We start from the raw sequence: 108,956 nt of genomic DNA on the forward strand, positions 1-108,956 counted from the left end.
CCCCGCGAGACTGACGCAGGGCATTCAGCACAGCAACTATTTCGCGATCCCGTTGGGCTGCCATGTCCTCGAAATCTCGGTCGCCGGAGACAGCGTTGCAGCCATCGACCATGCGATCGCGCAATTCCTTCGTCAGCTCAGGTGCCTCCAACCGGGTCCAGGGCAACTTCAGCGCCGGGCCGAACTGATCCAGGTTGGTGGCCATGCCTCCGGCACCACAGGCCACGTGAAAAGCCATACACTGACCCTGCGAGACCATACGAGGCGCCGGGCCGTTCATGAGTGCGATGTCGATGTCTTCCGGCGTTGCCTCTCCATTGGCGACCATATGCAGGGCCTCTCGCCAAAGCGCCTCTTGCAGTCGGGTCGCGACAAAGCCGGGGATCTCTTTTTTCATCATCAACGGGGCCTTGCCCGCGATTTCGTAGAATTTCCCGGCCCAAGCCACCGCCTCTGGTGATGTCTGTTCGCCGCCCACGATTTCGACCAGCGGTAACAAATAGGGTGGATTGAAGGGATGGCCGATCACACAGCGTTCCGGGGTCGCGCAAGTCGCTTGGATGTCGGTCATCATCAAGCCGGACGTGGAAGAGCCAATCACGACGTCTGTTGGCAAAATGAGCCCGAGTCGTTGATAAAGTGCCTGCTTGATCTCAAGACGCTCGGGCGCGCTTTCCTGCACAAATTCGGCGCCGTCCAGCGCAGCCTCCAAATCTGTAACGATGCGCAAGCGGTCAAGCGACGCACCGGCGGCAAGCCCCAAATCCGTCAAGCTCTTCCAAGCAGTGCGTAAGATTGCGTGAAAGGCATCGGATTCGCTTGCGTCATGCAAATAGGCGGTCACATCATAGCCACGCGCAAGAAAATGCGCTGCCCAGCCGCCGCCGATTGGGCCGGCTCCAATGCTGGTGATGCGAGTGATTGAGGAGGGGTCAGGATACATCACTCACCCTTGAATTTGGGTTCACGCTTTTCGACAAAGGCCGCGACACCTTCTGCCGCGTCGTCAGATTTCAGCATCTTGCGGTAGATCGGCATCGGATCGGTTCGCATCTTGTGAAAGGCCTGTTCCAGCGGCACGCACTCGATCTCTCGCTGCACTTCTTTGACAGATTGCATCGCAAGAGGCGCTGACCAGGCAATCGAGGCCGCCCATTCCCGGGCCGCTGTCATCAATTGATCCTTTGGGACCACCTTGTTGACCAATCCGTAATGCGCTGCCTCTGTAGCAGTCATGCGACGGCCTAATAGAAACATCTCCATCGCGATATTGTGTGGTATTCTCCGAGGCAGGCGTTGTAGCGCCCCCGCATCCGGAACGATGCCCAAAGGCATTTCAGGCAAGCCAAATTCCACATGTTCCGCCGCAATCAGCAGATCACAGGCCATGGCCATTTCGAACCCGCCGCCGATGGCCAGACCGTTGATGGCAGCGATAACCGGCTTGTTGAGCGCCCAATTCTCGGTCAGACCCGTGAACCCGCCGAACCCGTAGTCATCACTCTCCCACCAGTTGTCGAGCTGCATCTCACCCTCATTCAGGGCCTTCAAATCCCAACCGGCCGAGAAAATCCGATCTCCTCCCCCGGTCAGGATCGCGCAACGCAAGTCTTTGTTCTCGTGCAACTCCTGAAACGCCGCGGCCAAGGCCTGACTGGTGGGAACGTCGATGGCGTTTACTTTGCCCCGCTCTAGTGTGATTTCCAGAACGTGGCCGTCACGGTGTGTTTTGACCCCTTCTGCCATTGCTTCAGTCCTCCTTGAATTCCGGCATGACCTCGTCGCAGAACATGCGCAAGGATCGCTGCTGCGCCGCGTGATCAAGCCCCATCGAGGCATAGTAGATGAACTCGTTCACACCGAGCCCCTGATATTTCTTGAGCTTTCCAATCACACGCTCAGGTGAACCGAACATTAGGTTTTCTTCCAGCATCAAGGGATCATACTGTTCCCGGCCCTCCAACTGATCCAACGGAATGGAAGCAGGAAAACCATCTTTGACATCGCCCAAATTGCGATAGAGGTTTTCGAACTGGCTCAGCAATCGTCGCACCGCCTTCATCGCGTTTTCGCCATCGGCCGCATTGTCGTAAACGCAGGAATGGCGCATCAGCGCAAAACGTGGCACCCAGCCATTATCCGCTTTTTCAATCGCCTCATCGAGTTGCTTTTTGTACAGCTCGGCCTCAGCGAACGGGCGGGTGAAAGGCCAGCAATTCACGTGGCAGCGTTCACGCATGGCGTAGTCATAGGTGATCGGCGAGCGCGCCGCGACCCAAACCGGAACCTCGGCTTGCAATGGTTTGGGCACCGAGGTTGATGTCGGGAATTGCCAATATTCGCCTTCATGCGCATAATCGCCCTTCCACAACTCGCGCACCGTGGGCAGCATCTCTTGCATATAGCGCCACGCATCAGATTGCTTGAGGCCCGGCTTCATGCGATCGAACTCGCGCTGATAGGCACCTGACCCGATACCAAACTCCAACCGACCGCCGCTAAAAAGATCCAGCATCGCGGCTTCACCGGCCAGGTTAATCGGGTGCCAGTACGCAGCGGTCGCCACCGCCGTACCAAGCCGGATCCGGCTGGTCTCGGATGACCACCAAGTCAGCAGTTGGAACGGGTTGGGCGCAATCGTCATTTCCAGCGCGTGATGCTCAGCAGCCCAAACGATATCGAAACCGCCATCCTCGGCGATTTGCACCATCTCCAATGTGTGGCGCGCGACGTCTTTCATATCAAGACTGTTGTCGATCCGCTCCATGTTTACGGCAAGTTGGAATTTCATGCTCACCTCCCTCAGCGCATTACAAACGGGTTCGCCATCGGCTCATCCGATGTGTTCATCCAGACCGTCTTGGGCCGGGTGTAATCGTAGATCGCCTGGAACCCGCTTTCGCGGCCATAGCCTGATCCTTTAACGCCACCAAACTCCGCTATCGGCGACACAACACGGTAGGTGTTCACCCAGACGATGCCGGCACGCACTGCATTTGCCATGCGCAAGGATCGCGCGCCGTCGGTGGTAAAGATGCCCGCCGCCAGCCCATGTTCGGTATCGTTGGCCAGTTCCAGCACCTCAGATTCGGTCTTAAAACGCTGGACGCAAAGTACAGGGCCGAAAAGCTCTGTATCGACGATACGCAGATCCTGCCGTGGGCAGTCGATGATGGTTGGCTCGAAATATAGCCCTGCTTTGCCTTCCGGCTGCTTGCCCCCCACCAGAACTGTGCCGCCCTCTTCCTGAGCGAAGGCAACCTCGCGTTGGATGTGGTCCAACTGTCCGGGGGTGCAAAGCGGCCCCATCTGAGTTTCCTCGGCCAGTGGATCGCCAATGAGGATCTGCTGCGCCTGCGCCACCATCCTGTCGAGAAACTCATCCGCGATGTCCTCGTGCAAGTAGAGCCGCGATCCGGCGACGCAGCTTTGCCCTGTCGCGCCAAAGATACCGGCAATCGAGGCATTGACTGCACTTTCGATATTGGCGTCATCAAAAACAACGAAGGGCGACTTGCCGCCCAGTTCCAATGAGACCTCGGCAAAGTTGCGTTTTACGTTTTCCAGCACATGGCACGCGGCATTTGGGCCACCGGTAAAAGAGACGCGCGCCACCAGTGGATGCCCGGTCAAAGCCCGTCCACAGGGCTCACCATGACCCGTTACGATGTTGACCACACCAGGCGGGATACCGGCCATTTCGACAAGTCGCCCAAACTCCAGCATGGCCGCGCTGGCATGTTCGGATGCTTTCAGAACAACCGTATTCCCGGCAGCCAATGCCGGGCCGATCTTGACCGCTACAAGGAACAATTGCGAATTCCAGGGCACCACGGCAGCAACCACGCCCAGAGGCTCGCGCTTGGTAAAGACAAACATGTCAGGTTTGTCGATGGGCAGTGTCTCGCCGCTTACCTTATCCGCACACCCAGCAAAAAACTGGAAAAACTCGGCAATGTATTTGGCTTGCCAACGCGTTTCCTTGAGCATCTTGCCGGTGTCGATGGATTCAGTTCGTCCCAGCTCTTCGGAATGATCCGCCAGAAGATCGCCCAGCTTGCGCAGGCATTTGCCGCGCTCGGTCGGTGTCATACGCGCCCACGGCCCGCCGACAAAAGCAGTGTGCGCCGCGGTGACTGCGCGGTTGATATCATCCTCGGTTGCCTCTGGTACACGGCTCCAGACCTCACCATTGGCTGGGTTGACGCTGTCAAAAGTACCGCCATCCGCAGCGTCGACCCAGTCGCCATCAATCAGCATCTGATAGTTTTTGACATCAGCCATGGCGTGCCTCCCCCCTGATTGTTGCCTCCCTATTCATGTCTGCTTTCGCGCCTCAGGGTTATGAAAATACGACGCAGTCTGTCGAAAAATCCGGGTCTCGCATCCGATCATGGGTGCAGGCTGTTCCGAAGGGAGGCTTGAAAATGGGTAGCAAAAAGCAGGTTATCGGAGGTCCACTGGAAATTGGCGGACGGGTTCTGTCGCTGTCCCGCGCCATTCGGGCAGGTGATTTCGTTTTTCTGACAGGGCAAATTCCTATGCGAGACGGCGTGCCTATGACCGATGGCACCGTCGAAGAGCAGACCCGCGCAGTTTTGGACGACATCACCAAGACACTGGCCGAGGCAGACTGCACCCGCGACGATGTCATCAAGGCCATGGTCTGGCTGCGGGAGCGCAACGATTTCCCTGGATTTAACGCCGTCTACGCCGACTATTTTCCAGTTGAGCCTCCAACCCGGTCGGCTGTGGTCAGCGATCTTCTGGTGGATGCCCGCGTTGAGGTCGAAGTCGTGGCCTATCGCCCCCTCAAGGACCAATCCTGATGGGCATAACACCAGACGGAACCCATTTCAAAATGACAGGACAAGAAGGTGCGCCTGTTGTGGTAATGATCCATGGGCTGGGCCTGAACCAGGATTGCTGGCAATGGACGATCCCTGCACTGTCTGGTCGCTTTCGCGTTCTCACCTATGATCTATATGGTCATGGGCAAAGTGCCCCGCCACCCGAACGCCCCAGCCTTTCAATGTTTTCACGCCAGCTAGAGAGCTTGCTGGACCACTGCGCCATCCAAAGCGCGGTTATCGCAGGGTTCTCGTTGGGTGGCATGATCGCGCGTCGGTTTGCTCAGGATGTGCCGCAACGGGTTTCAGCTCTGGTGATCCTTCATTCCCCTCACAAACGGACCGACGCCGCACAAGAGGCAATCTTGAAACGGGTGGAACAGGCACGGCGGGACGGACCAAAGGCAACGGTCGAAGCTGCGCTGAACCGGTGGTTCACCGATGCGTTCCGCCAGTCCAACCCTCGTATGATGGAGACGGTTCGTGACTGGGTCATAGCCAATGACAAAGCAATTTACCACACCATCTATCGCGTGCTGGCCGATGGTATCGACGAAATTGTTGCGCCAAGCCCGCCGATTTCTTGCCCTGCGCTGGTGATTACTGGTGATGAGGATTTCGGCAACGGGCCCGACATGGCCTTTGCCATCGCAAGCGAGATTGCGGGGGGCAGTGCACTTATCCTCCCGGGACTGCGGCATATGGCACTTGCTGAAGACCCGGACGCAGTGAACAAGCTACTCCGCAGCTTTCTCAACAATCTGGATCTGAAGCCATGAGCACCAAAATCCTCAAAGGCCTGCGTGTGTTGGATTTGAGCCGGATGCTTTCAGGTCCCTATTGTACAATGCATCTGGCGGATCACGGGGCCGAGGTGATCAAGATCGAAAGCAAGCATGGCGACACCAGCCGCGGCAACGGACCGTTCCGTCAAGACGATCCGGATCATGCCTGGGCCGGCTACTTTGTAAGTCTGAACCGCGGCAAGAAAAGCGTGCAGCTTGATCTGAAATCGCCGGAGGGCTGCGCGACTTTTCGAGAACTTGCGGCAACGGCGGATGTCATCGTCGAGAATTTCCGCCCGGGCGTAATGGATCGCCTTGGCCTGTCTTATGAAAGCCTTGCTGCCGACAACCCCCGGCTCGTCTATGCCGCGATCCGTGGCTTTGGCGACCCGCGCACAGGCCAAAGCCCCTATGCCAACTGGCCTTCGTACGATGTGGTTGCGCAGGCCATGGGCGGTCTGATGTCCGTCACCGGACCGAATGCTGACACACCCACCAAGACCGGACCCGGGGTGGGTGACATATTCACCGGCATGATGATGGCTTTCGGTATCATGGCCGCCCTGCGCGAGGCCGAAGCGACGGGCAAAGGGCAGTTTGTGGATGTGGCCATGTATGATGCCATGATCTCGCTCTGCGAAAGAATGGTTTACTTGCATGACGTGACAGGAGAGGTGCCCGGACCGGAAGGCAACGGGCATCCATTCCTTTCCCCGTTTGGCCTCTACCCGGCAGCAGATGGCCACATCGCTCTTGGAATTGTCGACGATGCGTTTTGGCAGCTTTTGACACGGCTGATGGGGCAACCGTCACTTGGACAAGATGACCGCTTCTCCACAAGGGCGGCCCGGGCCAACCATGCCTCCGAAGTCAACAAAATCGTAAGCGATTGGACCCGACAACGGACTAAGGAGCAATTGACGGCAACACTGGGTGGCCAGGTCCCGTTCGGCCCGATGAACACTATCTCGGACATCGCGGCCGACCCTCATGTAGCCAGCCGCGGCATGCTGGCGAAGGTCCCGCATCCGGATGCGGGACATGAACCTTGGATCGTGGCAGCAAACCCGTTGCGGTTCGGTCGGCACCGCCAAGGTGCACTGACGACCCCTCCTGCGCTAGGTGAGCACAATAGCATTCTGGAAGGATTGCCCCCACCGGAGTCGACGGAACCCTTAGCCGGGAAGGCGCTGCGCGACGCCTTCGGGCGCTTTGCCACCGGTGTGACAGTGGTAACTACCCGGCAGCCGGACGGGACCCCGCGCGGGTTCACGGCGAACTCATTTACCTCCGTTTCTCTCGACCCACCTCTACTCCTGGTTTGTGTCGGCAAGCAGGCCTTGTCCTTTGAAACCTTCCTGCAGGCGGATCATTTCACGGTCAACGTCTTGTCGGACGACCAAAAAGAAATCTCGGGCCTTTTCGCGTCTCAATCAGCCAAAAAATTCGACATTGCAGCCTGGCAACCTGACGCGCGGAACATGCCCACGATAGACGGCGCGCTCGCCCGGTTCAGCTGTGCCCGACACCGTTTGGTCGATGCTGGTGACCATCTGATCCTGATCGGCCGCGTGGAGGATTTCGAAACGCGCGAGGGACATCCGCTGGGCTACTTTCGCGGTGCCTATTTCGATTTGGGGCTCAACAGTGCCCTGACAGAGGCCGCCACTGCAGGTGGTGTGACCGTCGGAGCGGTACTGGCCAACGAAGATCGGGTCCTACTCTCCGTTGACAAAAGCGGGCACATTTCAGTGCCGGTTGCTCCTGCAAATAACAATTCTGCAGATGGGCTGATCACTGATCTGTCAAACCGAGATTTGATTGTAGAGCTGGCGCATCCTTATGCGGTTTATCGAATATCCAAAAGCGGGACGCAGCGGATCATCTACCACGGAAGCGTTCATGGGCAGCCCCCTGACGGCATGCAGTACTTTGATCTCGGCGACTTGCCGCTGGAACGCGTACGCGACGGGGCTGAAAATTCGATGTTGCGCCGTTACGCAAAGGAAAACAGCCACGGTACATTTGGTTTCTACCACGGAACTGAAGTCGAAGGCGTCGTACACACACCGACCGGGCACCACAGCTATCACGTTTGACAGGAGAAGCAATATGATCCCCGAATTGCGCAAGGTAGTCACCTTTGATGAGGATATTCACACAGAAGGAGGCCGACCTTCGGAACCCGTGTTGCGCATGATCGGCGTGGCAGCGGTGGTCAGAAACCCTTGGGCAGGACGTGGCTTTGTCGATGATCTTTCACCAGAGATTCAGCGCATGGCGCCAGTTCTGGGAGAGATGCTCACCAACAGACTGATCGCTCTGGCGGGGTCAGGCGATGCGATAGAAGCCTACGGAAAAGCCTGTATCGCCGGGACAAGTTGTGAGATTGAACATGCCTCCGCGCTTATTCACACCCTGCAGTACGGAAATTATTATCGTGAGGCAGTGGGTGCAAAAAGCTATCTCGGTTTCACAAACACGCGAGGGCCCGCGAACACCCAAATTCAGATCCCGCTGATGGACAAACATGATACCGGGCGGCGGTCGCATTACCTGACAGTGCAGTTCTCGATTTACGACGCGCCGGATGTGGATGAGCTTGTTGTGGCTCTGGGGGCATCTACCCGTGGTCGCCCGCACCACCGGATCGGCGACCGATACTCAGATCTCGCTGCCTTGGGAAGGGATGTGGAGAATCCGGCTGGGGTCTAGTTTGTTACGATGATGGTGCGTATCAGGTAATTGGATTCACCCAACCGAAATTTCGCAATAGAACCGGCTCCAAGTCTATTCCCGCAATCTTGACAACGTGGTTAGATATCCAGCGTATGCTCTTTTTCCCATCGCGAGAAATGGCTGACAAACGAATTCCACTCCTGATGCTTCATCTTCAGGTAAGCGGCCGAGAATTCCTCGCCTAGGGCCGCTTTTAGCCCGGCATCTTTGTCGTATTCGCGCAGCGCATCCAGCATGTTCGACGGCAGCTTGGGCGCGTCTTTGACCGTGTGGCCCTCGGCGTACATGTCGATGTCATAGCGCCGGCCCGGATCCGCCTTTGAGCGGATACCCGACAGGCCCGCCGCGATGATCACGGCCTGCAGCAGGTAGGGGTTTGTCGCACCATCGGCCAGACGCAGCTCGAACCGGCCCGGCCCGGGAACGCGAACCATATGGGTGCGGTTGTTGCCCGTCCATGTTACGGTATTCGGAGCCCACGTGGCACCTGACATCGTGCGCGGCGCGTTGATGCGTTTGTAGGAGTTCACGGTCGGGTTGGTGATCGCCGCCAGCGCACTGGCGTGCTTCATGATCCCGCCGAGGAAATGCTTGCCCCTCTCGCTCAGGCCAACCTCGCCCGTTGGACCGTCACCTTTACCGGCAAACACATTGGTTGCGGCATCCGCACCGGGCGCATCCCAAACCGAGATATGGGCATGGCAGCCATTGCCCGTCAGACCTTCGACCGGCTTAGGCATAAAAGTAGCGCGGAAGCCGTGCTTCTCGGCCACCGATTTGGTCATGAACTTGAAGAAGGAGTGTTTGTCGGCGGTGCGCAGTGCATCGTCAAATTCCCAGTTCATCTCGAACTGGCCGTTGGCATCCTCGTGGTCGTTCTGATACGGACCCCAGCCCAGGTCCAGCATGTAGTCGCAGATCTCACGCACGACATCATAGCGGCGCATCACCGCCTGCTGGTCGTAACAGGGCTTTTCGGCGGTATCGAACGGGTCGCTGATCTGTTCACCATCCGGGGTCAGTAGGAAGAATTCGGCCTCGATACCGGTTTTCACATGCATGCCCTCGGCGGCGGCCTCGTCGATCAGGCGGCGCAAGACGTTGCGGGGCGCTTGGGCGACATCCTCGCCCTCCATAACGCAATTGCCCGCAACCCAGGCGACCTCGGGTTTCCACGGCAGTTGGATGACCGAAGACGGGTCAGGCACAGCCAGCATGTCGGGATGCGCCGGGGTCATGTCGAGATAGGTGGCGAAGCCCGCGAAACCCGCCCCTTCCTCTTGCATGTCGGCAATCGCTTGCGCAGGAACCAATTTGGCCCGCTGCCCACCGAACAGATCGGTGAACGAAATCATGAAATACTTGACGCCTTTTTCCTTGGCGAAAGCTGCCAGATCTGTTGTCATGGTCACCTTCCCTTTCCCAGTTGGTTCAAAGAAGAAAGGCGCCGCCCTTTTGGGCCGCGCCTTCGTATTGTTTGCAGTTCAGAACACGGCTTTGCCCGGATACCAGTCGGTGCCCGCCAACGGCACTTTGGCCATCGCAGCCGCCTCCATCGTCAAGGCGCAGAGGTCCTCGGGCTCCAGATTGTGCAGGTGATTGTGACCGCAGGCGCGTGCGATGGTCTGCGCCTCCAAGGTCATCACCTTCAGATAGTTGCGCAGGCGACGACCGGCCTCGACCGGATCCAGACGCGCAGCCAGTGCCGGATCTTGCGTGGTGATGCCCGCAGGGTCCTTCCCTTCGTGCCAATCGTCATAGGCCCCGGTTGTGGTGCCCAGCTTCTGATACTCGGCCTCCCATTTCGGGTCATTGTCGCCCAAAGCGATCAGGGCTGCAGTACCGATGGCCACCGCGTCCGCGCCCAATGCCATCGCCTTGGCCACATCGGCCCCGGTGCGGATACCGCCCGAAATCACCAGTTGCACCTCGCGGTGCACACCCAGGTCCTGCAACGCCTGAACAGCAGGGCGGATACAGGCCAGCGTCGGAATGCCGACATGTTCGATGAACACGTCCTGCGTGGCAGCGGTGCCGCCCTGCATCCCGTCCATCACCACGACATCGGCCCCGGCTTTCACCGCCAGCGCAGTGTCATAATAGGGCCGCGTCGCGCCGACCTTCACATAGATCGGCACCTGCCAGCCGGTGATCTCACGCAGTTCGAGGATCTTGATCTCCAGATCATCCGGCCCGGTCCAGTCCGGGTGACGACAGGCCGAACGCTGGTCAATCCCTTTGGGCAAGGTACGCATTTCAGCCACGCGGTCGCTGATCTTCTGACCCAGCAGCATGCCGCCGCCGCCGGGTTTGGCCCCCTGCCCTACGACGATCTCAATCGCATCCGCCTTGCGCAGATCATTGGGGTTCATGCCATAGCGCGACGGCAAATACTGATAGACCAGCTTCGAAGAATGCCCGCGCTCTTCAGGTGTCATGCCACCGTCACCGGTGGTCGTTGACGTCCCAGCCATCGAAGCGCCCCGGCCCAGAGCCTCTTTTGCCGGACCGGACAATGCACCAAAGCTCATACCCGCGATCGTGATAGGGATATCCAGCTCAATCGGCTTTTTGGCAAAACGTGTACCGAGCGTCACCGAGGTATCGCACCGCTCACGGTACCCTTCCAGCGGATAACGCGAGACGGACGCCCCCAGAAACAGCAGATCGTCGAAATGCGGCACCTTGCGTTTCGCACCGCCACCACGAATGTCGTAGATACCTGTGGCCGCCGCCCGTCGGATTTCCGCGTTGATCGGATTTGTAAAGGTCGCCGACTGAATCGGCATGGTGCGGGGGATGTTCTGATCCATATCTTTCATTCCCATGTCCTCAGTACGCGGCAGCGTTGTCGACGTCGAAGTTATAGAGCTGACGCGCCGAGCCATAGCGCTTGAACTCTTCGGGCTTGGCGTCCGATCCGGCACGCTTCAGTAGGTCAGTCAAAATTTCGATATGCTCAGGCCGCATCTCTTTTTCGATGCAATCCGCGCCCAGGCTCTTGACCGAGCCACGCACAAACAGCCGTGCTTCGTACAGCGAGTCTCCAAGCGCATCGCCTGCATCGCCGCACACAACCAAATTGCCTGCTTGTGCCATGAACGCGGACATATGGCCGATATTGCCATGCACAACGATGTCGATGCCTTTCATCGAAATCCCGCAGCGCGAGCTGGCATTGCCTTTGATCACCAGAAGCCCACCATGCCCGGTCGCGCCCGCATATTGGCTGGCGTCGCCTTCGACGACAACGGTGCCAGACATCATGTTTTCGGCCACTCCCGGCCCGACCGAGCCCTCAACCCGGATGGTCGCCTGTAGGTTCATCCCTGCGCAATAGTACCCGGTCGAGCCTTTCACGGTCACTTCAATCGGTGCGTCCAAACCCACGGCAATCGCGTGGCTGCCTTTTGGATTCTGCACTTCCCAACTGGTTTGGTTCGTTTCGTCGCTTTGCGCCTGAAGGGCCGCATTCAAACCCCGCAGGCCGTTTTCTGCAACATCATAGGTCTGCATCTCAGTGGCTCCAGAAATAGACGGTTGCGGGTTCGGGTTCCCAGACCTTGGCGTCTTCGATGCCCGGCAGGTTTACTAGCGCGCGGTATTCGCTGCCAAAGGCCACGTATTGATCAGTCTCGGCCATAACCGCAGGTTTGCAAGCGATGGGATCGCGCACCACGCCGAACCCATCCTTTGTGCCGACCACGAATGTGAAGAACCCGTCGAGATCCTCCAAGCTGCTTTCCAGCGCCTCACCCAGAGTCGCGCCGTTCTGCATCCTCCAGGTCAGGTACGCCGCGCCCACTTCGGTGTCGTTCATCGACTCAACCCGCACGCCTTCGCGCTTGAGCTTGCGGCGCAGTGCATTGTGGTTCGACAGCGATCCATTGTGAACCAAACACTGATCCGCGCCGGTGTTGAACGGGTGCGCGCCTTCCGTGGTCACAGCGGATTCCGTTGCCATGCGCGTATGACCGATCCCGTGGCTGCCGCCCATGGTCGACAGGTTGAAGCGATCTGCCACGTCTTTGGGCAGGCCGACCTCTTTGTAGATCTCAATCGCGGCGCCGTCTGACATCACGCGCAGACCGGGACGCAGATCGCGCACCGCTTGGCGGGCCTGTTCCACCTTCGTGCTGTCCAGTTCCAGAATCGCATGCGTGTCATTGGCCTGCAGAGTAACCTGCGCCTCGATCGCCGCCCCCAGATCAGCGGCAAGCGCGGCGAAGTCCTCCTCAGGCTTGTCCGACTGCACTGTCAGCTTCGCGGCCCCGGCGGCCTCGGCCCCATAGATTGCGATCCCTGCGCTGTCCGGGCCCCGGTCGGTCATTGTGACCAGCATATCCGTCAGCATCGAGCCCAGCTTGGGCTCCAATGTCTTGTCCTTGAGAAACAGACCGACAATTCCACACATCAGCTTTTGCCCTATGAAATTTCATCGAGCCCGACGCTAACAGCGCGAGGCGAGAAAAACAACTATAAGAAATAAATATTCATGTGGGGAAACTATCGCGCGAGACACTCACATCCGCCAACCGCTAGGACCGATGGCCGCCCGGCTCGAAGAACAATAGGCAAGACTTAGCTGGTCTGCCGATAAGAAATGATCGACAGGTATTTCGCTGGCAGCTTCACCAGAACTTCTGGCCCGTGCGGCGCGTCGGCATCAAAGAAAAGCGTGTCACCGGGCTTCAGGGCATAAATGCTGTCGCCGTGGCGATAATCCACCTCACCTTCGAGCATATAAAGCATCTCGATCCCGTCATGCTGGAATGTCGGGAACCGGTCAGATTCCTCGGTTAGCGTGATCAGATAGGGCTCGACCACCACGCCACTGGCATTAGCCCCAAGATGGCCCAGAAGGTTATACTGATGCCCGGCCCGTGTGCCCGCCCGCTCGGTTTCGACCCCCTCACCCGCTTTGGTATGCACTGCGTTTCGGGTTTCTTCATAGCGGCGAAAAAAAGAGGTAATCGGCGTGCTAAGCGCATCTGCTAAAGATTGCAGCGTGGTCAGCGACGGTGAGGTCGCCCCGTTTTCGATTTTGGACAGCATGCTGATCGACAGGCCAGTCAGAGCGGATAATTCGGCTATCGTGATCCCCTGCTGCAATCGCAACGCCCTAATTTCGCGTCCGATTGCGGTTTCCAGATTCTTCTCACCAATGTCCCGAACCTTATGCGGATCCTGCGACAGGATCGCTTTTTCATCGGTGGTTTCCGCCTGCGCCATCGCGGTCCTCTTGATCGCTTGTGGTGTTTGAACCAACCATGACATAAGAGCGACCGTTTTGTGTAGCTGGTCTTGCCAGGAAATTTTTATTCACCATAGTATCCGCCGGACTTGCATCTCAAAACGCCTGGAAGGTGCTGTCAGACAAATTCGAACAAGTCTCAGCTAGGCCAGTATAGCTGCCATTTATGCCGCACCAAGTTCGCGCCACTCAGCGAGAGCGGCGGTGCGTGCCAGCTTGAAGGTATCTCTGCTGGTTAGCGATCTTTCCTGGTTGAAGTGGTTGTAGATGGAGAAATGGATGGAGGCGAATTTCTGTAAACTTCGCATGCGCCTGAAACGTTGCATGGCGCGTTCGCGTCGTCGGAAAAGAAGGTGTGAATTCTCGACGCGGTTGTTGAGCCACCTGCCCGTCTGCTGTTTTTCGGTTGCACCAAGCTCTCTGAGAGCGGCCCTGTATGACGCGAAGCGATCCGTTACAACTTTATCCGCTGTACCGTGTCGTTTCATCAATTTCTTGAGGAATTTCAATGCTGCCTGCTTGTTTCGACGTTTGATGACAACGGCTTCCAGCACCTCGCCTTCGTGATCAACAGCCCGCCAAAGATAATGCCGCTTGCCATTCACCTTCACGAAAACCTCGTCCACGTGCCACTTCCATTTGGAGAACGCGCGCAGCTGCTGAACTCGCCTCCGTCTGATCTCAGCAGCAAACATCGGACCGAACCTGTTCCACCAATATCGGACGGTTTCGTGGCTCACTTCAATTCCCCGTTCATTCAATAGATCTTCCACGTTTCGAAGCGACAATGGGAACCGAACGTACAGCATTACAGCCAAACGAATGACGTCTGGACTGGTCTTGAAGTACTTGAATGGTGACTGTTTAATCATGCACGAAGGCTACGAGAGCACCCTACCCGCCTCAACCCAAGTTCTTCTGACAAAACCCAACAAACGTCAAAATCTATATGCTCGTCAATCCAGACCCAAAGTTTGCGACACATCCCTTCAGTCGACCTAACAGGTACGTTCACAATTTGCGACAAAGCCGCCGAACAGGGATGTGCTGCAGGCGCCTACCCTCTCGCTGCGCAAAATTTGGCTTTTTTAATCGTTACATCCATCGTAACGTCAAACTTCAATCACATCTGATAAGTATCCCTTATCACTTGTAATTGATTTTGCCCGGAATCCGGCGCAGACTGCATGCATGAAACCCCCAGCCCCCTATCTTCCCAGCCCCTCCCCTGCCCTGTCACAGGCGGATCAGGAGGCGCTCACCGATCTCTATGTCCGTGGCACACCCGCCAACACGCTGCGGGCTTATGAGAGGGATTTGCTCTATGTGACAGCATGGAAACAGGCACGGTTCGACGCCGCACTGGACTGGCCTGAGGCCGAGGCCATTGCCCTTGCCTTCATTCTCGATCATGCGCGTGATCTGAACGATGCAGCGCCAGAGGATCGTGCTCCGCAGGCGGCTGAAGCGCTCATCTCGCAAGGGTTACGCAAATCGCTGGCCTGCCCTGCCCCATCCACCCTGGACCGGCGCATCGCCTCCTGGCTGGCGTTTCACCGGATGAAGAACCTCGCTTCGCCCTTTGACGCGCCGCAGGTCAAGCAGGCCCGCGCCAAGGCAAGACGTGCCGCCGCCCGGCCCTCTGCCCCGAAGTCACAACATCCGATCACCCGTGATGTCCTTGAACAGTTGTTGGCCACCTGTCGGGGGTCCCGCCGCGACTGCCGCGACCGGGCGATCCTGATGCTGGGCTGGGCCTCGGGCGGTCGGCGGCGGTCGGAGATTACCGCACTGATGCGCGAGGACGTGTCTCTCAAGGAGTTCGGCGAAAAAAGCCTAGTCTGGATCTCACTGCTGGAGACCAAGACCACCCAAAAGGGCGAAACCCCGCGACTGGTGCTGAAGGGCCGTGCCGCTCAGGCGCTGGTGCATTGGATCGAGGTCGGGCAGATCACGGATGGAGCGTTGTTTCGACCGGTGTCAAAAGCCGATCGAGTGTTGAAGCGCCGCCTGTCCCCGGATGCGATCTACCAGATCGTCAGACACCGATTGAAACTGGCGGGCCTGCCAGAGGGCTTCGCCTCGCCCCACGGGCTGCGCTCGGGCTTCCTGACCCAGGCCGCGCTCGACGGTGCCCCAATCCAAGCGGCCATGCGTCTGTCTCTGCACCGCTCGATGGCCCAGGCGCAGAAATATTATGATGATGTCGATATTGCGGAAAATCCAGCGGCGGATCTACTAGGGTGAGCATTCACCCAATCAGCTCAACTACCCCCTACCCTTTCCTGATACCCTTTTTATCAAGCACCTCGCTCATTCATGACCTCGGCTATCGGCAGGACAGGCTCCACTCAAAGTGGAGCATACAGAGAAGTTTCACGCGAATGCCTGTTTGATTTGCGGAAAGTATACCTCTGAATTGAGAGCCCAGAACTCTCATCTACCGGGTTTACAACTGTAAACCACCCTGCTCTGATACAAAGCGCATGTAGTCTACCGGTCGGCGTAGCCCACAATATAGGCGAAAATTCTTGACTTAGGGCAGTGAATCACGGCTGTTTGTCTCAAGTGGCGCGAAAATGACCACATTCTTTTATTTGAGGCAACTACATGATTCCCGTGACACCACTTACGGCAGATCGACCATCGGCACTCGCCACGGAAATTTCCGAGAGATTGAACTCGGCTATCCGAGAGCATCTTCTTGCGGCCTTTGCACCTGACAACACAAAATCACTGCGCACGTTCGCAGCACCAGAAGCGGCCGAACTTTTGGGCGTCTCAGGTCAATTCATGCGCAAAGTCCACTCAGAAGGTACAATTCCTGAACCAAAAGACGTTCGAAGCGGTCGCCGTTATTATACCGCCCAAGAGATTTGGGAGGCGCGCGAAACGCTTGAGAAGACCTCGCGCAAACAAGGACGCTACATCCCTCGACGGACTGAAGGAGAAAAACTTCAAGTCTGGCAGTTGATGAACTTCAAGGGCGGCAGCAGCAAAAGCACAACAACAATTCACTTGGCTCATTTTTTCGCGCTTCGCGGATACCGTGTGCTGGCCGTTGACCTAGACCCCCAAGGCTCGCTTACATCCATGTGCGGCATCAGCCCTGAAATTGAGTTCGATGGGCTAACGATATACGATGCCATTCGCTATGAAGATCCGGTTAATATGGCAGATGTCGTGCTCCCGACATATTTCCCCGGGTTGTCAGTTGCACCGTCACGGCTTGTTCTTTCTGAATTTGAGACGGAATCCGCCGTCCACTCCAACCCTGACCATCCGTTTTTTACGAGAATACGGAATGCACTGGCTCAAGTGGAAGACGATTTTGACCTTGTTCTTATTGATAGCCCACCTCAACTCGGATTCCTGACCATCGCGGGGATGGCGGCCGCCAGTTCTTTGCTCGTGCCGTTAACACCTTCCATGTTGGACGTGTCTTCGACAGCACAATTTCTCGAACTTGCTGGTGCTTATATGGCTGTCATTGAAGACGCCGGCGCCACTCTTGAATACGACAGCTTCAAGTTCCTGATAACACGTGACGAACCAACAGACGTTCCATCTCAACAGCTAGCTTCGTTCATGCGAGCACTGTTTCAGGACCGCGTTATGTCAGCAACGGCACTGAAGAGCACTGCAATCAGCGACGCCACAATGCTCAAGCAGTCGATCTACGAGGTTGTGCGTTCGGAAATGACACGCGCAACCTATGATCGGGCAAAGAATTCAATGGATGCGATCGGCTCTGAGGTAGAGCAAATGATCCACCAAGCATGGGGACGTAGCTGATGGCTAGAAAATCTCTTCAAGAAATGTCGGGTATAGCGAGCACGATTGCGCGTTCTGGAGTTAAGACTGCAGATAAGCCGGTAAAGGCAAACGCCCCTGCCCTCGGCGCGCTTCAAGGATCCCTTGCCGCAATCAGAGAAATTGACCCGGCTCTTATAGACGATTGGGGGCCGATTGATCGGCTTGGTGAGTTTACAGCTGTAAACCCTGATGAAGATGATGACAGCTTTGAGAGCTTGAAGTCGAGTATCCAAGACGGTGGCCAACAAGTTCCCATTCTTGTCAGAAAATCAAAGTCCGACGGCCGATACGAAGCAATTTATGGGAGGAGGAGGCTCAAAGCCTGTCGTGAACTCGACATAAAAGTCCGTGCTAATGTTCAGGATATCGACGATGCTTCAGCGCTTCTCGCCAAGGGGCTTGAGAATGCTGCGAGGCGCAATCTTTCCTTCTACGAGAAAGCACGTTTCGCCGAGGCGATCCTGACTTCCGGGCATGACACTGCAACAGTGCGGCAAGTATTGAACCTTTCGAAATCAGGGCTGTCTCACCTGACAAAAGTTACGCAACATGTTCCTGCAAAGATTGGTGACATGATCGGCGCAGCCCCAAAATCTGGCCGCCCAAAATGGACCGTGCTTGCAGAACACTTCGTTGCAGGCAAGCTGGCAGAAGATGAAGCTGCAAACCTGCTTGCAACCATTGAGCCATCAATGTCGTCAGATGATCGGCTGGAAATGCTTCTAAAAGCAGCTGCCAAACGTGGTGCGCGACAAAAAGAAGGTGCAGCCGAAGTCAGCCCAATCGAAGGCGTTACAATCAAATCCACCAACGGATCACTAACAGTTTCGGTCAAAAGAACCGGAGCTAACGCTGGCTTCGCTAACTGGTTGGACAAAAACATGGCTGAAATCATCAAGCGCTCACACGCTGAGTTTACAGCTGTAAACGCCGAGAAAAAGAACTGAGGACGAGCAGAAAGGAGGAAGGCAAACAAACAAAACCCCCGAAACCGGAGCTTCGAGGGCTGCTGCGCAAAGCGCAATTCTTAGATTAGACACCTAGAATCTAGCAGCACCCGAATCGCCATACAAGAAAAAACGCTCTTGAGCGAACGGGTAATTTTTGTCTGCCGATAGATAATTATGAAAACACTACAAACATTGGCTCCAAATGGAGCAACCTTGTCGGGAACGGCAGGGCAGGGGATTTGTACGCCAAAAAAATGGATGCTTCTTCGGGCCGTTGAAGAGGCCAGAGAACCTCTTGGGGTAAAATCCACAACTCTCAATGTCCTGAGAGCGATGATTTCCTTTATGAGTGGGGATCAGATTTCTGCGGATCAGGATGATCATCATATCTGCTTCGCTTCCAACGTAGCGATCGCCAAACGAACTCATGTCAGCGTGCAGACTGTTGAACGCCATATCTCGGCGCTGGTTGAGCTTGGGCTTATCCGTCGCGTCATGAGCGCAAACGGTAAACGTTGGGCACGTCGGAACCGACAGGGCAGGGTGGTCACTGCAACTGGACTGTCCTTGATGCCTTTATCTGAACGGCACTCTGAGTTCATCCAGGAAGCCCAGAGGCACGCTGATCGCGTTCTCGAGTTCACTGTACTCCGCGACAAGGTATCGGCCGCTCTGGCGCGCCTCAGAGAGCTCGTAGCAGACGACACCGCGATCTCAGATTTGATGGCCACCGTACGCAATGCTCTGCGTCGCAAACCAGAAGCAAATGTACTAGGCGAACTTCTGGCGGAGATCTCTGTGGAAATCTCCCAGATAAAACAGGCAGACACAGAAAATTTGAGGGCCAATGACCATGAAAATGAGGGGCACAAAGAGGACTCTTTGAATCCGATAGTTAAGAAAGAAAAATATTCTCAGATTCAAGTTTCTCCAGATCAAATGGAGCGCAGCTTTCCACGTTTGTGCTCGGAACTTCGCCTTGCCCGGGATCAGTCGCATTGTGACCGGCTTATGGACGATATCGCCGAGTACCTACGATTTGGTCAGACCTGGTATGCTATGAAATCTACATATGGCCCAGCTCTCCGTTTCATGGTGCTCGGATATATCTTTCAACGAGCTGAGAACATAAAATCTCACCAAGCCTATTTGATCTCACTGATCTCGAAAATCGATCGGGGAGATATGCAACCAACTGCATTGTTGGCGCATGGTTCAAAAATCCGCGGAAGTGCAGGCCATACCCATGATATCTCCTCACGCTCATGAGTTCAGAACAATAGGTGCAGTACATGCCATCGGTCTATTGTGAATTGAATGCCAATGTATTACATTGTACTACACTGCGGAAACAGGTGATTGCGATGAGTACCAGCCCATATTCAATCCGTCTCGACGAAGACCTGAGAAAGACCCTGGAACGGGAAGCTGCGATCGAAGATCGACCGCCTGCACAACTCGCCGTACGGGCAATTAGAATGATGTTAGAATCCAAAGCCGCTAAACGTGCAGCCATTGATGCGGCTGTTGAAAAAGCAGACCAAGGCAAGTTCATCACGGCAGACGAAATGAATGCCTGGATAGACAGCTGGGATACCGAGAATGAACTTTCGGCTCCGGTAGCAAGCGGGCAATCAAATAGCCAATGAAGATTATATTTCTCGAAGATACGGCCCGGGACATTCAATGGTTCCGTTACTACTACACGTCAGTTTTTCCCGAAGGCAGCGAAAAGGCACGAACTCAGCTCAAAGCCATTCAGCTTACTCTTGCAGCCAACCCTTATGCAGGTCACCCGAGTGACACACGCCGAGACATACGGGAGCTTTCAGTGCCGCGAACCCCATTCACGCTGATCTATCGTGTAATGCCCACCCAGATAGAAATTCTGCGTCTCTGGGATACCCGCCAAGGCGCGGATTACTGAAACCAGGGTTTGAATACTGGTGGTATATAGCGAGCGGGGTAGGGGGCAAGCAACCGAACCTGTTTTGTTATTCGACCTCTAGCTTCTGCACAGACGGCGGATTCCGGACTTTCTCTGCATGAGCGAGCCGATCATGGTGCAACGTTGAAAGCCGACATACACATTTGCTGCAAGCCAGGAATTTCTCTGCACCGCCGCATGGCGGCTGAGAGCCCAATTTCGCAAATGCTGCGAGATGCATGAATGGCCGCAACGCGCTTCGCACTAATTTTTTATTGCATGTTTTTCAACAGTGCCGCTGCAACCATCAGATCCAAATGCGCGCCGCCGGCATTCTTGTAGAGGGTGATGTCTTCGCTTTGTCGCGCCGGAGCATTGATCGCCATATCGTACAGATCGCCTTGCACGTCTTCCGTGGTCAGAACGCCGCTCGCGATCGGCTGGCATAGGTCGCCCGACCCGTCAACGGCGGTAGGGCGGTAATCCACAAAAACGCGGGCCTTGGAGATCAGTTCATCATCTGCTTCGCGCATGGTTGGGGTGAAACCGCCAACAAGGTCAACATGGGAGCCGGGCCTGATATCGTTGCCGCAAATCAGGGGCGTCTGAGCGCCGGTTGCAGAAGTGATGATATCGGCGGAAGCGACTGCCTCCTCAAGATTGGAGACAATCGTTGTTGTATGACCGCGCCCGGACAGTGCCGCTTGGAGCGGTGCCAAGCGTTCCGGTCGACGGTTCCACAACAATACATTTTGCACCCCCGGGCGCATGGCCAGATGTGCATTGGCCAACGCCGCCGCGATTGGCCCCGCGCCAATAACCAGCAGTGACTTGCTGTCCTCGCGCGACAGAAGCCGGGAGCCGAGGGCGGAATCAGCAGCAGTTTTCCAACGGGTCAGTTCAGGGCCGTCCAGAACAGCGACGATTTGTTTGCTGCAGTTATCCACAACGACGAATATTGCATGTTCGACAGGGGTGGGGGGCGACCGGTCCTGGTTTGGCGGAAATATCGAGGCTACTTTCATACCCGCGCCAACCCCAGGAAGAATAACACCGCGTCCGAAAAGCGAATACGGCATATCCGAGAGAAGAATATCCTGAACCTGCGGCGGTGGGTAGCGATGGCCGCGAATAAGCGCTTCTATCGCAATATCCCACGTCAGCTCCCTGCGGATGTCATCTGCAGCAATATAGCGCATTCAGTGCCTCTAAGCCTGAATTGAGGCGATAGGCTCGCCCAGCAGGTCCCAATCCGGAGTGACACCCAGGCCGGGTTTGTCGGACATCGACATGAACCCGTCCTTGATCACTGGCCCGCCTTCGGCAATGGCATGCGTGTGATACTCGTGGAAGGTCGAAGACTGGAAATGCAGATCGCGTGGTGTGGCGTGGGCCAGATGCGCGATGGCGGAATCGCCGATCTCGCCGCACCATGTGTCTTCGATGGTCATGATGATGCCAAGGGTGGCGCAGACATCACGGATGACGCGGGATTTGGTGAGCCCGCCCAGGCGGCTGATCTTTAGGTTGATCGCGTCCATGGCTCGGTCCTGGTGACCCCTTAGAACGGCCTGCAGGCTGCCCATGCATTCATCAAGGATCATCGGTTGCCGGGCATGATCGCGCACCACACGGCATTCTTCGTAGGTTTCGCAGGGCTGTTCCAGATAGAAGTTGAGATCGGCCACCGCTGCGGTCACGCGCACGGCATCATGCTGCCGCCAGCCGCAATTGGCATCGGCGCCAAGGCGGTTGCCTTCCCACAGCTTGTCGACAACCTTGTGAATGCGCAGGATGTCTTGGTCGGCGTTTTCGCCAACTTTCATCTGAAACTGGTTAAAGCCTTGTTCCTGATAGGCGGTGATGCGTTCGGCCATTTGGTCCGGGTCGGCGCGCGACACGACCTTGAACAGGCGTACCTCATCCTGAACACGCCCGCCCAGCAGGTCACAGACCGGGCGTCCCGTAACCTGACCCAGAATGTCATAACAGGCGACATCAACAGCGGATTTCACGTAGGGGTGCCCTTTGAGCAGCTTGTCCATCAGTAGGTTGATTGCTCCGACATTCGTCGGATCCTGCCCGATCAGGCCCGGTCCCATCGTCACGATCCCGGTGCGCGCGCCCTCGGCATAAGCCGGTAGATACGCGGGGCCTAGAGGGCAGATCTCACCGACGCCGGTCACGCCTTCATCAGTGAGGATTTGCACGACAGTGCTGTCAAAGGCAGCAAAACTTTGATTGGCCCAGGAATAATGGCCCTCTTTCATCGGCAAGCTGACCTGATACAGGTTTATCTGCGTGATTTTCAATGGTCTTTTCCTTTTCCAAGTTGTGCCGATCCGTGCGCCAGTAAGTATTGTCTAGATGCGAGTGAAGTGAATAGTATGTAAGGGTCAAAAACTTGTATCTTTTGTTGGCGTGAAATCATGAGAAACCGCGAGAGCTATCAATGGGTCGGCCCAACCATGCCGAAGCCAGATATTGAAACGCCGCTGAAAGTGGGCATTGTCCCGACTCCTGACTTTACGCTCATGTCGTTTTCATGTCTTGTCGAATATCTACGTCTGGCGGCGGATGAAAGCGACTATAGCCGACAAGTTTATTGTTCCTGGGATGTCCTTGCCGCAGACAATGCGCCGATCCGATCCAGCAGCGGATTATATATCCTTCCGACGGCCAATATTGGCGATCTGGAAGCGTATGATGTTTTGGTTTTTCATGGGGGCATTGTCCATTCGGAACGGGCGGTGCCCGCTTATATTTACGAGGCCATCGAGACGGCGATGCGGTTGAATGTTCCGATTGTTGGCCTGTGCACCGGTCAATTTATGTTCGCCGAGTTGGGGCTTTTGGACAAGCGTCGTTGCGCAGTGCATTTTTCACTGGAACCAGTGCTGCGGCGGCATTTTCCTGAAATTACACCAATTTCCGACCAGCCAGTGGTAGATGATGGCCAATTTGTCACCTGTCCGGGCGGGCTGGCTTCGATTAACCTTGGGACGCACCTTGTGTCGCGCCATTGCGGGGCGGCGCGAGCCGAGAAAGTTCTGCATTACCTGATGGCGGAAAAGAGAAGCATTTTTGATACCCCCGGCGATCAGCACCACAGCTTCATCGGCGAGCAATGCTCAGATCGCCGTGTTGTGAATGCCATTGGGATCATGCGTCAGCGGATGTATGAACGTTGTGACATCTCCGACATTGCCATGCAGGTTGGGACGACCAAGCGAGAATTGACAAGACTTTTCAACAGACATCTGCGCGTGCCTCCGGCCACCTATTGGCGCGACATCCGATTGTCTTCGGCACATTGGATGATTGTTAATACGGATCGCTCGGTGACGCAGATCGCTTATGAGTGCGGCTTTACCGACAGTTCGCATCTTATTCGGTGGTTTCAAAAGCGATACAAACTAACCCCAACGGCACTACGGCGCAGCAACAGCCGTATTGGTGTACATTGACAACCTACCAATAATTGTCCCTTTCGTACAATTAACGATCCAACATCTGCTTGATAAAAACACGTAGCAGGTTGGGATTCATGAGTGTTTCTCAGTCGCGTCTGATCCTTGGGGGGAAACAAGGCCGATAACTTATACAAGGTTGCACTGCGCCGTCGGCGTGCCTGCTAACCCTGTTGAGTCGCCAGCCCGCCTTGGAAGAACTGAAACAGGAGGAGAAACATGTTGAACCGGTTCAAAAAAACGGTTGCGATTGCGTCTCTGGCGGCGATGTCGGCAGGTAGCGTATTCGCGAGCGACGAAGAATTCACATTCAAAATAGTCAGCACCGCCGGGGATGCGGATTCGCCTCAGGGCAAATCCATCACCATGTGGGCGGAGCGTATGTCGGAACTGTCGGATGGCCGGATCACCGGGCAGACTTTCTTTCAGGGCGAGCTAGGCGGCCAGCAGGAAGTATATGACCAGATGCTGCGCGGCAATGTGGACATGCTCCTGGAGGTTCCCCAAACGTCCTATGACGAACGCATCGGCGTTATGAACCTGCCATATCTGGTCAGCACATGGGAAGAAGCCAATGAAGCCTTTTCGGAAGGCGGCTGGATCGAAGAGATCGTGAACCCGCTGTTGGCCGATACCGGTGTTAAGTGGTTCGGTGCTTATCCCGAAGGGTTTGGCGGTGTCGCGACTGCAGGTGGATACGCGACAAACTATGAGGACGCCAAAAATCTCAACATGAAAGTGCGCGCCCAAACCTTCTTCCCGATCCCGCAAACTATCAACGCGATGGGCTTCCAGGCGGTTCCGATTGATTGGAACGAAGTTTACACCTCGATCCAGACCGGCGTTGTATCTGGTGACTCGGGCAACGTGATCTATTGGGACTATGAGTATTTCGGCGACGTGCTCGATTATTTCGTGGCCACACAGCACCGGTTCAACTTCTCCGGTGTAATGATGAGCAACGAGGTCTGGAATTCACTTGATATGGAAGATCAGGCGATCGTCTCGCAGGCGGCGCAAGAAGTGATCGACAAGCAATTCGCGGAAGCCCGTGCCGAAGACGAGAAGTGGATCAAGACCGCTCAGGAAAACGGCATGGAATACATTGTTCCGACTGACGAGGAAATCGGATCATGGGCAAAGGTGGTCCGCGAACAGGTCTGGGGCGAAGCCGAGGCAGTAATCACCACAGAGATCATGGACAAGGTTCGCGCAAGCGCACCTGCGTTCGAATAAGACTCTCTGACGTGATGTGAAATACCCTGTCTCCCAGCGTGTTCGGGAGACAGGACTATTTATGGGAGGTGATCACAATGAGCAAGAAACCAAGCGGCATTTTGGGTGTGGTGCTGAACGCAATTGACCTTTTTGACTCGGTTTTGACGGCCATCGCAAAACCGGTTGTCTTTGTTCTGGGCATGGTCATTGCCGTTGCCTTTGCGGGTGGAGTATTCTTCCGTTCGATTGTGGGTACGCCGGTATTCGGGCTTGAAGAGATCATCCTCCTCAGTGTGATGTGGTTCTATCTGATAGGCGCGGGCCTTGCGTCTAGTGAACGCTCGCATTTGTCGGCGGATTTCATTCCCCTGATTTTCACAAACAAGAAAATCGTGCAGGCCATTGCGCTGTTTGCGACGACCATCTCGTTGGTCCTGTCGGTATTCATCCTGCTCTGGAGCCTTGATCTGTTTAGCTGGGGTGTCGCCAAAGGACAGGCCACTTCGGTTTTCCGTGTGCCCTGGTACATTTCTCAATTCAGCCTGGTTGTAGGGTCGATCCTGTTTATCGTCTATCTGACACGGGATTTTCTGCATGACCTTTTGGTGCTGATTTATGGGGAGGAGGATGATGCGCAGGACGCCGATTCATCCCAATCCTCACAGCACTGTCTTTGAGGCAGGTATCGAAAGGAAGTTTGAATGGGTGCTCTGCTAGCCATTGCGGTTGTTGTTATTCTCATGATCCTGGGTGTGCCCGTTGTCTTTTCCTTCGCGGCAATGGCTTTAACACTCTCCGTGATTTATGACGTCGATATTTCCAGCCTGATGACCACAGGTTTCTGGTCAGTCAATTCCATCATTCTGGTTGCATTGCCGCTTTTCATTATGACGGGCTATATCATGCAGGTCGGAGGCATCGCCAAACGCCTGGTGGCCTTTGTCGAGGCCCTCGTTGGCGGATCGCGCAGCGGAATGGGGGCGTCGATGGTTGTGGCCTGCGGTATTTTCGGAGCGATTTCGGGTACCGCGTCGGCCGCCGTTGCATCGATCGGCAAGATTATGACCGACCCGATGGAAAAATACGGCTATGACCGTCCGTATACCGCTTCGCTTTTGGGGGCATCGTCACTACTTGGCTTGCTAATACCGCCCAGCATCACGATGATTCTTTATGCGGTGGTGACGCGGCAATCGGTGGCGGCCTGTTTCCTGGCAACAGTGGGGCCCGGGCTTTTGTTGATTGTTGTTCTGATCATCTACAACTCCATACGGATGCGTCGCGTGGGTGGGCTCGAAGCGCCCAGACTGCCTCTGAACGAACGTGTGCGCGAAATCGGCACCACCGGTTGGTACGCCATCCCGGCGTTGATGATGCCGATCATCATTCTCGGAGGCATCTATTCAGGGACATTTACCCCCACCGAAGCGGCCGCGATAGCCGTGGTCTATTCGATCCCTGTCGGTTTCTTTGTCTACAAGGAACTGGATATCCAAAAACTGTTCCGCTGTATCGTTGAGGCCGCGGCGACAACGGGTGTGATCCTGGTGATCCTGATCTTTTCCTTTATCGCCAGCCGGATATTTACGCTGGAGCGGGTTCCACAGGAAATGACCGAACTGCTGTTTTTGTTATTCAAGAACAAGATTGCCATTCTGATTGCGGTAAACATCTTCTTGATCTTGCTTGGCATGATCATGGATGACATTTCGGTCATCGCTATCACCAGCCCGCTTCTGTTGCCGGTTATGGTGCAAATCGGAGTGGACCCGATCCAATTCGCCGCGATTATCGGGGTAAGTGTTGTGATCGGGTGCAATACCCCGCCGATGGCGCCCATTCTGTTTATGACCTGCCGCGTCACCAATGTTGGCATGTCGCAGGTGATAAAACCAGCCTTGTCGCTGGTGGTTTTCACCGCACTGCCGGTACAACTCGCGGTAACGTTCTGGCCGCCACTGTCTCTCTATCTCCCAACGGTATTGGGTTACATGTAGCCCAATGAACAGCCCGTTGATTAATAACCAGAAAGCTGCATGAAACATGACTCCCCTGTTCAAATTTGAAGGGATCTACACCCCGGTGGTGACCCCATATAGCGCCGATGGCAGCGTCAATAGGGACGCCCTGTCGGATGAGATCGAATACCTGATTGAGAATGGCGTGCACGGCCTGATCTCGGGGGGGTCGACCGGCGAGAACTATGCCCAGACCGTAGAAGAACGGCTGGAGCTGGCGCGGTTCACGCATGCGCAACTGAAGGGCCGCCTGCCGCTGGTCGTGGGCACCGGAGCGATGCTGACACCGGATTCCGTGGCGCTGGCCTCGGGCGCGCGTGAAATCGGCGCCGATGCGATCCTGCTGGCCAGCCCGCCCTATTCAGTGCCGACCGACCGCGAGAACGCCTTGAACGCACTGGCCATCGACAAGGCCGCCGACCTGCCGGTGATGCTGTACAATTACCCGCACCGCACCGGTTCGATGATGAGTGAGGAGTTTCTTGATCGTGTGGGCCGCAGTCGCAACTTCTGCGGCATCAAGGAAAGCTCGGGGGATATCAACCGGGTACACCTGTTGGCGCGCGACTATTCGCATATCCAACTGGGCTGCGGCATGGACGATCAGGCGCTGGAGTTCTTCGCCTGGGGTGCGCCGTTCTGGGTGTGCGGCGGGTCGAACTTCCTGCCCGCCGAACATGTGGCGCTGTACAATGCATGTGTGATCGAAGGCAATTTTGCCAAGGGTCGCCGGATCATGTCTGCCATGATGCCGCTGATGCGAGTGCTGGAACAGGGTGGCAAGTTCATCCAGACCATCAAGCATGGCGTGACCATGAACGGGATCGACGCAGGCGCAATGCGGCCCCCTTTGAAGGGTTTGAACAAAGACGACAAACGCGCGCTGGAACAGGTGACGCGGGTGCTGAAGAAGACAATCGCAGATATCGTGGCAGAGGAGTAAGGCATGGAATTGCTGACACAGGACGAATACAAATCCATCGCCGCGGGTCTGACCCTGCCCACCGGTGCCTTCATTGATGGCGCGTACCGCCCGGCGATCTCGGGCAACGTATTTGAAACAGTGAACCCCGCGAAAGGTGAAAAGCTGGCCGACATCGCGGCCTGCGACGCAGCGGATGTAGATTTTGCCGTCGAAAAGGCGCGTGAGGCGTTTGACGATGGCCGCTGGTCGAAACTGCACCCGTCCGAGCGCAAGGATGTTCTGATCCGGCTGTGCAAGCTGATGACCCGCAACGCCCGTGAACTTGCGGTGATGGAGAGCATCGACAGCGGCAAGACCATCTATGACTGCGAAACGGTCGATGTGCCGGAAACCATCCATTGCCTGCAATGGCACGCCGAGGCGATCGACAAGATCTACGATCAGGTTTCGCCTGCCAGCGACGACCACATCGCCATGGTGGTGCGGGAACCCATTGGCGTTGTCGGACTGGTGCTGCCGTGGAATTTCCCATTGCTGATGTTGGCGTGGAAGATCGGCCCAGCGCTGGCGGCGGGGTGTTCGGTGGTGGTGAAACCGGCGGCGGAAACGACTCTGACCGCTTTGCGACTGGCCGAACTGGCGATGGAAGCCGGGTTGCCGCGCGGCGTTCTGAACATCCTTCCCGGCGGTGGGGCCGAGGTTGGTGAACCTATGGGGCGGCACATGGATATCGACATGGTATCCTTCACCGGCTCGACAGTCACCGGCAAGCGGTTCCTGAGCTATTCGGCGGAAAGCAACGCCAAAGAAGTGGTGCTTGAGATGGGCGGCAAGAACCCCGCCATCGTGATGGAGGACGCCGAGAACCTGGACCGGGTGGCGGCGCATATCGTCAATGGCGCTTTCTGGAACATGGGCGAGAATTGCTCGGCCTCGTCGCGGTTGATTGTGCATAAGGATGTGAAGGCAGAAGTGTTGGAGCGCATTGCGCATCACGCGAAACAGTGGAATATCGGTGACCCGCTGGACCCGGAAACCCGTATGGGCGCACTGGTCAGCGAGGCGCATTACACCAAGGTGTGCGGCTATCTGGATCAGGCTGAAAACGTTTTGATCGGTGGCAAGGCCGACGCTGTAAGCTCTGGTGGTAAAGCCGCCGGGGGCTATGTCGAGGCCACCGTGGTCGAGGTGCCCGGCAACGATGCCACGCTGGCGCGCGAGGAAATCTTTGGACCCGTCCTGTCGGTGATCGAAGTGTCGGGCTTTGATGAGGCCATCAGGATGGCCAACGACACCGACTATGGCCTCTGTGCCTCGATCTTCACTGCCAACGCCAAACGCGCCATCCGGGGCGCGCGGGCCATCCGGGCGGGGACGGTGACCGTCAACTGCTTTGGTGAGGGCGACATCACCACGCCCTTCGGCGGCTACAAGCAATCCGGCTTTGGCGGGCGCGACAACTCAGTTCATGCTCACGATCAATACACCCAGTTGAAAACCATCTGGATCGATCTGGCTGACGACGCGGACGAGGCCGTCGAATAATTGCCGCAGTCAATAAGTGGCCGCAAATCAAAGAACTCGGTGTACGGCAGGTCTTTTGAAGCGAAGTCGTTTGGGCAACAATTCCCACGAATGACATAATTCATAGACACCGAGTTCTGATGATTATTGGCCTGAGCAGGCGGTGTTCAAAAAAGAACGTTGCGCAGGCGGGTTAAAACAGAGCTGTCTGGATACAACGATCCGTGTTATCATATGTTCTCCTTAACGCCGAATATGCATGCTCGGGCCAGTTGGGCCATGACGTATCTATCGTTCCGCGAGCCTGTAAGTACTTTGGGTTATTGGGCGTTGGTGCACTTGAGCAATATTGATGCCGAACATGAAGCTTATGACAAGTCGGACTGAAGTCAGACAAGTTTCCGAGAGCTACGGGTTTCGAAAAGCAGACATTGACGCACCCGCAGCGAATTCACACTTGTCCGCTACTGAATCGTTGGAAACGCCTGCGGCGAAAGCACGGATCGAATTTTGTGACTCAGCAGGGCGTTGAATGACCGCTCTGGCGACTTTGGATGCAACGCAGCGGCCAGCGTACCGCATCCGCAAAATGATGCTGCGTCAGCAATAGCCGCGTGAGCAAAAGGCGGGAAAGTCCGCACTGTGTGAATTCAGCATGACCTTAATCTTGCTCTCGCAGCGAACGGCAGGTTCGACGGGCCGCACCGCAGCGGAGGAGACCGGTGGTCAACGGCGGTTGTGGGCCGGACTTCCCACCGTGGGAGGCGAATGCAAAATGAAACGTTGCTGATGGCTGAGAACCATACTAACTGCAAAGCTTCGGGGAACTTGCGCTCGTGATTTTCCGGCCGTAGAACATCAGGCGGACTCCAGCCCAGTATGCCGCGGCTTCACACATGGGACATGGTCGGGAGGATGAGTACATGACCGATCCGGTCAAATCTCGGTGATTAAGGCGTCGCGCGGCATCCCTGATCGCGGCCATTTCAGCGTGGGCCGTGGGGTCTTGATCCAAGATGACCCTGCTCCATGACTGGCCAATAATGACATTGTCGCGCACCACAACTGCGCCATACCCTTGATCTCCATGGTCAATCGCATACTGACGCATCTCGAAGGCGCGCTCCATGAATGAGGCATCTTTGGGATCACTTGGCTGAGGTATAGCGTCGTCCGCACCCGAAGAAGTTTGGCCCAGGACAGAGCCACTCAAGCCGACCGTCAGCGCGCCAAAGCCTGATGCAGCAAGAAAGCTGCGCCTCGCGCAAACAAGCGCGCTGTAGCCGACCTGTTTACTTTTTCCGATCTTGTTCATTTTGCCGTTGTCCTTGGGATGTCTTCATCTTTGTCGCCACTCTACCACGCCGAGACCTTGACCCGAGGTCGGTCATATCCAAGCTGCCATCGGTGCCTGTCCGGTGAAACTCACCGCTTCCGCCTGCCGGACAGGCCTCAATCCTCTGTTCTCAGCCGCTCTGCCATCTCGGAAAATCCGCGAAGTTCGGCGTGTTCGAGTGGGGTAATTCCGTTACGATCGGCAAGCGATCTGTCAGCACCCGCAGCCAATAAGGCATCCAGAACCGCAAGATGATCCGGGCCGCCGTCGCCAAGCACAACGGCTTCGATAACGGCTGTCCAATGAAGATTGTTCACATGGTCCAGAGGCGCGCCGGCGGCGATCAGCCGTCTGACAATCTCGACATGACCGAGATGCGCGGCCGCGATAAGAGCGGTTCCGTCATAAGGGCTGGTCGTGAGGCCGGGATCGTTGCCGAGCTCAATGGCGAGCGTCATCAGTTCCGGATCATTTGCAACGGCCGCAATCGTGACCACGTCGTAGGCCTGATCTTCAAGTGCATTCATGTCGGCGCCAGCCTCAGCCAGTGCACTCAATGCCTCGTCCTCTGAAGCAAACGCGGCCACATGGGCTGGTGTGCGACCCCACGAGTCCCGCGCGTTGACGTTTGCCCCTGCCGCAACGAGTTGCCGGATCATTTCTTCGTTGCCGGTGTGAGCGGCTGCGAAGAGACCGTCGTATTGCGCGACCTCATCAGCCGAAGGCGGTGTCTGCGCCGCACCCGCGTTGGCGGCAAGACCCATCACGAAAGCAAATAGTAGAAAACGAAACATGGCAGATCCTATTACCTACATATTGGTCAGCTATAGTAGTAGCGGATGCATTCGATGTCATTTTCCGTTCAGGATCAGGGTCCTTTCCCGGGAATTGATTTCGCAATGTCATTGGACAGAAGGGCTGAATTGACCGACAATCGCGTCATGGAACTGACAGCAACGACACCTGTCCACCTGATCCATGTGGACCCCGACGTTAACATGGCGCGGTTCTATGGAATAGAGTTGCAGCCGACGTTGTTTGGCGAAGTTTCTGTTCTTCGTACCTGGGGACGTATCGGCACAAACGGGCAAGCCATGTTGGTGACGTACGAAGACGCAGCCCAAGCTAGTGAAGCGCTTCATAACCTTGAAAAGCAAAAGCTCCGACGAGGGTATGTTCCGGTCGGTGAGTGATTTCGGGCTGCGGCCTTTGTCCCTTGGCAAATCCCGAGCCAGCTGGCTCGTGACCGGGCTCTAGGTTTCAGTCGGCATGCCGGCTTCCACCCAGAACACCCCAGAATGATCTCCCTGTCCCAGTAGCCCCTGAACCGTCTCTTGCGAGCCGGGCAGGGGCTTTGGGTCATGGTCGGTCCATGCCGTGGTGATCTGCCCGTTCGGGTGACGATCCCTTTTGCGCTCCCGCAGGATCAAAGATCCTTTGGCTTCTTTTTTGTTGGTCAGGCGGGATTTGGGCAAGCCAAACGCCCCCCCGACGTCAGGGGGAAGGCGCGGCCTCCCCCCTCGGACAAGACAAATAGACAAGACCGTGTCCTCGCGCGTTGCGCTGCGGGCCGCACCACTCTTGTCGATTTGTCCTGTCTCGCCCCTCTCCGCGTTCGCCACGGGGCAGGTTTTAGAGACGACGCCCTTTCAGGGCTCGGCTCAAAACCAGCACCAAAGGGGATCAGCCCCGGAGGTCACACCATGAGAGGAGAGACGGTTTTGAACCTTGAGACGACAAATGACATCGAAAATGACACCAGCCTTCAGGCGGCAGAGATTGCGGTCCAGAATGACCTGTTTCGGAAAGCCCTGATCGATCCGACTGCAGCCATTGAGATGCAGTCCAAAGGCATTCAGGGGCAGGTGTTTGTCACGCCCGGCGTGTCAGGCGAAGGGATGGAGTTCCAGACCGCAGCTTTGAAGGCGGTGGCGTCGGATGACCAGTTCGATGAAGGCAATGACCCTTATGGTGATCACACATTCGGGACGGTGATCGTCAGCGGCCAAAAGCTGTTCTGGAAAATCGATCTTTACGACGCGGATTACACATACGGCTCCGACCGCCCGTTTGACCCCGCAGTGACGCGTCGCGTCCTGACCATCATGTGCCCCAGCGAATACTGATCCCAATCCCAAACCAGAAAGGAGGTGAACACCATGAGCAATGAAATCTTGCAGCAGCGTATCGCAGAAGCGTGGGCGCTAATCAGGAAGGGCGATGACTTCGACATCGGACGCCGCTTCCTGATCCAAAACGCAGCCGTTTAAGCGGCCTCGCTCTACCCCCACGAGGGGTAGGGCACCCTTAACACAAAGCAAAACACTCAAACAAGGATTTGCCCCATGAGCAAACTCGAAACATTCACCGCACCGGAAATCATCGAAGCCATCGCCCTGACCGATCTCTACCTGTCTGAATTGAACCCGCGTCAGGAGGTTTCTGAGGAAGGCATTGCCCTGCTGGCCGACAGTCTGGTCATGTGCGGCCTGATCCAGAACCTCAGCGGTCTGCGCGACGCAGATGGCAAAGTCGCCATCGTCGCCGGTGGCCGCCGCTTGCGAGCTCTGAACATCGCCGTGACCGAACGTGCCGATCTGGCACAGGTGCCGGTCAAAGTCACGGATAATCCGTTTGTGGCCGAGCAATGGGCGAATGCGGAAAACACCGCCCGTGAAGAACTGGACCCGGTGGACGAGGTCCGCGCCTATGGCAAGATGGCGGAGAAATCCCTGTCTGTTGCCAAGATCAGCAACGCGTTCGGCGTGACCGAAGCCCATGTGCGCCGCCGCCTCGCATTGGCCGGTCTGCCTGCCGCCGTATTGGACGCGCTCAAAGCCGATGAGATCAGCATGGGGCTGGCCAAGGCCATGACAGTCAGCACCGAGGAAGAGAAAATTCTGGAGGTGCTGGAACAGGCCAAAGAGTGTCGGTGGTTTAGTGAGCATGATGTCAAACAGGCCCTGACCTCTGAGGCTGTCAGCAGCACCAACCGCAAGGCTGTGTTTGTCGGGCAGGAGGCTTATGTTGAAGCCGGCGGCACGGTCACCACCGATCTCTTTGCCGATGAGACCCTGTTCAATGAAGGTGAGCTACTGGACCGTCTCTTTGCTGAGAAACTGGCGACAGAAGCAGAAAAGCTGCGCGAAGCGGAAGGCTGGGACTGGGTGGACACCCATGACGAAAGCTACATTCCCTATCGGTTCTCGGGAAGTGAAGGCATGCACCGTCTGGAGATGGTGAGCCGGGACTTCACCGAAGAACAGGCCGAGCGGTATGACGAACTGGCCGAACTCTATGAGGCTGAGGCTCTGGATGAAGATGGCGAAAAGGAGCTTGCAGCGCTCGAAGACTATGCCGCGCCGTTTTACTCCGACGATCAGCGCATGCTGTCCGGTGTGTTTGTCTATGTCGGCAACACTGGCGAGATCAAAACATCCTCGGCCTATGTCGCGGCGGAACATCTCCAGGCCGCCATTGAGGCCGGTATTCTGGCCCCGGTCAAAGAGTCCGAGGCCAAAGAGAAACCAAAACCTGCCTATTCGCAGAAGTTCATCGACGACATGGTGGCGATCCGGCTGGCGGCGGTTCAAACGGCTTTGCTGGACAAGCCTGACTATGTGCTGAGCCTGTTTGCGTTCTTCACCACCCCGGCCTCCGGTCTGACCAGCACCTTGTTTGGCTTTGGCGGCGCTGAACGGAATACGCCGGAAATCGACGACCAGTTCATCCTCGACCCGCGTCTTGGCGGGGAGCGGGATGCGGCAGCAGAGGCAGCCTATGATCAGTTCCACGAAATGGCCGCACAAGGCAACGTAGAGGCGTTCAAAGCGTTTCGCGATCTGGGCAAGAAGACCCGCAATGGAGAGATCACAGCTTTTCTGGCCCGGCGGTTCCTGACCCAACGCCCGGAGTTCATGGGCGAGATCGAGGCTGAGATTGGTGCCGGCATGCGCGCGATCTGGACCCCCTCTGCTGAGAACTGCTTCAAACGGCTGAAAGGCTGGCAACTGGATGATCTCTACAAGGACCTGCTGGACCTGCATGGCGACACGGATATGTTCAAAGCCTTTGCGAAATCCAAGAAAGGCGCGAAGAACGAGGCGATGCACAAGCTGTTCAACGATGCAGAACATCAGGTGGCATTGGGTGTGTCAGAGGCACAGAAAGCGAACATCGACGCTTGGGTGCCGGATTGCTTCTGAACCCAATGGGGCAGGGCGCACAGCGCCCTGCCTATCAATCTCTGGCTGTGTCATCCTCAATGAGGAAAACTCAAAGTGGCATTGCGTGAACACCCCGTCGCGCATAGCTAACAGAGGTCGGTCACCCGGCTCATTCTCAAAAGCGATCACTTGATCAAAACGGATTTGGATAGACCCATGGACACCACTTCGAACAAGCTCGAAAAAGCCGCTCGCCGTGTCTGGAAATCCGCGCAGATGTTTGTCGGGTTTCATACGGATCAGAAGGGCAAACCGCGCGAACAGCCAAAGCTCTGGTCGCCGAAAAACGGGAGCGCGTCGATCCATGGTGACCCCAGCGCGCAAGAGGCCATCGTTGTTGTGAAAGCGGCTGATCCAGAGGCGGCACAGGACGTGCAGATCAAGCTGCATCCGAACCGTATTGTTGTGCGCCGCGATGCGGAAATGTGGTGGCAGGGTGTCGCCGTGGATGAGCATTCTGTGACGGTCCGCATGGCCGACAACACGATCATCGAAATCCGACATGACGGGTCGGTCATACGCCGCTCGGCGGAAGATGAAACCCATGTTGAAGCCGATGGCAGTATCTTCAAGTTCACCGAGTTTGCCGAGGCGCATATGACGGGTGACGGGGTGGAAATGACCCGCCGCACCGAGGATAGGATCGCTACGATATCAGCCGACGGTGTTGTCGATCGCGCGCGCAAGCGTTAGCCTGGTTTCAATACCTCGAGACTTTCCTTCGGTTAAACTTGTGGCCCGCTTCGGTGGGCCTCTTTCTTGCGGGAAAGATTGTCGGCAGAGGCTTGCCGAAGTCGCCTCTATTCCTTCCATATGCCGTTCCAAACCCATGTTGACTGTTGTCGCCAACCTAGCCAATGTCGCGCGTTCGTATCGATGCGTCTGCCTCAGCGTAGATGTGTTGGAGCCGATGAAATCCCACAAGGAAGCGTAAGCAACATGACCGATGACTGGAACGACTATGCGGATGGCTGGGACGACAACAGCGACGTTAGACGCTACGCAAACCACGCTTTTGCCTCGCTCGACGACCACTTGAATCTTCGTGGGAAGGATTGGCGATCAAAACGCGTGCTCGACTTTGGATGTGGTACCGGATTGCTGGCGGAGAAAATTGCACCGCATGTGGCGGAAGTTTTCGCGGTTGATACTTCGGAGAATATGATTGACGTCCTTCAGAACAAACAGCTGCACAATGTCAGGGCCGTTCACGGAGATATGCTGGCTGGAGATGTTCCGGAATTAGGGAATGAGTTTTCAGAATTCGATTTGATCTGCGCGTCTTCCGTTTGCGCCTTTCTTCCAGATTACAGTGGCGCCGTGGCAGTACTGGCGGGTTTGCTCAACAAGGGTGGGCATTTTGTGCAGTGGGATTGGCAAGCGTCAGATGATGACGGCTTTGGATTGACGCTGAATCAAATGAAGGCCGCGCTGGAGGCGGCACGACTAGGCTCCATTCGGGTCGAACAAGTATTCGAAATCAATTCTGATGCGCGGACGATGCCGGTTTTGATGGGAGCGGGCATTCGCAATCCGGAATGAATTTGAGTGTGGATGGGTGACAACCAGTGCGTCCAGTTAGCCGGCCATTGATATTGCTCAAGTGCGTTCAAGACTTTCGGATGAACAGGTACCCTTTCCTTGAAAGCTTCGTGCTCCAGTTCGCCCGATGAGCCTGGACCAGGCAATTCTGCTTCTGGCAGCGAAGCTCAAGTCTGAGTGGTGGCGGAAGTTATTTGGTCAGATTCCACCCCGCCAAATTGAGTCCGGCTGATCACCTGATCCGCGCAAGCGCGGACTAGGGCCGGACCGTCCGGTCTTTGGCCTCCGCCAATTCAACAGGGCGACTTGCACCGCTAGCGGCCCTCCATTCTTTAGGACGAGTGTCATACCGGTTGAGAAAGGACACCCCGCACTCCGCACTCGAAACTGTGCGCCGCGCCTGCGTCGGACCGAAGCAATGTTGCTGCCATAAACTACATCGCTACGTTCAAATGACCCGCGTGCAACGATCCCAGAAATTTTTGCCTTTTCACTTGGCCTGACAGTTTCAAACTCGTTGCCTCAGAAAATCCTAGGCTGCCGTGTTTCTGAAGGGATGAACATAAGCGGGCAGTCGGGGAAGACGCGCGGTGCCCGGTCCGGGCATCGCGCTTCAACAGGGGATTTCCCCTGCGCCTGCGGCGCATTCCGCGCGGACCAAATTCCCTGCTGACGTCCCCTTGATGCCCGCTTTTCCCATGTTCACCGAAACACGTCATAGCGAGGATCAAACAATGGCAACTCAAACTCTGAAACTGAACGTCAAGACCGGTGAAAAAGAAGGCAAAAACTTCTGGGATCGTTGCGGGGTTCTCTTCGTCAACACCGATGAGACTGGCAACATCACCTCGATCCAGGTCAAGCACAGCATGTTCCCCGGCGTCGAGATGGTGGCCTTCCCGAAGCGCACCGATGACGATCCCGTCACCGAATGACATAAGGGCAGGGCGGCACAAGCCGCCCTTTCTTCTGCTCCGGCCAAAACCCGGACCACAGATGCGCCACGTGTGGCGCGCGGTCCAAGGACCGGGCAGGGGCGGTGACCTTCCGCGGTGCGGCAGCTCTCAACCCTGCCACACCCGCCGCGCATGCGGCGGGAAACTGAGCGCGCTGAGGCGCGCGGAAAATGCCATACTGAACTTGAACGTGCCGGTATGTGACGGGCGCTGTTCGTGCAGCCCATGCGGTGCATGATTGCCCTGCGCCGGTCCACCGGCACCCACGCCTGCTGGCTGGAAAAGGGGCGGGACCCTTTTCCCGGCGTGGAGATTGCCTCCAAGAGCAAAACTGCTCCGAGGGCGATTTGAGAAAATGCGGATTTCTAAAATCACCCCCGGTTTCCTCTTGGAGTGTATGACAGGATAAGGTAGTTGTGTTACAAACTCAAAATACAACCTGAGATAGATTTTGAATGAGCGAGCGCAGACCCTCTGACACCACCGTCTTTTCCGTGCGATTGCCCGTGGATGCGTTGGAGCGTCTGGAGGCAGCCGTGGACGCGCTCGGGATCAAGAGCCGCAACCAGATCATCCAGCGTTTGATCTATCGCCTGATCGGTTATCTCGATCCTGACCCCGCTGTTGTGGATCTCTGGCAGAAGCATTTGCGGCAGGTTCAGGGCGGGTACACCAACCTCAATCAGCTTGCGAAATCGGCCAAGCGCGGCACGGTGATCTGGACGGATGACGACCGCCGCGACGTCGAAAATCTCCATCACGCGATCATCCAGCACCGGCAAGACCTGAAGGCGATGATCACAGCGGCCCGCCGAAACCGAGAGCCAGAATCCGCCATTCGCCGGATCTTGCGTGACGACGATTGGGCACCTGAAGAATGAACGCCGCAGCCCACGGTCTGACAGCCGGAGACTTCCTGGAACTTGCCTTCCGTGAGGCTCAGAAAGGTGTCGATCATTCTAAGCGCATCAGTCAACAATTGCAGACCGCCAAACGCATGAAGTTCATGGTTTCGCGGGCCTCATCCATCAAAGCACGGCTTGGTGCCGTGGTTGGAAAGCCCGAGGCGGTTGTGAAACACGTCCGCAAAGGCGGGGTGAAAAACGCGCATGAGCTGCGCCGCCAGATCAACTATCTGACCGTCAGGGCAGAGGGCGTGTTGGACATCCGAGACAATGGCGTGACCCCGCTCGATGCGGATCAGGTCAGTGATTTGATCGAGACTTGGGCCGAGGATTTCAACGGGAAAACCAACTACGGTTACACCCGTCACATGATCGTTTCTTTTCCCGAAGGCACCTATCCGGACGCCGCTCATGAGGCCGGTTTGGAGTTCGCAGATCGGCTATTTGGCAGCGGTGATTTTGGCGATACCTGGGACTACCTGACTGTGTTCCACAACGACACTGACAACCCCCATGTCCACATCGTTGTGAACAACCGAGGCGTCGAACATGGGCAGTGGTTGGCTATGGGTATGAGCAGCGAAATGAACATCGACGTCCAGCGCTCTATCCAGGTCGAGGTTGCTGAGGAATACGGAATTGAGCTGACCGCAACGACCCGCCTTGAGCGCGGTTTGCGGCAGGAAGTCGAGACCGATACGTGGAAAGTTCAGGCCGGAATGTCGGTTGTTGAAACCACTCCGGACGTCGAAGTTACGGCCCGCGACATGGCCGCCGATGTGATGACACTATCCATCGCAAGAATGTCGGATCTGTTTGATGAGCGCGCCAACGCCATCAAAGACCGGATCGAAGAGTTTGCCATCAAGCTCGTTGAAGGAGAGGAACCTATGGTATCGAGAATGGAACATCTATTGGACCAAGCCCATCATTTTGATGATTACGGTGAGCCGGGAGACCCGTCTTATGTGTCGCCCGAAGTCATGAGTAACTTGCGGCGACACATCGAATTAGGCGGTTCTGAGGAAACAATCGCGCCCGAGCTGAAGGCGCAGGTTGTTGCCCATATCAGCGACGTTCGGGACAACGAACAGAGCCATCTGTATCTGTCTGCCCTTGCTGACATTGTGGATGACAAGGAGTTCCAGGGGTCCGCAGATTACGCCCCGGCATCACGCCGTTACGATGTCTATATGCAGGACACCTTGGGCGAGGGGGCCTATGAGGACTTCCAGACTCAGACCAATGAATTGCTGCGATCCATGGACAAGATGGAAGGGCTTGCCCGTGAGGTTGACGACCCTCATCTGCGTGTCGCTATGGATATTCAAATTGGCGAGCTGAAGGGCGACGTTGCGGATCTGCGCACCAACGATCCGGACCTTCAAGCCTTCATCATCGAGGACCGCCGCTATTCAACGATGATGGGAATGGGCACCGCTGAAATGGATGTCCTGGACTATCCAGAGGCCGACAAGTGGGCGGCGATCCGCAAGGAAGTCACCGACACAGCCAGCAGCTACGGCCTCGATGGCGAGGCGTTCGTTGCCCGCTTTGGCGATCATCAGAACGTCACTTTGGGCACAACAATGGGATGGCGCAGCGACGACATTTCGACCGCCACAGCCCACTTCCAGGCTCAAGGATTGTCGGATAGCCACGACCGGGCAGAGGCCGTTGTCGACGAGCTGCACCAGCTTGCTTCTTCCAAGATCATCGCAATCTCAGAAGAACTTTCGGACGTTCACGCCCACGCAACGCACCCGCTCTTGCAAGGGCACGGTGACGATGACGGTCACAGCCTATAGGACTTCACCCGGTCTGCCTGAAGAGTGCGCCAATGCTCTGAGCAGATCCATCACTGAGTTATCCATCAACTCGCAAAGGAAAACTATGGTTTCGCGTACAGACTATCTTTTGAACGAAGTCGAACACTTCGCACCCTATTCCCAATTTGATCAATCCGCCTCGCGCGAGGATCGCGTTTCTGAGCAGATCGACATCATCATGAAAGAGCAGCAGGCAATGGGCTATGATCGTGCCGCCATCGCTTCAAAGAGCTTTGACATCGAGGACCAGGCCAACCGCCGTGTTGACGAACATACGGCGCAACAAGATCTGGTCGAAGAACTGAAAATCGAATTGGAGGCTGCCGAGCGGTCAGGGGAGCCGGTTGATCTGAACGATATGCAGGCTTTGGTTTCTCAGCACATGAACGATGCTCAGGAATACGACCTGTATCACCCCTATTATTCGTCCCTTGCGGATCTGTCCGGCGACAAAGGTTTTCAGGATTCCGACGACTACCAGTCGCCCGGTGATCGCTATGTTCAGTATATGCAATCAGCTTTGGGGCAGGCCGGTTTCGAGAACTACGAACAGCAGACCAAGGATATTGTGAACTCCATCGAGAACATGGAGGCTCTTGCACGAGAGGTCGAAGATCCGCATCTGCGTGCTGCATTGGACGTGCAGATCGGAGAGCTGAAGGGCGATGTTGCCGAGCTACGCCCATGCGACACCGACCTGCAGGCGTACACTGTTGCTGACGACAGTTACACCACATCCATGAATGCGGCCGAGTTGGACAACCTGGACCCGACAGAGGCCGAAAAGTGGCTGGCAGTGCGTGACGACATTGTTGCAACCGCCAACAGCTTCGGACTCGATGGAAACAAATTCCTTGCTCGCTACAACGACCACGACAGCGTTTCAGTCGGCACCACGGCGACTTGGCGAGACGCGGACATTTCCACCGCCGCCGCCCACTTTGACAGCCAAGGCGTTCCGGACAGCTACGAGCGCGCCGAGGCCGTTGTCGGTGAGCTGCACCAAGTTTCATCCAGCAAGATTGCCGCCGTGGTGCAAGAGATTGTCCATACCCGCGAACAGGCCACCCACGTCCATGAAGATGATGGACACAGCCTTTAACCACGGAGGACATTATTGATTATTGTTCGCGCTGGTGAATGTGTTGCCGGGAACAGCGAGAACACCGGGTTGGAGTAATGTGGGGTCTGTTCCGATTGGGACGGACTCTTGTCCTTGGACATTTCGGGCTTTCGCTGCACCACATTTGAATAGGCAAGACGCGGACTTTTCCGCCGTTGCCCTTCCGGGTGTTTGCTGACACAGCATCTGCTCGCAGGCGCGGCACGCTATTTGTTGCATCGCAGACGACTTTCTGTTTGGGGACATTCATCGGTGTGCAACTCGGTTAAACCAGTATAATTCAGCAACCTTAGAAGCCGGTAGTCGTTTAGAACTCTTTGGAAAGTGACATGATCGTTTCGGTGCGCTTGACGCCATCGATTTTATAGATCTGCTCCAACATGAAATTCAGACGCGGCTTTTCGATTGGCTTGATGAGCAGCGCGAAGTCGTGGTCTCCTATGACTCTTAGACAGCTTGCAACTTCTGGCATGCTCGCAAACTCGCGTGCCGCTGCTTCTCCCTTACTGCGGATCTCCATACTTATCAGGACAATTGCGCCTAGGCCGCCTGTTTCAACAGTCGAGGGTTCCTTGATGGTGTATCCTAGAATTTGCTGCGTTTGCTCTAGTTTCGTTAGCCGTGCTTGCACCGCTGTACGGGAGCGTCCCACCTTCCTGGCCAGTTCAGTGATTGGAGTACGCGAGTCCCGGCGCAGCGTCTCAAGAATTTGCTCGTCGATCTCATCACGCATTTTTCAAGCCGTTCCCGGAAAGCAGATTGTCTACGTTATAGGCAGATTGCCTATGATTTCAATCGTTTTAACAGGCGACAAAGCTAGCGGTATTGACGGACATTTCTGTTATGGAAAACGCAGCTCTGTTCAATTCGATTTCGTCCCGTGCGCAGGCTTTGGAAGCCTCCAAGATCCGCGAGGTTGCAGAGCTTGGCATGAAGCAAGACGGCGTGTTGCCGCTCTGGTTCGGTGAAGGCGCCTGGCCGACCAATTCACTGATTGTGGACGCTGCAATTGCCGCGCTCAAGGCTGGCAATCATATGTACCAGCCGAACAATGGCGCGATGGCGCTGCGGCAAGCGATTTGTGCTTATAGCAACGAACTTCTGGGCAGCCGTCTGAAACCGGCTCAGGTCACAGTCACCCCTTCCGGAATGCAAGGCCTCATGCTGACGGCTGAATTTCTTGTGACTCCCGGCGACCGGGTTATCGCAGTGGAGCCGGGCTGGCCCAATATCATCGGTGCTTTCAAGGCGACCGGTGCAGAGATTGCGAGCGTGGCAATCGTGCCGAAGGGCGGTCATTGGGCGCTCGACGTGGAAGAGCTGATCGCGGCGCTGACACCGGGCACCAAAGCGGTGGTGATTAACTCGCCCAACAACCCCACCGGCTGGACCATGTCGGCCGAGGAGCAGTGTCTGGTGTTGGAGCATTGCCGCCGGCACGGCATCTGGATCGTTGCCGATGACGTTTATTCCCGGCTCTACCGCCATGGGCGTCACGCGCCCTCATTCCTGTCGATTGCAGAGCCTGAGGATCAGCTGATCTCTGTGAACTCGTTTTCAAAATGCTGGTCGATGACCGGATGGCGGCTTGGCTGGATCGTGGCTCCCGCCGCGTTCGAGGGGAAGCTGGGTCAGTTGACCGAGTTCAACACGTCCTGCACAGCCGGCTTTGTCCAGGAGGCGGGTATTGCAGCCCTGCGCGGCGGCGAAGAGGAAATTGCCAGCCTGTTGAGCAAAATCCAGGCAGGGTATGAAATCACTGCTGAGCGCCTCAACACCTTCTCGCGGGTGGAGTTCATTGAGCCTGATGGTGCTTTCTACTGCTTCTTCCGAGTTGACGGGCTGACTGACAGCTTCGCTGCGGCTGGTGAAATCCTTGAGCAGACCAAGGTCGGGCTAGCGCCGGGCGTGGCGTTCGGTCCGCAGGGAGAAGGTTATTTGCGGCTCTGCTACGCGCAGCCGGCAGAAGTGCTGGAAGAGGCCTTCAAGCGGCTCGAGCCGTTCCTCTCGAAGTGATGCCTCAATATCGGGGAGGAAAGACATGACGTATCAACTCAGCCTTGAGGGCAAAACCGCGCTGATTACTGCCGCTGGGCAGGGTATCGGGCGTGCCAGCGCCGAGGCCTTTGCCCAGGCTGGCGCCTCGGTCATTGCCACAGACATCAATGAGACTTCGCTAGCTGAGCTCAATGCGATTGACGGCATTACCGCATGGAAACTGGATGCAACCGATCCCGAAGACATCAAGCGGGTACTGCCTGAAGCTGGTAGGCTGGATGTGCTGTTCAATTGCGCTGGATTTGTCCATACCGGCAGCATCCTGGATAGCACCGAGGAAGATTGGGACTTTGCCTTCGATCTGAATGCCAAGGCCATGTACCGCCTGTGTAAGGCAGTCCTTCCGGGCATGCTTGAACAGGGCAAGGGGTCGATCATCAACATGTCCTCGGTGGCATCCTCCTTGAAGGGCGTTCCAAACCGCTTTGTTTATTGCGCGTCCAAGGCAGCGGTCATCGGCATGACCAAGGCGATCGCTGCTGACTACGTAACCCAAGGCATCCGTTGCAATGCGATCTGCCCTGGCACCGTAGATAGCCCATCGCTGCACGACCGGTTGCGGGCCACGGGCGATTACGAGGCGGCGCGGGAGCAATTCATCGCGCGCCAGCCTATGGGGCGCGTTGGCGATGCAGACGAAATTGCAGCGCTTGCAGTTTACCTTGCCTCGGATGCCAGCGGATTCACCACGGGCCAGGCCCATATCATCGACGGCGGCTGGGCCCTCTGAACGGAGACTATCATGAAACTTTTGCGTTATGGCCCGAAAGGGCACGAAAAACCCGGTATCGTCGACGCTGACGGTGTTGTCCGCGATCTGTCCGGCTTGGTGGATGACATTGCCGGTGAGGTTCTGACGGATCAAGGCCTGGCCGGCATTGCCGAAGCTGACCTGTCGTCGCTGCCTGCCGTTGAGGTCGACCGTTATGGGCCCTGCGTCGGCGGTGTTGGCAAGTTCATCTGTATTGGGCTCAATTACTCCGACCATGCCGAGGAAAGTGGGCTGGAGGTGCCGCCGGAGCCGGTGATCTTTGCCAAGGCGACTTCGGCAATTTGCGGTCCCAACGACACGGTAGAAATCCCCCGCGGCTCGAAGGCCACCGACTGGGAAGTTGAACTGGGCGTCGTAATTGGCAAAGAGGCAAAATATGTCGATGAGGCAGAAGCTCTCGAACATGTTGCGGGCTACTGCGTGATCAACGACATTTCCGAACGTGATTTCCAGAACAAGCGCGCAGGGCAGTGGACCAAGGGCAAATCTGCCGACACGTTCGGTCCTATTGGACCTTGGCTGGTGACCCGCGACGAGGTTTCTGACCCGCAGAATCTGCCGATGTATCTGGAAGTGAACGGAGAGCGCCGCCAGGACGGAAGCACGAACACAATGGTGTTCGGGGTGGCTCACATCGTCTCTTACCTGTCACAGTTCATGAGCCTGCAGCCAGGCGACATCATCTCCACCGGCACACCTCCGGGTGTGGGCATGGGGATCAAGCCTGAGCCCGTATACCTTAAGGCGGGCGACAAGATGGAACTCGGCATCGAAGGCCTGGGCGTGCAGCGCCAGGACGTTGTGCAGTGCTGACCTTCTCCCCGGCGCCAGGCCGTTCACCCCATTGGCGCTGTTCCTGGGCCAGCTATATTGGTTGCCCGGTCCATCTTTTCCCGAGGCCTACATCCATATCGGTCTCAAAAGGCAAGCCCAGTGAATGAAGGCTGCCTGTAGCCGTGATTTTCATCAGGAGGACAAAGTGATGGAAAACCAAGTTGCAATCGTAACCGGCGGTGCGCAGGGAATAGGCCTGGCTGCGGCTCGGCTTCTGATCGAAAAAGGTGCGAAGGTCGTCAGCTGGGACATTGATGCAAGCAACGGGGACGCAATGGCTGCTCTGGGCGGCAATGCTTTCGCGGTGGACTGCGATATCACCGATCTGTCTTCGGTGGAAGCGGCCTACAAGCGTACTTGCGAGGCAGCGGGAATTCCTTCGATTTTGATCAACAGTGCTGGGATCGCAGGTCCCAACGAACCGCTGGACACCTACGATCCCGAAGCTTGGCGCAAGATCATCGACATTAACCTGAACGGCACATTCTATGTGAACCGCGTCTGCGTTCCTGGAATGCGAGAGCAAGGCTATGGACGCATCCTGAATGTCGCGTCCATCGCAGGCAAAGACGGCAATCCTAATGCTTCCGCCTATTCGGCTTCCAAGGCCGCGGTGATCGGCTTGACTAAGTCCTTGGGCAAGGAACTGGCTGGCTACGATATTGCAGTAAACTGCGTGACGCCGGCTGCGGCCCGGACCCGGATTTTCGACCAGATGAGCCAGGAGCACATTGACTATATGCTTTCCAAAATCCCTCGTGGCCGGTTCCTGGAAGTCGAAGAGGCCGCGAAGATGATCGTTTGGGCGGTTTCACCTGAAAACTCCTTCACCACTGGAGCTGTATTCGATCTGTCTGGCGGCCGGGCCACCTACTAACTCTTGTAAATTAAGTCACTTGGAGGAAAACCCATGACAGATAATGACAAAAAAGCCGCTCTCACCGAACGCCTTGCAAAATGCTACAGCGGTGCAGTTTATGACGCCCTGCGCGAGAGAGGGATAGACAATACTGTTCTGCCCAAAGACATCCGGCCGATTGACGATACTCATGTTCTTGCTGGTCCCGTTTTCACAATTTCAGGAACACCAAAACCTGGGATTAGTGCTGATGATGCTCTGCTGGCTTGGACGGGTTTCCTTTCAACAGCGCCGTCTGGCCATGTCGTAGTTTGCAATGGCCACACTGACGACATCGCGATGATGGGGGAACTGTCTGCCGAGACGCTCCAGATGCGCGGTGTGCGCGGATATGTGACCAATGGCGGGTGTCGGGACAGCAATTTCATTCGTAACATCGGTTTCCCCGTTTTCCATCGCTTCTACACCGCCCGCGATGTGGTGGGCGCATGGTCGGTCGACAAAATGGAAGTCCCTGTGCAGATCGGTGACGTTGTCGTTAAGCCCGGGGATTTTCTGATTGCCGACATTGATGGGGCCATCCTTATCCCAGGTGAAATCGCAGAAGAGATCGTGGTTGAGGTCGAGGAAGTGATGAACACCGAGAACAAGGTCCGCTCGGCTATCCGTAGCGGGACGGATCCGAAAGAAGCCTACCTGACCTACGGGCGCTTCTGAGCGGTCAAACTGGCGTAACAGCACTTGGAGATACGAATATGCATATCGGTTTGCCTGACCAGGGCTGTTTTGTTTTGCGGGTCTGGAATCCAGCGGTTTCAGGGCCTTCGGTTTGCCACTTGCGCGACGGATGCATTGTCGATGTGACCTCGCGTGAAGTGGCAACAGTACGCGACCTGCTTGAGCAGGACGATCCGGCGGGCTGGATCAAGTCTGCCTCAGGCGAAGCAGTTTGCACGCTGGGCGAGCTCGAGGAGAGTTCCGTCGAACGGCCTGATCCTAAATTACCCTATTTTCTGGCGCCCTGCGATCTGCAGCCAGTTAAAGCATGTGGCGTGACCTTTGTATCCTCAATGTTGGAGCGGGTGATTGAAGAGCAGGCACTCGGTGATCCTACCAAGGCCAAGGTGATCCGCGGGCGCTGCGAGACTATTTTAGGCGATAGCCTGACCGGGATTGTTCCCGGGTCAGACCAAGCAATTCAATTGAAGAACGCGCTTCTCGCCGAGGAAGCCTGGTCGCAATACCTTGAAGTCGGAATTGGCCCGGATGCAGAAGTTTTCTCCAAGGCTCAAGCGCTGTCTTCGGTTGGCTGGGGTGCAAGCGTCGGCCTGCATCCAATGTCGCGCTGGAATAACCCGGAACCGGAGGTGGTTCTGGCGATAAACAGCCGGGGTGAGGTCAAGGGTGCCACGCTCGGCAACGACGTGAACCTTCGCGATGTCGAAGGCCGCTCGGCGCTGCTGCTTGGAAAGGCAAAAGACAACAATGCTGCCAGCTCGGTAGGACCTGCCATTCGCCTCTTTGATGGAACCTATTCGATCGCGGATGTGCGTAAAGCGGAACTTGATTTGCGGGTTACCGGGGAGGATGGCTTTGTGATGGACGGTCACAGCACAATGGCCGAGATCAGCCGCGACCCGCTTGACCTGGTTGGGCAGGCTTATGGTGCGCACCACCAGTATCCCGATGGTTTCATGCTGATGATGGGAACCCTTTTCGCTCCAACCCAGGACCGTGATCACCCCGGGGGTGGTTTCACGCACAAAATGGGCGACGTCGTGACCATTTCAAACTCTGATCTGGGTGCTTTGGTCAATACCGTGCGCCTTTCTACCGAATGCCCGCCCTGGGACTTCGCAGCCTCGCATCTGATGCGCAATTTGGCCCGCCGTGGCCTGCTCTGAACGGAGACACTCATGCTAAACGGAAAACATCTGATTGCCGGCGAATGGCTAGGCAGCGCCAGCACTTTTTCATCACAGCCTGCTCACGGCTCCGCCCATAACTTTGCTGTCGGAACGGTGGATCTTGTCGGACGTGCCTGTGAGGCGGCTGAAGAGGCTTTCTGGTCCTATGGCTACTCTGGCGTGGAAAAACGTGCGGCGTTCCTGCACCGGATTGCGGATGAAATTGACGCCCTTGGAGATGAAATCACTGAGATCGGAAGCCAGGAGACAGGTTTGCCCGAGGCTCGCTTGACCGGTGAGCGCGGTCGGACTGTCGGCCAGCTGCGCTTGTTCGCAGAGCATATCCTGAAAGGCGATTATCTGGACCGTCGCCATGACAGCGCCTTGCCTGACCGGCAGCCGCTGCCGCGGCCTGAGCTGTATATGGTTCAGCGGCCCATTGGCCCGGTTGCGGTCTTTGGTGCTTCGAATTTTCCACTGGCCTTCTCGACCGCAGGGGGTGACACCGCAGCAGCATTGGCCGCAGGCTGCCCTGTAGTGGTCAAAGGCCACTCAGCGCACCCGGGAACGGGGGAGCTGGTGGCTCAAGCCATCGACAAGGCCGTGAAGGCGATGGATCTGCACCCTGGCGTGTTCAACCTGATCCAAGGAGGCAAGCGGAACGTAGGAGCTGCGCTGGTTCAGCATCCATTGGTTAGGGCGGTTGGCTTTACCGGTTCGCTGGGTGGCGGGCGGGCCCTGTTCGATCTGTGCGCATCCCGCGAAGAGCCTATCCCGTTCTTTGGCGAACTTGGCTCAGTCAATCCGATGTTCCTGCTGCCACGATCTCTCTCCTCCCGTGCTGAGGCAATGGGCGAGGGCTGGTCCGGCTCCTTGACTATGGGAGCCGGCCAGTTCTGCACCAATCCAGGGATTGCCGTCGTGCAGTCGGGCGCAGATGCCGAACGTTTTGTTGCGGCAGCTACCAAGGCATTGGAGCAGGTTGGCGCGCAGACAATGCTGACTGACGGGATCGCCGCAGCCTATCGCGATGGGCGCGACCGGATCCGCGCCAATTCCAGCGTGCAGGGAATCCTCACCACCACCTGCGTCCTGCGCAATGCAACGCCGTACCTTTTCCGCGTCACTGCGCGTGAGTGGTTGGCAAATGATGCGTTGGCCGAGGAAGTCTTCGGTCCGCTGGGCCTGGTTGTCGAAGCAGAAGATGCGGCCGAAATGACTGCTGTTGCGAAGGGACTTAAAGGGCAGCTGACCTGCACCGTCCATATGAGTGAAGACGACACCGCCCAGGCGCAGGCCTTGATGCCAATCCTTGAGCGCAAGGCGGGGCGAGTTTTGGTCAACGGCTTTCCGACCGGCGTCGAAGTATCTGACACGATGGTCCATGGCGGCCCCTATCCGGCCTCGACAAATTTTGGTGCGACCTCGGTGGGTACTCTGTCGATCCGACGTTTCCTTCGGCCTGTATGCTTCCAAAACATGCCAGAGGCACTGCTGCCTCAAGATCTGAAATGAACGTCCAAGGATAATATTATGGCTAAAATGTACAAAGGCATCTGGCCGGTTGCCCCGACTCCTTTTCATGACGATGGAACACTCGACCTTGAGGGTATGAAGCGCGTGCTCGACTTCATGATCGATGCGGGCGTCGATGGCATCTGCATCCTTGCGAATTACTCCGAGCAGTTTGTGCTGTCTGATGAAGAGCGCGAAGTGCTGACTCGATTGTCGCTGGAACATGTGGCGCACCGGGTGCCGGTGATCGTGACTGTCAGCCACTTCGCAACCCAGATTGCGGTGGAGCGCGCGCGTCTCGCGAAATCGCTTGGCGCCAGCATGGTGATGCTGATGCCCCCCTATCACGGGACAACGCTGCGGGGGACGCCGGAGCAAATTTTTCAGCAGTTTGAAGCGGTCGGCGAGGTGGGCATCCCGATCATGGTGCAGGATGCGCCGATGGCCGGCAATGATCTGACTGTGCCGCTTCTGGTCAGGATGGCCCGCGAAATCGAGATGGTGAAGCTCTTTAAGATCGAGTGCATTCCGGCAACCGGTAAGCTGCGCGAGCTTATTGCTGCAGGCGGTGACGCGATTCAAGGCCCCTTCGACGGTGAAGAAGGTATCACATTGATGGCCGACTTGGATGCCGGAGCTACTGGCACCATGACCTCTGCCACAATTCCCGACAAGATCAAGCCCATTCTGGCTTTGCACGCCGAAGGCAACCGCGAAGGTGCATCCGAAGTCTACCGTCAGGTGCTGCCGGTGATCAACTTCGAAAACCGCCAGTGCCTTTGGCGCGCCTCAAAGGCCGCGATGATGGAGGGGGGGGTGATCAATTCCGACTGCTGCCGCCACCCGATTGCACCGTTGCATCCTGAGACCCTTGCGGGGCTCTTGGATATTCTTCGGCCGATTGATCCGCTCGTCCTGTCCTGGGGCAAGTGAAGTAAGACTGGGCGGTTGCATCGTTGAACCAAAAACATAGGCCGCAACTGCCCCGCTCGGCCAACTATGGCATGATGAGAACAGTTCTTGGATTGGTGCCTTGCGGGAGGAGCCGGTGATTTTCACGTTCGCGACATAGGCCGCTCCCACATTCTTCTCAACCCAACGAGACCGTATACTGCACTTGGTCGAAATCAATACGATCAAATACGACACGCTCTAACGATGTGGGCTAACGCTATCAGTCAGGATCAACTCAGTCGGGATGAGAGTGAGTTTAGTTGGCGCTGTCGGATCCGAGATACGGCTTAGCAGATGTTGAATGACAACTCTCCCCATCTCTTGCAGATCAATGCTTGTCGTACTCAGCGGCGGATTGGAGTGTTGCAACTCATCGATCCCCTCGTTCGCGATCAACGAGAAATCTACTCCGATTTTTTTTCCCAACCTCTGCAAACCGGCTTTCAGTCCAAGGGTGACGATAGCATTATATCCGATGGCAGCAGTCGGCGGATCTTCGACATCCAGAATTCTCGCCGCTGCTTCGTATCCCTGAGCACGAACAGGGCGGCATTCGAAAACAAGCGCACGATCAAACTCTTGCCCCGCTTCGTCAAATGCTTGCCTGATGCCTTTCATGCGACGGTTAAATGGGGAAATATTGACTGTGCCGCCAACAACGGCAATGCGTCTGTGACCAAGTTTAAGCAGATGTTTTGCCGCCGTGTAACCCGCAATTGTCTCATCAGCCACGACTGAATCGATGGGATAGCCACTGATCTCTCGCGAGACACACACTATTGGGGGGCTGAATTTCTTCATCTCTTCCAGGTCGGTCGCCTGAGTTCCCATCGCAGGAACTAGGACGATGCCATCTGCATTGTACTCAGACATTTTCCTGATGAATTCGGATTGTCTCTCCACTTTTTCATCCGTATTGCACAAGAAGACCGTTTTTCCTTCCTTGGCAAGTTCACCTTCAATCGCTCTCAAAATCTCGCTGAAGGACGGGTCGGACACGTTGTTAAGCACGATACCCACCGTGTCGGTCTTTGACTTCCTCAATCCTGCCGCGGAACGCTGATAGACATAGCCAGATTCGCGCAGTGCTTCTTTGACCCTGGCGCGCGTCTGGTCCGAGATTCGGCTGTTTTCCTTCATCGCCAAAGAGACAGTTGCGGTGGAAAGTCCTAACTGTTTTGCGATTTGACTAAGGGTCGGCTTCTGCATTCTTATTATTTTTCCTATGGTTATGGTTGCCTAGGGTAGTAATTTCCAACGTTCTTTCGGGCAAGTTGCCCATGAGAAGTCAGAGTTAATCGATTTAATTTGATTTGTAAAAGTTAATCGATTAACTTGAAGCGGCACCGACGGAAAGCAGTTTACGCATTCCGGAGCGCAAGCGCAGTTTCAACGGGAGGAAAACTATGAAACTCGGAAAATATGCATTCGGCATAATCTCGGGGCTGGCGTTGTCAGGCCTACTTGCAACAACAGCCCTCGCCGACACGGTCAGGCTGAAATTGGCCGGGACCTATCCAGTCAACCACTTTGGCCACGAGATTGTCGAAAACATGATCAAAGAGATTGAAGACGCAGACGTAGGCGTGAAAATCTCCTATTTCCCGGCCGCACAATTGGGATCCGGCGAAGAGCTGATCGAGGATGCCGTTCGCGGCAATATCGACCTTGTACAAGCGTTCATCTACGCTCAGGCCGATCCTCGGCTGGAAATCATGAACCTGCCAGGGTTGGTGACAACTTTTGACGATTTGAAAGCGGTCTATGGAAACCCGGAGTCCAAGCTGAATACGATTCTGGCCGGGATCATGGACGACCTGGGGCTGGTCTATCTTGCCAATACCGGCGAAGGGTTGGTCGGTATTGTCGCGAACGAAAAACCTACCGATTATGCCGGTTTCGGTGATAAGGGCGTGAACATCCGCGTCTGGAGTTCAGAGGTCGCCAAAAAGACCACCGAAAGCCTCGGGTACCGGACGACAACGATGAACTGGGCGGAGGTTCTGCCAGCGCTCCAATCTGGCGTCATCGACGGAGCGATCTGCTGTACGCCGGAATGGGCCTATTCGACCTTCGCGGCCGCCGGAGTTGGGAAATACTTTATTCCCGTGAACACGGCTATCGAAGCGTCATCATTCTATGCCAGTGGCAAGTCCTGGGAGAAGTTGAACCAGGAACAGCGTGACGTTATCCGGGCCGCCGCCGAGAGAGCCGCCAACGTTGCGATCAACACAGCCTGGGAGCGCAATCAAGGCTTCGTCGAGCAGTTGAAAGAAGCCGGCTGGGAAATCCTTGAGTACAGCCCTGAAGAGCGCGCTGCGATGGTCGCCCACATACAGGAAAACGTCTGGCCGGAACTGGCGGACGTGGTTGGGCAGGACCTTATCGACGAGCTGACAGCCAAGTAACCAAGATTTTCTTTGGTTGCTCATTAATTGGGGATGCCGTGATTGTCTGGCATCCCCCTCTTAACGGGGAGTGAACTTTCGATGGTGCTATTTGAAGATACATTGCCACCCGGTCTGAGCCGGCTCGTTCGGCTGATGGTTTGGATCAAGTCGGTCCTGGTGAGCGTCGCTCTCCCGATACTGCCGATCACATTCTTTTTCGTTGTGCTGTTTCGCTATGTTCTGGAACGCGATCTTTTTGCCTACGAAGAATGGCTCATGCCGATCTGCTTCTGGATCTTCTTCTTGGGCAGTGCGCTTGGCACTTACTACGACAAGCAGATCAATGCTGATCTTCTTGATACAGTCACCGAAAATTCAACACTGCTGTGGCTTCGCAAGCTCGTGATCCAGATCATCGAGTTGTCGATAACGCTGGTACTTGTTTACTGGGCCTGGCTGATGATTGCGGATGAGATCGCGGCATATCCTGGATGGAAAACCACCATCGCCCTGAAGATTCCGTTTATTGTTCCACGCTTTGGAATTTTCGTGGGGTTCGTGTTCATGGCGTTCTACAGCGCCTTGTCGATCTTCCTGATGCTGCGCGTGGGCCCCGATCGATATGCCGAGGCCATGGAGAATGCGCGACGGGCAGAGCCCGATGAGGAGGAGGTTGTGACATGGTAATCCTCATCGCCATAATCCTTATCTGCGTTCTGCTGGCAATCGGCGTCTCGGTTCCATTGGCCTTTGGCGGTGTGCTGATCCTTCTGGCCTATACCGGAGGGTACGATGTCTCTGGGTTCTTCGCGACGGGCCACTGGAAGATGAATTCAGTTATCCTGCTGGCCATTCCTCTTTTCATCATGGCTGGCGATATTATGCAGCGGGGCAAAATTGCAAAACCGATCGTTGAGATTGCCGAGCTCATGTTCGGCCATCTCCGCGGCGGGCTAAGTGCTGCCTCGGTCGTGGCCAGTGCGATGTTCGGCGCAATCTCGGGCAGTGGTGCGGCCACATTGACTTGCATCGGTTCGATCATCATGCCGCATCTGCGCAAGGCACGGTATCCCGCAGGCATTTCCGGCGCATTGGTGATCTGTGCAAGCCCCTTAGGCCTATTGATCCCGCCAAGCGGCGCGCAGTTGCTCTATGCCTGGGTCGGTCAGTTGAACGTTCTTGAATGTTTCCTCGCAACGGTCGTACCAGGGCTGATCCTTACGACCCTGTTGATCATCGTGAATTTCGTGATCCTTCGGAAGGATACCGAAATTCAGGTTACCGAAGTTCCGGACCGTTTCTTCCGTGCACTTGCTGGTAAAACAGCCATCGCAACACCGGCGATCCTGATGCCACTGATCATTCTGGGCGGCATTTATGGTGGCATCATGACGCCCACCGAAGCCGCTGGCGTCGCCGTAATTTATGCCATTCCGGTGGGCTTCTTTGTCTACCGCGGCCTGACACTCAAAACCTTCTATGAAAGTATGAAACACTCGGCGATCACGATCGGCGTGGTCATGGTCATGATCTTCACAGTCTTAATCGCCAGCCGCTTCCTGATTTTCGAAGATATTCCCGGTCTCGCCGAGGATCTGATCTATTCCATTTCAGATAACCCAATAGTGATTTTCCTGATGCTCAATCTGGTCATGCTTCTGATTGGTATGCTGATGGACGATATCAGCGGAATCATCCTGAGCGCATCGCTTCTGCTACCCATCGCTGTTGGAGCTGGAATGGATCCAATCCACTTTGCCGCAGTTCTTGGTGTTAATCTTGGCATGGGCAACATCACGCCGCCAACGGCACCGCTTCTGTATCTCGGATCGCAAGTGACAGACGTGCCGGTCCGACAACTGATCTGGCCGACACTGATTTTCATCGTGTTTGCTTGGCTGCCAACTTTGCTGATCACCACGTTTATCCCTGGGATCGCTCTGTGGTTGCCGAACATGTTCTTCGGCTCCTAGCGCCGCGAAAACACCAGCCAGAATAGAAAGAAGTTGGTATGCAAAACTCTGTTCCTTCAAACCGGGCGACGGTCGTCGTTGCTGAAATTCTGGCTCCGAAAGCCAATTTTGACTTCGCGGCCCACGCTCATATCACGGACAAGCCGTGAAAGCGGACGCGCTCATAATCGGCGGTGGGCTGATTGGCATCACAACGGCCCACCGATTGGCCAAACGCGGCTGCTCGGTCGTGTTGGTGGAGGCCAACGAAGATGTCGGTCTCGGTGCCAACTTTGCAAACGGTGCGATGCTGGTGCCTTCACAGACCATGCCATGGAATTCGCCAGGGATATTACCCACGCTTTTGAGGTCAATCGTGACACAAAATTCCGCACTGCGGATCAAGCCGAAAGCTATCCCGTCCCTGTTCAAATGGGGCCTGCACTTTCTGAAGAACTCAAAGCCGTATCTGCACGAACTCCATACGCGCCGGTTGCTCGAACTGGCGCTCTTCTCCATGGATATCTTTGAGGAATACTACAAAGGATACGCAGACCAATTCGAAGCCAAAAAATGTGGCACCATCAAAATCTACCGCGACCAACCAGGTCTGGAAGCCCAGATCAGATCCAATCGTCACCTCAGTGAGGTTGGGCTAGATTGGGAGGCACTAACGCCTGATCAAACTGTTGAGGCTGAGCCGCACCTTCAAGCGCTGGCCCCGCAGCTGGCAGGCGGAATTCGTTTTTCCGCTGATGTGGTGGCGGACTCGCGAAAATTCTGTCAAATCCTCCGCGATGACCTCGTCGCTTCTGGTCAGATAATACATGTTAGTTGCCAAGCCAATGAACTGCTGATGTCAGGCGACAGGGTCATCGGCGCGCGTACAACAATCGGAGATATTCGGGCGAAGAATACCATTCTGGCCCTTGGGGCCAATACAAGAAAATTGGCTGCAAACGACGCAAGATCAATCTTGGTGCGCCCCGTCAAAGGGTACTCGGTCACATACGATACAACCGGCGTCAACGACCTGCCTTCGTATCCCGTTATCGACGAAGGGATGCATGTTGGGATTGTTCCAATTAATGGCAAATTGCGCGCAGTTGGAATTGCCGAATTCGCCGGGCATGACGACACTCTAAGCCCCAAAATAATCCGGCAACTCGATCGCCTGACCAAATCCATTTACCCCAACCTTGCGCAGACGCTTGACGGCTGCAAGCGAGAGCCGTGGACTGGATTCCGCCCGATGAGTGCTGACGGTCTGCCCTATATCGGCGAAACATCCAGCAAGGGGCTTTGGGTCAATACCGGGCACGGCCATCTGGGTTGGACCCTCGCCACCGGGTCGGCAGAGTTGCTTGCTGATCTCATCATGGGCAAGCCCACACCCTTGGACGCATCCAGCTATGCAGTAACTCGATCACACTAGACCGAAGATAAACCTACTGGAAGACAAGATCATGAAAATAAAAGATATTCGCTTCACGCCGCTCTTTTCCAAGTTCAAGACACCCTATGTCTGGGCCATGGGCAAGAATCTTGGTCAAACAACAATCCTGGTTGAGATCGAAACGGATGCGGGTGTCGTCGGCTACGGCGAAACCGCCCCGACGATGACGTCACCAGAGGCGATCCAGACGCTCTTACTAACCGCCAAAACGGTCCTGCTGGGGCAGCCCATCACTCAAATCATCAATTTGATGAAGCAGCTCTTTACGCAAAATTTTGGACATCACTACGCCAGCCAATCTCATCCAAGAATAGGCAATATTGCGTTTGCGGGTGTTGAATTGGCCCTTTGGGATGCACTTGGCAAATCGGTGGGCCTGCCAGTTCATGCCCTGTTGGGTGGGAAGATCCATGACACGGTGAGTTTCATGGGGTTTGTCCAGGGAGACAGTACGGAAGAGGTTGCTGCACATGCCGGTCAGTTGGCGCAGGACGGCTTTGAAGTGATTTACCTCAAGGCCGGATACACCAACGATAAAGATATGGCCAATGTCGAAGCTGTCAGAAAGGCAATTGGCAACAGGCGGTTGCGTATCGACCCGAATGAGGCCTGGGATTTGATGGAGGCCCAGGTGATGATCAATAAGCTCGCCAAGTACGATCTCGAGATGGTTGAACAGCCGGTGTCGGCGATTGCCGGCGTTCCGGCATTGAAGGCATTGAAACAGTCTTGCTCAGTTCCAATTGCCGCCGACCAGTCTGTGTTTACACCAGAAGAGGCTCACGCGATGTGCTCCAGCGGTGCGGCAAGCCTGCTGACTGTGGGTCTGCACGAAACTGGAGGTATTCTTGGGTTCCGCCGCGTCGCTGCGATAGCTCAGGTGTTCGACATCAACGTGTGTATTCACGGTGTTTGGGAGACCGGAATTACCACCTGCGCCTCGATACAAGCTGCGTCGGGTGTTCCTAATTTGGATGATGGCAATCAGATCATGTGGCAGCTCCTGCAAGAGGACATCGTCGAAAGCCCGGATCTGGCGCCAAATGTCGGGAAAATTCCGGTCATGTCCGCCCCTGGTCTTGGATTTACCCTGAACGAGGACGCCGTTGGTCGGGCCGCAGAAGCCTACGACAAGAAGAATGGTTTGGAGGTAACATGATAGCATTGCAAGACAATTCACCTGCGGTCGTATCGCCCGGCATTTATCCAATGCTCTATGCGTTCTTTGACGATCGCGGTGTATTGCGCCAGGATCCGTTTCGGCGTCAGGTGGATGCGGCTTTGGGCACCCAGGCTGCCGGAGTTGCGATTCTGGGGCTGGGTACGGAGGTCTCGAAGCTGACATTCGATGAGCGCATCGAGGTCCTTGAAGTCGTCGCGGAGCGCATTGAAGGACGCAAACCGCTCTTGGCGACCGTCTATGGCGATACGATCACCGAGCAGATTGAGTTTTCGAAGCGAGCAATTCAAAGCGGCGTGTCGGCACTGATGCTCCAGCCTCCCTCGCAGAAAATGGACGATGCAAAGCTGGCGGGCTTTTTCTCCGAGATTATCTCGGCGGTCGATTGCCCGGTTGGGATTCAGAACGCGCCGGAGTTCCTTGGCTTCGGACTAAGTAACCAGAGCTTGATCGCGCTTGCGAATGACCACGAAAATTTCACCATCGCGAAACTGGAATGCAACGCCGTCAATCTTGAGTCTGTTGCGTCAGAGCTCGGGGATAGCGTGATGCTTTTCAATGGTCGCTGCGGACTGGAATTACCTGACAACCTGCGCGCGGGTGCCAGTGGGCTGATCCCGGCGATTGATACGGTAGATAAGACCAGCGAAATTTTCGCTGAATTCACTGCTGGGACCGAAGAGCGGGCCGATAAGCTATATGCCGATCTATTGCCGGTTCTCTGCTTTATCATGCAGGGAATTCCACATTTCCTGACCTATGGAAAGATGCTGGCCGCAGCGCGTTTGGGAATTGAGCTTGGCGGCAGCCGAGAACCCTCATTGCCAGCGACTGATTTTGGCGCAGCATGCATCCGACGGTTCTCGAAACACTTGGGGCCGTTGAATTGAGATATTCCGCAACATCACCCGCCATAAACAATGGCCCAGACACCAAAAGAAGAAAGTCATGAATAATACTGCGCTACACAACTCGATTTCGTTCCTTGCCCGGCTGAGGAGGCTTTTCTAATGACCGTCGTAAACCTATCGCTGAGTGAGATACATGATCTCGCACTAGAAGCATTCACCCAAAATGGATGCGACCCTCAAAACGCCGGGGCCCTGACCCGGACGGTTGTTGCTGCAGAGCGAGACGGGTCTCATTCCCACGGCTTGTTCAGAGTGCCCGGATATGTGGCATCCCTGCGTAGTGGGAAGGTCAACGGCGCCGCCGATCCGCAGATTTCCAACAAATCACCTGTAATTGTTAACGCGAATGGCGACGAAGGGTATGCCCCCTTAGCAATCGAGCGAGGTATTCCAGCGCTGGCGAAAGCAGCGAGTGAGTTCGGTATCGCAGTAATGACTCTTACCCACACGCATCATTTTGCGGCCCTTTGGCCAGAAGTTGAGGCATTGGCCGAACAAAATTTGGCAGGGATGGCTTGTGTAAGTTATATGCCAAATGTCGCACCTCATGGTTCAAACAAGCCCTTATTTGGTACCAATCCGCTCGCATTTGCCTGGCCACGGAAAAATAAACCACCATTTGTATTCGACATGGCAACCTCCGCAATGGCCGGCGGCGATGTTGCAATTGCCGCAAGAGATGGCCATTCGGTCCCCCTTGGAACCGGATTGGATGAAAATGGCAATGAAACCACCGATCCGGCAGCAATCTTGAAAGGCGTTTTGCTTCCCTTCGGAGGGCACAAGGGTTCTGCTATTGCAACGATGGTTGAACTCTTGGCGGCTGGTGCGACCGGTGAACGGTTTAGCTTTGAAGCGCAAGATGCCGACAACGGTGATGGTGGCCCTCCCCGTGGGGGAGAGTTTTTCCTGGCATTTTCGCCATCACTACTGGCCGGTGAAGGTTGGGAGGACCATTGCGAAAAGTTTTTTGACAAATACGAGGCAATTCCGGGATCGCGTCTGCCGGGCGCAAGGCGCCACAACAACCGCAATGATACAACCAACCGTGCCGTAGACGCGAAACTTATCGCCACAATTCAAGAGCTTTGTAGTCGTCCCGATTCGTGAATCAGGCACAAGATCGCCATTTGGTTGCCTGAGTTACCTTTTAGAGCGTGTCGCGTTTGATCGCGTTCACCCGCCCGATACGCAAGTATCGGGCACGCGTCCGCCCACCCGGGCGAACGCCCAGCACTGTAAGCGATACTTGAACTGCGACTCCTATTGGCGTTGAAGGTGATTGACGAATTGAAAGTTAATCGATTAACTTATGAGCATTAAGCGTTCCAGAACATGGGATTCGGCATTGCCCACATCAGCGTTGAAACTGGCCGGTTCCACGAACTGGGTGCCAAATGGGCACCCGTGCCATAAAGGAAAAGAATGCCATGAGGTACTCAGGACTAAGAGTCATCAGAGAGGCCTTGAATGGCCAAAGAGGTTGGAAGCCTGCTTGGCGCAATCCGGAACCCAAGCCCAATTACGACATCATTGTCATTGGCGGCGGAGGCCACGGGTTGGCCACTGCACATTACCTGGTGACGAAATATGGTGAGAAAAGCATCGCAGTGGTCGAGAAAGGCTGGATTGGGTCCGGCAATGCTGGGCGTAACACGACAATTGTGCGTGGTGACTACACTTTGCCTCCAAATACCCGCTTCTATGATCACAGTGTTGGCCTGTGGGAAAAGATGGAGCGGGAGTTGAACTTCAATGTCATGCACTCACAGCGTGGCTTGCTGTTCCTGCACCACAACGACTCAGAGAGGGACGACCACTATCGCAAAACCAACATCATGCGGATGCAAGGCACAGATGGCGAGATTTTGGGGCCTGAGAAGCTGCGCAAGATGTACCCCTCGATGAATTTCGACGGACGTTTCCCTATCACGGGTGCCTATCTTCACCGGCGCGGTGGCACCGCCCGCCATGACGCAGTGGTCTGGGGATATGCGCGGTCGGCCGACAGGCGCGGAGTAGATATCCTTCAAAATTGCGAAGTGACGGGGTTCCGGATTGAGCAAGGTAAGGTCCTGGGGATTGAGACAACCCGCGGGTCCATCGGCGCAAAGAAGGTTGGTGTCTCGGTAGCTGGAAATACCAGCCGAGTGATGGACATGGCAGGCATTCGCACCCCAATCGAAAGCCATGTTCTTCAGGCTTTCGTGTCTGAAGGGCTGAAGCCCATCATTCCCGGCCAAGTCAATTATGGCGCAGGTCACTTCTATATTTCGCAGTCGGACAAAGGCGGCCTGGTTATGGGAGGCGACCTGGATCAGTACAATTCCTGCGCGCAGCGGGGCAACCTGCCGGTCTTTGAATCGGTGATTGAAGCCGCTGTGACCTTGTTCCCAATGCTGTCGCGCGCTCGTCTTTTGCGGGCATGGGGCGGTTTGCAGGATATGTCCATGGATGGCCATGCGGTGATCGACGAAACGCCGATCAAGGGTCTCTATTTGAACGGCGGCTGGTGCTACGGCGGATTCAAAGCAACTCCCGCAGCCGGCGAATGCTTTGCTCATCTTCTAAGCACCGAACAGCCGCATAAACTTGCCAAGCCCTATCGTCTTGACCGGTTCCGGACCGGTTACCTGCTTGATGAAAAGGGCCAAGGCCCGAACCCCAACCGGCAGTAAGGAGCGGTCAAATGATTATCAATCACCCTCTTTTGGGGCCGCGTGACCGGCAGGAATTCACCTATCTCGGTGATGCTTGCCTGATTGACCGTCCCGGCTGGCAGGCCGAGGACGCGATGGATCAGTTTTTCGAATACGTCTACCTGCGTGATGATCCAGCCGGGGAGCACCGCGAGCTTTGGTATCACGAGCATGGCGACCGCTCGTGGTTAGTCGTAACACGCAACACGGTGACGCATGAAATCACTAATGTCGAACTGGCCAGCGATGTGGCCCGCAAGAAGGGGCGCAGCAAATGACCCAATCCAACCGTTTGAATGGCGGCCTGATCAACCGCGGAAAGCCACTGAACTTTAATTTCGATGGGCGTGCCTATCAGGGGTATGAGGGCGACACGCTTGCGTCTGCCCTGATGGCCAATGGCGTGCGTTTTCTGGGTCGATCGTTCAAGTATCACCGTCCGCGTGGTATCTTCACCGCTGGTTCCGAGGAGCCAAACGCGCTGGTCGAATTGCGCAGTGGAGCCCGGCAGGAACCAAACACACGCGCTACAGTAGCGGAGCTGTACGAAGGGCTGGTTGCTTGCTCACAGAACTACAAGGGCAGCTTACGTTACGACCTGCTTGCCCTGAACGATTTGTTCTCGGATATTCTGAGCGCCGGTTTCTATTACAAGACGTTCATGTGGCCGGCGGCTTTCTGGGAGAAAGTCTATGAACCCATCATCCGCTCAGCTGCAGGCCTTGGTCGCCTGTCTGGGGAAGATGACCCGGATGAATATGAAAAGGGCTTTCTCCATTGCGATCTGCTGGTGATTGGGGGTGGGCCCGCTGGCCTGATGGCAGCACTGACCGCGGGCCGTGCAGGCGCAAACGTCATCCTCGCGGATGAAGATTGCCGTTTTGGCGGGCGCCTGAACGTCGAACAGGAAGATGTCGGCGGAAAGCCTGCGGTCGAATGGGTTGAGCAGGCTGTGGCCGAGCTAACCGCGATGGACAATGTGCGCATGATGCCGCGAAGCACGGCGATGGGGGCCTTTGACCACGGGATTTACGGTGTGGTCGAGCGGGTGCAGGACCATCTGCACACCCCTGTGGAAGGCAAGCCGCGGCAGACATTGTGGCGGGTATATTCCAAGCGCGCGATCCTTTGTGCCGGGGCAACCGAGCGTCCAATTGTTTTTCCGGACAACGACCGTCCGGGGGTGATGCTGGCAGGATCGATGCGGGCCTATGCCAACCGCTGGGCTGCGACGCCCGCGCGGATGGTGGCGGTCTTCACCAACAATGATGATGGCCATCGCACTGCGGTAGACCTGATGGCAAAAGGTGTTGATGTCACAGTTATCGTCGATGCCCGGCTGGATGCGCCGACACTGACGGGTGTGCGACTGATCAGTGGCGCGCATGTTATCGGCACCAAGGGGCGGCATGGCCTGAGCAGCATCCGGGTCCGTCAAGCGGATGGCCGCGAGGAAACGCTAGCCTGTGGCGCCCTGGGTGTGTCTGGCGGCTGGAATCCCAACGTCCACCTGACCTGCCACCAGGGCGGCCGGCCTGTCTGGAATGAGAGTATTGCAGCTTTCGTTCCCGACCAGAACATCCCAGTTGGCATGTCGGTGGCGGGGGCGGCCAAAGGCCTGTTTTCGACTGAAGACGCATTGCGCAGCGGGGCGGAAGAAGCCGTGGCTGCACTGCAAAGCCTGGGTATCGCCGCCAGCGCATTGAAGCTGCCGCGCGCCGTTAACAGCGCCTATAACCTCCAGCCACTTTACCATGTGCCCCATGGCAAGGGCCGGGCTTGGCTGGACCTGCAGAACGACGTGACCGTCAAGGACGTTAAGCTGGCACATCAGGAGAACTACCGATCGGTCGAGCATCTCAAACGCTACACTACTCTCGGCATGGGCACTGACCAGGGCAAGACCGCTAACGTCAATGCTTTGGCAATAATGGCCGAGCTGACCGGCAAATCGATCCCCGAAACGGGAACGACAATTTTCCGGCCGCCCTATACACCGGTTGCACTGGGCACAATCGGCGGGCGTACGGTGGGCAAACACTTCCACCCGACGCGCGAAACCCCGACTGACAAATGGGCCAGGGAACACAATGCGCCCTTTGACACTGCTGGCGACTGGATGCGGGCGCGTTGGTTTCCGCAGCCGGGCGAGACCCATTGGCGCCAGTCCGCTGACCGAGAGGCCTGTAACGTGCGCAAGAATGTGGGCATCTGCGATGTGACCACACTGGGAAAAATCGACGTTCAGGGCGCGGATGCCGCGTCATTCCTGAACAGGGTCTATGCCAATGGATTTGCCAAGCTGGCAGTGGGTAAGGTGCGCTATGGCATCATGCTGCGCGAAGATGGCGCCTGTTACGATGACGGCACCGCTGCACGATTGGCGGAAGAACACTTCGTCATCACGACCACAACAGCCAATGCCGGGGCGGTTCTGAGAAACATGGAATTTGCCCGTCAATGCCTGTGGCCGGACATGGACGTGCAGCTGATCTCAACCACCGAGGCCTGGGCGCAGTTTGCTGTTGCCGGACCGAAATCGCGCGAACTGCTGCAGAGGATTGTGGATTCCGAGTTTGATATCTCAAACGAGGCATTCCCGTTCATGGCCTGCGATTCCGTGACGCTGTGCGGCGGCCTGAGGGCACGTCTGTTTCGGATCTCATTCTCGGGCGAGCTGGCCTACGAGCTGGCTGTTCCCACCCGTTATGGTGATGCGCTGTGGCGCCGAATGCTAGAGTTGGGGCAAGATCTTGGAGTAGCTCCCTATGGTCTTGAGGCGCTCGACATCATGCGCATTGAGAAAGGCCACCCGACGGGTCGCGAACTCGACGGCAGGGCCACCGCACTGATGCTGGGTATGGGGCGCATGGTATCCCGCAAAAAAGACAGCATCGGCAGTACACTGGACCAGCGGGAGGGGCTGACTGATCCCAATGGATTGCGCCTTGTCGGCCTGAAGCCCGTGAACCAAAGCGAAGTGATAACCGCCGGTTCCCAGTTGGTGAATGAAACTGCGCCTGTTCATATCGACAGCGAACAGGGGCATGTGACATCAGCCTGTATCTCGCCACATCTGGGGCACTCCATCGGAATGGCCTTTCTCAAAGGCGGTGATCAGCGCATGGGCGAGATTATCCGCGTAGTCGATCCCGTGCGGGGAACCGATGTAAAGGCTCAGGTCATTCCCACACATTTCTTTGACCCGGAAGGAGGGCGCCTGCGTGCTTGATCTTCAATCCATCACCCCGCTTTGGGGAGAAACGCCGCGTGTCGACCGATTCAATGGGCTGACAATCACTGAGGTTCCGAACCGGGCGCTTGCCTCGCTTGCATTGCGTAGGGGGCGCGAAGACGAAGGCCGGAAAGCGGCCGAGGCCATGCTGGGATTAGCTTTGCCTGCGGTCGGGAAGCACGCCGCAGCGGGCTCATACGCGGCTAGCTGGTTTGCGCAGGATCAGTGGCTGATCTCCGCAGAAATCCCGGAGCATGAACTTATGTCCTACCAACTCGCGGATGCCGTGGAGGGCCTAGCCTCGGTAACAGAGCAAACAGACGGCTGGTGCCGTTTTGATCTGGAGGGTGCGTGCCGGGGTGTGTTTGAACGTTTGAGCGGCGTCAATCTGGCTGCGATGGAGCCCGGGAGCGCCACACGCGCGCTGCTGGAGCACCTTAGCTGTGTGATCATCTGCTTTGAAACTGCCAGCCACTACGCGGTTCTTGGCCCGCGCTCTTACGCGCGCTCTCTGCACCATGCTTTGGAGACTGCCGCCCGTTCGGCCCTTTGAAATATCGGCTTACTTTCTGAACTAACCCGCCGCTACTGCGACCGCGGCGGAACCACGTACAGGAGACTTCCCATGACAACTGCTTGATCTTTTGGCCCTAGGTACCAAAGCTTAGGGTTAACCACGCAGTTGTCCAGTTTCGGCTTCGTCCGCGACTTGTGAATTCCACGTGTGATTCTCGCTGCAGCCTGTATGAATGACCGTTGCTTCCGCTGCATAGCGGCACCGAACTTGTTGCTCACTTGGCATTCCTGACGCTGCGAGTGCAAGCAGCGAGAAAATCCAAGGAACAGGTTGGGCTCCAAGCCCGGTTTCGCTGCCGGTGACACGAACTACGGCTGCTGAACTGCGAATGACTGCGTATCGAACCAAACGGCGTAGAATCAAGAGTATGGCCCTGGTGGCGAACGCCCGCTCCAGTGAGGTCTGAAGGCCGACGCATTCTGCACTGGCATTCGACGGCTCCGAGCCCATGGCGGACCTTTTTTCCCTTACGACCACCGACAATAGGTAAGGTCGGAAGCGCTCGTTCATTGCGCCATTCATTCCAGCGTGCCATCTGTTGGTGCCGCGACGATTTCGGATGGCCTCTGCCTACGGTCTGTCGCTTCATAGTTTTGCAAGTGCAGGAGTGATCATGACGTTTTATGACCGCAAAGACGCCGCCGCCGTCTTTATCCTGCGCCTAGGGCTCGTGTGGTTCATGTTTCTCTGGGCCGTCCACAAGATCATTACGCCCCAGCAATATCAAAACTTGGCCAAGAATATCGACGGGGTCGAGATGTCCTTTTCCCAGATATACGCCGTGGGATGCGTTCAAATTGCACTTTGTTTGCTGGCAGCTCTGGGCGTTTTTCGCGTTTTCAGCTATGGCGGTCTTGCGGCGATGCATTTCTTTACCATCACCCGACAATGGGAGCGATACCTAGATCCCTTTGCTCTGAACGACCGCGGCTTTCCAATCAACCGAAACCCAGTGATCGCTCTTGCGGCGATGGCCGCGTTCGTCGCGCTTCTGCTCCTGATTCACCGCGATCACTTCAGCATCGGAGGCTGGCTGCGGCGCCACGCAGGCGCCCGTTGGTGGTATTAGGATCTGACTTCTAGAAAAGGTAACCGCCCCGTAAAACCATCCATTTGGCGAGATTGAGGGCGTGCCGAGATCGGCTTTGTCCGCCACCTTTGAGTTCGAGTGCGAACACTTGCTGCGGCCAGCACGAACAACCGGTCCGGCCGCCATGTGGCGGCGCTGAAATTCTTGCATCTGCGACGAATTTCCTACCGCGAGCGCACGCAGCGAGAATTCAACACTTCTGCTGTGCGCGTGAAGTGGTTGTTCTCTGCACGTAGGATCAATGGCGGCTACGGCTCTTAAAGCATGCGATAGATGTGCCTAGCGACATGCAAGCGTTAAAGATTACCCGATGAGAAAAGCCGCCTGCTGGCGGCCTTTCCTTCCTTCGCAGATTGTTTCTGGACACTATGGCAGCCATTGCTTATCGCCATCAGTGAGGCCGTACCACTGAAGCTCTACAGTTCTTTGATATCTCGCATCAACTCGTTGGTGAGCCTTGTGAAGTAGTTCTACACTGCCCGTCTCAACTAAAATCCGGCCCACTCGTGATACCACCGAAGACCCGGGGAGTTTCTTGTTGTCCTCAGTCTGGGCATCTATCATCTGCGCGCCTCGGTTGATTTCCGCAACGTGCTTGTTCAGCTCGATTTCATTCATTTTTTACACCTTATCCTTGGTCGCTGCTTTAATTTTCTTGTCTGTGTTGTACTGACTCAGCGAGTACACGGCCCAAATAGCGGCCGGAATCCAGCCAATAAGCGTCAATTGCAGGAGCAGGCAGAAAAAGCCCTGAAATGGTCGCCGGATCGTGAAGAACACGACGAAGGGCAGCACAATCGCTAAAATTAATCTCATCTCTAATAACCTTTAGTTTGTTAGACCGCTGTAATGCCACATATGGGATTAAACAGAGATTTAGATAAACTGCACCCCCGTCAAGCGGGGGCGCTGCTGCCTGGTCGCGTGGTTCTCATCTTATCCATCGCCATATCTTTCGCTGACCGGCTTTTTCGTTTCGCTACGGTGCGCTGCGCATCAAAAGCAGCCTGAAGTTCCTGATCTTTTTCCGAAACCTCTTTCACCGGTGCAGAGGCCGGTTTCGCATCAGCCAGCGCCTTTGCTGTGTCTCTGGCTTGCTCTGCAGCCAGATCGAGGTGGGTTCCTTTGATCTTCGGACTTTCACCACCCAAGAACTGCATGAAATAGGGATCTTCAAAGTACCGGATTTTGTTTGCAATCACCGGCATCCTGCCTTCGCGGATCAGCACAACCTCATTTTCAGGCAATCGGCCAACGTGTTCCGGCCGGAGCAGGCGAATGCCTTCCTCGCGTTCCGATATGCTGCCCATTTCCATTTTGCCGAGCGCCCGAGACTTCGACTTGCTCATAACTGTTTTGTCCCCGATGGACCTGGACACATGTTCACGCACCTCAGAGTCCTCGGAGGCCGCAAACATCTGCGTTCCGGCGTTTGCCAGCATCGCCCGTACACCTTCATGCCCATAGATGTCCTGCAGGCGTGACAGCGTTTGAGAAATCACGATGATCCGACCGCCGAACGATCGCATGGTGTCATACGCCTCAACGACGCGCTCAAGGTGGCCGAGACGCTGAAACTCATCGAGCAGCATCAAAACCTTGAACGGCTCATCTGGGCCCGGTTCGTGGGTTTCGATTGTGTTCACCAGATCGAGGAAGAACAGGCGAATGAGTGTCCGGAACTCTTTGACCTTTTTCCCCGGCACAGAAAAGTAGATCGAGGTGGGGCGCCGACGCAGATCCTCAAAGTTGATGTCATTGCCCTGCGTAGCTCTTGCTACAGAAGGGTTGCGCCAGAGCTGAAGGCCGGAGTTGTTCATAACCGAAATCGTTGACCGCAGGATTTTGGATTCTTCGGCTGCAAGATTCAGAAACTCATCTGCTGCCCGGGCATAGCCCACTTCTTCGGCCATCTTTTCGTAATCCTTTTGCTTGGTCGTTTTGACCAGGCGCAGGATCTCGGAAATGTACGGACGGTTCCGCTTGATTGCCAACATCGCCATTGCGCAGAACATGCCCTCGACGCCGCCCAAAAAGCCCTGAGCGGACGAGCTGGGCGTGTCGAACATCTGCGTTGCGACCTGAATTACTTCTTCCCAACGCCGATCCAGATTGTCTGCGCGAGCTGCGCGCCTCAGCGGGTTATAGCTATGGCTTTTTTCTGGGTTCTCAGGGTCGAACACAAAGACCTCATCCCCCATTGCTGCCCGCCGTGCGCCGGTCGCTTGGAATATCTCGCCTTTGATGTCCAGAACAACGCAGGAGCCGTTGAAACGCAGAATGTTGGGGATCACAAAGCCGCTTGTTTTACCCGAGCCAGACGGAGCAATGAACATCGCATGTGGTTTCTGTACGCTTGGACCGGGCTTATAGAAAATCGCGTTCTTCTCTTTTGGTGGGCCGAACTTGGCAAAAACGATTTCACTGTCCAGCTTAGATTTCAGCTTCAGCGGTGCCGCGTATCCTTCTGTCACGAGCTGAGGCGCTTTCGCAAAAACGGCATCCCCGTATTTGGTCGAGGGGCCGCGCAGAGCAGCGGCCACAAACGCAAATGTCAGAACGCAGACGGCCACAACAGCCACAAGCCCGATGACCTGTTGTTCTTCTGCAGGCCGTGCCATGAACTTTTCCGGTATCGCCCAGATGTCCAGCCCCCGGAAGCCTTTCGTGTTGAGGTATTCGATAACCAGACCGACTACCAACACCGCACAGGCCGAAGTAGCGATAAAGCCCATTGTGCCGGCTATCGCTACCTTCTTGCCTTTTGGGAGATCCTGAAACTCAGCCATCCGTCAGCTCGCGTTTAAAGAAACACACGATACCAAACTCGGCAGGCACGACGCCGACCATCTCCCAACCGTCTTGCCCAAGCTCCGCAAACTTCACGCTTGCTTTTTCCTCTACCCGCATCAAGACATTACGATACTCAAATTTTTTCATTCTATTTCTCCTTCAGATAAGTTGGTCAGCGGTCATCAAGGGCGGGAAAATCACGCCGTTGACCTTCCGCTCGTCTCCGATTTTCTTCATGTGAACGATCATGTGAATGGTGGCTCTAATGTCATCAACCACCTCTGACTTTTGGACAGTCGGAGATCCGCGCCGCACCATTTTGCTCATCCGTCCGATGGCATCGACAGGTGAGTTTGCGTGCATGGTGCAGACAGATCCGTCATGGCCGGTGTTCACCAGTTCGAGGAACATATTCGCGTCGTCGCCTCGGATTTCACCGCAAACCAGCCGATCAGGCCGGAGGCGTAGCGCAGATTCAAGCAGCTTGGTTGGGGATCGAGGCCCGTTGTCCTCGGAACGATCAGCAAGCAAGCCCACGAAGTTCGGCTGCTCGATGTCCAACTCTGCCACTTCCTCAATTGTCACGATCCGTTCGCCTGGATCGGCGCGCTTCATCATCGCATTCAAAACAGTTGTTTTGCCCGACGATGTACCGCCAGCAATAATCACGTTCCATTTGCTCTGCATCGCGAGGTCGCCCAACTCGTCAAAGCTCATTGTTCCGGCAGCGAGAGCCTGCCGCGCATTCCCGAGCGCGCTGTGATCGTTGTTTTCTGCCAATGCGGCCTCTTTGCTGGCAAAGCTGAACGCGCCCAGGTCAACGCTTTTCACGCGGAGCAGGCGGATCGCAACGGACCCCACGCCGGTTGTCGCAGGTGGGATAACAACCTGCACCCGAGCTTTGCCCTCCCTTGTCGGGACATTGGCCGTCGCAATCGGCTTCTTTTCTCCGAAAGTTACGTCGCTGAACCCAGCCACACACCGCCCGATATTGCCAACATCATCCTTGGTCAGAGTGATGTTTGTCTTGGTCATGTGGGTTGTGCCCATTTCCTCAACCCAGACCGTTCCGTCTGGGTTTACGGAAATTTCGCTCAGGTTTTCGTCATGTAACAGATGCTCGATCTGTTCGGTGTAGTATTCCAGAAGGCCATTGCCGTTTCGCCCGCTCATATTTTTTCCTTGTTATTGGCGTCAAAAAAGGCCGCTACCGCAATCAATTGTGCGGGGAGCGGCCGGAAAGGCCGACGATACGGCCGCCTCAATGGTTCTGTCTCAGAAGTTGTCGAACACCACGTCACGCTGCAGGATGGCGTTGATACGGCTTCCCTGATCCACGTAGATAGTTGGCGTAATCCGCAAATAGTCCTCCAACGCCGCTGCTGTGGCATTCTGCAAATTCGAACCAACCTGTGTTGCCAGATCCGTTTGCACCGAATTGCTGCTATCGTTGTCGGCCACCAGCGCGACCGGCGCGATCCCGATGATCGAGAGCAACGCGGCAGTCCCAAACCGTTCACCGAAATGCGTATCGACACGTCCGGTTGCACCAGACCGGCCCTGACCATCCGTCCCGGCTGAGCCGATTTGCGCAGACAAGCCATCCGGCGTGATAACCCGGCTCCAAACGACAGCGATCCGCGTTTGCGCCAGCTTTGTATCAGCGCGGTATTCGCCATAGAGTTTAGATCCGCGTGGCAAGAGCAGTCTTGTCCCATCCATCGAATAGACGCCCCGCGTGATTGTTGCCACAACACTACCCGGCAGCTCCGAGCTTACTGCCCCACCAAACACGGCAGTTAAAACCGTGCCCTGAGTCAATGTGCGCGAAGGATCGTCAATGATCGAGGCCCCCACGATGGGCGGATATTCTTCGACCAGATTGTTTTGCCATGTCGTGTTCGGGTTTTCCTGATAGCCTCGCTGTTCTTCAGGCAGGCGAGTGCTTTCCGGCTGAACCTGCACAGGCTGCGGTGTCGGTTGCACGGGCTGGAAAATGATCGGCTGTGACCCGCTGTTGATTGGCTGGTAATTCTGTTCCTGAGCCATTGCACTTGAGGCCAACGTGACCAGGGCGAGGGAGAGTGCTGTTCTGTTCATCGTCAGCTCCATTAGTTTCTGCCATAAGGGTTTTCATCGAACACAATGCCGTCCGACTGGTTCTGGCGCTCGCGCATCCGCTTGAGTTCTTCGAGCCTGCGCCGTTCGTCCTCGGTCAGACCTTGGGTTTGCAGATGGCTCATGCTGGCGAGTGCCCGCGCCTCAGCATCAGCAACAGCTTGGGCAAGTTCTGTCTGAAACTTCTTCTCGCGCTCGTCATATCTGACCTCCAAACGCTCGTTGGTCAGATTGAGCGAAGCGATTTCACTGCCTTTTTCGGACAGCGAAACTTTTGCGTCGGTCAGCTCGCCTTGAAGATCGGAGATCCGGCCATTCTGCTGTTCGATAGTTTTCAGAGCTTGCTTCAATCCTTCGGAGTCGATCTGGACTGGCGCAGCGTCCGGGGTGGCAACTGCAATTGTCTCGGGCAGTGCTTCGGGTTCCGGTTCGTCTACTTCTGGTCCCCGAGCTGTGATAAGCCCGTAGCGTTCGCCACCACTTTGTCTCAGGGCATCAACTGTTACGCCAGTACGGGAGCCCTTGCTGTCATCGCCCAACACAAACCACGCAAAACCCACGATCACGGCACCTGCGAGGGCAACGCCCATGAGCTTTTTCGGCTCAAGTTTCTTTCGGGCACGTTGGGGCGGCTGTTCAGCCGCCGCGCGTGCCGCAATTGTGTTTTCGCGGTTCATTACTTGCTGCCCCCCGGTTTGACTGTTTGCGAGGTGATAGGTCTACCAGTCTGGCCGCGTGCGCTTGCCTGTTGGTAATCGTCGCCATCGTTGCGGACGCAGATCGAGTCATCCTCGATGCGCAGCGTCCAAAGATCGGAAAGACCCTGCACCTGGATAATGCCGCGCTCTTTCACTGTGGTGTTCACCATCAGCTCCCGACCGTCAGGCAGCACTCGGAAAATACCCGGCAATTCCTCGTCCTGCGGGATTTGCATGTACGTATGAACGCCATCGTCCCAAACCGCCGTGGGTGCGAAATCTGCTTTGCCCGACCGCGAATAGTTTTGGTTCACAAACCGCCCGGTTGGCTTGGGTTCGCTTCGCGCTACCTTGCCACGGGTCGTCGTGGTTCCACCTTTGTTGTTGTTATAGAAGGTGACACGGAACGGCACCCTTTTGCGTTCAGCGGTCGTCTCAGCCGGAACCAGATAGAAGTTGTACGATCCGCGATTGGTCAGAACCGTCAGGTTTGAATCCGAGTTGAGGATTTCCGGCTTGAACGCAATCACGCGGCCTTCCTGCAGACGGGTGATCTGAAAGCTTTCCGTGTCGCCAGCACCGATGCTGCGCACGGTTTCACCCTGCGGAAAATGAACATACGTGATCAGGCGTTCACCCACGGGGATGCTGTACACTTGGTTCTCGACATAGTGGAAATGCGTTATGCGATGATCCGCGTTCTTCCCGTCCGGCGTCGGCGTGATTTCCGCCAGAACGGGCATCGAGAGAGCCAGGACAGCGGCGGTGGCGGTTGTAAGTGTCTTAATGGTACGCTGCATCAGATGTCTCCCATTGCGTCTACGCGGTAGTTGGTGACAGTGAAGCCAAATGGATTTTCCAGAAGCTCATCCATCGACGTCACGATTTTTTCCTCAAACCCGTAGGTCACTGTGACCACATACCGAGCGGAGGCGATTGGTTGGTTTGGAATGACCAGCGACTTGCGGATCTCCACCTGGACCGTTTCGTCGTTGACGAGAGACACGCCGAGAATTTCGGTCTGCACCTTTGTCTTAGGCGTATAGATTTCGTCCGGATGGTTGTCGTTCGAACCGTCCCAAAGATCGCGATAAGACGTTTCGGCCAGCTCATCAGAGCGGCGCAAAACTGACTTCAGGCGCTCGTTGTTGTCCTGAACGTCATAGGTTTCACGATCCTGCACGTAGTTTGCGACTTCGCGGAAAGCCATTGCCTCGGAGGGTTCGAGTTCCTGGACTTTCTCCGTCAGCAGGACCGGCAGTTTGGAATCCGGGTCGATTGAAAAGGGCACCGCGCGGATTTCCTTCAAGGGCAGGATCAACGCCCAACCGACCATCGAGGCAACACCCATTGCCATTCCGACAGCACCAAACACCTGCCATTTAAAGGCATCGCGTCGAGCGCCCAAAAAAAGTTCTTTCTCGTGATCTGTCACATGTGACATTTGCTCTGTACCTCAGTTTACGAAGATTTCTTGGGGTTTGCGCGAGCGGCTTGTATGCTCTGCCGGTAACGGTCAGCGGCATAGCTCTGGCGCGCTGCGCTATCCTGATTGCGGGATCTGTGTGCAATGTCCCGACGCGCCTGCATTGCTCGGGATGCGCTGTCACGAACCCCGGTGCCGTCTCGGGCTGCGGAGGCCATCGCGGCTGCAGTCTTGCCCCCTGCAACTGTGCTGCGTCCGGCATCAACAGTCGTGCCCATTACGTTTCTAGCAGCCGCCGCCATCCCGGAGGCCACGGCCAGTCCTGAAGAAGCAGATACGATTGCTCCCGATATACCCCCAGCTACTGAAGGTATCTGTGTGAGCATCACTATTGAGATAATGCACACAGCCAGAAAACGACCACTCGCCGTCATGTTGTTCACGTCTTCTACCGTGCTTAGTTCAGCAACAAACAGCGTTTGAATCAGGGATACGATCCCTGTCAGCACAACTATGACCATGACGAGGCCCACAGTCGTTTTCGCCCAGGCGGCAAAGATATTAGCCGTTGCCGAGCTGAGCAGTGTTGCAATGAAGATCGGCGCTAAACCAAGGAGTACCGCCATGCCTCCTTTGGCAATCAAGGCGATCCCTGTACCGAAGGCGACAATGATTGCTCCGACCACCCAGAGAACAGCGCCGGTTATGCTTAGGCCCCACGTGGCATTTTCAATGGCGGTTTGCCCCATCGTGAAGCATTGGTCGGCTATATCATCAAGCGCCTGCCATACGTTCGTGGTCCCGGTCAGGGCTCCGGCAATACTGTCTGGCAGGCTTTGAATGCCATTGTAGACCGGTTGGAAGTACGACCAACTTGATGCCATAACAATGATGATTGTCGCTCGAATGATCCAGCCGACATAACCACCGAACCCGATTTCTCTGATTTGAAGTACGCCGTTGATCAACATCGCAACGAAGATCAGCGCGGCAATTGCCCAGAGGGCGGATGCAAGATCCGCCGCCAGGCTGTTATAAGCTTGCTGCGAAAAGTTGTTGATCGCAGTTTCAATCGAGCTGACAAAATCTTGGATCACGGCCCACATGCCTCCTGTAACACGGGACCGAGATTGTTCAGCCTAGCCTTTTGCTCCTTCTTTAGGTCCGCATTTTGCGATGAAGGTTGACTCCAGAATTCGGGTTTATCCGCACCAACAACATTCATTGCGGCGGTACGGCTCATGTTTCCGAGCGGGCATTCCGTATCAAACTTTTCACCGGCTTTTCGCAACCGGCATTGTTCTGCCGTGTACTCATGTGCAGCGATTATCTGTTCATTGAGGATCGCGACTGACCAATTGTTCACCAGATATTGTTTGCCTGCGGGTTGGCCCGCATCGGCCATACGGGCTTGATCTTCATCGACAAACTGTTTGGCGACGTTGTTGACGCCTGTATTCCCGAAACACACCCGATACTCGCCAAAGGGCCAATCAACATTTGGCGTGGGACGCAGTTTTACCTGAGCCGACGCAGCCCCCGCTAAAACGGCGGCGGCTGCAATGGTCAGGGCGAAAGTGGTGCGAAGTTTCATTGTGAGGTTCCTCTTACGTAATTGCTCAGCGTGGTCAGGTCCGCTGCGGTTGCAGCCAGATCCGTGCCCGACGCCAGAGCATTAGCTGAGGTTGCGCGCAAGATTTCAATTTCAACTTGCAGGAGTTTCAGAAGAACCGCCGTGTTGTAGTCGATTGCATCCTTCAGATCTTCCTGCTGGCCGACTTCACCACGCAGTTTTTCCGCATCCTCGGCCAACTGACCGGCCATGTCGTAGCCCTGTTCGCCCAGAGCGGACGCCATCAGGCCAGCACCACCACGTTCTGAGAGAATGCGACGAGCTTGAACGTCTGACCCGCTGAACTCCGACAAGATGCCATCGCCCAAACCCAGATTGATGGAGCGACGTTCCATCGCATGCGCGGCGACATCGGGCAGGCCGGAGATACCACCCTCTGCCGCGTCCAGCGCGTAACTGAAAGTGTCGGCTGCTGTAGCCAGTTTCAAAAAGCTGCGGCTGTTGAACTCATCCAGGTCAGTCAATCCAGTAATGGCCTTGAAGGAGTTTTCCAGCATGGCGCGCTGCTGTTCGAGCTTTTCATACTGCTGCAACAGTTGCTCATACTGGCGAACCATTTCAGCAACTTCTTTTGCCGAGTTGGCGGCGTCTTGTGTAATGGCTGTGGCGTCGATGGTCGGAACACCCTGGGCCGACGTCATGACGGGCAGGGCGGCCAGAACGGTGACGGCTACAGTGGTGCGAAGGGTTTTCAGGACGTTCATTAGACAAGCTCCATGTTTTCAGGGAGGGTCATGCGCTCAAAGTCGCAGGCGCATTTGCTGCGATAGCCCGAATAGGTGTTGGTGCAGGCGGCAACAGCGGCCAGAACAACGAGGGCGAGGATAAGACGTGATTTCATGTGATTTCCTTCCAGAAGTTGGGGTTTTGACGCCATTCAGGATCAGGGAAAGACTTGCCGTCTGATCCACTCAGAACACGAAGCAAGGGACCGAGTGCGCCGACATCGACATCGAGCCAGACACTCTCATCACCCTTTTTCATGAGCATTACGCGGTCGCCAAAATGCGCCCGCAATGCGCCCAGCTCTGCATCGTTCAAACCGATTGCCCGGTAATCTGCTTCATTGCCGGATCGGGACGGGAACAAGAGCTGCGTGCTGGTGTTTTCCAGGATCGACTTACTGGCCGCCGATGACAGGATGTGATCCGGGATCTGCGTCATCATCATCATCATGACGTTCAGCTTCCGATATGTGGTGTAGGCGTTCTTGAGGATGTCCGCGCCGTAGGGATTGCCAGCGATCACCCATGCTTCATCAATGACAAAGACAGTTGGCACCTTAGAGGCACACCGGCGCTCGATCTGGCGCATGACGTAGCTGATCCACGCCAGCCGGACCAACGCGTCATCCAGAACCTCGGAAATGTCGAACACAAGATGCCGGTCGCCAGACGCAAAGGGATCTGAGCCACCTTCGCCAAACATCCACGACAATCGCCCGTCACCGGCCCATTCGCTGGCCCGCTTGAACAGGTTTTTGCCGTCATCAAAGGCTCTGAACCGATCCACCAGTGAATCGAAGTTCTGAAGCTGTGGGGGCAGGGTCGCGTTGGCTTGGCAGGCTTGAGTGATCTCGTCTTTCTGTTCGGCGGTCAGCTTTTCGTCATAGCTCATCAAAGCTGTGACCCAATTCGCCAGCCAGCTTTGCCCCGCTTCATCCGCCTCGGATTGAAACGGGTTCATGCCAGTGGGTTCGCCCACCCGAACGCGCGTGTACTGTGCCCCAAGCGCTCGCATGGGGGCTTCCATCGCCCGGTCTTTATCAAACGCAATGATCCGCGCGCCCTGAGCGACAGCGCATGTCGCCAGCAACATCGCAATCACGGTCTTACCTGACCCGTTTGGACCCAGAACGATGGTATGGCCGGAAGGAAGGTTTTCAGCGTCTGAGCTGGTCTTGGGCAGGTGCAACGAAACATCGTAGCTGTCGCCATGCGTTGTCGGGAACGTCGCCAGAGGCCCAGGCCAAGGCAGCTTGTTCTCAGGCAGACCCTTTGGCCGCATGTGAAACGCAACCATGTCTGCAAAGTTCTGATCTGTGATCAGTTCTTCACGGGCACGGAACGCAAAATTGCCGGGGTGCTGCGCGAAATACACCGCCCGCGCCGACATCGCTTCGCGTTTGACCGTGCCGCCTGAAATCTGAATTTCACCGATGATATGCTTTTCAGCGGTTTTCAGATCTTCCTCAGTCCCGAACACGCAGATCGAAAGGTGGTGCTTGCCCAGAGACATCGTGCCCGAAGCAATGCCATCGGCCAGGATGGACAAGTCCTCTTCCAGCGACTTCGCTTTGTCACCAGCCGAGCGCATCTGACCCGATTTGCGGCGTTCCATTTCTTGTGCTTGCGACCGGTTGATCGGCAGGAACGATTGCGAAATCACAACATCAACCGGCAGGTCCAGCCCGTCGAAAATGCCGGGGAATGACGCCATCGGATAGTTCTTCAGGGAATAGACGCGAATTGACCGCTCCTGGTCATCGCCAGACAGGAGTTTGCCCGTCTTGCCCTGAAACAGCACGTCCTCTTGCGGCATGTTGAAGGCAATCGGCTCTGCAATGTTAGTATGAACGATTGGCTGATAGCGCCCGTCTAGCAGCGTTCCATAGTAACCCAGCCACCGCCCATCGCTGAGCTTCAGCCGGCTAACGCGGGCCTCGCCCAGCGTGCCCGCCAGTGTGGTGAACACACCGTCGAGCTGTTCCATCATTTCGCGGCGTTCCTCGTCGATCGTTCCTGACGACATGCCGAATATTTGCTTGGCGCGTTCATCCTGACGCTTCTGCAGAATGGCGCTGATGATGATTTTGCGTTCTTTCAGCTCTGCATCGACGGACGCTGAGCGCATGGCCTGCGCCACTGCACCGGCAAAGCCAGTTGTGTCCGTGATGACATGCCCTGTCTCAGCGGGAACGGTCACTCGATGAACGTAGAATGCGACCTCATTTGGAGTGGTCCGCAATACACGTTCAAAACGCTCGGCCAAAAACTCGAATTCGTTTTCGTCCAGAGTGTTTGCGTTGATTCCGGTAATCTCGGCAGCGGCGATCAGCCCGCCGTTGCGTGTAGAAATGACCTCATCGTCCACGACATAGCCATATGGCAACATCTGAAAGAGGTGCATTTCATCCTTACGCCAGCTCGGCTCAAGCAACGAGCGGGCCAGGGTAAACAGATCCTTTGAAGCAGGCTTAGGCACTATAGAAATCTCCCCCGTGGTGCTGACGGTTTTTGGTGCGTGGTGTCTTGGAGAGCGTCACGGACAGGATGCGGAAGAATGCCGGTTCCCATTCGTAAAAGAGGCGCAGCCCGGTATAGAAAACAAAGCCCGCAATGATTGCTGGCGCTATCCCGAACATGAAGAACGAAAGCATGGTCATACCCGCGATCACCAAGAGATAGATCACGGGTAGACCGCCCCATTCTGCGGGGCGGCTCAGGCCGCGAAAGACCGTATTGCGGCGCGCCATCAATCAGGCTCCGATGAAAGTGTCAGCAAGGCCGATAACTGCACCAACAACGATTGCGACCACCGGTCCCTTCAGTGATCCCCAGCCGAACACATAGGCCAGACATCCCCAGATAAAGCCAACAGCGGCAAGGCTGACGCCAACGACCTTCGAGTCGGCCAGTGTCTCGTTGATGAAATCGCCAATGGCATCCTGCAGCCAGCCAGCGGAGGCCGGTGCTGCGCTGACGATGGTCATCGTCAGCGCAAAGAATGCCACTTGTTGGATGAAGGGGTGCCGTTTCATGGGGGGTCTTTTCATAGTTCCTTACTCACTTTGCTTAGGATGATCCGCACGTAGTCGCGGGTTTCGGTGAACGGGGGGATGCCGCCATACTGGACGACGCGATGGGGACCGGCGTTGTAGGCGGCGAGCGCCAGTTTCCAGTCTCCAAACTCACGGTACTGCGCTGCCAAATAGCGAGCGCCACCGTCGAGATTTTCTGCAGGGTTCTTTGGGTTCACGCCCAGGTCTTTTGCCGTTCCCGGCATGAGCTGAGCAAAACCGATGGCACCCTTGGGCGACAAAGCGTCCGCGCGATACCGGCTTTCTTGCCAGACCAGTGCCATGAACAGCTCGGTCGGAACGTCATGCCGTTCCGCCGCTGCGTGAATTTCCTTGACGATCCGTTCCTGCGACCAGCCACCCGAGGCTTTGCGAGGCCGCGGTGCTTTTCCCGCAATCTCGATCTTTTTCTGCGGTTTGGCTGTGGACGCTGGCGCCTGTTCGTCCAACTCGTATTCCCGCATCCGTATTGGCTTAACCACGCCATCAACGATTTCTGCCCGCGCGCCGTTTAGGAACACGCTGCCATCGGGTTCGTACTCGATGACCTGGGCGTTTGCGCTGGTCGCCAAGAGCACCAACAAAGACCAGACGGCGTTGATCCGACATCTGATTTCGGTGAAGCTTTTGATGGAGCTGGTCACTAGTTTGCTCTCCAAATTAGGTCAGTAAAGTTTACATAATTACCATTATGAGGCTCGGAGTCAGATCATCTGAGCAGCAGGAAATTCGATGCCGGGACACAGCACTGAGCCCTTCGCGGGCTTCGTAGACAGCCAGCGTTCAGCTTGAATCAATCAGCCTGAAGGTCTGACCAAAGTGTCGGGGATGTCCTGCTCTGCGCTGTGGCCGGTCAGTGCTGTGCGGCCGAAAGCTCAGGCACGTTGTCTGGGTCCGCACCCATTGACTCTGGCGCGGCGCTGTCCAATCTAGGATCGGCATCTAGGGTTACTGTTTTTACCATAGTACAGTTCTCTCTTGATGTTGGAGGAATGCCCGGATGGATTTGGGGCGTTTCTTGTCCTGTCGATTGTTGGCGCAATCGACAGGACGGCTCACTTCTCATTAGTTTCGTTTTTTGGTCATCAAGTCGTTGTTTGATCCTTTCCTTCAGCCGCACCAGGACTGGCGTTTGCCGCCGTGGTATGGTCGGGCGAGACCTTCGGAAATCAGGATGGCCCCGACGTCCTGCCCAGCCACACGCCCAACCGCTAGGAAGCGGTCATGCACGTCCAGATCTGGTTGGATGACCAGCTCTATCTGGTCCGCCGTCTGGATGAGCTCTGTCAGCCTTGCTTTCGCTTCCAATCCCAGAGTCTTTTCCGCACGGCATTGCGGCCGGTAGGTCTCAGGCGTATCGAAGCCAACGAGCCGGTAGCGGTCGTCGCCGTGGTCGATCGTGTCACCATCAATGGCAATCACCTCGGACGCGCTCAGAGTCTTTGTTTGTTTTGATGGTTCAATCCAGACCGCAGCAAAGAACAAGGACGCGAGTGTAGCGCTGAGAAACAAGAGCCGTTTCATGTGCCCTGCCCCAGTATTTTGATGAGCCAGGTTCTCGAACGTGACCGATCAGGTTTTGGATTTCGCGTCCAGGGCCTGAGCTGCTTCGAGACCCTCTGGGGTAATCGACTCGATCGTGTAATCTGATTTGACGCAGAGAATGCGACCGTCGCCAAATTCCTGGTGATGCTTAAAAAGCCCCGGCCAAAGATCGAACTCTCTGGGCTCAGCGCCCGCTCGAGAAATCTTCGACTTGCACAAGGCTCCGACATAGTTCGGCGAGCTGTAAATGCAGTGGTACTTAGGTCGTCCAAGGGAAGCGAGTCCGATAAATTCGTAGCGGCATGTAAAGGGAACCTGATCTTCTTTCAGGCCCCGGACCATCTCGATGGTTACCACAGTGTATTGTCTCTTGTTGTCCGCCATGACGACCCCCTATGGACCGTCTTCTACATCCAAAAGTTGTGGACTAAAACACAATCTACGTCAATATAAGAAAGTACGCCAATATACGATATTGGATTGTCAGAAATATATTGGCCGGATATTGCTTAGGCGATTCGCAAGCAGGAGAGACCATCTTGAAACACTCAAAATCCGGAAATCGAACTCGCGCAAAGGCCCTTGCAATTGCACTCGCTGCACTGCCGGCCACGCAGGCCAGTGCCTATCCAATTGACTGTGCCATATTCCTTTGCCTCGCCGGAGGTTGGCCAGGTTCGCCTGATTGCGTCGCTGCCAAGGCGGAGTTCATTCGGCGCATCACACCCTACCCGGTCGAACCGCCGCTCCAACTCTGGCGTTGTCCAATGAACGCGTCACTCAACTCCTCAGGTCAGGGTCCAATGGAAAGGCTGGAAACAATCAAGCGCAACAGTGCCAGTCCTGTTCCAGAGCTTCCATCTGACAGTGCTTTTGAGCCAAGGGTGGTGGACGTTTCAATTTCTTCGGAAGCTGCCCGAGCCGTCTACGGGCAAAGCAATACGACGTCGCAAGTTACTCCGATCAGCGTCGATCTTTCCTCACCAGATTTCGACGTTGTCAGGTCCATCAGAGTTTGGGATGTGCGCCACTATAGCTATCGCCGTCGTTCGCGAGAGGGCGATTGTGAGCGCTCGCTTGATCTTGTGGTTGGCAGCTATGACGACAACGTAAGCTTTCAATGGTCCGATCACGCTCCCGCGCCAATCCCAGCCTGGCTGCCCCTTGGCAATCGCTGTGTACCTCCCAGCTACTTCCGCGGCGTTGGTGTCGAGTGGACCGACATATTCGGGTTCAGCGATTACGAACTCATTCGATACTGACGTGCCGGCTCGCGGGTGAACACTTTGCTCCTGCAAAGGCCAGTGGACTTGCCAGCGGTATAGGCAACCAGCCCGTTTGGCCTAGAGGACAACCTAGCCCCAGAAACAAAAAAACCCCGCAAGGCGGGGCCTCAGCGGGGATCTTCTTAAGTCACGTTTGATCACCTGAATTATAGGAAGTTCCCTAAAATCTGACAAGCATAAACGCATTCGTGCGAACGGTTTTTCTTTGTCTTTCGCTGAGGTTCGACCCGCCTTGCTTCCTCAATGAGAAGCACACAATGAAACCAATGAACCATACCGAGTGTTCCGCCCCGCGAAGCTGCGACAACAACTTTTACCTTTGCCAGGTGAGGTCGAAACCATGAGCTTCCGGCAAATCTCATCCGCCCGAAATCACCAAAAAATGCGCTTCCACGACGGTCTTCCCGAGGGCTGGAACCGTGACAGGTTTCGGCAGCTCTGCGTGAGTTATGCCCAGATCAGAGGCGTATCCGCCCAGTGTATTCGCACTTTTGAGATCATCATCGACATGATCTCACCAAGTGCATTCCGCGACCCGTCCCAAGAACCCTTTTGCTACGCGCGCCAGGAAACTCTCATTGCCGGGCGCGGCGTGACAGATCGGACAATCCACAACCATGAACGCGAACTGGAAGCCATTGGATTGATCGAACGCAGGCTTGGCGCAAATGGGTCGCGATGTAAGCGTAAGGGACTTGGCCTGTTCCTGACCCCCGCCCTGAACCTCATTTCTGAAATGCTCGACGCGGAGGTGCAAAGCAAGGCTGAGAAGAAAGAGCATGATGAGTTGCGCGGTGATCGATCACGGCTTTATCAATATGTGAAACACAGCCTGGCGGTGCTTGCGTCACTCCCCTGCCCGCCTGACGGCGCCAGTGACATGATGGATGAGTTTGGGTCCTGGCCCCGTGCCGACAAACTGAAATACCTGTCGTTGGATGAGCTCAGGGCACATGTTCAGGCAGCTCACGACCTTTGGAAAAGGATCGAAGGGCACGTCGCTAAACGAGGTGAAATTTCGGGTGAACCCGAAGCCAGTTTCGGGTGCCATATACAAGATCAAATTGAAGAAAAAATTCTGTCCTGTAACGCCGGTGGCGAAGTGACAATGCCCTCGGCCAATGCCTCGGACCCAGATTGTTCTGGCTCCGGGCCTAACGGCCCTGCGCATTGCTTAGAAAGCAATCATCCGACGGAAACTGAACCGCACAAGGCCAAAAAACTGCCTCGGGTGAACAATCGCATCCTGTATGAATTGGCATCCCCCGATCTGCGCATGCATATCGATAGTGCTGGAGACGGTGAACAGAATCCCAACCCTACCCTCTATGCGATCGAGACCGGCGTTTGCTCCCGGCTCTCGGAAATCGGCACCAATATCTCCGGCTGGCATGCAGCTATCGATCGGTTGACCATAATGGGGGCGATCCTGGCTGGAGTGATCACGGATGCAAGGCTGAGTGACCCAAAGCTACCGCCGGTGGTTAATCCGGGTGGATATCTCCGGGGCATGGTTAAGGCCGATGAACGAGGTGAACTGAACCTGATTTCCAGTTTCATGGGGCTGCTGGCACGAAGAGCCCGAGAGGAGGAGGACGGGCTTCCGCAGGATCACAAGAACCGGATTTAGCCGTGTCGGATTATGCCCGCCAGCTGCTCAATTTACGCGTCTCATCAGCAAGTTTCCGCTCTGTTTCCGTCTCCGGGACAGAACTGTATTCAAATCTGTGATTGGCTACGGGAATTCCCGAGTAGTTTGTTCAGCTTTAGGTTGCTAAGCGGCCTCGACGGCAACGCGGAACAGAAAGACGATCTATGAAAATTGCGGATATTGGCAATTCTGAACTGGATTTCAGGCAAACAGGCGAAGCGCGCCTCCAGGAAATTTGCTCCAGGTTTGGATTGGAGAATGCGTCCTACGCCCATATCGATAAGCATCAAAACGTTGTCCACGGCTGCACCACGTTTCCAGAGGAGTGGGTCAGGTATTACGTCGACAACAATCTGGTTCTGGCCGATCCCCTCATTCGGTTCGGCGCCACCATGATTGCACCAATCGACTGGGCAGTGTTCGACAGCCAGCAGGAACACGCGCCGCTGTTTGATGCCGCCAGAAAATTTGGAGTGGGTCAGCACGGTCTTTCCATTCCGGTTATCAACCCTTTTGGCGAGCGCGGCGTGTTTACCGTCACGTCCAATGCGCCTCGCACAGAATGGGATGCTATGATCGCGAAAATGCTCCCTGCCCTACGTCATGAAGCACAGGTTCTGCATCTGCTCGCCCTTGATGTCATTGAAACCGTGTTCAACTTTCCGTCGGATTCCCTCTCTGGTGATGAGTTGGATGTGTTGAAGATGCTCGCGTCGGGTTTGATACCGTCTGTCATTGCCAGGCAATTGGGGCACGCTTCCCGAACGGTCGATGCGCTGACTGCTTCGATCACCACCAAGCTCAAAAGCCGGACGATCGAACAGGCGGTTGCGCGGGCAGTCAGTACCGGTTTTCTTAAGTGGAGTGATTTCTTTGCCGACCCGGTGGCCGAACTGGTCAATATGGAAAGTCAGCAGCTTTGCGGTGGGATCGTCCGTTGGGGTGGCAGGTCCCACGAGTTGATCAACTTTGAAGACGGCAGACTGGTTCGAAACACTGATAGTTTTCAGCCGGTCCAGATCACGAAGCTCGCGAGAGAATTCAACTTGAGTGCAAACGAGGTGGTCGAGGAACTTGGGTGTAACCGTGATCAAAGATTGTGGATCAGGTATCTCTGAATTCGGCTAAAACGCACTGCTTCGTCTTTGAAAAGACCGAAGGCGCAATTTTCACATAATTTCGCTTCTGCGTTTTAGAATGACTTCATAACCATAGTTATCCGTACCCCAGATGGCGAACATGCGCTTGGCCTTACCAGATGATACGTACCGGCAGTATCCCCAGACCATCGAGGCCTCTTTGTTTATTTAATTGTGAAGCCGGTGTGCGATCATCGAAGGGTAAGAAAAGCTGTTACCCTTGCGCAGGAAGACGACTTCGTTGTCAAGACGCGGCTCGACTTCTACGGTCAGGACAATCGTTTGTTGTTCACCTTCAACGGAATATCTTTCAAACGGCTCTAGCGGGGTGCCCGCACCCAAAACGTAAGCGAGACTGGGTCAGATAGCATTGCCCCGATAGGGTGCTGGACAAAAGCTCATCCTCGAACCGAAGAACTTGGGCTCAACCGATATCAATGCGCGGGGATCAGATTCCTTTGAACGGCGTTGGCGTGCCAATACGATATAGCGGGATATGCAGGGAAGTTTGTTTCTGGATAGTAATGGCAATAAAACACGTTCTTTCGCGCCCAATATTGACTGTTGTTTGCAGCAGCTTATACTACTCAGTAGTATACATGAGGCTTGATATGAGCGTTAAAGCATCAATATCGCTGACTGAGTCACAAGACGCCTACGCGCGGAAGCTTGTCGCCCAAGGTCATTACGCCAGCCTGTCCGCCGTGCTTCAGCATGGGCTTGAACTGATGCGTGAGCAATCGCAAAACACTGACGCACTGCGAGAGCTGCTGGATCAGCGTCGAAACGGAACCTTCACTACTCTCGAAGAGGGCAAGGAGCGTACCAAAGACATGATCGCACGCAAGCGGGCTGCGCGTGGTCTATAAAGTCGTTCGCGCCGAAGAAGTCACCTCAGATCTCGATCTCATATTTGACTATCTTGTTGAAACCGCTGAGCACTTTGGCGAAGATCTGGAAACCGCTTTTCTGCGCGCTGAGAAGCGCGTCATAGAGATTCAGGAGAGCCTCGAAAGCCTGGCGAACGTTCCACATCAAGGCACCCTAAGACCACATCTCGGCAATAACATTCGGAACGTAACCAAGATCAAAGCGATCATTTATTTTGAAGTCGACGATGACAAACTGATCGTACGCGTACTCGCTGTCTTCTATAGTGGTCAAAACCACGATGCGCACATTCTGCTGCGCCTATTGTCCTGACCCCACGCATCCATTGGCCGAGCGATCGGCCGGCAGTTCTCATAAGTCGGCTACCTTTTAATAGCCGAACAGTGCTGAATCTCGAGTGCATTCCTGCGGTTCAAAACTAAGACCTAGCCAAGGATTTCAGTCTGGTTGCCATCAGGGTCATGGAGGAGAGTGGTCCACTCAGAGCTGGATCTGCGCGATTGGTGAGCTTTGGTCATGAGATGGTTGGTGGTTTCCCGATCCTGAAAGACGCAAAAACGTACGGTCTGGGTGTTGGTTTTGTCTCTGGGCTAAAAACTGGTCAGTCAGCGCCGTTAGCGACCCGTCGGCTTCTCGCTCCGCGCCATTGAACTTGCTAGTGGTCGAAAAATTCTACCTAGACGTGGTGATCTGCACCACTGGCGATGGAGCAGATCTGGATGAGTTCTTCGGCCACATGAGTGTGTGGGACAACAAGGGTTGGGCGACCCGACGAAAAGCACATCGGTTCATTGAATAATCGGAATTTGCCCTTTCGTTTTGGTGACCAGGTCCGTCGTGCTCTCAGAGAAAAGGCAACTCGCAAAGCGTTCCGCCAACCGGTCCAGCGCCACGTTTTACCGTGACCCTGTCGCCGGGTTCGGCATCGACCGAGACCAAAGCAAAGCCGATATTCTTTTTCATCCGGAAAGACCAGGCGCACGTCGTCAAATCACCAATTTTTACCCCCCCTTTCTCTATGTCGTTCCAAGTGAATTCTGGATTTGCAGGACTGCCAGCGTCCAGTACAACCCCCAACTGATGCCGTTTCGGCCCCTCATCCGCAATACGGCGCAACGCATCGATCCCAATCGTGTCGTCAGGCACATGCAAGTCCACATATTTGCCCATGCGGACTTCGTAGGGATTGGTCTGTCCATCGGTGTCGCCTCCATAGGAAACGAGACCGCTCTCGACTCGCTCACTCCAGTTGGGGTTCCCTGGACCAATACCGTGTGGCTGGCCGGCCTCTTTGACGATGTTCCAGAGTGCAGTGCCTTTGGCACTATCCATCAGGTAAATCTCGAACCCACCTTGTTTGGACCAGCCCGACCGGGCGACGGCGACCGGAATACCGTCAATTTCGGTTTCCCGGAACCAGAAGTATTTCAGGTCTCGCACCCAATCACCAAAGATCGAGGCAACCACAGTTTCCGCCTTGGGACCCTGCACGGCCAGAGGTGAGACATCAGGCTCACTGACTTCCACATCCAATCCGCGCTCCCGTGCGACGGCTTCGGCCCAGAACCAGATATTGCTGTCCGCGATAGACAGCCAGTAGCGGTCTTGGTCCAGCTTCAGCAGGATTGGATCGTTGATAAGCACGCCATGATGGTTGCAAAGTGGAACATACTTGCCTTGGCCCATCTTGCATTTTGACAGGTCTCGCGGCGCAAGGATTTGCGCCAGACGCCCGGCATCTGGGCCCTTTAGCTGCACTTGCCGCTCTACCGCAACATCCCACATCGAGACATCGTTGATGATGCGCCAGTACTCCTCCTCTGGGCTGCCATAGGAGGTCGGCATCAACATGTGATTGTAAGTTGTCATGGCACACACACCATCGACCAAGGTGGCCTCATAGAAGGGTGATGTGCGCAGACGCGTGGACGGAGAAATAGAGAACATGGCTTGATCGCGATTTAAGGGAGACAAGAGAAGGCCGCCGGTCCGGGTGGAACCGGCGACCCAAGTTCAGTTGACTGGTGCCACTGACGGGGAGAAAGCAGCCTTAGGTAAGCCAGATATTGCGTAGAGTCTGACCAAACCCACCAAGAGTTCCAACCGGATGGGGTGTGTACCCCATAACGTTTTGTGCTGTTGCCTCAAGTTGGTTCTGGAACACGGCGTTCACAAAGCCGCCATCGTCGTTCATCATATGCAACATGTCGCAATACATCTGCGCGCGTTTTGCCTCATCCAATTCGGCGCGGGCCGCCAGGATCATGGAATCGAATTCGTCAGAACCCCACATGGTCTCGTTCCAACTGCCACCCTTCATGTGAGCGATGGTCAGGAAGGCATCGACAGTAGGTCGAGCGTTCCAGCCCGACATGGTCATTGGTTTCTGCATCCAGGTGTGGGTCCAGTACCCGTCCGATGGGGTTTTTATCACATTTACATCTACCGCTCCCTTTGCAGATTGCTGGAAAGTCAAGGCAATGTCGTTTGCCGAATTCCCAGCAGTCTCGGACGTATGGAGGTCGAAGCCCGAAACCCCTGCCTTGTCGAAGTAGAACTTTGCCTTGTCGGGATCGTATTCGGCAGGCTTTACGTCCGGGCACCAGTACTTGTAGGTCGGGCCAATCGGTGTGTCTGCTGAAATAGTACCTATTCCCTTGAACACCTGGTTCAAAACAAGTTCGCGGTCCAACGCGTGTTTGACACCTTTACGGAAATTCGCGTCATTTGTCGGAGCGCGGTCCACCATCATCACCATGTTGGTAAACGAACCAGTCGGCGTATTGTGAAGCGTCACAGCGTCGTTGGAGTTGAGCTGATCAACAGCGAAGGCCGGAACGTCGTATACGGAGTCTACATCCCCCGCTAACAACGCGCTCAACATTGCGTTTGCGTCCGGAACAGGGATGAAATCCAAGCCATCTAGGTAAGGCTTACCGTCCTCATAGTAGTTTTCGAAACGTTCGAAAACCACTCGCTCGCCGGGAATGAATTCCATCACCTTGAACGGGCCGGAGCCAATTGCATTCGTGAAATCGCTGTGCCCGGCTGGATGGATGGACAGATGGTAGTCTGACATGATCACCGGCAGGTCTGCATTGCCGGAGGACAAGGTGATCTTTACGGTCATAGCATCGGGTGCATCGATTGCAGTGACTGTCGAAAGCAGAGCCTTGGCAGGCGATTCCGAACCCTCGGCAATGTGGCGCGACAGGCTTTCGACTACATCGGCTGAGGTGACGTTCTGACCGTTGTGGAAAACTAGGCCAGCGCGCAACTTGAATGTCCATTCGGTCGCTGCATCGTTGACACTCCATTCCTCTGCAGCGTCGCCTTCGACCTCAAGCGAGGGTAGCAAACGAGTCAATCGCTGGTAGACGCAATTGCCGTAGACTGCATCCGAAGTATCCGTCATCCTGACGGGCTCTAGGGTATCATCGGTGTTGCCCTGCGCGATCCGCAGCCAGCCACCGCGTGTTGGCGACTGAGCGTATGCGGGACCAGCCTGGGCAAGAATGCTGCTGGCTGTGGGCACCAATAAACCAAAAGCGCCTGCGCGTTTGAAAAAACCGCGACGACTGAGCGATCCCGCCTTATATTGGCGTACCAAGCTATCGATGTCGGACATTTTTTCCTCCCAGATGACCGATGCGGGTTGCACCCGCTGTTCATCGAAGTTTGAGCGGACGGCACCCTGTACACAAACAACCGATTCCATGACATTGCCATAACTGAGGTTATGGAAATGTCAGCAGACTTCGAAAAGCCCAGCCGCACCCATACCACCGCCAACGCACATGGTGACGACCACATATCGAACCCCGCGCCGCTTCGCCTCAATCAACGCGTGGCCAACCAACCGGGAGCCAGTCATTCCATAGGGGTGACCGACGGAAATCGCGCCGCCATTCACGTTTAGCCTTTCGGGGTCAACACCCAGCTGATCCCGGCAGGGAATGGCCTGGGCTGCGAATGCCTCGTTCAATTCCCAAAGACCAACGTCATCCACTTTCAATCCGGCACGCTCCAGTAGCTTTGGAACAGCATAAACTGGTCCCATGCCCATCTCCTCCGGAGCGCAACCTGCCACAGCAAGGCCCCGGTATACGCCTAGTGGAGCGACGCCGCGCCGTTCGGCCATACGGGCCGACATCAGCACACAGGCCGATGCCCCGTCGGACAATTGGCTCGCGTTTCCTGCGGTCACGACACCGGCTTCAACAACCGGCTTCAGCCCCGCAAGCGTTTCGATTGTCGTTCCCGGCCGGTTGCCTTCGTCCTGCCTAACCGTAACGGATTCTTCGGTAATTTCGCCAGATTCACGGTTTTTGACCAGCTTGGTCGCTGTTACAGGTACGATTTCATCGTCGAATGCTCCTGCAGCCTGGGCGGCGGCCGTGCGTGTTTGCGACAGTGCCGCGAATTCATCCTGTGCCTCACGAGTTACCCCGTGCAGACGCGCTACATTTTCGGCGGTTACAAGCATCGGCATATACGCGTGCTCTGAGGCTTGGACTACGGCTGGGTCTTTTTCGTCCATGACCCAGTCGAAATACCTGGCCTGCACCGCGGAAATGTTCTCTTGTCCTCCCGCCACGACAATGCCCATTCCGTCGACCGAAATCTGTTTTGCCGCTGTGGCAATGGCCATCAGGCCCGAGGCACATTGACGATCGAGAGTCTGGGCTGCAGCCGTTGCCGGGAGACCACCTGCAAGCGCTGCCAGGCGGGCGATGTTCAGGCCGGCAGTCCCAGCGGTCAGGACCGATCCCAGCACCACATCTTCTACCTCTGCTGGATCGATACCGGCCCGACTGACGGCGGCTCGTATGGCGTGTCCAGCGAGTGTCGGCGACTTCGAGTTATTGAAGGCACCCTTGAAAGCCAACCCTATGGGTGTTCGAGCGGTTGATACGACAACGACATCTTTCATATCACGAACCTTCCTATTAGATGAACCGGGCCCTAAGGGCCTTCTTGTCCAGTTTGCCAACCGACGTTCTTGGCAAGCTGTCGGTAAATTCAATCCGGTCTGGGATCGCCCATTTCGAAATCGCCCCTTGGTCAACCGCCACATCGAACGCCATACGAAGACGGTCGTAGGTTTTTTCGGTTTCATCACAGCAGGTAACAATCAGCATAGGGCGTTCCCCCCATTTCGTGTCTGGAACGCCAATGGCGGCCGCTTCACTCACACCTTCAACGGTGCTCGCTAGGTTTTCCAATTCAAGCGAAGACACCCATTCGCCTCCGGTCTTGATCACATCTTTAACCCGGTCGGAGATCCGCAACGTGCCCGTTTCGTCGATGAACCCGACATCTCCAGTATGCAGCCAGCCGCCTTGCCAAAGTGCCTCCGTCCCGGCCTCGTTTTTCAGATAACCTTGAGTTAGCCAGGGCGCGCGCGCCACAATTTCTCCCGTCGTCCTTCCATCGCGAGGGGCATCGTTCATATCCCCATCAACCACACGGATTTGCACAAATGGCGCGGGTTTTCCTGTTGCAATCCGAGCGCTCAGCGGTGTTTGCGGGTCCCGCGTGGCCATCATGTCCGCCACTGTCAGGAACGGACAGGTCTCTGACATGCCATAGGCAGCGTGCACGTCAACTCCGTGCTCTAATGCCTGCCTTGCCAGACCTTCGGACAGAGCAGAACCGCCTATGATGACCTTCCAGTTGCTGAGATCTGTTTGCGCGACTTCAGGTGCATTCAGAAGCATCGCAAGTATCGTCGGTACACAATGCGAGAACGTAACACCGTGCTTTTCGATTAGCCCCAACAGGCGGGCGGGATCGTAACGACCAGGATAGACTTGTTTAAGGCCCATCAATGTGGCGACATAGGGTATGCCCCAACCATGCACATGAAACAGCGGGGTTATCGGCATGTAGACATCGCTCCGGTTCAGCCCGCCGCCAGGTACCGGGCCTAACCCGGCCGCGACCGCCATTGTGTGCAAAACCAGTTGGCGCTGGGAGTAGCTGACCCCCTTGGGATCACCTGTGGTACCGGTCGTGTAGAAAAGCGTCGCTCGGATATTCTCGTCAAAATCCGGGAATTCTTGCTCCGGTTCGCACTGCTGCAGCAGGGCCTCGTACTCGCCTTCCGAGGACTCCACCTCGGGGAACACCCCATCGTCGCTGAGGATTACCAACCGCCAAGGCCGCTCGATCCGCTCAGAGATCTCGAGTAGAAGTGGCAAAAAGTCGACGTGGCACAGGATTACGTCGTCCTCTGCATGGTTGATCGTGTAGAGGATCTGATCCGGCGACAATCGGATGTTCACGGTATGCAGCGTGGCCCCGATCATCGGAATAGCAAAGAAACACTCGAGATACCGATGGCTGTCCCAATCCAGAACGGCCACAACGCTACCCTCACCCACGCCAAGTGAGCGCAACGCCCCTGCAGCCTGGCCGACGCGCCTGGCAAAAGTGCGGTAGTCATACCGCTTCGTATCGGCGTGTACGATCTCCTGATCTGGCGTGTTTGCCAGCGGCGTGGCGAGGATTTGCTTGATCAACAATGGGTAGGAATAGGCAGTCATGGGCATCTCCGATCGCCCCAGTCTTTGCGTTCTCCAGCCCTGCGGAACAAACAACAAAATCTCGGTCTTTGCCCAAACAAAAGAATACACATGCCTTTGCTATAACCAAAACGACCCCAATCTGGTCGCTATGGTTGTTTGTCTCGCTTCAAGCTTGCGCCGAATATGCCGGAAGCCTTGAAGGGAGGACCAAGGTGTACCGAATTATTCTGACCCGCCTGGCTCAGGGTTTACTAACCTTGCTCCTTGCTTCCATCATTATCTTCGGCGCGACGGAAATCCTTCCGGGCGACGTTGCTGAAGCCATTCTAGGACAAAGCCGCACCGAAGAATCGCTTGCCGCGCTTCGCGAAGAGATGGGACTCAACCGCCCTGCAGTAGTGCGTTATCTCGATTGGCTGGGCGGTATGATTCAAGGGGATCTGGGGACATCATTGGCCACCAAGCGACCTGTGGCTGACATGATAGAAAGCCGTATGTGGAACACTCTGCGGCTTGCGCTTTTGGCAGCGGCAATCTCGGTTCCGATGTCTTTGGCTCTTGGCCTTTGGTCTGCGATGCGCGCCGGTGGCCGGATCGACAAAACTCTTGCCATGACCACACTTGCGTTGATTGCAGTGCCTGAATTCTTCATTGGTCTCATTCTGATGAAAGTTTTTGCAGTCGAACTAAAGTGGCTCTCCGCGTCGGCCAACACGCGGCCCTACTTTGATTTCTGGCAGAATGTCCGGGCCTTGGCTCTCCCCGTGGCCACCCTCAGTTTTGCCGTTCTGGCGCACATGATGCGGATGACACGTTCGTCCGTCATCAACATCTTCACCTCCCCATACTTGGAGATGGCAGCACTCAAGGGCTTGCCCAAGCGTAGGCTGGTTTTGCGCCACGCGCTGCCTAACGCGCTGTCGCCGATCTTCACGGTTATTGCACTTAATCTGAGTTACATGGTGTCTGGTGTCATTATCGTTGAAACCGTGTTTGGCGTACCCGGCTTAACGCGGCTTCTGGTCGACGGTGTCACTCTGAGGGACATTCCACTCATCCAGGCCTGTGCAATGATTTTTGGCACTGTCTATATCCTTCTGAATCTACTGGCCGACGTCCTGTCCATCATGGCGAACCCGCGCTTAAGGTACCCAAAATGAGCGAAGCAACCGATATCCCCACTCCCCGGGCCTCCGTCTTTGCGGGCCTGCGCCTGACCTGGACTGCAGGTATTGCCGGCGCGGTGCTGCTGTTCTGGCTCATCCTTGCGTTTTTTGGGCCATGGATCGCACCCCATGGTGAAGCCGAAATCATCTCAGGCCAGACCTTTGCACCAATAGGCGAAGGCGGTTTGCTGGGTACTGACAAGCTGGGACGAGATGTATTGTCCCGCCTGATCTATGGAGTACGTACAACGCTGTTGCTGGCGCTTGTCACCACCATGATCTCTTTTTTATTCGGCGTCGCACTCGGTTTTGCCGCCGCGATTCTGAGAGGCTGGTTCGATATCGTAGTAAGCCGCGTTGTCGAGGCATTCATGGCTTTCCCCTCCACCCTATTGGCTTTGGTTGTCATAGGCGCCTTCGGTACTTCTATCACAGTGCTTGTTCTGACTGTTGGGTTGGTCCTCTCGACCAGCGTATTCCGTGTCTCTCGAGCACTTGGTTATGACATCGGCGTTATGGATTTTGTCGAGGCTGCCCGTGCGCGGGGCGAAGGCACCTGGTGGATTCTGACACGTGAGATCTTACCCAATTCCATGGCCCCCTTGATTGCCGAGTTTGGCCTTCGATTCACCTTTTCGATCCTGTTCCTTTCGGGCCTGTCGTTTCTTGGCCTAGGAGTGCAAGAACCTGCGGCCGACTGGGGGCTCATGGTGCAGGAAAACGTGGGTGGGCTGTTCCTCGGTTCGTCCGCAGCGCTTATACCAGCTGCATGCATTGCCTCCTTGACCGTTTCCATGAACCTGCTTGTTGACTGGTTCCAACAGCGCCAGCAAGGCGAAACTGTTCTGGAGAAGATCGACCAATGACCGACATTCTGACCATTAAGGACCTGCGCGTCGAGGGACGCCCCCCAGGCGGTAACTATGTGCCAATTGTCAAGGGCGTGTCCATGAGCGTCGCCAAGGGCGAGGTGTTGGCACTCATTGGCGAAAGCGGCTCGGGCAAATCTACGATCTCTCTGGCATCAATGGGCTTTGCCCGCCCCGGCTGTCGCATCTCAGGGGGTGAAGTCTGGCTGAACGGACGGGACATTATGAAATTACCCCCACGCGACCGCCACAGCTTGCGCGGGGACGAAGTGTCTTACGTGGCACAATCGGCGGCAGCCAGCTTCAATCCTGCGCTTAGGATCGGCAAGCAAGTTGTCGAGGCACCTCTTTGGCATGGCACCGGAGATGCCGAAACTCTGACCGCGAATGCAATAGAGCTTTACCGCAAACTTGACTTGCCCGCCGCGGAAACCGTCGGCGACAAGTTTCCACATCAGGTTTCGGGCGGTCAGTTGCAGCGCTTGATGGCTGCAATGGCCATGTCCTGTGGACCCGACCTTCTGATACTCGACGAACCCACCACTGCGCTTGACGTAACGACCCAGATCGAGGTGCTGAAAGCCTTTAAGGACATTATCCGCGATCAGGGTACCGCCGCGATTTATGTCACACATGATCTCGCCGTAGTCTCGCAGGTGGCTGACCGAATTCTAGTGCTAAAAAACGGCGAGATGGTCGAGGAAGGCACAACGGATCAGATCTTGCATCACCCACAGCACGAGTACACTCGCACACTGATGGAGGCTGTCCGTCCTGCTCCACACTTGGTGGATCACGTGGAGACAGATCTGACTCAGAGGCCGGTGATTTCGGCACGGAACGTGACTGCGGGTTATGGAGCTCTGACCATTCTCTCTGATGTATCCGTCGATGTACCTGCCGCTTCGGTCGTGGGCGTAATTGGCGAAAGTGGTTGTGGAAAAAGCACACTTGCCCGAGTTGTTGCGGGCCTCACACCGTTAAAGGGCGGAGAAGTCCAACTCGATGGCAATACCGCCGCTCCAGCAGTGAAGGATCGGTCGATCGAAACGCTCAAGGATTGCCAGATCGTCTTTCAAATGGCTGACACGGCGCTAAATCCTCGGCAACGGATCAGCGATATCCTGGGCCGTCCTCTGGAATTCTATCTGAACCTCAAGGGGCGCGCACGCGCGCAGAAGGTCGGCGACCTTTTGGAACTGGTCGATCTTCCTCGCGATTTCGCCTCCCGCTATCCCGGAGAGCTGTCTGGTGGGCAAAAGCAACGCATTAATCTCGCTCGCGCGCTTGCCGCCGAGCCCAAGGTGATCCTTTGTGACGAGGTGACTTCGGCGCTGGACACCGTGGTGGCCGCAGGTGTGATCGAACTCCTGAAATCGCTGAAGGACAAACTGGGCGTCGCCTACATGTTCATCAGTCACGATCTTTCCACCGTAGCTTCTTTCGCCGATGAGGTGGTTGTACTATATGCCGGACGTGTCGTCGAAAAGGGACCATCAAAAGCGGTTTTTCGCCCGCCTTTTCACCCCTACACAAAGCTGTTGCTATCTTCGGTGCCCGAGATGCGCCAAGGCTGGCTGGAAGGCGTGGCAGATACAAGCGAGGCAAAGGCGGCTAGCGCTGGCAGCGTCGAAATCGGTGCGCGGGGCTGCCCCTTCGCCAACCGCTGCACCCATATCATTGCGGGAACATGTGATACTCGGACTCCACCTTTGCATGACCTACCCGGTGGATTGAGCATCGCTTGCCATTTGACCCAGACGAACCTGCCCCTGGACTGACGTCGCCTCAGTCCGCCAGCGCCTGGTAACTCAGAACTCTCAGCTCACGGCGCAGGGTATAGGCGCTCGAAGGAATTAGCTGCGTCATAAGTATCACAGTCATCTCCTCGATCGGGTCCACCCAAAAGGCGGTCGAGGCCATACCGCCCCAGGCAAATTCACCGGGTGAGCCGATGATCTTGGCCCGCGCCGGGTCTAACATCACCGACACACCGAGTCCGAAGCCAACCCCCTCAAAGGTAGTTTCGCTGAAATGAGCCTGTCCCCGGCTCGCCAAATCGCCGCCCATGTGATTGCATACCATTAGATCAAAAGCTTTGCGCCCCAGTAACCTGCCTCCGTCACATCTGCCGCGCCGAAGAAGCATCGTTGCAAAACGCTGGTAGTCGTCCATTGTGGAGAGCAACCCACCGCCCCCGCTTTCCAAGGTAACCGGCGCAATGAAACCTTTCTGATCATCAGAAGCAACAAAGCCGCCTGGCGCGCGGTCATAGAGCGTGGCCAAGCGGCCAGACTTATCGGCCGATACGGCGAAGCCTGTGTCCACCATTCCGAGCGGATCAAAGATCCGTGTCTTAAGAAATTCGCCGAGAGGCTGACCACTGATAACCTCGATCAAATGGCCGAGAACATCCGTCGAAAGGCCATAAAACCAACGGTCACCCGGCTGAAAGGCCAAGGGAAAACTCGCTAGCACTTCAACAGCTTCCGCCATCGTCGTAAGACCTCTGTCAAAGTCGAGACCGCTATCCGAAAGGGCACGCTCCAGCTCGTTTCCCTGCGGATCACCATAGACGATCCCCGCCTGGTGTGTGAGAAGATCATGGATTGTAATACCCCGGTCAGCTGGCTCGGTCTCGTTCAGAGTGTGACCAGGACCCTTCCAGACCTGCGGGTTTGCGAAATCTGGGAGAAAGTCGCAAACAGGCTGATCCAGTTGAAACGCCCCTTCTTCATAGAGCATAAGCAGGGCGAGCGAGGTCACAGGTTTGGTCATCGAATAGATGCGCCAAATAGTATCAGGTAATACAGGCCGCTTCGACTTTGCATCGGCAAATCCCGCACGCTCCGAAAAACATATCTTTCCCCGGCGAAATATTTGCACAGCCAGACCAGAAAGGCGTCCGTCATGCACATGGGCGTTCATCCAATTGGTGATGCGCGACAGCTTAATCGGGTCTAATCCCAAGGTATCTTCTGGTTGCAAGTCGTCAGCTCCATATTGTCTCAACGTCAATCTGCACCGAGATTCTCTTGGCGTTCAAGCGATAGATAATCTATCTATAACCTAACTGAAATTATGCTTGAGTTGGCCATGAGTACACGGCGACTTCCCCACCTGACCTGGCTGCGCGCATTCGAAGCGTCGGCCAGGCATCTGAGCTTTACCCATGCGGCGCAGGAACTGAACCTGACACAAGCAGCGATCAGCAAACAAGTGAAATTGCTGGAGCATTACTTGCGCGAGCCACTTTTTGAGCGCAAACCCAGAAGTCTGGTCCTGACCAAAGTGGGCGCCGCCTATCTACCGAAGGTCAGAGACGGCTTTGAGCGCCTGGCCGCGGGAACCGAGGAAGTGTTTGGCCTGCGGCGCTCCGAAGTCCTGACCGTGCGGGCGCCGGTCGGGTATTCAGTTAACTGGATCGCGCCGCGACTTCAGGGATTCTTTGACTGCCACCCGGACACTGAAGTGCGTCTGGTCTCAAGTGTATGGGGAGATCAGTTCGACAATGAGCGGTTTGATCTCGATATCCAATACGGCACAGGGAAGTGGCCAGGATACAAAGCCGACCGGTTAACTTGGGAGGTGATCAAACCGGTTTGCTCTCCAATTTTGCTTGAGGGTTCCAAAGCGATCCGCAAACCAGATGATCTTGCCCACCATCGCCTGCTACACGTGCTCGGTTACGAGGAGGGTTGGGCTGACTGGTTGCGTTATGCAAAGGCAAGAGGTGTCAACTCGGGCCAGGGGTTACAGTTCGACACCTCGCTGCTTGCTTTCGAGTTTGCCTCTCGTGGTGGCGGTGTAGCTTTAGCACGGTCCTCAATGTGCGGCGTCGAGATCGAGCGCGGACGACTTGTTGAACCCTTCGAGCTCGAAGCGCCCCTGCAGGAGGCTTTCTACTTGATCGCACCGGAAGCGGATCGCGACCATCCTGATGCCCAAAATTTTCGCGAGTGGCTGATCGAGACGTCAGAAAACGACCTCGAAAACAAGCGCATTCGAGAGACCTATCCGGCTTGAAGCCGCACGCCTGCGTCAAGACGAATGGTCTCGCCGTTCAGCATTGGGTTTTGTATGATGTTAACGGCAAGGCGCCCAAATTCCGCGGGCTCGCCAAACCTGTTTGGAAACATCCGGCCATCTAGCATCCCGTCGATTACCTCCTGCGGAATATGATCAGCGATCGGAGTGCGAAACAATCCGGGCGCAATTGTCATGACCCGCACTCCGCGGGGCATGAATTCACGGGCGGCCTGCAATGTCAGACTGGCAATCGCGCCCTTTGAAGCCACATAAGCCCCCTGCCCAATTTGACCCTCGATTGAAGTAATCGAGCCTGTGTTGATGATAATCCCGCGCTCGCCATCTTGATTGAGCGGCTCCTGCTGCATCATCCGGGCTGCGCATTTCGTCATGACGCTGACGGTTCCCATCAGGTTGACGTTGATCACCCTCGCGAAAGCTTCCATATCAACTGGACCGTCCCGTCCGACAAGTCGCATACCGCCGGGGATGCCCGCACAGTTGACAACTATGCGAATTGGTCCGCTCCGGTCTTCGGCCAGATCCAAAGCGGCCTCGACCGCAGAACTGTTGATAACATCACAACCTACGCCAAGCGCGCCGATTTCCGCTGCCGCGTTTTTTACCCGAACTTCATCGAGGTCCAGCAAGGTAACTCGTGCTCCGGCTTTGCTGAGCGCCTGTGCAGTAGCAAGCCCCAGTCCTGATCCTGCCCCGGTCACGATCGCAGATAGTCCTTCAATATCCATGCGTGATAATCTCCGTTTGTTCAGAACTTCTTAACCCAGAACCAGAAGGTAAACATCGAAGTTCTATTTACCCTTTGGCCAACCAAAAAACACTTTGCCTCCGCGTGCAGTGCAATACGTCGGGACGGTCGGGTCACAAACCTGCGCTGTTGTTTCGAACAATTGCTCCGCGATAAGCAACTTCAGGCGGGTTTTGTCACACCCGCGACACGCCTTGTTGACAACTTCGGCAAGATATCCCGTCAGACGCAAATGCCGCGCTGAGAAGAAGTTCAGTTTAGGTGATCGAAACTGGATGATCGAAGAGTGGGTCGGATCGCTCTAAAAGATTCGGCCCAGGTCAAGGACTGCAAAGCGGCCATTCCGTGCCTTCCCCGCTGACACTTAGCTCGGCAACTGCAAACCCGTCAAATGACAGAAAGGCAGACGTCTCGAAGCGTTGTGGCCAGCTCTCCCATATAGGTGTCATCGTAACCCGAGTCATTCTCCAGCACACTTAAGAATGCACAGCTGGTGCCGGTGACCATATCCACCATGAGGAACTGCCCTCCATAGCCAGCATGACCGATAAATCGACCGTCGGTCATGGTCTGGTTTGAGTACTTGAGCCAATTCTTGGGTGATGTCATCGCTGGCGCGCGGCGGATCAGAGTTTCTTGCAGGAAACCGATGTTGGCCATAGGTCGACCGTGCAGGTCGCGGCCTTCCCGCGCCAGTAGCAACCCGAACCGCGCGAGGTCGCGCACGCTTAGACAACCGCCACCGGAAAAAGCTGGGTGCCCGTCCTTGCTGAGGCTGATGTGCAACGCGCCCTCGTATCCTGCGGCATCAGCAATCTCTTCAATTTGTTCAGCCATTGGAATGGGCGAAACCTCGGCCGCTATCAGGGTCAGGACATCCGTGTTCGCGGATTTATAGTCGGCTTGTCGCACCCCCGAGTTTGCCCTGAAACCAGTGATCGAGGCCGCAAATTCCGCAAGCGTGATTTCCTTCTCACCCTCGCCGGGCAAGCGCCAACCCAGAGCGACCTCTTCAGTATAGCAGTCGGCATCGGGGTCCGCATAATCCTCGGTGAAGTCGTTATCGACATTCATATCGAGCAAAGATTGAATGCTGGCCTCGGCATACCCGCTGCCGATACCCGGCAGATAGTCGCGGACCTGCGCGTCCAATGACAACAGCCCCTGTGCAAGCAGACGACCCATGATTAAGTGGATGTGTAGCTTTGTCACCGACTGGATGGAATGCGGCGCTGAAGTCGAAAAATCATCTGCGGCTTTTTCCAGAATGATCTTGTCGTTCTTTAAACAGCAGAACGCAGAGAACGCCGGATGGGCAAGCATTTGTTCCAGTTCAGGCACACGGGCGCACAGATTTTGCTCGGCGGCTTCCAGCTGCAAAACCTCTCTGGAACGCACCATGAGACATCGGCGGAACAGCCGATATGCGTTGTGGAACCCATGCCGGCGAAATTCCGGCTGGTTCCACCGTTGCTTGTTGTCGTCTCCAACAGCCAGATCGGGATTGGGTATGATCCTATTCCTGCTCATGACCGAGGCACCTGGATCAAGGCATCAACAGCGACGATGTGATCTGGGTAGACAAACATCGGGTTGATCTCGACCTCTGCGACCTGGCTGCGCGCCTCTAGGAACGCCGCACAAAACCGGTGCAGCGCATCCGAAATTCGCGGAATGTCCGCCTTTTGACTGCCCCGGTACCCTTCCAACAATCGAGCTACACGGAGCGAACACAATGCGCGCTCGATTTCGTCTTTTGAGGCAGGCAACAATACAGTGCGCGCGTCTCGGACCAACTCGGTCAAAACTCCGCCGCTACCAATCACCAAGCTGGGACCAAATTGCGGATCAGCACGCAGCGTGACGATCAGCTCTGCAAGCGGCTTGGGCGACATGGCTTCGATCAGGAAGCGATCCGTCACCGCCGCGCGGTCATAAGCCGCAACCGTTGCCGTCATTGCCTTGATCGCCGAGGACAGCCCCTCCGCATCCTTGATCCCCAAAGCGACCGCGCCCGCTTCGGTCTTGTGAGGTAAGCTTGGTGACATCATTTTCAGCGCGACCGGATAGCCGATATCCTGCGCAACGCCAGCTGCCTCGGCCGCGTTGCAGACATGTCCGTTTGGCACAGCAACAGCCCTTTGCCTGAGCCAGGATTTACCTTTGTCTTCGGTCAATACTACTGGGTTCGGGATAGTTGCACCGGGTCGCAAGGCAGCAGGCCGGTCAATCCTTGTCCGCGCCCTTGCTTCGGACCACCAAATTGCGTCGCGCATGGCATTCAACGTCTCATGAATACCCTGCATAGGTGCAACCCCCAGTTCTATGAGATGCCTGCGGGTTCCACGATCAAGATTTTCAGGTAAGGTCGCGCAGATCGCTGCCGGGACGGAGTGTTCCTGAGCGGCCTGCGCAAAAGCTGCAGCATCGTTCTGGTAGTAGATCTTGGACGCGTCCAACCCTTCTGCCGGGTAGTCCTGTACCAGAACAGCCAGATCCGCGTTAAGGGCCGATAGCGCCGTGGCAAAAACCGGGTAAGTCTTATCGCCCTGTCCCCAGATCGGGGTCGTATAATCCAGCGGGTTGGAAACCGTCGCAATCTCAGGCAGCAAACTGGTCAGGCTTTCCTGCCCTGCAGAGCCCACTTTGGGAAAGCACACACCAATCCTTTCCGAGTGATCTGCGAGCATCGTCGCCCCGCCCCCAGAACAGGTAAAGCCAGCGACACGCCTGCCTTGCGGCGCGCCTGCTACGCAGAGGTACTTCAGCGTTTCCAGAAACTGCGACGGGCTGGTGACGTCGATCACCCCGGTGCGATCAAACAGTGCCTGATAAAGCTCGCTCGAACCGGACAGAGAGCCGGTGTGACTGACCGTCAGAGTCGCCCCAATGGCGGAATTGCCGGTCTTTAGTGCGACAACCGGAACCCCCCGATCCAGGGCTTTCAGCGCGGCGCGTTCAAAAGCAGCAATGTCACGCAACCCTTCGACGTGCAATCCAATGGCGCGCACAGCCGGGTCTTCAGCAAAGGCATCCAGGAATTCCTCAATCCCCAAGACCGCCTGATTGCCTGCAGAAACCATGTAGGCCATTGGCAATGAACGCGCACTCATGGTGATGTCGGATGAGAACATACCGGACTGGGTAACGATCGCTGCACCGTATCCCGGCGACCAGCCGCCATGTTCAAATGACCAAAGAGCGGCATTGTCGACATAGTTGATCATGCCATAACAGTTTGGGCCGATCAGAGCCATATCACCGGCGGCTTCGATCAGATCTCGTTCCGATTGTATGTCGCCAGTTTCCTTGAAGCCCGCGGAAAAACAAACGACACCACCTGCACCCATCTGTTCCAATTCTCTCAGGGCATCAGTCACCCCGGCCGCAGGGATAGCGAGATAGACGGCATCAGGTGGCTCCGGCAGGTCCGAGATGCAGGGAACACAGCCCACGCCATCCAGATCGGCGCGTTTGGGATTAACGGCCCACATTTTCCCTTGAAATCCACGCCGACGCGCTTCGCGCACGGCAATAGTCGCATCGCGTCCGCCAATAAATGCGATATGGCGCGGCTTTAAAAGACGCTCGAGGTTTTCGCGCCGCGCCGGTGTCATGCGCCAAGAGGCCTCAGGATGGACCTGGTGATGATATGGCGCTGGATTTCGCTGGTGCCGTCCCAAATCCGCTCCAATCGGCTATCGCGCCAAAACCTTTGGATCGGCATTTCCTCCATCAGTCCCATACCACCAAATATCTGCACGGCATCATCGGCAATCTTGTTGAGCATCTCTGAGCAATAAACCTTGACCATTGCCGCATCTGCATCACCCATGACACCCGCTTCGGCGCGCGCAACGGCGTCTTGCACCATCAGATCGGCCGCGCGCAAAGTCATTGCACCGTCTGCCAGACGGAAGCCGGTGGCCTGAAACGTACCGATCGGTTTGCCGAATTGCTTGCGCGTTGCGGCCCAGTCGGTCGCCAGGTCGAGGATGCGCTCGGCCTTTCCGCAGCAGGTCGTGCCGACCCAGATGCGCCCCATGCCGAGCCACTTTCCCGACAGCTCGAGCCCGCGACCCTCTTCGCCCAGGATCTGGTCTGGACCAAGGCGCACATTGTCGAAACTCAACTCAAAAGTCTTGTAACCGCGATAGCTGACGCAATGCGTCCCTTCGCGGCAGTCGAACCCCGGAAGGCCCACATCGACCAGAAAAGCCGTCACCCGTTTGCGTGGGCCGTGTGGTGTTTCATCTGTACCAGTTGCCGCAAAGACAATCGCGAAATCCGGCATGCAGGGACCGGAGATAAAGTGCTTGGATCCATTCAGGATCCAGTCGTCCCCATCGCGTATCGCATTGGTTTTCATCCCCATGACATCCGAACCTGCGTCAGGCTCTGTCAGGGCAAAGAGCTCACGCTTTTCACCGCGCACGGCAGGATACAAGTATCGCTCGCGCTGATCCCCTTCGCAGGCCATCAGCAATTCCGTGGGGCGTGCCGCCCAGCTTTGTAGCGCATGGCTTGTGCGGCCGTATTCCCGCTCGATCAGCGACATCGGCCCATATCCCAGCCCTCCGCCGCCGACCTCTTCGGGCAGGTTGCAGGCGAAGAGGCCCAATTCATGCGACTTCGCCTCGATCTGGCGGCCGATCTCCTCGGGCACATAGCCTAGGCGATCCACCTTTTCTTCATGCGGATACATCTCTGTTTCGACAAATCGGCGAACCGTTTTGACCAGCAGGTCTGTTTCGTGACTGGTTTCCAGATTCATGGCAGCCTCATTCATTCTGCCTGAGCCCGTGCGTTTCGCCGCGACAGTACCGCAGAGACGGCAAAGGCAATCAGGGTGATGGCAATCAGGATCACGGCAGCGGCAGCCACTGTCGGATCGGTGTTTTCACGGATGCCGTTCCACATGCGGCGCGGCAGCGTGTAGACGCTGTATTTCGAGATGAACAAGGTCACCACGATTTCATCCCAGCTGAGGATAAAGGCAAAAAGCGCCCCGGCAAAAACCCCCGGCCTGATCGAAGGCAGGATCACCCGGCGCATGGTGGTCCAGTTAGAGGCCCCGAGATTCTTGGAGGCTTGTTCAAGCTTAGGATCAAACGTTGCCAAGGACGCGCTGACCGTGATCAGCACCATAGGGGCCGCCAGGATCGTATGTGCAAGTATCAAACCGGCGTAGCTGTCCAATAGACCCAGAGGGATCCATAGCCGATAAAACGCCATGGCGGAAATAATCTGCGGTATGATCAATGGAAGCAGCAGAAAGGCGCGAACCAATTCACTATATCGCGACGAAACCCGCCACAGCCCGATCGCACATAGCGTGCCCAAAAGCGTAGCCAGCGCGGAACAGGAAACGGCAATTACGCCACTTTGGAAAAAGCTCGAAAGCCATTCCTCACTGGTGAACAGCTTCTCGAAATGGCGCAGAGAATACTCTCCCTGTGGCATGGACAAAAAGCGTTTCGGCGTAAGTGAGACAGGGATGGCAATCAGGGCCGGGGTCACCAGAAACAACAGCAGCACCCAGGCTCCCACGCGGTTGAAAAACGAGAAAAGGCCCGGCTTCATCGCGCTGCCCCCCCGAACACCGTGCTCAGTTTCATGAACCGCGACATGATCCAAAGCATCACCAAAACACCAATCAGCATAATGGCCGCCAACATCGCCGCCGTGCCCCATTTCAAGGTCACCAGCAACTGAACCGAGATGTATTCCGCCACCATCAGCACCTTGCCGCCGCCCAATACCGCCGGGGTCACATAAAACCCAAGGCTGAGGATGAAGACCAACAGGGTCGAAGCCACAAGCCCCGGCATGGTCATCGGCAGGTAGACGCGCCAGAATGTCTGGCTTCCGCTGGCCCCCAGGTTGCGCGAAGCGTCCATCACCCTCTGATCAATGGATTGCATCGAGACCAGCAGTGGCAACACCGCATAGGGGATCATGTAATGCACCATTCCGATCAGAACACCCAACTCATTGCGCATGAAGGCGACGGGTTCGGCAATCAGGCCGATGTCCTCAAGCGTGACATTGACCAATCCTTTGCGTCCCAGCAGCATGAGCCAGGCGAAGGTGCGTACGAGAATGGATATCCAGAAGGACACCAATAGCAGCGTTAGCATATAGGTCTTCTGGCGCTGGTGGCAGTGGACCATCGCATAGGCGATGGAATAGCCGAATATGACGCTGAAGAGCGTTGTGATGATGCAAATGCGAACCGTGGTCCAGACAATCCGGATCAACGCATCACCCTCCGTCAGCTTGGCATAGTTGCTGAACCCGGGCTCAGGGTCTGTTACGCTCAGCCAAAGGATATTCAAGATCGGCCCGAGATAGAGCGCGACGACCATCAGCATCAAGGGCGCGATGATCAGCCATCCTGGGTGGATATGACGGTTTAAGGCTTGCATCCAAAGCTTTCGAGAGGGGTTTGGCCGCCCGATACTGCGGATCAGGCGACCAGAAGGTTGAGTCGTCAGCTAATCGCTTCGAGGAAGGCATTCACCGCGTCGCCGCCGTTTTTGCCCCACCACTCCGGATCATTGTAGACGATCTTGTCGATGTTCATGGCCGAGGTGATCGCATAAGGTTGCTGGTCTTCAGGAATCTGACCAAAGGCTTCGGGGTTCGATGGTGTCATGCCTAGGCAATCCAACAGTGCCAACTGCGCCGGAATGTCTTGCGCCGTGGCGATGAACTCCATGACAGCGGCACCCGCCGGGTTGCCCTTGGGCACGATATATGCCCCTGGCATCGCCATCGCCTGATTGTTCACCAGCTTGTATTGACCATCGGTGTCGTTTTCGATGTTGCGACCCCGGTTCTGCCAGATGATCGCCATCGAGACCTCGTTGTTGACCACCATAGAGTGAACTTCCGATCCCGAGCCCCAATAGAGGCTGTCATCCTTGATTGACTGGATCTTGTTCAGGGCCCGATCCATATCGAGCGGATAGAGATCGCTGCCAGCGACTCCATCCGCCATCAATGCGGCCTCGAGCGACCCATTTGCCCATTTGTAGAGCGCTCGGGTCCCGGGGAATTTCTCGGTATCAAAGAAATCGGCCCAGTTTTGCGGTGGATTGTCGCCGTAGGCTTCGGTGTCATACACAAAGGCATACCCGTAGAGGATGATCGACACCCCATATTCCAACGCATAGCCGGGCAGCGTTTTCTCCTTGGACACCACGGAATAGTCAATCGGCTCCAGGTGGCCGGTTGGTCCAAGTGACACGGCGTTGAACAAGTCCGCATCCGCCACGTCGGCAGTCACATTGCCACTGTCGACCATTTCCTTGATCTTACCTTCCAACGGACCAGAGGTGTCAAATTTCAAACCTTTGCCGGTTTTGGCGGTAAAGGCCTCACCGATGGCCGAGCCATGGCATTCTTCGGATTGGCCGCCCCAATTCCACATCACGACATGGTCTGCCGCCGCTTGGGCGTCGCCTGCCAGTACCGCATTCATTGCAACACCCGAAGCACCGCAAAGCGCCAGAAACGTGCGCCGGTCCATACGGCCAGCCCGGAACGCCTGGGCACTTTCGGCAAGCATTTCCTTTTTGAATTGTTTATCGTGCATTTTCTTCCTCCCATTTGATCCGGGATTTGACCCGGCTTTCGGTCGTGACGCCTCTGGGCGTTCTGTGTTGGGGTGCCTAGCCCGTTTGTAGCTCCACTGCTGCTGAATCTTTCCAAAGCAAATCCACACGCAACCCCTCTGCCAGATCAGAGGCGTTGCGCCAGACGTCGATATCGACCTCGATCTCGGCCCCTTCGTCGGTATCCACGATGATCCTCTGCATCGAGCCAAAATAGGTTATGTTGCGAATGGCACCCCTCATCCGGGCCTCGGCGTTTTCGTTGCCAGGCATCAGATCAATTTTTTCCGGGCGCAGGGCAAAGACCTTTCCGTTTTGATGAATAAAGTTCGATTTCCCGAGGAAACTGGCGGTGAACTGATTGATCGGGCGCTCGTACAGCTCTTTTGGCGTTCCGACCTGCTCGATCGCGCCGTCGCGCATGATCACAATGCGGTCAGACATCGACAGTGCCTCTTCCTGATCATGAGTGACATAGATGAAGGTAGTGCCAACGCGGCGATGAATGTCCTTGAGCTGCTCCTGCACTTCGACACGCAGCTTTTTGTCCAGCGCTCCCAGCGGTTCGTCCAGCAACAGCACAGGCGGCGCAAAGCACAAGGCACGTGCAAGGGCCACGCGTTGTTGCTGACCACCAGACAACTGCCCCGGTTTGCGATCTGCAAACTCCTGAAGCTGAACCAGCTCCAGCATCTCGTCGACACGGTTCCGAATTTCGTCGGCGGGGCGTTTACGCACGCTTAGCGCATAACCCACGTTGTCGCGAACAGTCATATGGGGGAACAGAGCATATCCTTGAAACACCATGCCGAAATTGCGCTTTTCGGCCGGCACATCCGAGATGGACGCACCGTCCAGCGCAATCTCACCTTTCGATATGTCGAGAAACCCGGCGATCATCATCAACAAGGTGGTTTTGCCCGATCCCGACGGGCCTAACAGCGTCAGGAACTCTCCGTTTCGGATATCCAGGCAGATGTCGTTGACAGCGCGGAACTGACCAAAAAACTTGGAGACATTGCGAATTTGCAAGCTACCGGTTTGGGTTGGATCAGCCATCCGCCCCCCTCAGGTTCAGTTTGTTGCGCGCCTCTTGCGGTGTCAGGATCCGCCCACCCATCCGTTCGATAATCTCTCGGGCGCGGGTGACAAGCTGGCCGTTTGTCGCCAGAACCCCGCGGTCAAGGTAGATGTTGTCCTCAAGACCGACACGCACATTCCCCCCAAGCGCGACAGCGGCAGCGGCCATCGGCATCTGCCCCCGCCCGATCCCAAAACTGGCCCAGCTGGCGCCTACGGGCAGTTGCGCCTTCATGGCCGCCATGGTTTCCACCGTTTGATCAGCCCCCCATGGAATCCCAAGGCACAACTGAAACATTGGCGGCGCATCAATCAGCCCCTCCTCCACCATTGCCTTGGCAAATCGGATATGGCCGAGATCGAAGACCTCAAGCTCGGGCTTTACGCCCCATTCCTGAACCAGCGCCGCCATCCGGCGCAGTGTCGGTGGCGTGGAAATATAGATCATGTCCGTGTCGGAAAAATTCAGCGTGCCACAATCGAGAGAGCAGATTTCAGGCAGGCATTCCTTGATATGGGCCAACCGTTCTTCTGGGCCGATCATGTCGGTGCCCGGACCGGGCATGGCGGGGTTTGAAGGATCTGAAATCCAATCGCCCCCCATACCTGCCGTAACGTTGATGACCACATCGGTATCGCTTTCACGTATTCGATCCACGATTTCCTTGAAGAGCGCCGGATCGCGCGAGCCCTGCCCCGTTTCAGGATCACGCGCATGCACATGGGCAGCAGAGGCCCCTGCCCTGGCGGCTTCGATTGCCGCATCAGCGATTTCTTTCGGAGTAACCGGCACGTGCGGGCTCTTGCCGGTCGTATCTCCTGCTCCGGTAACCGCGCAGGTCAGCACAACATCGTAGGTCATATCCGAGCCCCCCTTTACACATAGATTGAAGCGCGATTGACAGACAAAGATGTCGATTATCCGCCACAGATTGGGTTAGAGTGACGAAAAATCTGACCAAAGTCTGCTAGGCAAAACCAATGCATGTCGACATCACAACGCATATGGCTCGGGCTAAACGGCATGCCGTATTTGTCGTTGTCCCGCGCTTCAACCTGACCACGCTGATCACCATGATCGAAACCATGCGGATCGCAAATTACCTGGCGCCAGAACCGATGTTTTCCTGGGACATCGTCTCGTTCGACGGTCCTGAGATTGTTGCCAGCAATGGCATGACGACCGCAGTTGACACTGATTGCAGCAGCCTCACTCCGGCGGATTTTGTGTTTGTATTGGGCAGTTGGGGCACTGAGTACTACGAAAACACCACTTTACTTTCCTGGTTGCGAAAACGCGCACGCGCAGGCGAAACTGTTTGCGGTGTTGAATTGGGCAGCTACATCGTCGCGCGGGCAGGCTTGTTGGACGGCAAACCTGCAACTATTCACTGGTCCTGGTTAAGCGGGTTCCGGGAATCCTTTGATCGGGTCGATGTCCACGAGTGTCTGTTCACTATTGACGGCAAGGTAATGACGTGCGCGGGCGGGTTGGCCGGGGTCGATCTGATGCTAAGGCTGATTGAATCCATCAGCGACAGCGGCTTTTCGGGGGAGATTGCAGACCAGATGCTGCATCACCCCATTCGCGACGCCGCCTCACCCCAGCGCAGCACCATGGGTCGAAGCACGGAAACCATGCTGCCGTTAATCCGAGAAGCGATGACCCTGATCGAAGAAAACATAGAAGAGCCGCTCAAAGTGCCCCAAATCGCTGATGTTCTGGGTGTTTCTCAACGCCAGCTCGAACGTCAGTTCAAGAAGAATGTGGGTTGTACCGTCGTGCAATTCGGCTTGTTGCGCCGATTGCAGAATGCTCGCCTGCTGTTGATTTCGACCGACCTCAGTGTACGCGAGATTGCCACCGCATCAGGGTTCAATACACTGTCACATTTTGCCTATTCATTCGGTAAATTCTTCGGCCGGCGCCCATCCGAATACCGTGAGGCATGGCCGAAAAGCGAGCCGGCACCCAGCTGGCCCGGATCACTTTCGGATTTCTTGTCCATTTTGAACAACATCCCGGCGCAGGGTCATCCCCCGCGAGACTGACGCAGGGCATTCAGCACAGCAACTATTTCGCGATCCCGTTGGGCTGCCATGTCCTCGAAATCTCGGTCGCCGGAGACAGCG

105 protein-coding genes are annotated in these 108,956 nt (G+C 55.9%); 55 read left to right on the forward strand and 50 right to left on the reverse strand.

The window, feature by feature from the left end; translation table 11 throughout:
- The 4 genes from FN806_RS15335 to FN806_RS15350 all read right to left on the reverse strand — a co-directional run.
- On the reverse strand, nt 1-943 hold a 943-nt coding region (locus FN806_RS15335; RefSeq protein ID WP_142638710.1), incomplete at its 3' end, for a 3-hydroxyacyl-CoA dehydrogenase NAD-binding domain-containing protein.
- The gene (locus FN806_RS15340) at nt 943-1,746 is read right to left on the reverse strand and encodes a carnitinyl-CoA dehydratase (protein ID WP_058279872.1); all 804 of its coding nucleotides are present in this window, start codon (nt 1,744-1,746) and stop codon (nt 943-945) included. The genes FN806_RS15340 and FN806_RS15335, both read right to left, overlap by 1 nt.
- Nucleotides 1,747-1,750: 4 nt before the next feature.
- On the reverse strand, nt 1,751-2,791 hold the full coding sequence (locus FN806_RS15345; RefSeq protein WP_142638712.1) for an LLM class flavin-dependent oxidoreductase: 1,041 nt from the start codon (nt 2,789-2,791) through the stop codon (nt 1,751-1,753).
- Nucleotides 2,792-2,802: 11 nt separating this feature from the next.
- Nucleotides 2,803-4,284 carry an aldehyde dehydrogenase gene (locus FN806_RS15350; protein ID WP_058279870.1) on the reverse strand — a complete coding sequence of 494 codons (1,482 nt, stop codon included), beginning with the start codon at nt 4,282-4,284 and terminating at the stop codon, nt 2,803-2,805.
- A 143-nt stretch (nt 4,285-4,427) separates the two neighbouring features.
- Between FN806_RS15350 and FN806_RS15355 the strand changes: the two genes are divergently transcribed.
- From FN806_RS15355 to FN806_RS15370, 4 genes are read left to right on the forward strand one after another with little or no spacing between them, the layout of a single operon-like run.
- On the forward strand, nt 4,428-4,829 hold the full coding sequence (locus FN806_RS15355; RefSeq protein ID WP_142638714.1) for a RidA family protein: 402 nt from the start codon (nt 4,428-4,430) through the stop codon (nt 4,827-4,829).
- A gap of 32 nt (nt 4,830-4,861) precedes the next feature.
- Complete coding sequence (locus tag FN806_RS15360) at nt 4,862-5,629, forward strand: alpha/beta fold hydrolase (protein WP_246097264.1); 768 nt, start codon at nt 4,862-4,864, stop codon at nt 5,627-5,629.
- Complete coding sequence (locus tag FN806_RS15365) at nt 5,626-7,734, forward strand: CoA transferase (protein WP_142638716.1); 2,109 nt, start codon at nt 5,626-5,628, stop codon at nt 7,732-7,734. Before FN806_RS15360 ends, FN806_RS15365 begins: the two co-directional genes overlap by 4 nt.
- 13 nt (nt 7,735-7,747) lie before the next feature.
- Entirely contained in the window at nt 7,748-8,350 is a 603-nt protein-coding gene (locus FN806_RS15370; RefSeq protein WP_010443804.1) for an amino acid synthesis family protein, read from the forward strand.
- A 101-nt stretch (nt 8,351-8,451) separates the two neighbouring features.
- On the opposite strand, the gene glnT is transcribed toward FN806_RS15370, so the two are convergent.
- From glnT to FN806_RS15400, 6 genes are all read right to left on the reverse strand, one after another.
- Nucleotides 8,452-9,780: a type III glutamate--ammonia ligase gene (gene glnT, locus FN806_RS15375; RefSeq protein WP_142638718.1), complete on the reverse strand. Its 1,329-nt coding sequence runs from the start codon at nt 9,778-9,780 to the stop codon at nt 8,452-8,454.
- Between the two features lie 78 nt (nt 9,781-9,858).
- Nucleotides 9,859-11,187: an FMN-binding glutamate synthase family protein gene (locus tag FN806_RS15380; protein ID WP_142638863.1), complete on the reverse strand. Its 1,329-nt coding sequence runs from the start codon at nt 11,185-11,187 to the stop codon at nt 9,859-9,861.
- Between the two features lie 19 nt (nt 11,188-11,206).
- Nucleotides 11,207-11,890 carry a GltB/FmdC/FwdC-like GXGXG domain-containing protein gene (locus FN806_RS15385; RefSeq protein ID WP_142638720.1) on the reverse strand — a complete coding sequence of 228 codons (684 nt, stop codon included), beginning with the start codon at nt 11,888-11,890 and terminating at the stop codon, nt 11,207-11,209.
- A 1-nt stretch (nt 11,891) separates the two neighbouring features.
- Entirely contained in the window at nt 11,892-12,788 is an 897-nt protein-coding gene (locus tag FN806_RS15390) for a class II glutamine amidotransferase (RefSeq protein WP_142638722.1), read from the reverse strand.
- A gap of 167 nt (nt 12,789-12,955) precedes the next feature.
- Nucleotides 12,956-13,606 (reverse strand): helix-turn-helix domain-containing protein, encoded by a 651-nt coding sequence (locus FN806_RS15395; RefSeq protein ID WP_142638724.1) that lies wholly within the window; start codon nt 13,604-13,606, stop codon nt 12,956-12,958.
- Nucleotides 13,607-13,792: 186 nt separating this feature from the next.
- Entirely contained in the window at nt 13,793-14,500 is a 708-nt protein-coding gene (locus FN806_RS15400; RefSeq protein WP_142638726.1) for an IS6 family transposase, read from the reverse strand.
- Nucleotides 14,501-14,819: 319 nt separating this feature from the next.
- On the opposite strand from FN806_RS15400, the gene FN806_RS15405 reads away from it, so the two are divergent.
- From FN806_RS15405 to FN806_RS15430, 6 genes are all read left to right on the forward strand, one after another.
- Complete coding sequence (locus FN806_RS15405; RefSeq protein ID WP_142638728.1) at nt 14,820-15,875, forward strand: tyrosine-type recombinase/integrase; 1,056 nt, start codon at nt 14,820-14,822, stop codon at nt 15,873-15,875.
- A 363-nt stretch (nt 15,876-16,238) separates the two neighbouring features.
- Nucleotides 16,239-17,423, forward strand: coding sequence for a plasmid partitioning protein RepA (gene repA / locus FN806_RS15410; RefSeq protein ID WP_142638730.1), 1,185 nt, complete (start codon nt 16,239-16,241; stop codon nt 17,421-17,423).
- Nucleotides 17,423-18,391 (forward strand): plasmid partitioning protein RepB, encoded by a 969-nt coding sequence (gene repB / locus FN806_RS15415; protein WP_142638732.1) that lies wholly within the window; start codon nt 17,423-17,425, stop codon nt 18,389-18,391. Before repA ends, repB begins: the two co-directional genes overlap by 1 nt.
- 177 nt (nt 18,392-18,568) lie before the next feature.
- Complete coding sequence (locus FN806_RS15420; protein ID WP_142638734.1) at nt 18,569-19,663, forward strand: helix-turn-helix domain-containing protein; 1,095 nt, start codon at nt 18,569-18,571, stop codon at nt 19,661-19,663.
- 23 nt (nt 19,664-19,686) lie between these two features.
- Nucleotides 19,687-20,043 carry a CopG family ribbon-helix-helix protein gene (locus FN806_RS15425; RefSeq protein WP_142638736.1) on the forward strand — a complete coding sequence of 119 codons (357 nt, stop codon included), beginning with the start codon at nt 19,687-19,689 and terminating at the stop codon, nt 20,041-20,043.
- Nucleotides 20,040-20,321 carry a type II toxin-antitoxin system RelE/ParE family toxin gene (locus tag FN806_RS15430; protein WP_142638738.1) on the forward strand — a complete coding sequence of 94 codons (282 nt, stop codon included), beginning with the start codon at nt 20,040-20,042 and terminating at the stop codon, nt 20,319-20,321. Before FN806_RS15425 ends, FN806_RS15430 begins: the two co-directional genes overlap by 4 nt.
- Before the next feature lie 272 nt (nt 20,322-20,593).
- On the opposite strand, the gene FN806_RS15435 is transcribed toward FN806_RS15430, so the two are convergent.
- A complete protein-coding gene (locus tag FN806_RS15435) occupies nt 20,594-21,520 on the reverse strand; it encodes an ornithine cyclodeaminase family protein (RefSeq protein WP_142638740.1) in 927 nt (308 codons plus the stop codon).
- A gap of 9 nt (nt 21,521-21,529) precedes the next feature.
- Nucleotides 21,530-22,633 (reverse strand): cis-3-hydroxy-L-proline dehydratase, encoded by a 1,104-nt coding sequence (locus FN806_RS15440; RefSeq protein WP_142638742.1) that lies wholly within the window; start codon nt 22,631-22,633, stop codon nt 21,530-21,532.
- 117 nt (nt 22,634-22,750) lie between these two features.
- On the opposite strand from FN806_RS15440, the gene FN806_RS15445 reads away from it, so the two are divergent.
- The 6 genes from FN806_RS15445 to FN806_RS15470 all read left to right on the forward strand — a co-directional run bounded on the left by FN806_RS15445 (nt 22,751) and on the right by FN806_RS15470 (nt 29,497).
- On the forward strand, nt 22,751-23,788 hold the full coding sequence (locus tag FN806_RS15445; RefSeq protein WP_221929492.1) for a GlxA family transcriptional regulator: 1,038 nt from the start codon (nt 22,751-22,753) through the stop codon (nt 23,786-23,788).
- A gap of 222 nt (nt 23,789-24,010) precedes the next feature.
- Nucleotides 24,011-25,027, forward strand: a complete 1,017-nt coding sequence (dctP, locus tag FN806_RS15450) for a TRAP transporter substrate-binding protein DctP (RefSeq protein ID WP_221929493.1) — start codon at nt 24,011-24,013, stop codon at nt 25,025-25,027.
- Between the two features lie 77 nt (nt 25,028-25,104).
- Nucleotides 25,105-25,686, forward strand: a complete 582-nt coding sequence (locus tag FN806_RS15455) for a TRAP transporter small permease (RefSeq protein ID WP_142638744.1) — start codon at nt 25,105-25,107, stop codon at nt 25,684-25,686.
- Between the two features lie 24 nt (nt 25,687-25,710).
- Nucleotides 25,711-27,006 (forward strand): TRAP transporter large permease, encoded by a 1,296-nt coding sequence (locus FN806_RS15460; RefSeq protein ID WP_142638746.1) that lies wholly within the window; start codon nt 25,711-25,713, stop codon nt 27,004-27,006.
- A gap of 46 nt (nt 27,007-27,052) precedes the next feature.
- Nucleotides 27,053-27,970, forward strand: a complete 918-nt coding sequence (locus tag FN806_RS15465; RefSeq protein WP_142638748.1) for a dihydrodipicolinate synthase family protein — start codon at nt 27,053-27,055, stop codon at nt 27,968-27,970.
- A 3-nt stretch (nt 27,971-27,973) separates the two neighbouring features.
- The gene (locus FN806_RS15470) at nt 27,974-29,497 is read left to right on the forward strand and encodes an aldehyde dehydrogenase (protein WP_142638750.1); all 1,524 of its coding nucleotides are present in this window, start codon (nt 27,974-27,976) and stop codon (nt 29,495-29,497) included.
- Nucleotides 29,498-30,281: 784 nt separating this feature from the next.
- Here the strand turns inward: FN806_RS15470 and FN806_RS15475 are convergent.
- Both FN806_RS15475 and FN806_RS15480 read right to left on the reverse strand, forming a co-directional pair.
- Nucleotides 30,282-30,791, reverse strand: coding sequence for a nucleoside deaminase (locus FN806_RS15475; RefSeq protein ID WP_142638752.1), 510 nt, complete (start codon nt 30,789-30,791; stop codon nt 30,282-30,284).
- A gap of 137 nt (nt 30,792-30,928) precedes the next feature.
- Nucleotides 30,929-31,606, reverse strand: a complete 678-nt coding sequence (locus tag FN806_RS15480; protein ID WP_142638754.1) for an ankyrin repeat domain-containing protein — start codon at nt 31,604-31,606, stop codon at nt 30,929-30,931.
- A gap of 147 nt (nt 31,607-31,753) precedes the next feature.
- On the opposite strand from FN806_RS15480, the gene FN806_RS15485 reads away from it, so the two are divergent.
- Nucleotides 31,754-32,005: a WGR domain-containing protein gene (locus tag FN806_RS15485; RefSeq protein WP_142638756.1), complete on the forward strand. Its 252-nt coding sequence runs from the start codon at nt 31,754-31,756 to the stop codon at nt 32,003-32,005.
- Nucleotides 32,006-32,065: 60 nt separating this feature from the next.
- Here the strand turns inward: FN806_RS15485 and FN806_RS20505 are convergent, their stop codons facing one another.
- On the reverse strand, nt 32,066-32,287 hold the full coding sequence (locus FN806_RS20505) for a hypothetical protein (RefSeq protein ID WP_185956720.1): 222 nt from the start codon (nt 32,285-32,287) through the stop codon (nt 32,066-32,068).
- A 228-nt stretch (nt 32,288-32,515) separates the two neighbouring features.
- Between FN806_RS20505 and FN806_RS20510 the strand changes: the two genes are divergently transcribed.
- From FN806_RS20510 to FN806_RS15525, 8 genes are all read left to right on the forward strand, one after another.
- Nucleotides 32,516-32,938, forward strand: a complete 423-nt coding sequence (locus FN806_RS20510; RefSeq protein WP_185956721.1) for a DUF3768 domain-containing protein — start codon at nt 32,516-32,518, stop codon at nt 32,936-32,938.
- A gap of 219 nt (nt 32,939-33,157) precedes the next feature.
- The gene (locus tag FN806_RS15495) at nt 33,158-35,017 is read left to right on the forward strand and encodes a ParB/RepB/Spo0J family partition protein (RefSeq protein ID WP_142638760.1); all 1,860 of its coding nucleotides are present in this window, start codon (nt 33,158-33,160) and stop codon (nt 35,015-35,017) included.
- Nucleotides 35,018-35,194: 177 nt separating this feature from the next.
- Nucleotides 35,195-35,731: a hypothetical protein gene (locus tag FN806_RS15500; RefSeq protein WP_142638762.1), complete on the forward strand. Its 537-nt coding sequence runs from the start codon at nt 35,195-35,197 to the stop codon at nt 35,729-35,731.
- A 246-nt stretch (nt 35,732-35,977) separates the two neighbouring features.
- A complete protein-coding gene (locus FN806_RS15505) occupies nt 35,978-36,580 on the forward strand; it encodes a class I SAM-dependent DNA methyltransferase (RefSeq protein ID WP_142638764.1) in 603 nt (200 codons plus the stop codon).
- A 734-nt stretch (nt 36,581-37,314) separates the two neighbouring features.
- Nucleotides 37,315-37,515 (forward strand): hypothetical protein, encoded by a 201-nt coding sequence (locus tag FN806_RS15510; protein WP_142638766.1) that lies wholly within the window; start codon nt 37,315-37,317, stop codon nt 37,513-37,515.
- Nucleotides 37,516-37,991: 476 nt separating this feature from the next.
- A complete protein-coding gene (locus FN806_RS15515; RefSeq protein WP_142638768.1) occupies nt 37,992-38,417 on the forward strand; it encodes a ribbon-helix-helix protein, CopG family in 426 nt (141 codons plus the stop codon).
- Nucleotides 38,414-40,249 (forward strand): relaxase/mobilization nuclease domain-containing protein, encoded by a 1,836-nt coding sequence (locus tag FN806_RS15520; RefSeq protein ID WP_142638770.1) that lies wholly within the window; start codon nt 38,414-38,416, stop codon nt 40,247-40,249. The genes FN806_RS15515 and FN806_RS15520 overlap by 4 nt, the downstream gene beginning before the upstream one ends.
- A gap of 85 nt (nt 40,250-40,334) precedes the next feature.
- Nucleotides 40,335-41,372 carry a hypothetical protein gene (locus FN806_RS15525; RefSeq protein WP_142638772.1) on the forward strand — a complete coding sequence of 346 codons (1,038 nt, stop codon included), beginning with the start codon at nt 40,335-40,337 and terminating at the stop codon, nt 41,370-41,372.
- 328 nt (nt 41,373-41,700) lie between these two features.
- Here FN806_RS15525 and FN806_RS15530 read toward each other — a convergent pair whose 3' ends face one another.
- Entirely contained in the window at nt 41,701-42,126 is a 426-nt protein-coding gene (locus FN806_RS15530) for an Lrp/AsnC family transcriptional regulator (RefSeq protein ID WP_106607291.1), read from the reverse strand.
- Between the two features lie 110 nt (nt 42,127-42,236).
- Between FN806_RS15530 and FN806_RS15535 the strand changes: the two genes are divergently transcribed.
- The 8 genes from FN806_RS15535 to FN806_RS15570 all read left to right on the forward strand — a co-directional run bounded on the left by FN806_RS15535 (nt 42,237) and on the right by FN806_RS15570 (nt 50,271).
- Nucleotides 42,237-43,409 carry a pyridoxal phosphate-dependent aminotransferase gene (locus FN806_RS15535; RefSeq protein WP_142638774.1) on the forward strand — a complete coding sequence of 391 codons (1,173 nt, stop codon included), beginning with the start codon at nt 42,237-42,239 and terminating at the stop codon, nt 43,407-43,409.
- 25 nt (nt 43,410-43,434) lie between these two features.
- Complete coding sequence (locus tag FN806_RS15540) at nt 43,435-44,181, forward strand: SDR family oxidoreductase (protein WP_106607289.1); 747 nt, start codon at nt 43,435-43,437, stop codon at nt 44,179-44,181.
- Nucleotides 44,182-44,193: 12 nt separating this feature from the next.
- Nucleotides 44,194-45,036, forward strand: a complete 843-nt coding sequence (locus tag FN806_RS15545; RefSeq protein WP_106607288.1) for a fumarylacetoacetate hydrolase family protein — start codon at nt 44,194-44,196, stop codon at nt 45,034-45,036.
- A gap of 169 nt (nt 45,037-45,205) precedes the next feature.
- On the forward strand, nt 45,206-45,934 hold the full coding sequence (locus FN806_RS15550; RefSeq protein WP_106607586.1) for an SDR family NAD(P)-dependent oxidoreductase: 729 nt from the start codon (nt 45,206-45,208) through the stop codon (nt 45,932-45,934).
- A 33-nt stretch (nt 45,935-45,967) separates the two neighbouring features.
- Nucleotides 45,968-46,633: an RraA family protein gene (locus FN806_RS15555; protein ID WP_106607287.1), complete on the forward strand. Its 666-nt coding sequence runs from the start codon at nt 45,968-45,970 to the stop codon at nt 46,631-46,633.
- Between the two features lie 38 nt (nt 46,634-46,671).
- A complete protein-coding gene (locus tag FN806_RS15560; protein WP_106607286.1) occupies nt 46,672-47,820 on the forward strand; it encodes a fumarylacetoacetate hydrolase family protein in 1,149 nt (382 codons plus the stop codon).
- 12 nt (nt 47,821-47,832) lie between these two features.
- Nucleotides 47,833-49,338 (forward strand): aldehyde dehydrogenase (NADP(+)), encoded by a 1,506-nt coding sequence (locus FN806_RS15565; RefSeq protein WP_142638776.1) that lies wholly within the window; start codon nt 47,833-47,835, stop codon nt 49,336-49,338.
- Nucleotides 49,339-49,356: 18 nt separating this feature from the next.
- Nucleotides 49,357-50,271 carry a dihydrodipicolinate synthase family protein gene (locus FN806_RS15570; protein WP_106607284.1) on the forward strand — a complete coding sequence of 305 codons (915 nt, stop codon included), beginning with the start codon at nt 49,357-49,359 and terminating at the stop codon, nt 50,269-50,271.
- A gap of 219 nt (nt 50,272-50,490) precedes the next feature.
- Here FN806_RS15570 and FN806_RS15575 read toward each other — a convergent pair whose 3' ends face one another.
- On the reverse strand, nt 50,491-51,501 hold the full coding sequence (locus tag FN806_RS15575; protein ID WP_142638778.1) for a LacI family DNA-binding transcriptional regulator: 1,011 nt from the start codon (nt 51,499-51,501) through the stop codon (nt 50,491-50,493).
- A 197-nt stretch (nt 51,502-51,698) separates the two neighbouring features.
- Between FN806_RS15575 and dctP (FN806_RS15580) the strand changes: the two genes are divergently transcribed.
- The 12 genes from dctP (FN806_RS15580) (at nt 51,699) to FN806_RS15635 (ending at nt 65,761) form a co-directional block, all read left to right on the forward strand.
- A complete protein-coding gene (gene dctP / locus FN806_RS15580; protein WP_142638780.1) occupies nt 51,699-52,700 on the forward strand; it encodes a TRAP transporter substrate-binding protein DctP in 1,002 nt (333 codons plus the stop codon).
- A gap of 42 nt (nt 52,701-52,742) precedes the next feature.
- Entirely contained in the window at nt 52,743-53,369 is a 627-nt protein-coding gene (locus FN806_RS15585) for a TRAP transporter small permease (protein ID WP_142638781.1), read from the forward strand.
- Nucleotides 53,363-54,655 (forward strand): TRAP transporter large permease, encoded by a 1,293-nt coding sequence (locus FN806_RS15590; RefSeq protein ID WP_142638783.1) that lies wholly within the window; start codon nt 53,363-53,365, stop codon nt 54,653-54,655. The genes FN806_RS15585 and FN806_RS15590 overlap by 7 nt, the downstream gene beginning before the upstream one ends.
- A gap of 145 nt (nt 54,656-54,800) precedes the next feature.
- Entirely contained in the window at nt 54,801-56,069 is a 1,269-nt protein-coding gene (locus FN806_RS15595; protein WP_142638786.1) for an FAD-dependent oxidoreductase, read from the forward strand.
- Between the two features lie 31 nt (nt 56,070-56,100).
- Nucleotides 56,101-57,249, forward strand: coding sequence for a mandelate racemase/muconate lactonizing enzyme family protein (locus FN806_RS15600; RefSeq protein WP_142638788.1), 1,149 nt, complete (start codon nt 56,101-56,103; stop codon nt 57,247-57,249).
- A gap of 50 nt (nt 57,250-57,299) precedes the next feature.
- The gene (locus tag FN806_RS15605) at nt 57,300-58,160 is read left to right on the forward strand and encodes a dihydrodipicolinate synthase family protein (protein ID WP_246097272.1); all 861 of its coding nucleotides are present in this window, start codon (nt 57,300-57,302) and stop codon (nt 58,158-58,160) included.
- 120 nt (nt 58,161-58,280) lie between these two features.
- Nucleotides 58,281-59,291, forward strand: a complete 1,011-nt coding sequence (locus FN806_RS15610) for an Ldh family oxidoreductase (protein ID WP_142638792.1) — start codon at nt 58,281-58,283, stop codon at nt 59,289-59,291.
- Between the two features lie 320 nt (nt 59,292-59,611).
- Nucleotides 59,612-60,859, forward strand: a complete 1,248-nt coding sequence (locus tag FN806_RS15615) for a sarcosine oxidase subunit beta family protein (protein WP_142638794.1) — start codon at nt 59,612-59,614, stop codon at nt 60,857-60,859.
- An 11-nt stretch (nt 60,860-60,870) separates the two neighbouring features.
- Nucleotides 60,871-61,158 (forward strand): sarcosine oxidase subunit delta, encoded by a 288-nt coding sequence (locus FN806_RS15620; protein ID WP_142638796.1) that lies wholly within the window; start codon nt 60,871-60,873, stop codon nt 61,156-61,158.
- Nucleotides 61,155-64,112 carry a sarcosine oxidase subunit alpha family protein gene (locus FN806_RS15625; RefSeq protein ID WP_142638798.1) on the forward strand — a complete coding sequence of 986 codons (2,958 nt, stop codon included), beginning with the start codon at nt 61,155-61,157 and terminating at the stop codon, nt 64,110-64,112. Before FN806_RS15620 ends, FN806_RS15625 begins: the two co-directional genes overlap by 4 nt.
- Nucleotides 64,105-64,668: a sarcosine oxidase subunit gamma gene (locus FN806_RS15630; protein WP_142638799.1), complete on the forward strand. Its 564-nt coding sequence runs from the start codon at nt 64,105-64,107 to the stop codon at nt 64,666-64,668. The genes FN806_RS15625 and FN806_RS15630 overlap by 8 nt, the downstream gene beginning before the upstream one ends.
- A gap of 637 nt (nt 64,669-65,305) precedes the next feature.
- Nucleotides 65,306-65,761: a hypothetical protein gene (locus tag FN806_RS15635; protein ID WP_246097265.1), complete on the forward strand. Its 456-nt coding sequence runs from the start codon at nt 65,306-65,308 to the stop codon at nt 65,759-65,761.
- A gap of 387 nt (nt 65,762-66,148) precedes the next feature.
- Here the strand turns inward: FN806_RS15635 and FN806_RS15640 are convergent, their stop codons facing one another.
- From FN806_RS15640 to FN806_RS15720, 19 genes are all read right to left on the reverse strand, one after another.
- The gene (locus FN806_RS15640) at nt 66,149-66,400 is read right to left on the reverse strand and encodes a hypothetical protein (protein ID WP_142638801.1); all 252 of its coding nucleotides are present in this window, start codon (nt 66,398-66,400) and stop codon (nt 66,149-66,151) included.
- 3 nt (nt 66,401-66,403) lie between these two features.
- Nucleotides 66,404-66,598: a YqaE/Pmp3 family membrane protein gene (locus tag FN806_RS15645; RefSeq protein WP_142638803.1), complete on the reverse strand. Its 195-nt coding sequence runs from the start codon at nt 66,596-66,598 to the stop codon at nt 66,404-66,406.
- 80 nt (nt 66,599-66,678) lie between these two features.
- Complete coding sequence (locus FN806_RS15650) at nt 66,679-68,571, reverse strand: type IV secretory system conjugative DNA transfer family protein (protein ID WP_142638805.1); 1,893 nt, start codon at nt 68,569-68,571, stop codon at nt 66,679-66,681.
- The gene (locus FN806_RS20515; RefSeq protein WP_170591513.1) at nt 68,564-68,722 is read right to left on the reverse strand and encodes a hypothetical protein; all 159 of its coding nucleotides are present in this window, start codon (nt 68,720-68,722) and stop codon (nt 68,564-68,566) included. The genes FN806_RS15650 and FN806_RS20515 overlap by 8 nt, the downstream gene beginning before the upstream one ends.
- Before the next feature lie 12 nt (nt 68,723-68,734).
- A complete protein-coding gene (locus FN806_RS15655; RefSeq protein WP_142638807.1) occupies nt 68,735-69,748 on the reverse strand; it encodes an ATPase, T2SS/T4P/T4SS family in 1,014 nt (337 codons plus the stop codon).
- Between the two features lie 102 nt (nt 69,749-69,850).
- A complete protein-coding gene (locus FN806_RS15660; RefSeq protein WP_185956722.1) occupies nt 69,851-70,675 on the reverse strand; it encodes a TraB/TrbI/VirB10 family type IV secretion system protein in 825 nt (274 codons plus the stop codon).
- Nucleotides 70,676-70,686: 11 nt separating this feature from the next.
- Complete coding sequence (locus tag FN806_RS15665; RefSeq protein ID WP_142638811.1) at nt 70,687-71,370, reverse strand: hypothetical protein; 684 nt, start codon at nt 71,368-71,370, stop codon at nt 70,687-70,689.
- Nucleotides 71,370-72,191: a TrbG/VirB9 family P-type conjugative transfer protein gene (locus FN806_RS15670; RefSeq protein WP_142638812.1), complete on the reverse strand. Its 822-nt coding sequence runs from the start codon at nt 72,189-72,191 to the stop codon at nt 71,370-71,372. The genes FN806_RS15665 and FN806_RS15670 overlap by 1 nt, the downstream gene beginning before the upstream one ends.
- The gene (locus FN806_RS15675; protein ID WP_142638814.1) at nt 72,191-72,835 is read right to left on the reverse strand and encodes a VirB8 family type IV secretion system protein; all 645 of its coding nucleotides are present in this window, start codon (nt 72,833-72,835) and stop codon (nt 72,191-72,193) included. The genes FN806_RS15670 and FN806_RS15675 overlap by 1 nt, the downstream gene beginning before the upstream one ends.
- Nucleotides 72,836-72,852: 17 nt before the next feature.
- Nucleotides 72,853-73,923 (reverse strand): TrbL/VirB6 family protein, encoded by a 1,071-nt coding sequence (locus FN806_RS15680; protein WP_142638816.1) that lies wholly within the window; start codon nt 73,921-73,923, stop codon nt 72,853-72,855.
- Nucleotides 73,911-74,411 (reverse strand): hypothetical protein, encoded by a 501-nt coding sequence (locus FN806_RS15685; protein WP_142638818.1) that lies wholly within the window; start codon nt 74,409-74,411, stop codon nt 73,911-73,913. The genes FN806_RS15680 and FN806_RS15685 overlap by 13 nt, the downstream gene beginning before the upstream one ends.
- Entirely contained in the window at nt 74,408-75,154 is a 747-nt protein-coding gene (locus tag FN806_RS15690; protein ID WP_142638820.1) for a type IV secretion system protein, read from the reverse strand. The genes FN806_RS15685 and FN806_RS15690 overlap by 4 nt, the downstream gene beginning before the upstream one ends.
- Nucleotides 75,154-75,291 carry a hypothetical protein gene (locus FN806_RS20520; RefSeq protein ID WP_185956723.1) on the reverse strand — a complete coding sequence of 46 codons (138 nt, stop codon included), beginning with the start codon at nt 75,289-75,291 and terminating at the stop codon, nt 75,154-75,156. The genes FN806_RS15690 and FN806_RS20520 overlap by 1 nt, the downstream gene beginning before the upstream one ends.
- Nucleotides 75,288-77,654: a VirB4 family type IV secretion/conjugal transfer ATPase gene (locus tag FN806_RS15695; RefSeq protein ID WP_142638822.1), complete on the reverse strand. Its 2,367-nt coding sequence runs from the start codon at nt 77,652-77,654 to the stop codon at nt 75,288-75,290. Before FN806_RS15695 ends, FN806_RS20520 begins: the two co-directional genes overlap by 4 nt.
- Entirely contained in the window at nt 77,647-77,925 is a 279-nt protein-coding gene (locus FN806_RS15700; protein ID WP_142638824.1) for a VirB3 family type IV secretion system protein, read from the reverse strand. Before FN806_RS15700 ends, FN806_RS15695 begins: the two co-directional genes overlap by 8 nt.
- A 3-nt stretch (nt 77,926-77,928) precedes the next feature.
- Nucleotides 77,929-78,225, reverse strand: a complete 297-nt coding sequence (locus tag FN806_RS15705; protein WP_142638826.1) for a hypothetical protein — start codon at nt 78,223-78,225, stop codon at nt 77,929-77,931.
- On the reverse strand, nt 78,222-78,893 hold the full coding sequence (locus tag FN806_RS15710) for a lytic transglycosylase domain-containing protein (protein ID WP_246097266.1): 672 nt from the start codon (nt 78,891-78,893) through the stop codon (nt 78,222-78,224). Before FN806_RS15710 ends, FN806_RS15705 begins: the two co-directional genes overlap by 4 nt.
- A gap of 466 nt (nt 78,894-79,359) precedes the next feature.
- Entirely contained in the window at nt 79,360-79,773 is a 414-nt protein-coding gene (locus tag FN806_RS15715) for a thermonuclease family protein (protein ID WP_142638828.1), read from the reverse strand.
- 48 nt (nt 79,774-79,821) lie between these two features.
- A complete protein-coding gene (locus FN806_RS15720) occupies nt 79,822-80,178 on the reverse strand; it encodes a hypothetical protein (protein ID WP_142638830.1) in 357 nt (118 codons plus the stop codon).
- Between the two features lie 419 nt (nt 80,179-80,597).
- On the opposite strand from FN806_RS15720, the gene FN806_RS15725 reads away from it, so the two are divergent.
- The 5 genes from FN806_RS15725 to FN806_RS15745 all read left to right on the forward strand — a co-directional run bounded on the left by FN806_RS15725 (nt 80,598) and on the right by FN806_RS15745 (nt 85,073).
- Nucleotides 80,598-81,056, forward strand: coding sequence for a hypothetical protein (locus FN806_RS15725; protein WP_142638832.1), 459 nt, complete (start codon nt 80,598-80,600; stop codon nt 81,054-81,056).
- Nucleotides 81,057-81,462: 406 nt separating this feature from the next.
- Nucleotides 81,463-82,710: a helix-turn-helix domain-containing protein gene (locus FN806_RS15730; RefSeq protein WP_185956724.1), complete on the forward strand. Its 1,248-nt coding sequence runs from the start codon at nt 81,463-81,465 to the stop codon at nt 82,708-82,710.
- 185 nt (nt 82,711-82,895) lie between these two features.
- On the forward strand, nt 82,896-83,849 hold the full coding sequence (locus tag FN806_RS15735; protein ID WP_142638837.1) for a LuxR family transcriptional regulator: 954 nt from the start codon (nt 82,896-82,898) through the stop codon (nt 83,847-83,849).
- A gap of 632 nt (nt 83,850-84,481) precedes the next feature.
- On the forward strand, nt 84,482-84,739 hold the full coding sequence (locus FN806_RS15740; protein WP_142638839.1) for a ribbon-helix-helix domain-containing protein: 258 nt from the start codon (nt 84,482-84,484) through the stop codon (nt 84,737-84,739).
- Nucleotides 84,729-85,073, forward strand: coding sequence for a type II toxin-antitoxin system RelE/ParE family toxin (locus tag FN806_RS15745; protein WP_170418355.1), 345 nt, complete (start codon nt 84,729-84,731; stop codon nt 85,071-85,073). Before FN806_RS15740 ends, FN806_RS15745 begins: the two co-directional genes overlap by 11 nt.
- Before the next feature lie 531 nt (nt 85,074-85,604).
- On the opposite strand, the gene FN806_RS15750 is transcribed toward FN806_RS15745, so the two are convergent.
- The 4 genes from FN806_RS15750 to FN806_RS15765 form a co-directional block, all read right to left on the reverse strand.
- Entirely contained in the window at nt 85,605-86,708 is a 1,104-nt protein-coding gene (locus tag FN806_RS15750) for a glycine cleavage T C-terminal barrel domain-containing protein (protein ID WP_142638842.1), read from the reverse strand.
- Between the two features lie 103 nt (nt 86,709-86,811).
- Nucleotides 86,812-88,389 carry an ABC transporter substrate-binding protein gene (locus tag FN806_RS15755; RefSeq protein ID WP_185956725.1) on the reverse strand — a complete coding sequence of 526 codons (1,578 nt, stop codon included), beginning with the start codon at nt 88,387-88,389 and terminating at the stop codon, nt 86,812-86,814.
- A gap of 120 nt (nt 88,390-88,509) precedes the next feature.
- A complete protein-coding gene (locus FN806_RS15760; RefSeq protein ID WP_142638846.1) occupies nt 88,510-89,694 on the reverse strand; it encodes an acetyl-CoA C-acyltransferase in 1,185 nt (394 codons plus the stop codon).
- Nucleotides 89,695-89,710: 16 nt separating this feature from the next.
- Nucleotides 89,711-91,309 carry a fatty acid--CoA ligase gene (locus tag FN806_RS15765; protein WP_246097267.1) on the reverse strand — a complete coding sequence of 533 codons (1,599 nt, stop codon included), beginning with the start codon at nt 91,307-91,309 and terminating at the stop codon, nt 89,711-89,713.
- 194 nt (nt 91,310-91,503) lie between these two features.
- On the opposite strand from FN806_RS15765, the gene FN806_RS15770 reads away from it, so the two are divergent.
- Genes FN806_RS15770 through FN806_RS15780 form a run of 3 tightly spaced genes read left to right on the forward strand, consistent with a single transcriptional unit; the run spans nt 91,504 to nt 95,107 of the window.
- Nucleotides 91,504-92,451 (forward strand): ABC transporter permease, encoded by a 948-nt coding sequence (locus FN806_RS15770; protein WP_142638850.1) that lies wholly within the window; start codon nt 91,504-91,506, stop codon nt 92,449-92,451.
- Nucleotides 92,448-93,323: an ABC transporter permease gene (locus FN806_RS15775; RefSeq protein WP_142638852.1), complete on the forward strand. Its 876-nt coding sequence runs from the start codon at nt 92,448-92,450 to the stop codon at nt 93,321-93,323. The genes FN806_RS15770 and FN806_RS15775 overlap by 4 nt, the downstream gene beginning before the upstream one ends.
- On the forward strand, nt 93,320-95,107 hold the full coding sequence (locus tag FN806_RS15780; protein WP_142638855.1) for an ABC transporter ATP-binding protein: 1,788 nt from the start codon (nt 93,320-93,322) through the stop codon (nt 95,105-95,107). Before FN806_RS15775 ends, FN806_RS15780 begins: the two co-directional genes overlap by 4 nt.
- A 7-nt stretch (nt 95,108-95,114) precedes the next feature.
- On the opposite strand, the gene FN806_RS15785 is transcribed toward FN806_RS15780, so the two are convergent.
- On the reverse strand, nt 95,115-96,314 hold the full coding sequence (locus FN806_RS15785) for a serine hydrolase domain-containing protein (protein ID WP_246097268.1): 1,200 nt from the start codon (nt 96,312-96,314) through the stop codon (nt 95,115-95,117).
- A gap of 93 nt (nt 96,315-96,407) precedes the next feature.
- Between FN806_RS15785 and gcvA the strand changes: the two genes are divergently transcribed.
- Nucleotides 96,408-97,352, forward strand: a complete 945-nt coding sequence (gcvA, locus tag FN806_RS15790; protein ID WP_246097269.1) for a transcriptional regulator GcvA — start codon at nt 96,408-96,410, stop codon at nt 97,350-97,352.
- Here the strand turns inward: gcvA and FN806_RS15795 are convergent.
- The 9 genes from FN806_RS15795 to FN806_RS15835 form a co-directional block, all read right to left on the reverse strand.
- Complete coding sequence (locus FN806_RS15795) at nt 97,340-98,104, reverse strand: SDR family NAD(P)-dependent oxidoreductase (protein ID WP_142638857.1); 765 nt, start codon at nt 98,102-98,104, stop codon at nt 97,340-97,342. The two genes, gcvA and FN806_RS15795, sit on opposite strands and share 13 nt — an antisense overlap.
- Before the next feature lie 407 nt (nt 98,105-98,511).
- Nucleotides 98,512-99,525 carry a serine hydrolase gene (locus FN806_RS15800; RefSeq protein ID WP_246097270.1) on the reverse strand — a complete coding sequence of 338 codons (1,014 nt, stop codon included), beginning with the start codon at nt 99,523-99,525 and terminating at the stop codon, nt 98,512-98,514.
- A gap of 125 nt (nt 99,526-99,650) precedes the next feature.
- Complete coding sequence (locus tag FN806_RS15805; protein WP_142638861.1) at nt 99,651-101,741, reverse strand: acetate--CoA ligase family protein; 2,091 nt, start codon at nt 101,739-101,741, stop codon at nt 99,651-99,653.
- Complete coding sequence (locus FN806_RS15810) at nt 101,738-102,898, reverse strand: acyl-CoA dehydrogenase family protein (protein ID WP_058280326.1); 1,161 nt, start codon at nt 102,896-102,898, stop codon at nt 101,738-101,740. The genes FN806_RS15805 and FN806_RS15810 overlap by 4 nt, the downstream gene beginning before the upstream one ends.
- Nucleotides 102,899-102,909: 11 nt before the next feature.
- On the reverse strand, nt 102,910-103,707 hold the full coding sequence (locus FN806_RS15815) for an ABC transporter permease (protein WP_058279878.1): 798 nt from the start codon (nt 103,705-103,707) through the stop codon (nt 102,910-102,912).
- Entirely contained in the window at nt 103,704-104,552 is an 849-nt protein-coding gene (locus tag FN806_RS15820) for an ABC transporter permease (RefSeq protein WP_058279877.1), read from the reverse strand. The genes FN806_RS15815 and FN806_RS15820 overlap by 4 nt, the downstream gene beginning before the upstream one ends.
- A gap of 65 nt (nt 104,553-104,617) precedes the next feature.
- Nucleotides 104,618-105,724: an extracellular solute-binding protein gene (locus FN806_RS15825; protein ID WP_058279876.1), complete on the reverse strand. Its 1,107-nt coding sequence runs from the start codon at nt 105,722-105,724 to the stop codon at nt 104,618-104,620.
- A 76-nt stretch (nt 105,725-105,800) separates the two neighbouring features.
- The gene (locus FN806_RS15830) at nt 105,801-106,802 is read right to left on the reverse strand and encodes an ABC transporter ATP-binding protein (protein ID WP_082643491.1); all 1,002 of its coding nucleotides are present in this window, start codon (nt 106,800-106,802) and stop codon (nt 105,801-105,803) included.
- Nucleotides 106,795-107,685, reverse strand: a complete 891-nt coding sequence (locus tag FN806_RS15835) for a beta-keto acid cleavage family enzyme (RefSeq protein WP_058279875.1) — start codon at nt 107,683-107,685, stop codon at nt 106,795-106,797. Before FN806_RS15835 ends, FN806_RS15830 begins: the two co-directional genes overlap by 8 nt.
- 119 nt (nt 107,686-107,804) lie before the next feature.
- On the opposite strand from FN806_RS15835, the gene FN806_RS15840 reads away from it, so the two are divergent.
- Nucleotides 107,805-108,875 (forward strand): GlxA family transcriptional regulator, encoded by a 1,071-nt coding sequence (locus FN806_RS15840; protein ID WP_058279874.1) that lies wholly within the window; start codon nt 107,805-107,807, stop codon nt 108,873-108,875.
- Nucleotides 108,876-108,956: the final 81 nt, after the last annotated feature.

Origin of the sequence: Ruegeria faecimaris (assembly GCF_900182615.1) — a bacterium.
GTDB lineage: Bacteria > Pseudomonadota > Alphaproteobacteria > Rhodobacterales > Rhodobacteraceae > Ruegeria > Ruegeria faecimaris.

Coding starts and splice junctions, on each gene's coding strand:
- FN806_RS15435 (WP_142638740.1), bottom strand. CDS start 21,520: ATGCGCTATATTGCTGCAGATGACATCCGCAGGGAGCTGACGTGGGAT.
- FN806_RS15530 (WP_106607291.1), bottom strand. CDS start 42,126: ATGCGTGATGAGATCGACGAGCAAATTCTTGAGACGCTGCGCCGGGAC.
- FN806_RS15370 (WP_010443804.1), top strand. CDS start 7,748: ATGATCCCCGAATTGCGCAAGGTAGTCACCTTTGATGAGGATATTCAC.
- FN806_RS15775 (WP_142638852.1), top strand. CDS start 92,448: ATGAGCGAAGCAACCGATATCCCCACTCCCCGGGCCTCCGTCTTTGCG.
- FN806_RS15555 (WP_106607287.1), top strand. CDS start 45,968: ATGACAGATAATGACAAAAAAGCCGCTCTCACCGAACGCCTTGCAAAA.
- FN806_RS15520 (WP_142638770.1), top strand. CDS start 38,414: ATGAACGCCGCAGCCCACGGTCTGACAGCCGGAGACTTCCTGGAACTT.
- FN806_RS15405 (WP_142638728.1), top strand. CDS start 14,820: ATGAAACCCCCAGCCCCCTATCTTCCCAGCCCCTCCCCTGCCCTGTCA.
- FN806_RS15605 (WP_246097272.1), top strand. CDS start 57,300: ATGCTCTATGCGTTCTTTGACGATCGCGGTGTATTGCGCCAGGATCCG.
- FN806_RS15355 (WP_142638714.1), top strand. CDS start 4,428: ATGGGTAGCAAAAAGCAGGTTATCGGAGGTCCACTGGAAATTGGCGGA.
- FN806_RS15780 (WP_142638855.1), top strand. CDS start 93,320: ATGACCGACATTCTGACCATTAAGGACCTGCGCGTCGAGGGACGCCCC.
- FN806_RS15460 (WP_142638746.1), top strand. CDS start 25,711: ATGGGTGCTCTGCTAGCCATTGCGGTTGTTGTTATTCTCATGATCCTG.
- FN806_RS15350 (WP_058279870.1), bottom strand. CDS start 4,284: ATGGCTGATGTCAAAAACTATCAGATGCTGATTGATGGCGACTGGGTC.
- gcvA (WP_246097269.1), top strand. CDS start 96,408: ATGCTTGAGTTGGCCATGAGTACACGGCGACTTCCCCACCTGACCTGG.
- FN806_RS15575 (WP_142638778.1), bottom strand. CDS start 51,501: ATGCAGAAGCCGACCCTTAGTCAAATCGCAAAACAGTTAGGACTTTCC.
- FN806_RS15675 (WP_142638814.1), bottom strand. CDS start 72,835: ATGTCACATGTGACAGATCACGAGAAAGAACTTTTTTTGGGCGCTCGA.
- FN806_RS15830 (WP_082643491.1), bottom strand. CDS start 106,802: ATGGCTGATCCAACCCAAACCGGTAGCTTGCAAATTCGCAATGTCTCC.
- FN806_RS15680 (WP_142638816.1), bottom strand. CDS start 73,923: ATGTGGGCCGTGATCCAAGATTTTGTCAGCTCGATTGAAACTGCGATC.
- dctP (WP_221929493.1), top strand. CDS start 24,011: ATGTTGAACCGGTTCAAAAAAACGGTTGCGATTGCGTCTCTGGCGGCG.
- repB (WP_142638732.1), top strand. CDS start 17,423: ATGGCTAGAAAATCTCTTCAAGAAATGTCGGGTATAGCGAGCACGATT.
- FN806_RS20510 (WP_185956721.1), top strand. CDS start 32,516: ATGAGAGGAGAGACGGTTTTGAACCTTGAGACGACAAATGACATCGAA.
- dctP (WP_142638780.1), top strand. CDS start 51,699: ATGAAACTCGGAAAATATGCATTCGGCATAATCTCGGGGCTGGCGTTG.
- FN806_RS20520 (WP_185956723.1), bottom strand. CDS start 75,291: ATGAAATCACGTCTTATCCTCGCCCTCGTTGTTCTGGCCGCTGTTGCC.
- FN806_RS15655 (WP_142638807.1), bottom strand. CDS start 69,748: ATGAGCGGGCGAAACGGCAATGGCCTTCTGGAATACTACACCGAACAG.
- FN806_RS15760 (WP_142638846.1), bottom strand. CDS start 89,694: ATGAAAGATGTCGTTGTCGTATCAACCGCTCGAACACCCATAGGGTTG.
- FN806_RS15400 (WP_142638726.1), bottom strand. CDS start 14,500: ATGATTAAACAGTCACCATTCAAGTACTTCAAGACCAGTCCAGACGTC.
- FN806_RS15525 (WP_142638772.1), top strand. CDS start 40,335: ATGGTTTCGCGTACAGACTATCTTTTGAACGAAGTCGAACACTTCGCA.
- FN806_RS15560 (WP_106607286.1), top strand. CDS start 46,672: ATGCATATCGGTTTGCCTGACCAGGGCTGTTTTGTTTTGCGGGTCTGG.
- FN806_RS15795 (WP_142638857.1), bottom strand. CDS start 98,104: ATGGATATTGAAGGACTATCTGCGATCGTGACCGGGGCAGGATCAGGA.
- FN806_RS15565 (WP_142638776.1), top strand. CDS start 47,833: ATGCTAAACGGAAAACATCTGATTGCCGGCGAATGGCTAGGCAGCGCC.
- FN806_RS15570 (WP_106607284.1), top strand. CDS start 49,357: ATGGCTAAAATGTACAAAGGCATCTGGCCGGTTGCCCCGACTCCTTTT.
- FN806_RS15660 (WP_185956722.1), bottom strand. CDS start 70,675: ATGAACAGAACAGCACTCTCCCTCGCCCTGGTCACGTTGGCCTCAAGT.
- FN806_RS15390 (WP_142638722.1), bottom strand. CDS start 12,788: ATGTGTGGAATTGTCGGTCTGTTTCTCAAGGACAAGACATTGGAGCCC.
- glnT (WP_142638718.1), bottom strand. CDS start 9,780: ATGACAACAGATCTGGCAGCTTTCGCCAAGGAAAAAGGCGTCAAGTAT.
- FN806_RS15740 (WP_142638839.1), top strand. CDS start 84,482: ATGAGCGTTAAAGCATCAATATCGCTGACTGAGTCACAAGACGCCTAC.
- FN806_RS15540 (WP_106607289.1), top strand. CDS start 43,435: ATGACGTATCAACTCAGCCTTGAGGGCAAAACCGCGCTGATTACTGCC.
- FN806_RS15430 (WP_142638738.1), top strand. CDS start 20,040: ATGAAGATTATATTTCTCGAAGATACGGCCCGGGACATTCAATGGTTC.
- FN806_RS15345 (WP_142638712.1), bottom strand. CDS start 2,791: ATGAAATTCCAACTTGCCGTAAACATGGAGCGGATCGACAACAGTCTT.
- FN806_RS15545 (WP_106607288.1), top strand. CDS start 44,194: ATGAAACTTTTGCGTTATGGCCCGAAAGGGCACGAAAAACCCGGTATC.
- FN806_RS15615 (WP_142638794.1), top strand. CDS start 59,612: ATGAGGTACTCAGGACTAAGAGTCATCAGAGAGGCCTTGAATGGCCAA.
- FN806_RS15395 (WP_142638724.1), bottom strand. CDS start 13,606: ATGGCGCAGGCGGAAACCACCGATGAAAAAGCGATCCTGTCGCAGGAT.
- FN806_RS15480 (WP_142638754.1), bottom strand. CDS start 31,606: ATGTTTCGTTTTCTACTATTTGCTTTCGTGATGGGTCTTGCCGCCAAC.
- FN806_RS15385 (WP_142638720.1), bottom strand. CDS start 11,890: ATGCAGACCTATGATGTTGCAGAAAACGGCCTGCGGGGTTTGAATGCG.
- FN806_RS15720 (WP_142638830.1), bottom strand. CDS start 80,178: ATGGCGGACAACAAGAGACAATACACTGTGGTAACCATCGAGATGGTC.
- FN806_RS15610 (WP_142638792.1), top strand. CDS start 58,281: ATGACCGTCGTAAACCTATCGCTGAGTGAGATACATGATCTCGCACTA.
- FN806_RS15640 (WP_142638801.1), bottom strand. CDS start 66,400: ATGAATGAAATCGAGCTGAACAAGCACGTTGCGGAAATCAACCGAGGC.
- FN806_RS15445 (WP_221929492.1), top strand. CDS start 22,751: ATGAGAAACCGCGAGAGCTATCAATGGGTCGGCCCAACCATGCCGAAG.
- FN806_RS15360 (WP_246097264.1), top strand. CDS start 4,862: ATGACAGGACAAGAAGGTGCGCCTGTTGTGGTAATGATCCATGGGCTG.
- FN806_RS15750 (WP_142638842.1), bottom strand. CDS start 86,708: ATGTTCTCTATTTCTCCGTCCACGCGTCTGCGCACATCACCCTTCTAT.
- FN806_RS15805 (WP_142638861.1), bottom strand. CDS start 101,741: ATGACACCGGCGCGGCGCGAAAACCTCGAGCGTCTTTTAAAGCCGCGC.
- FN806_RS15515 (WP_142638768.1), top strand. CDS start 37,992: ATGAGCGAGCGCAGACCCTCTGACACCACCGTCTTTTCCGTGCGATTG.
- FN806_RS20515 (WP_170591513.1), bottom strand. CDS start 68,722: ATGAAAAAATTTGAGTATCGTAATGTCTTGATGCGGGTAGAGGAAAAA.
- FN806_RS15505 (WP_142638764.1), top strand. CDS start 35,978: ATGACCGATGACTGGAACGACTATGCGGATGGCTGGGACGACAACAGC.
- FN806_RS15600 (WP_142638788.1), top strand. CDS start 56,101: ATGAAAATAAAAGATATTCGCTTCACGCCGCTCTTTTCCAAGTTCAAG.
- FN806_RS15685 (WP_142638818.1), bottom strand. CDS start 74,411: ATGAAACTTCGCACCACTTTCGCCCTGACCATTGCAGCCGCCGCCGTT.
- FN806_RS15715 (WP_142638828.1), bottom strand. CDS start 79,773: ATGAAACGGCTCTTGTTTCTCAGCGCTACACTCGCGTCCTTGTTCTTT.
- FN806_RS15470 (WP_142638750.1), top strand. CDS start 27,974: ATGGAATTGCTGACACAGGACGAATACAAATCCATCGCCGCGGGTCTG.
- FN806_RS15820 (WP_058279877.1), bottom strand. CDS start 104,552: ATGCAAGCCTTAAACCGTCATATCCACCCAGGATGGCTGATCATCGCG.
- FN806_RS15365 (WP_142638716.1), top strand. CDS start 5,626: ATGAGCACCAAAATCCTCAAAGGCCTGCGTGTGTTGGATTTGAGCCGG.
- FN806_RS15340 (WP_058279872.1), bottom strand. CDS start 1,746: ATGGCAGAAGGGGTCAAAACACACCGTGACGGCCACGTTCTGGAAATC.
- FN806_RS15670 (WP_142638812.1), bottom strand. CDS start 72,191: ATGCAGCGTACCATTAAGACACTTACAACCGCCACCGCCGCTGTCCTG.
- FN806_RS15705 (WP_142638826.1), bottom strand. CDS start 78,225: ATGAAAAGACCCCCCATGAAACGGCACCCCTTCATCCAACAAGTGGCA.
- FN806_RS15420 (WP_142638734.1), top strand. CDS start 18,569: ATGAAAACACTACAAACATTGGCTCCAAATGGAGCAACCTTGTCGGGA.
- FN806_RS15800 (WP_246097270.1), bottom strand. CDS start 99,525: ATGGTGCGTTCCAGAGAGGTTTTGCAGCTGGAAGCCGCCGAGCAAAAT.
- FN806_RS15765 (WP_246097267.1), bottom strand. CDS start 91,309: ATGACTGCCTATTCCTACCCATTGTTGATCAAGCAAATCCTCGCCACG.
- FN806_RS15485 (WP_142638756.1), top strand. CDS start 31,754: ATGGAACTGACAGCAACGACACCTGTCCACCTGATCCATGTGGACCCC.
- FN806_RS15510 (WP_142638766.1), top strand. CDS start 37,315: ATGGCAACTCAAACTCTGAAACTGAACGTCAAGACCGGTGAAAAAGAA.
- FN806_RS15625 (WP_142638798.1), top strand. CDS start 61,155: ATGACCCAATCCAACCGTTTGAATGGCGGCCTGATCAACCGCGGAAAG.
- FN806_RS15835 (WP_058279875.1), bottom strand. CDS start 107,685: ATGACCTACGATGTTGTGCTGACCTGCGCGGTTACCGGAGCAGGAGAT.
- FN806_RS15535 (WP_142638774.1), top strand. CDS start 42,237: ATGGAAAACGCAGCTCTGTTCAATTCGATTTCGTCCCGTGCGCAGGCT.
- FN806_RS15455 (WP_142638744.1), top strand. CDS start 25,105: ATGAGCAAGAAACCAAGCGGCATTTTGGGTGTGGTGCTGAACGCAATT.
- FN806_RS15620 (WP_142638796.1), top strand. CDS start 60,871: ATGATTATCAATCACCCTCTTTTGGGGCCGCGTGACCGGCAGGAATTC.
- FN806_RS15425 (WP_142638736.1), top strand. CDS start 19,687: ATGCCATCGGTCTATTGTGAATTGAATGCCAATGTATTACATTGTACT.
- FN806_RS15690 (WP_142638820.1), bottom strand. CDS start 75,154: ATGAACGTCCTGAAAACCCTTCGCACCACTGTAGCCGTCACCGTTCTG.
- FN806_RS15380 (WP_142638863.1), bottom strand. CDS start 11,187: ATGGATCAGAACATCCCCCGCACCATGCCGATTCAGTCGGCGACCTTT.
- FN806_RS15465 (WP_142638748.1), top strand. CDS start 27,053: ATGACTCCCCTGTTCAAATTTGAAGGGATCTACACCCCGGTGGTGACC.
- FN806_RS15810 (WP_058280326.1), bottom strand. CDS start 102,898: ATGAATCTGGAAACCAGTCACGAAACAGACCTGCTGGTCAAAACGGTT.
- FN806_RS15755 (WP_185956725.1), bottom strand. CDS start 88,389: ATGTCCGACATCGATAGCTTGGTACGCCAATATAAGGCGGGATCGCTC.
- FN806_RS15700 (WP_142638824.1), bottom strand. CDS start 77,925: ATGGCGCGCCGCAATACGGTCTTTCGCGGCCTGAGCCGCCCCGCAGAA.
- FN806_RS15725 (WP_142638832.1), top strand. CDS start 80,598: ATGGAAAGGCTGGAAACAATCAAGCGCAACAGTGCCAGTCCTGTTCCA.
- FN806_RS15495 (WP_142638760.1), top strand. CDS start 33,158: ATGAGCAAACTCGAAACATTCACCGCACCGGAAATCATCGAAGCCATC.
- repA (WP_142638730.1), top strand. CDS start 16,239: ATGATTCCCGTGACACCACTTACGGCAGATCGACCATCGGCACTCGCC.
- FN806_RS15645 (WP_142638803.1), bottom strand. CDS start 66,598: ATGAGATTAATTTTAGCGATTGTGCTGCCCTTCGTCGTGTTCTTCACG.
- FN806_RS15635 (WP_246097265.1), top strand. CDS start 65,306: ATGACGTTTTATGACCGCAAAGACGCCGCCGCCGTCTTTATCCTGCGC.
- FN806_RS15500 (WP_142638762.1), top strand. CDS start 35,195: ATGGACACCACTTCGAACAAGCTCGAAAAAGCCGCTCGCCGTGTCTGG.
- FN806_RS15735 (WP_142638837.1), top strand. CDS start 82,896: ATGAAAATTGCGGATATTGGCAATTCTGAACTGGATTTCAGGCAAACA.
- FN806_RS15590 (WP_142638783.1), top strand. CDS start 53,363: ATGGTAATCCTCATCGCCATAATCCTTATCTGCGTTCTGCTGGCAATC.
- FN806_RS15665 (WP_142638811.1), bottom strand. CDS start 71,370: ATGAACCGCGAAAACACAATTGCGGCACGCGCGGCGGCTGAACAGCCG.
- FN806_RS15825 (WP_058279876.1), bottom strand. CDS start 105,724: ATGCACGATAAACAATTCAAAAAGGAAATGCTTGCCGAAAGTGCCCAG.
- FN806_RS15475 (WP_142638752.1), bottom strand. CDS start 30,791: ATGAACAAGATCGGAAAAAGTAAACAGGTCGGCTACAGCGCGCTTGTT.
- FN806_RS15730 (WP_185956724.1), top strand. CDS start 81,463: ATGCGCTTCCACGACGGTCTTCCCGAGGGCTGGAACCGTGACAGGTTT.
- FN806_RS15815 (WP_058279878.1), bottom strand. CDS start 103,707: ATGAAGCCGGGCCTTTTCTCGTTTTTCAACCGCGTGGGAGCCTGGGTG.
- FN806_RS15650 (WP_142638805.1), bottom strand. CDS start 68,571: ATGGCTGAGTTTCAGGATCTCCCAAAAGGCAAGAAGGTAGCGATAGCC.
- FN806_RS15840 (WP_058279874.1), top strand. CDS start 107,805: ATGCATGTCGACATCACAACGCATATGGCTCGGGCTAAACGGCATGCC.
- FN806_RS15550 (WP_106607586.1), top strand. CDS start 45,206: ATGGAAAACCAAGTTGCAATCGTAACCGGCGGTGCGCAGGGAATAGGC.